We start from the raw sequence: 115,343 nt of genomic DNA on the forward strand, positions 1-115,343 counted from the left end.
ACCACATGTGAAGACCCACAGAAAAAGCATTTTTTGTGCCATATTTATAATAATCTTCACAAAGATATTAAAATCAATGCTTTACTGAGGTTTCATCCTGAATTTTGTCGACTAGGCCTAAACTTTAAACAGTCTCCACGCTTTCCTTTTTTATTAACAGGCTAAATCTGGGGACTATTAGCCCAAATAAACACGAAGCCTATGAAACAACTATAAAATCGCCAAATCGGAACAAAAAGGGGAAATCTATTCCAAAGACCTCAATTTTAATCATTTTCATAATAATACAATAGATGAAAAAGATACAGATTCTATTATTATGCTGCAGCCTGTTATTTTCAATATCGTGTAGCAGCTATAAATACGGAGCCAGCACAGAGCCGACTCAAAAAAGTAATCTCACTTTTGGTGTTGTAAAATCAAAAATCATAAAAGGGAGTACTACTCAAGCCGAGATATTAGAAATCTTTGGAGCACCCAACCTGGTGTCGAAAAACAAATCGAACAACGAGGTATGGAGCTACAACAAAATGAGTACCGTAAACAAACAAGGAGGTACCGATTTCCTATTTGGAGCAAGAGCGTCACAAAGTAGCAGTGCTCAATCTTTCGACTTAATCATCACATTCGACTCCAACGATATAGTTTTAGACTATTCAGTGGTCTCAACCAGTTATTAACCCTAAAAATTTTTACACAATGAAAAAATATATCGTTTTTTTACCTATTTTATTTATACTCATGTCGTGCGGAACCTCCAAACCGGCACTTTCACCTGCAGAGATAAAGTTGATGACCACCAAGCAATTCGAGGCCGATTACAACCTCGTTTTCGGTTCAGCCATTTCTCTGCTCCAATCCGAGGGCTTCTTGATAAACAGTACTGATAAAGAATCGGGACTCATTACCGCCAGCAAACAGATTGATAATAAGAATGCCGATTGGCAAATGGCTCTTTTGGGTAGTGCTACCGAAGCCTCTACTTCACAAGCCTCTTTCTTCATTCAACCGCTTAACGACAACTTGACCGAGGTTAAGTTTACGCTCTATGAAGGTAGTGTCACCTCAACTCTCAATCAATTCAGCAAGAGCACCCGAAACAAGAACAGCATGGTCGAAGACCCCACCATCTATGCCAACTGGTTCAACAACTTGCGTAGTGAAATCGAAAGGAGAAAAGCCCTTATGCAATAAGGGCAAAAGCTATTGATTTCTCATTGAACATTAAAACGGCGTCTCCTCTTTCTTCCCTAAGAAGCGGGGTTGTTTGTCGGTGAGGAGGTCGAGAAACATTTTCACACGGGCGAGGTACTCTCGTCCGTGTATTTTTATATACTTCGCCCGGCGGGCTACGTCGCGGGCATTATAACCGACTGCCGATATGCCGCTGCTCTTGGCCAGATAGATGGCCCGCTCGTTGTGAAACTTCTGCGAGATGATGGTCAGACTGTCCTGACCGAAAATTTTCTTGGCCCGCACGATAGAGTCGAGCGTACGGAATCCGGCATAGTCAAGTACGATACGGTCGGCCGGCACCCCGTGGGCCACTAGCGAATCCCGCATGCAGGTAGGCTCATCATAATCGCGATCATGATTATCGCCGCTCACCAGAATATAGTCAATCTTGCCAGCTTGAAACAAACGGGCTGCAGCCTCGATACGATAGTCGAAATAATAATTGTGCTCACCCTCTGGAGTAATGGGGGCTGTACCCAACAACAACCCCACCTTGCAGTGAGGTATCGCCTCGACTGTATCAAAAATCTTGTCCCCGGCATAACTCCTCACCAATCCGTCGCATACCAGAATCACAATAAAGACAGCCATCACGGCAGCTATTACAGCCGCTACAATCCACTTTTTGTATTGTTTCATTCTTACTCCTGTTTTATACGACGAAGATAATGAAAAATAGTAAAATCCGCTCCTTTTTCCCTCAAACTAAGTAGGTGTGAAAAGAAAACCCCTACATGTAGGTATTGGGCAGCCCAACCAAAAGCCGTTACTTTGAATCGTCAAACCAAACAACCGTTACGACGATGAAAAGAACAGCCATATTCTACGGCTCCTCAACCGGCATGACCGAGGGAGTAGCCCACACAATCGCCAAAAAACTGGGCATAGCCCCCAACAACGTGATCGATGTCTCTCGCCTCACGGCCGACAGCCTCGACAACTACGACGCTCTCATCCTGGGCTCCTCGACCTGGGGATGCGGCGAATTGCAGGACGACTGGTACGACGCCGTGAAAATCTTGAAAGCCGCCGACCTGAGTCAAAAGACCATTGCCCTCTTCGGCTGCGGCGACTCCGAGTCATACCCCGACACTTTTTGCGACGCCATTGGGCTGCTCTACGACGAGTTGAAAGACACAGGCTGCCGCTTCACCGGCAATCATGTGGCTACCGACGACTACTCGTTCTCCTCATCGGCATCGGTTATCGACGGCGATTTCGTGGGGCTGCCGCTCGACGAAGCCAACGAATCCGACAAAAGCGAGGCCCGCATCGACGCCTGGGTAAAAAGCCTCGACCTGTAACCCCTTCAACCCACACGAACATGATGACCTGTCAATCCTTTCCAGCCGAGTTGAAAGTATTTCTCAACCATCTGTATGAATACAAGAAGGGGGTACGCCACATGGTACTCTACACCACCAGCAAACGCTACGAAGAGTTTGCCGTGACCCGACTGGACAAACAGCATATCGACTACTGCATACAGCCCATCGGTTGCAACAAGATAAACCTCTTCTTCGGCCGACGCGAGTGCATCGAGGTGATTCAGTCACTGGCCTCGCGCCCCTTGAACGAACTCACCCCCGAAGAGGATTTCATCCTGGGGGCCCTGCTCGGGTATGACCTCTGCGGACAATGTCAACGCTTCTGCAAACGTAAAGCCAAATAAATGAACTCTTTTCTCCACACCCTCTCGATCTAATTTGCAAAAAGGGAAAAGAATACTACAATTTTGAAGTTTGTTTTTAGTTGTGATAAACCCACTGTGCCGTGAGGCCCGGTGGGTTTGTTTTTCGCTCCACCTCCCCATCATGCAGGGCGCCTTGTAGTCCCCACCATACACAAACGGCCTCCCCACTCGCCCGGCAAGCAGTCGGGACAGAGACAGGGAGGTCGTTTTCTCTTGGTATATCGGGGGCGATACCGTCGTTTATTTCAGCCGGGCGAGCACCTCTTTCATGCGGCGCATGGCCTCGGTGATATTCTCCTCAGAGGTAGCATAGGAAAGACGCAGGTAGTTGGGCGCACCAAAGGCATCGCCGGCCACGGTAGCCACATGCCCTACCTCGAGAATATACATGGCCAGGTCGGACGAAGTCACAATCTTGCGATCTCCATCGGCCTTGCCCAGGTAGCAGCTAATCTCGGGGAAGAGGTAGAAGGCACCGTCGGGGTTGTTCACCTTCAACCCGGGAATCTCGCGAGCCAACCGCACCACCAGGTCGCGACGGCGCTCAAAAGCCCGGCGCATCTCCTCTACACAACTCTGGTCACCGGCAAAGGCAGCAGCGGCAGCCTTCTGTGCAATCGACGAGGCACCCGAGGTATATTGGCCCTGCAGCTTGTTGCAAGCCTTAGCAATCCACAGCGGAGCCGCAATAAAGCCGATACGCCAACCAGTCATGGCATACCCCTTGGAAACCCCGTTGACAATGATCACCCGATCGCGCAAAGCGGCAAACTGGGCGATACTCTGGTGAGCTCCCACATAGTTGATATGCTCATAAATCTCATCGGCCAGGATAAAGATTTGCGGGTGACGTTCCAGCACGGTAGCCAAGGCAGCGAGTTCGTCGTGCGAATAGACACTGCCCGTGGGGTTGGAAGGCGAGCAAAGAATAAGCATCTTGGTCTTGGGCGTGATGGCAGCCTCGAGTTGGGCGGCACTCATCTTGAAATCCTGCTCGATACCAGTCTCTACAATCACGCTCTTGCCCTCGGCCAGTTTCACCATCTCGACATAGCTCACCCAGTAGGGAGCAGGCAGCACCACCTCGTCGCCAGGATTGACAAGCGAGAGAATCGTGTTGCAAATCGACTGCTTGGCACCGTTCGACACCACAATCTGCTCGGGAGTATAGTCGAGCCCATTCTCATTTTTCAGTTTGGCACAGATGGCCTGACGCAAATCCATATAACCCGGCACGGGCGAGTAGTGCGAGAAGTTGTCGTCTATCGCCTTTTTCGCAGCATCCTTGATATGCTGGGGGGTATTGAAATCGGGTTCTCCCACACTCAGGTTAATCACATCGACTCCCTGAGCTTTCAGTTCACTACTTTTTTGCGACATCGCCAGCGTTTGCGATGGAGCAAGGGCGGCCAAACGGTCGGATACTTGATTCATGAGAATAGCTGTTTTAGGTTTTATACTTCTACAAAGATAGCAAAAGGTGAGCGCAGAGGGAAACCGAGAACGCAGTTTTCGAGGTTTATCTATGCCGAACCGACTCCTATCTTCTACAAAGATAGGCAAACTCGGGCACAAACCGACCATATTTACCCGATATTTATGTATCTTTGCACGTTTTTTAAGGTAAAGGATTTCATGGATGCAATTGTCACGCAGATGATTATCCTCTTCTCACTGGTAATCGTCGGCTATTATTCAAGTAAACGGGGGATGATGGATGCAGCCTTCGACCGCAAGCTCTCGGAGCTGGTCATCAATATCACATGCCCCTGCCTGATACTCTCGTCGGTCATGGGCGACACACTCCCCGACAAGAATCTCATTCTCCCCCTGCTCGTCGTAGGGTTTGCCACCTACATCGTTCTGATAGGCGCTTCGTTTCTGCTCCCGCGGTACATGCCCGTCAAGCCCACCGACCGGGGCATTTACAGTTTCATGCTGGCCTTCGGCAACGTAGGCTTCATAGGCTATCCCATCGTAGCCTCCATCTTCGGGCCCAGTGCCGTGTTTTATGCCTGCATCCTCAACTTCCCCAGCACGCTGTTGATATTCGTGTTTGGTACGCTCTTCATCTCGGGCGGCCAGGACAAAATGCGTTTCGACTGGAGCACGCTCTACAGCCCGGCCATGATAGCGTCATACCTCTCCATCCTCATCGTCGTCACAGGCTGGATTCCACCCCGTGTCATCAGCACCCCCTTCCACCTGCTGGGCAACGTGACCGTACCGGCCGCCCTGCTCATCATAGGCTCATCGATTGCCCAGGTTCCCATTCGCCGCATGTTTGGCAACCCCTCCATCTACCTGATGTCGGTCCTGCGTCTCATGCTGATACCCCTGCTCATCCTCTTCCTCTCCCGACTCTGCCACATCGACGAGACCATAGCCAACATCAATGTTGTGCTGGCAGCCATGCCCGTCGCCTCGTATGGCACCCTGTTTTGCATCAAATATGAAAACGGCGAAGAGATTATGGCCGAAGGGACTTTCATTACCACCCTGTTCTCGGTCATGAGTATTCCCCTGATCACCCTATTCCTATAACAGAAGTCGAGCAAGAAAAGAAATGCCTCCCGCACCAGATTTGGCGCAGAAGGCATTTGAACAAACAAACAATGATACGATAGGATATAGGATAGAGTAAGATCGTATCATCTCTTTTCCCTTCCCCTTTTTGGCCCAATAACAAAGGGGGCCAGGAAATCATCCTGGCAAAAAAACGATTTATGCGGCTTTAGTAAGGGCGGCAATAGCTTTCACACTCTCGCCGTTGTAACTCATGGGAGACATCACCGGTTCATAGTCAAACGGAATAAACTCCGAAACCTGAGCCGTGGCAAAACTTTGTTCATCGTCGATAAAGAGCGTCAGTTTGGCACCAGCCTTGTGACCTACGGCGCGGGGCAGCGAACCTATCGACTGGAAGTTACCAGTCTCGACCATCTGTTTCAGGCGCGACACCTCACCACTCTCGAAGAGAAGTTCGTGTTTTTTCATCACCTTGCCGTTTTCCCGGCACACCGCCACCTTATTGCCCACAGCCACCTTGATGAGGCCATAGATAAGGGCACAGGCACCCACCACAATCAGGAAGAGTTTGAGCGACGATTGCGGATCGGAGATAACGGCCGAAGCTACAAAAACAGCCACGGCAATAACAATCGAGACAACACCGGCCATCGATACTTTTTTCTTGATTTCTACATAGGGGTTTTCGGCAAATTTAGACACAGTAGTCTCTTTCTCTTTATTTTCCATTTTCTTTCAATGCTAATAAGTTGGGTAATATGTGTTCAAAAAGCTATTCGGTGCCTTTCCCCACGACCATACACGGGGAGTCGCCCTGCCGTATCCCATCGATACGACAAGCGAACCAGAAGCGGCAACCGGCTTCTGTCAACTGGCAGGAGTTACCTGCCCCCGCTAAATTAGCATTTGACAAAGTGAATAGAGATAATGCCCGTGTGAACACATCTGGGCCTTATACCCCTCGTAGTCGTGCCTGATCGACTTCTCTCGAAGGGCTGTGAGCTAACAACAGCACTGCTGTGCCGATGCAAATACAGTGTTACTTCCTATACGCTCGGCCACCGGCGACGAGGGGAACCGCACCGTATTCACCACGGCAATACGCTCGGCCGGAACAATGGCTACAAAATTCTGGAGCGGATGCGAAGGAGTTTCGTGATCGACCAGCGTGTAGCTACTCGAGGTCTCGTGCATCTGCTCCACCTCGGCCACATGCAACAGCGCCGAGCCCCACCCCAATACCAGGGCAAGCGAGAGTACAAGCAGATGTTTTACAAAACCTTTCATGCTGCAAACATACACAAAAAGAATGGAAGTTACAACTCATCGAGGAGCTGTTTTTCCATAACGGCACTCTCTTTCGGGCCCGGTCAACCAAATGGCAACCCACCCTCTTTAACCATGAATAGGGAGATACCGGCCCTACAATACCTATAACATGCGATTGTGTGCCTTTGGGGGGGCTCCATAACTTTGCAGCGAATTACCAAATAAAAACCATTTCGGACGTGAAAGCTAAACTATCGACACTTTTCTCACTGTTTATCACTCTGTTACTCATATTTCCCCTGCAAGCCAAGCGTAACCATCACAAAGGGGACCACTCGGCCGGGACGCTGCTCTCGGGACAAGTCGTCGCTTTCGAGGCGGGCGAAAAGAGAGTTGTCGATTTTGCTACCATCTATCTGAAAGGGAGCCCCGTGGGTGGCACTACCGACGAACAGGGACGTTACCGGCTCAAAGCCCGGGCGGGCGAATATACCCTGGCCGTCTCGGCCATCGGCTACGAACCGTTCGAGAAAAAGGTCTCGCTCAAACCGGACCAGCACACCCAGATCGATGTAACCCTCACTCCCCGAGCCCAGGCACTCGACGAGGTGACCGTCGTCTCCACAGGAGTGAACCGCGTGAAAAACTCGGCCTACAACGCCGTGGCCGTCGATACCCGCGAGATGCAGAACTCGACCAAGAACCTGAGCGACGCACTGGCCAAAGCCCCCGGCATGAAGCTGCGCGAATCGGGAGGCGTAGGCTCCGACATGCAACTCATGCTCGACGGTTTCAGCGGCAAGCATGTGAAAGTCTTTATCGACGGCGTACCGCAAGAGGGCGTGGGCAGCTCTTTCGGGCTGAACAATATCCCCATCAGTTTTGCCGACCGCATCGAAATCTACAAAGGGGTGGTGCCCGTAGGATTCGGCACCGACGCCATCGGCGGGGTCATCAACATCGTCACCAACAAGCAGCGACGCAACTGGTTCCTCGATGCCGCCTACTCCTACGGTTCGTTCAACACCCACAAATCGCATGTCAACATCGGGCAGAGTTTCAAAAACGGACTCACCTACGAGGTCAACCTCTTCCAAAACTACTCCGACAACGACTACCGCATCGATGCCGATCATGTGGAGCAATGGAACGACGACGGCTCGTCGATTATTACCGACGAGGTGTTCCGCGTCAAACGCTTCAACGACACCTATCACAACGAGGCCGTCGTGGCCAAAGCCGGGGTTACCGGCAAACCGTGGGCCGACCGCCTCATGCTGGGATTCACCTACTCACACATGTACAAAGAGATACAGACCGGCGTGCGGCAACACACCGTCTTCGGCGAGAAACATCGCCGGGGCTACTCGCTCATGCCCTCGCTCGAATACAGCAAGCGCAACCTGCTCACCCGCGGGCTCGACCTCACTCTCACGGTCAACTACAACCGCAACATCACCACCCATATCGATACCGCCAGCTATCGCTACAACTGGTTCGGCCAACGCCGGCCCAACACCAACGGTCGGGGCGAACAGAGCGAACAGTATGCCCGGGCCCACAACGACAACTGGAACACCACCCTCACCCTCAACTACCGCATCAACCGAGCCAATACCCTCACCTTCAACAACGTGTGGAACGCCTTCCACCGCACCAACGCCTCGCTGCTTACCGGCACCGCCATTGAAAACGAATTTGCCAAAGAGACCCGCAAAAACATTGCCGGCCTCTCATACCGGCTCATGCCCTCCGACCGGTGGAACCTCTCGATATTCGGCAAATACTATCACCAATACGTGTCGGGCCCCGTGGCAACCGATGCCAACGCCACCGATTATGTACAGGTTAGCCGCACCGTGCAACAGGCCGGCTATGGTGCCGCGGGCACCTGTTTCATTCTGCCCGGGCTCCAAGCCAAACTCTCCTACGAGAAAGCCTACCGCCTGCCCACCATCGAAGAGATGTTTGGCGACGAGGACCTCGAGAGCGGACAGGTGAACCTCCGTCCCGAAAACAGCCACAACGTCAACCTCAACCTCAGCTATTCCCGCACTCTGGGCAAGCACTCGTTCTACCTCGAGGGCGGTCTGCTCTACCGCAACACCCGCGACTACATCCAGCGCAACATACAGGATCTGAGCGGCGGCAAGGAAAATGCCACCTACACCAACTATGGCAAGGTAGTGACTAAGGGCTACAACCTCTCGGCCCGATACAGCCTGGCCCGATGGCTGAGCATAGGCGGCAACTTCTCGCAAATGGACGTGCGCGACATGGAGAAGTACCAAATCGGTAGCTCAGGCAACTCCACGCCCAACCTCACCTACAAGGCCCGCATGGCCAACGTGCCCTATATGTTTGCCGACAGCGACATCAACCTCTACTGGCACGACCTGGGCCGCAAGGGCAACCTGCTCACCCTCACCTACGACAACCAGTATCTGCACAGCTTCTGCTACAACTCCGAGGTGATAGGTACCAACAGCAGCGCCTACATGATTCCCGACCAGTTTTCGCACAACCTCTCGATCAGTTACAGCCTGCACCAGGGGCGCTACAACCTGTCGTTCGAGTGCCGCAACTTCACCGACGAGAAGCTCTACGACAACTTCAGCCTCCAGAAAGCGGGCCGGGCCTTCTACGGCAAGATACGGATTCACTTCGGCGACTGATACCGACTCAAATACCGCAAACAACAATTATTCACTAAAACTCATACACACATGAAAAAGAACTCCTTCTTAACCACAACCCTTGTCCTCTGTGCCGCAAGCCTATGGCTCGTATCGTGCGAAGAGGATGGACCCGCCACTCCCGCAGGACTTACCGGACTCACCGAAGTATCAAAGGGCAACTATGTGATTGCCGCCTCGGTAGGCACCGGCAACAACGAGACCCACGTGTTACTCACGGCCGACCGCCTCGATGACCCCAACTACAAGGTGACTCCCACCGTACAGGGCACCCAGAACGACGGTGCCACCTACTGGGTATTCTACGGCCAACAGTCACTCTTTGCCCTCAACTACAACCAGGGCGAGGCCGGACAAACCGCCTCGTACAGCCTCAACGCATCCTTCGAGATGGCCAAAGACCCGCGCACCTACAAACTGAGCCGATTCACCACCTACGGCCTCTACAACGACTACATCATGACCACCTCGTCGGGCAGCGGCACCATCGATGCCCAAAGCTATACCTACACCGACAAGAACGGCCAGAGCCTCACCGAGACCTACTATCCCAAACACTTTCTGCCGGCCTACATCGACGCCCGCAACCAGACGGCCAAAGACGGGAGCGGAGCCGGCGACATCCGCCTGCGCTCCGAGAACTTCCTCGGTAACGGCGAGTATGTAACACTTGCCGGGCTGGAGCAGGTAGGCGACTACCTCTACTCGGCCGCCGTACCCATGGGATTGAGCCAGTGGGGCTATATACAGACGGTCGATGGCCGGGCCCACGGCTATGTGCGCGAAGGTTACGCCGACCTGGTCAAGACCGAGTCGGGAGGCTCGGGCAGCGGTGCCTACAACGCCAACGAACTGCAATGGACCCAATACCCCGACGAGTGCTGGGTGGCCATCTTCAAAGACGAGAGCCTCACCGAGCACAAAGTCGTCAAGAGCGACAAAATCAGCTATGCCTGCGGCCGCAACCGCTCGCAATACTACCAAATGGTGTGGAAAGCCGACGACGGATACCTCTATGTGCTCTCGCCCAGCTATGCCAAAACCATGAGCGATGCCCGCCAACAGACCACCCTGCCGGCCGGAGTCGTACGCATCGACACCCGGACCTCGTGGGATGCCCTCGACTTCGACCCCACCTACTACAAAGCCTTGAAAAACCCCGACGGCACCGAAGCTGCCTTCCTGCGCAGCTGGTATATCACGGGCAACTACTTCATGCTGCTGGCCTATGATGCCCAGGGATTCAAGGGGACTGCCAACCGACTGGTCATCTTCGACACTCAGGGCGACGGCACCCTGCGCGAAGTATCGGGACTCCCCGCCGACATCAGCGCCTTGAGCAACACCCCCTACATCGACGAAGCCGGCAACGCCTACGTCGTGGTGGCCACATCGAGCGGATATCCCACCGTATATAAAATAGACCCCGCCTCGGCTACCGCCTCGAAAGGACTCACCATCGTAGCCACAAGCGTAGCCGGTGTGGGCCGCCTGCAAACCCGATGACCCCGGCCAACGAGAAAAAAAGAGCCTGCCGATGAACCATATTCTCGCAGGTTCTTTTTAATTTTACATGTTAAAAGAGAATCACACATGAGAAAAACATTCCGCAAAATTCACCTCTGGTTGGCGGTTCCCTTCGGTCTCATTATCACAATCATCTGTTTTACAGGTGCACTACTGGTATTTGAGGACGAAATTACACACCTTACCAACCGCAATCTCTATTATGTAGAGAATCCCGGCTCACAACCTCTGCCCGTAGGCACACTGGTCGAGAAGGTCGAGTCTCAACTGGTCAAAGGAGGCGCGATAACCGGTGTCACCATCTATCCACAACCCAACCGCACTTATCAAGTGAACCTCTCGTCACCCCGAGGCGCGGCGGTTTATATCGACCCCTACACGGGCGAAATCAAGGGTCAGTCGCAACGATCGCCCTTCTACCAGGCCGTCTTTTCGCTGCACCGCTGGCTGCTCGACAGCCAACCGGCCGACGGAGGCATCTTCTGGGGAAAACGCATTACCGGCATCAGCACCCTGTTGTTTGTCATCATCCTGCTCTCGGGCATAGTCATCTGGTGGCCCCGCTCCCGCAAGGGGCTGAAGAATGGCATACAGATAGCCCTGCGCAAAGGGAAAGCCCGCTTTTGGCACGATCTGCACGCGGCCGGCGGAATCTACGTATTGCTGCTGATACTGGTCATGGCACTCACAGGGCTCACCTGGTCGTTCGACTGGTACAAAAATGCCTTCTACACCGTGTTCGGCGTAGAGACGAGTGCGGCAGCCAAGCCCGCGGCAAACAGCCCGGCACAAGGGCAGAAAGTATCGCAAGGGAAATCGCCCGTAACAAAAGACACACCGGCTGCACAGCCAAGCCCCTTTGCCTGCTGGCAATCGGTCTATGACCAGCTGGCCGCCAGGAACCCCGGCAACCAGAAAATCGAAATCTCCAACGGCACGGCCAACGTATCGAACAACCGCTACGGCAATATCCGCGGCACCGACCGCTACACCTTCGACCCGCAATCGGGCCAGATTACCGGGGTATCGCTCTACAAAGAGAGCAACAGCTCGGGCAAGATAAGAGGTTGGATTTACTCGATACACACGGGAGCCTGGGGCGGAACCGCCTCGCGCATCCTCTGGGTACTGGCCTCCCTGCTGGGAGCCACCCTACCTCTCACGGGGTACTACCTGTGGATCAAGCGGCTCTACCGCAAACGTCACAACCGGGCCACAACCCGTTAAGCCATCCCCCCTCATGGAGCCCACACGATACGAAACAAAACGAGAAGCGCCACCCGAAAGAGTGGCGCTTCTCGTTTATATTATCCTCACAGTCAAACGTATCAGAACTTTTGCATATCAACCAGACGTTTGTAATAGCGGTCGAGTTTGATAAGCTCGTCGTGGCAACCCCGCTCCACAATCTCACCCTCGTGCATCACGCAAATGAGGTCGGCATCCTTGATAGTCGATAGACGGTGGGCAATCACGAGCGTAGTGCGGTTGCGCATGAGGTTCTCGAGCGCCTCCTGAACGAGCCGCTCCGACTCGGTATCGAGCGCCGACGTCGCCTCGTCGAGAATCAAGATAGGCGGGTTCTTCAAAATAGCCCGGGCAATACTTACACGCTGGCGTTGCCCGCCCGACAAGCGGCTTCCGCGGTCACCGATACAGGTATTGTAGCCATCCTCGGTAGCCATGATAAACTCATGGGCATTGGCAATCTTGGCCGCCTCGATTACCTGCTCCATGGTAGCATCCTCGACCCCGAAGGTAATGTTGTTGTAAAACGAGTCGTTAAACAGGATGGCCTCCTGATTCACATTCCCCATGAGGCCACGCAAATCATGCACCCTGAAATTCTTGATATTCACCCCGTCGATATAGATACCCCCCTCGTTCACATCATAGAAGCGAGGCAAAAGGTCGGCCATCGTCGATTTACCCGAGCCCGACTGCCCCACCAGAGCTACGGTCTGCCCTTTCTTGATGGTAAGGTTCACATGCTTCACCACATTCTCGGTATTGTAGCGGAACGACACGTCGCGGTATTCGATACCCTCTTTCATGTCGGTCAGTTCGACAGGTTTCTCGGGATCCTGTATCGGGTTCACAGCCGAGAGAATAAGATCGACACGCTCCATCGAGGCCAACCCTTTTTGTATCGAATAGGCCGCCTTCGAAAGATCTTTGGCCGGGTTGATGATGCTGTAAAAAATCACCAGATAATAGATGAACGATGCCGCATCGATGCTGCTCGTACCCGAGAGAATGAGCGAACCGCCATACCACAGCACAATGCAGATGGTGCAGGTACCCAAAAACTCGCTCATCGGGTGAGCCAGCGCCTGCCGGCGGTTAATGCGGTTGGATATCTTGTAAAACACATTGTTCTCGGTGCGAAACCACTTGATCATCTTCTCCTCGGCATTAAAGGCCTTGATGATGCGAAGGCCCCCCAAAGTCTCCTCGATAATCGACATCAACTGGCCCCACTGGTTCTGGCCCTCGAGCGAACGGCGCTTGAGTTTCTTGCCCACCTGACCCATGATATAGCCGGCCGTAGGCAGCAGGATAAGCACAAAGACCGTGAGTTGCCAACTGATGGCAAACATCGTACCCAGGCAGACAAGAATCATGATAGGGTTCTTGAACATCATATCGAGCGAAGCCATGATCGAATTCTCAATCTCTCCCACATCGCCCGACATGCGCGCCATCACATCGCCCTTCTTCTCGCTGGTAAAAAAGCCGATAGGCAGGCTCACCACCTTTTCATACACATAGTTGCGTATATCGCGCACGATACCCGACCGCAACGGAATCATGAAGTGCGAGCTCAAATAGGTAGCCGTGGTCTTGAAGAAGGTCATCACCATGAGGAATACACCCAGAATAAGCAGAGCAAAACCGGCACCCCTATCGTTGATCATCGTCGTGATATAGTAATAGAAGTTATTCACCACCACATCCTTCAGCGAAGCCGAATCCCACTCCATGAAGGTATAGGTAGCCTGCTTGAGCTTAAACAGAATCTCGAGGATGGGGATGATGAGTGCAAAGGAGAAGAGCGTCAATATCGACGCCAGTATGTTGAAAAAGATATTGAGTATGAGGTAATATTTGTACGGGGGCACAAAGCGCCGCAGGATTGCAAAAAAATCTTTCATATATAGCCTGTTATACTCCGGGCAAAATCCGGGAAATTTACAGCTGCAAAGATAGTATATTTACATTCACGACCGAAACCCCGCCCCAAAAAGTTTTATCCGGGTAATATCATAAACGCCACACCAACAGTTTCATCCTGGCCCAAAGCCGGCATCTCGCCGAATAAAGCCATACTTTCGAGACAAATGCTTGCACAGACAAAATTATTGTGATACTTTTGCACGAAAAGCAAAATCTGGCATTATCTTTTTAGCCGATAGCAAGTTATGGAGCAAGTTCGTCACACTCTATCAATCATTATTCCCGCATATAACGAAGAGAAAACCATTGCGGAGCTGCTGCAACGCGTGCTCGACGCCGACCTGGGCGAAGGTATGGAGCGGCAACTGATTGTCGTGAACGACTGTTCGACCGACTCGACAGGCTCCATCGTCGAAGAGTTTATCGCCGCTCACCCCCAAGCCCCCATCACCTACCTCAAGCACGACCGCAACCAAGGCAAGGGAATGGCCGTGCGCACAGGCATCCAGGCCGTCAAGGGCGACTATGTGGTCATGCAGGATGCCGACCTCGAACTCGACCCCAACGACTTTGCCAAGATGCTGCCGCACCTGCGCTCGGGGCAGTTTCGGGTCGTTTACGGCTCGCGGTTCCTGGCCGAGGAAAACTCGCATACCTATGTGAGCTATCAATTGGGCGGCAAGGTTCTATCGATCATGACCAACCTGCTCTACGGTCAACACATCACCGACGAACCTACCTGTTACAAAATGTTCGAAGCCGACCTGCTCAAGTCGATACCGCTCGACTGCAAGGGCTTTGAATTCTGCCCCGAGGTGACCGCCAAAGTCTCACGGCTGGGCTGCAAAATCAAGGAAGTCCCCATCCGCTACTACCCCCGCTCAATCGAAGAGGGCAAGAAACTGCGCCTCAAAGACGGCTTCAAAGCCATGGGCACCCTTCTGAAATACCGTTTCTGGAAAAAACCATAAAATGAAAAACAAGACTGCACAACCCGCAAAAAAACCCGCCGGAAAAGGAAAATCGGCACCCGCACCCCAATCGTGGACCGCGGGAATCACCGCCTCGTGGGTCATTAAAAACTTGCTTGCCGTGGTCATTGTCGCATTTTTGCTGAACAAACTCGTGCTCTACCCCCAGCCCGAATACAAATGGACCTACAAATGGCCCTACGAAATGCTCACTGGCAACCTGGAAGCCACCCGTCACTACGCCGCTACCACCACCGACCAGCGGTTCGAGATGAAGCTGGGGCTCTCCTACGTCTATCTGCGCTACCTCAAGGAGAGCACCCCGCCCAATGCCGTCATCCTGCTCCCCTCCAAAGAGGCCTTCTTCCCCGAAGGACAAGAGCGCGTCTTTTCGGGCGAGCCCTACAACAAGCTGTGGGCCACACGCTTCCTCTATCCCCGCCGGGTCATCCTCACCTCCGAGCTGGGCAAAACCCCATGGAGCCAAAAGATCACTCACGTGGCCATTGCCAACGGTGTAGGATATGAATACCTCAACTACGAGGTACCCCAAAAGGCTCCTTTCGCCATATTACCCATTCACCCCAAACAGTAACGCACCATGCTCATTGTCGGAATCATACTCACCTGCCTCCTGGGCATCCTGCTGACGGCCCTCGTCAGCCCGCGGTTTTCGTGGACCGAACGCATAGGTCTCTCGTTCCCCCTGGGAATGACCCTGCAAACCATCGTGATGGCCCTGCTCGACCTGGTGCATATCCCCCTCACGGCCACCTCGGTATTGCTGGCCCAGGCCATCGTCTTCGCCCTGCTCATGTTTCTCGTGTGGCGCTACCGCGGCATCGACAGTCTGCGCTTCACCCCCGCCATGCTCAACGACTTGAAACAGGCCAATCTGGTGTGGATACTCCTCCTGCTCGTCATCGCCTATTGCGAATACATGAACTACTCGAAGTGTATCTTCTTCCCGCCCAGCGACCGCGACAGCCTCGCCGCCTTCGACACCCTGGGATTCGTAGCCGACCACGACCATACCTACCTGCGCATGAGCCTCTTCGATGCCGACTATAACCCCTCGATACACCGGGCCGGAGGCAGCATTGCCTACGCCCCCTTCGTACAGTTGAGCTATGCCTATGTCTATCTGCTGGGAGCCGAAACCTCCAAAGCAATACCGGCCCTCATGTACCTCTTCTTCGTTATCGCCTTCTACGGCATCCTGCGACGCAACACGGGCAAGACCATCGCCGCCCTCACCACACTGCTCATGATGATGGCGCCCGAAATGATAGCCTTCTCGTCGCTCTCGGCCACCAACGCCATGCAAGCCGCCTTTGCCTCACTGGGCATCGCCTATACGGCCAGCTGGCTGCGTAGCCGCCACGACCACGAGCTCTATGCCGGAGCCCTGCTGCTGGGTGCCAATATGTGGTGCCGCAACGAGGGCATCGTCTTCATCGGTGCCGCCTGTATCGTCTTGCTCATCGACTGCATACGCCGCAAGAGCTACCGCAAGGGATGGTACTTCACCGGCCTGGCTCTGCTCCCGGCCGTAATCTGGTTTATCTATATGAAAGTAGGCGCACTCTATACCGAAGGGATGGCCATCACCCATCTCTTCTGGGACGGAGAAAAGGCATCCGAAATAGCCGGCGGGTTCTGGGCCCTCTTCAGCAACCCCGTCTATTACGGCTGGACCTTCCCCGCCTTTGCCCTTCTGTTCGTAGCCAACGCCTGGTTCATGATCAAGAAATACGACAATCTGCCCCTGCTGGGCATGATTGTACTGAGCGTACTCTTCTACGGATTAGTCATCTATCACGTGGACTATGTGTGGGATTCAATACACAACGTTCTCGCCTACTCGGCCAAACGGTTCTTCTTCTGTTTTGTCCCCATGTGCTGGTACTTCGTGGCAACCACCCACATTGCCCGCCGGGGAGCCGACTATATCGAACGGTACCTCTCCTTGAAATAGATTGCCACCTGCGAAACCTCATCCACCGCTTTACCATGGATGAATTCAATCTGGCAGCCTCGACTGCCGACCGAAAATAAAACCGGCTGCACCGCAGCCAAGTGCTGGATAGTGGGGGAACAAGCTCTCGTCCCCCGATAGAACTGCGGCAGGAAACCCACGGGCAACCTGCGGTTCGGTCCTATCGATTTTAGAAAAATTGACAGGAAAGAACAAACAGTCTCTAAAAAATGCAAAAAGATAGCGGGAGCATTTAAACCTTGACAAGATGTCAAGGTCATATAAACATTGAAATCTAACTGATCAATAGATTGATTTTTTTAAGATGTGTAAGAAAGGTATTTTCATCCTGTTTGCGTGTATTTTTTCCTTGATGGCAGCCCAAAGCGCCTGGGCCCAGTTTACGATTTCGGGTACGGTAAAAGACAAGACCGACGAGTTGCCCCTCCCGCAGGTAAGCATACGCCTCCTCTCGGCCCGCGACAGCTCCTTTGTCACCGGCGTATCGAGCAAGAACGACGGCACCTTTGCCCTCACAGTCAAGAAAGCCGGCAACTACCTGGCCGCCTTCTCGTTCCTGGGCTACAAGATCACCTACGAACCCGTGCGACTCACCGCCGGACAGTCGCGGCGCAACCTGGGCTCAATTCTGCTCGAGAGTAACGACATCCTGCTGCAAGAGGCCGTCGTCGTGGGGAAAGCCCCCGAGGTAGTGGTCAAGGAAGATACTGTCGAGTTCAATGCCGACTCTTACAAAACCCAACCCAACTCGGTTGTAGAAGACCTGCTGAAGAAATTGCCGGGTGTCGAAGTCGATAGCGAAGGCAAAATAACCCACGCCGGCAAAGAGATTACCAAGATTCTGGTCGATGGAAAAGAGTTCTTCTCCGACGACCCCAAGATAGCCACCAAGAACCTGCCGGTCGATATTGTCGAAAAGCTGCAGGTAGTCGATCGCAAGTCCGACCTGGCCCGCCTCACCGGAGTCGATGACGGCGAAGAAGAGACCGTGATCAACCTCACCATCAAGAAGGGGATGAAACACGGTTGGTTCGGCAACGTTGCAGGCGGATACGGCCTCGACGGCCGCTACGAAGCCGGCGCCATGGTCAACCGCTTCTTTGGCGACAACCAGGTGACCATTCTCGCCGGGTCGAACAACACCAACAACATGGGATTCACCGACCTGGGTGGCAGCCGTTTCCGTCGGTTCGGCGGCATGAACGGCATCAACACCAGCCACAACGTGGGTGTAAACTTCAACGTGGGTAAAGGCGAAGAGTTCCGCGTAGGCGGCGACGTGAGCTACAACAACAGCAACCGCAACGTGCTGCAACGCACCGAGCGGCAAAACCTCTTTGCCGACAGCACCTCCTATTACAGCGGCCACAACAAGATGAACGACCACGGGCAGAACATACGCGGTAACTTCAGGATTCACTGGGAAATCGACTCGCTCAACACCCTCGAGTTCCGACCTCGATTCGCTGTGGCCCTCTCCCGTTCCGACAGTTACGACTCGGCACTCACCACCGCCGGAGACCTGGCCCGCAGCAAAGTCAACTTCAGCGAGAGCAACAACTTCAACAAGGGTACAGGCTACGATATCTCGGGCGAACTCATCTACAACCACAAATTCCGTTCGCGTCCGGGGCGCTCGTTCAGTATCCAGGCCGAATACAAATTCAGCGACACGAAAGAAGACGGCTGGACCAAGGCACTCTACAAGTACTACCAACTGGCTACCGACAGTACTCTCGACCAGATGGACGACGACCACACCTGGAGCAACAGCTATGGGGCCCGACTCACCTGGACCGAACCGCTGGGCGACGTGAAGAAAGGTCGATTCCTCACCTTCTCCTACCGGTTCAACGCCAACTTCAACAACGCCGACAAATACACCTACGACATATTTACCGACCCGCTCACGGCCCTGCCCTTCGACACCGTGCGCAACGACGACCTGAGCAACAGCTTCCGCAACAACTACTTCAGGCATCGGGCCCAGGTAGGATTCAAGCAGGTAAAACCCACCTATACCTACGATGTAGGTCTGGCCGTCGAGCCCTCATCTTCGCAATCGATCGACCGCATCAACAGCGACCGCAACATTCCCAAGCGCACCGTATTCAATGTGGCGCCCTATCTGCGCTACCGCTACAAGCTGGGCAAGCAGACTTCGCTGCGCATCGACTACCGCGGATCGTCGTCGCAGCCCACCATGACCCAGTTGCAACCCGTAGCCGACGTGTCCGACCCCCTGCGCGTCGTTATCGGTAACCCCACCTTGAAGCCCTCGTTCAAAAACACGCTGCGCGTGCGCTTCAACGACTACGACGAGAAGACACAGCGGGCCATCATGGCCATGCTGTTCGGCGGGTTCACCACCAACAGTATCATCTCCGAGACCACCTACGATGCCACGACCGGCGGACAGACCACCACCTACCGCAATGCCAATGGCGTGTGGAACGCCTCGGGTATGCTCATGTTCACCACCCCCTTCCGCAACAAACACTGGCAACTGAACAGTTTCAGCCGTCTCAGCTACAACAACAACGTGGGCTACAACAACGGCATGCGCAACGATGCCGGTTCGTTCAATGCTGCCGAAAATCTGGGTATCGCCTTCCGGTCCGACTACTTCGACGCCGAACTGCGGGGCAACTATCGCTATGCCTTGGCTACCAACAGCATGCAGAACCAGAGAGACCAAAGCACCCACAACTACGGAGGCACCATCAACCTGAACGGATACCTGCCCTGGTCCATCACCTTGGGCACCGACCTCACATACAGCGGGTCGTCGGGCTACTCAGCCGGCTACAACACCGAGAGCTGGCTATGGAATGCCCAGGCTTCCTACCAGTTCCTCAAAGGCAAGAACGCCACCATCGCCCTCAAGATATATGATATCCTGGGGCAACGCAACAGCATACGCCGTACGGTCACGGGTAACTACATTCAGGATGTGGAGTACAACACCCTCAACACCTACGGACTGCTCACCTTCACCTACCGCTTCAACACCTTTGGCGACAAGCGGCCCGACATGGGGCCTGGCGGTCCCCGGGGTTACGGACATCCGGGCCCGCCTCCCGGCAGACACCGGTTTTAATCGACTCGACTGACTTTTTCTTATACACAAAAACGAAGCTGTACCCGACAACACGTCACGGTACAGCTTCGCTTTTTTTAGTATCATTTTCCCGATAGCCTCCGGGGGATAAGGTCAACTCAATGCACAGTCACCATCGTGGCCCCGAATCCATATTCGCGGAACGAGGCATCCTGGCAGGTACAGTTCTTGTACTTGTCGCGCACCTCCTTGAGCAGCGCATTACGCAACACACCCTCGCCCTTGCCGTGAATAAAGACAATCTTGCGCCCCTTGGCATGGCGATACTGGTCGAGCGTCTCGCGCACCTTGTCGAGCTGATAGTTGAGAATATCCGAGTTGGAGAGCCCCGCAGTCGTGTCGAGCAGAGCCGAGGCGTGTAGGTCGATCTCGATGATACCGGGCTTCTCGGCACGACGGGTCACCGGCTTGCGCACAGGATTATCGGCACTCTTTTTCATCTTCATGGCCCGTTCAAGGTCCGAGGCGTCAAACACCATGGGGCGCACCGGCACATCGTTCTTCACGATATCGAGACACCACGACGGCTCGTCGAAGTAGAGACTCTCGCGGAAGGTATGCAACTTGTAAAACTTGGTCGTGTCGAGCCGGTACTCCACGGCCACAGGGCTCTTCAAGGCAAAATGCTTGTCTTTCTTGAAGGCGATATACTGGATGCAGATGCGCTCGAGTGCGTTGACATCCTCTTGCCCGAACTCCTCGAGCAGCAGCTGTATGTTGGGCTCTACCACCCCGGCATAGCGCGTGCGCCACCCCTCGTCGTCGCGGCTCAGATAAGAGAAATAGAGGTAGTAGTTGCTGTCGTTCACCAGGTAGCACGAGAAACGGGTCGTGTTCAGATGCTTGCTCTCGTCGGGCAGATAGGCCAGGGTAATGTTCAGTTTCTCCCCCTCGGGACGCTCCTCGGCCGCAAAGTCATCGGCCTCATCGGCCACCTTGGGAGTCACCGTCTTCTCGACCGGCGGCACATCCACCACCTTCGAGGCAGGCATCGGGGCACTCTTGCGGGTCGGTTCGGCCGGCTCTACCACCACACACTCCCGGGCCAGTACCGGAGTCTCGAAACCATCTTCATCGATATAAGCTATATCTTTCTCGATTTTCACCACTACCCCGCCTCCTACGGCATTGAGGTAGCGCACTCTATCACCTACTTTTACCATAATTCCATTGTTTTAAAGTCTATTGCAGCCCACCGGCAACAAGCGATTTCGTTGCGGCAAACCGCACTATATTCGGCAAAGTTGCTTATTTTTGCACGATATTCAAAACAGATTATGCAAAAAACACAAGATATTCGCATCGAGGATTTCAATTATCCGCTGCCCGACGAGCGCATTGCCAAGTTTCCCCTCCCGCAACGCGACCACTCCAAACTGCTGGTCTATCGCCAGGGGCTCATCGAGGAGCATCACTTCTACGACCTGCCCCAAGTGCTGCCGTCCGACAGCCTGCTGGTATTCAACAACACCCGGGTGATACAGGCCCGTCTGCACTTTCGCAAAGAGACTGGTGCCCTCATCGAGGTATTCTGCCTCGAGCCGCTCGACCCACACGAATATGCCCTGTCGTTCCAGTCCACCGGCTCCTGCTCGTGGCTCTGCCTCATCGGTAACTCGAAGAAGTGGAAGAGCGGTCCCCTCACGCAAGAGGTCGTGATCGACGGCAAGGCCACACACTTCACCGCCGAGCGGGGTAATCCCCACGGCAACGCCTACGAGGTGCGCTTCTCGTGGGACAACCCCGAGGTAACCTTCGCCGCCCTGCTCGACCAGGCCGGCGAACTGCCCATCCCCCCCTATCTGAACCGGGAGACCGAAGAGAGCGACAAGACCACCTACCAGACCGTTTACTCCAAAATCGAAGGGTCGGTAGCCGCCCCCACCGCCGGACTGCACTTCACCCCCGAGGTACTGGAAGCCATCCGGGCACAGGGAATACCCGAGCTCGAACTCACCCTGCACGTGGGTGCCGGCACCTTCAAGCCAGTCAAGAGCGAGACCCTCGAAGGGCACGAGATGCACACCGAGTATATCTCGGTCAACCGCGACCTCATCGACACCCTGGCCCGCACCGACCGCCGCGTGGTAGCCGTGGGCACCACTTCGGTGCGCACCCTCGAGAGCCTCTACTACATAGGCAAGATGCTGGCCGCCAATCCCGATGCCACACCCCAGTCGCTCGTCGTGAGCCAATGGCAACCCTACGACGGCAGCCCCGAAATAGACTCACGCGAGGCCCTGCGACTCATCGTCGAGTACCTCGACCGCCACGACATGAAACGGCTGGTCACCGCCACACAAATCATCATCGCACCGGGTTATCACTACCACATCGTGCAAGGTATAATTACCAACTTCCACCAGCCGCAAAGCACCCTGTTGCTGCTGGTATCGGCCTTTGTCAATGGACGCTGGCGCGAGATTTACGACTACGCTCTGGGACACGGCTTCCGGTTCCTCAGCTACGGCGACAGTTCGCTGCTGCTCCCCTGAGACGATTCGTCGCGGCAGCCACACAATAAAACGGCAAAAAAAACGTATCTATAATAGTATCGATACTTGCGACAAGCGGGGCGGCCCACAGGAGTCGCTCGCCGTTTTGTCGTCGCTCGACAAAAAGGAATGAAGATAAAGACGGTATTTTGGGGATTGGCTATTGCCGGCGTGTTGGCGTCGTGCTCGGGAGCAAAGCTAAGTGTTGCCAACGAGCAATACGCCCGGGGCGAGTTTTACGATGCCGCCCAGACCTACCGTAAAGTATATGGCAAGACCAACCCCCGCAAAGAGCGCAAGTTGCGCGGCGAGGTGGCTTTCAAGATGGGTGAGTGCTACCGCCGCATCAACATGGCGGCCCGCAGCGCGGCAGCCTACCAGAATGCCATACGATACGACTACCCCGACAGCATGGCCCTCTTCTACCTGGCCCGCAGCCAACAGTACGAAGGCAAATACAAAGAGGCTATCAAAAACTACCAGGCCTACCTCGAGACCGACCCGCAGAGCTCCCTGGCCAAGAACGGCATACGGGGCTGCAACCTGGCTCAACAATGGAAAGAGAATCCCACCCGCTATGTGGTCAAGAAGGCCACGATTCTCAACTCGCGCCGCAGCGACTTCGCCCCCATGTACCTGGGCACAGACTTCGACCAGATCTACTTCACCTCATCGACCGAGAAATCGCTGGGCAAAACCAAGAGTGCCATCACCGGTACCAAAAACTGCGATATCTATTTCTCCAAGAAAAATGAGCAAGGGGCCTGGCAAAAACCCGAGCCCATCGAGGGCGATGTCAATACCGACGAAGATGAAGGGGTCATCAGCTTCAGCCCCGACGGCACCACCATGTATCTGAGCAAGGCTCGCCGCGAACCCAACTCCGACACTTCGGTCGAGATCTACACCTCGACCCGCACCGGCGCCCAGTGGAGTGTACCCAAAAAATACGAAATCACCGCCGACACCCTCTCGGCCTTCGGCCATCCGGCCGTGTCGCCCGATGGCGAATACCTCTATTTTGTCTCCGACATGCCCGGTGGATACGGAGGGAAAGACCTGTGGCGAATCTCGCTCACCGACCAGGAGGGCTCTCTCGAGAACCTGGGCGTGCAAATCAACACCCCGAGCGACGAAATGTTTCCCTACATCCGCGCCAACGGCGACCTCTACTTCGCCTCCGACGGCCACCCCGGCATGGGCGGGCTCGACATCTTCAAGGCCCGGATGAACGACTCGGGCATGTGGCAAATCGAAAACATGAAATACCCCATCAACTCGTCGGCCGACGACTTCGGCATCACCTTCGGCGAGGAGGAGACCGGCTTCTTCTCGTCCAACCGGGGCGACGGCCGGGGCTACGACAACATTTACAGCTTCGAGCTGCCCTCGATACGCGTGTGGATAAGCGGTACGGTGCTCGACAAAGACGACGAGCCGGTGCCCGACGCCATCATCCGCATCGTAGGCAACGACGGCTCGAACCAAAAAGAGTATGCCCGCAAGGATGGCAGCTTCCGGTTCAAACTCGACCGCGGAGTGCACTATGTGATGCTGGCCTCCTGCCGCGGATACCTCAACTCGAAACAGGAGTTTATCTCCGACGCCGAAGAGAAGGATGCCGAGTATGGCGTCAACTTCGTGCTCGCCTCCATCAGCAAACCCATCCTCATCGAGAATATCTTCTACGACTTCGACCGGGCCACCCTGCGACCCGAGTCGGAGACTTCGCTCAACGAACTGGTAAAGATGCTCGACGACAACCCCAACGTCTCCATCGAGCTGGGCGCCCACACCGACTACAAGGGAAGCGACGTGTATAACCAGCGGCTCTCGGAGCGGCGGGCCCAGTCGGTAGTCAACTACCTCATCGAAGCCGGCATCGACCCCCGTCGTCTGCAAGCCAAGGGCTACGGCGAGAGCAAGCCCAAAACCATCACCAAGAAACTGGCCACGCAATACCCGCAGTTCAAAGAGGGCGACGTGCTCACCGAAGAGTACATCAGCAAGCTGTCGCCCGAAGATCAGGAGATTGCCAACCAGATAAACCGACGCACCGAATTCCAAGTGCTGTCAATCACCTGGAATCTGTACTGATTTATTATCACGGGAACATTCGATGTGAAAGGCCATGTTCAACACCCCGATGCCGGCATCGAGTCATTCTGCTCCCCGACCCCATGCGGAATCCGGGAGATACAGCCTGTAGTCATAAGCCCCCGCATAGGCATGCGGGGTGACGGCCCCCTACCGCAACTTCAACGTATCGCCCACCGAGGGTATATAGTCGTCGGGCAACTTGTTCATCTTGTAGAGGTTCTTCAGGCGGATGCCGTAACGCTGGGCAATGGAGTGCATCGAGTCGCCCGAGCGCACCACAGTATAGTCATACCCCTTCTCGGCCTTCTTCTTTTTCTTTTCGAGATAGACAATATCGCCGGTCTCGAGGGGATAGTCCTTGGGAATCTCGTTATAGCCGGCCAGTTTCTTGGCCGAGAAACCAAACTCCTGAGCGATAGACTCGAGCGAGTCGCCATCGCGAGCCTCGACATAGAGCAGCCCCCACGAGCGATAGACGGCATGCGGATTCTCTACCACGACAGGCGGCAGATCCTGCGCCCGTATCGGCTTGAAACTCTGTCGGTCATACTGGTAGAGTTCATAGAGTTCGATAGTCTGTATCAGCTTGTTGGCATACGACCGGTCGGTAGCATAGCCACACGCTTTCAACCCCTTGGCCCAGCCCCGGTAGTCGGTCACCTTCAGTTCGAAAAGCGAAGCATAGCGCGCCCGCTTGAGGAACTTGGCGTGATCCTCAAAAGAGTCTTCGGGCGAGTTGTACTTTCTGAAGCAGTCGTCCTTGCGGTCGTCGTCGTAATAGACCCGCTTCCCCTTCCAGTCACTGTGACACTTGATGCCGAAGTGGTTGTTCGACTTGCGGGCCAGTTCGCTGCGGCCGGCCCCCGACTCGAGTAATCCCTGCGCCAGCGTGATGCTGGCCGGTATGCCATACTGTTTCTGATGCTTGATAGCCAGCGATTTATATTTTTCGATGTAGTCGAGATAAACTTTGTTTTTGTGTTGCGCCGCAAGAGGAGCCAGGGTAAAAGTCAGCAGAAGAAAGAGTACAAGGTCTCGAAGTTTCATCATACGTGTAAATTCTAAAAATAGACGATAAAAATTCCCGTTCTCCAAAATTTCGCTATATTTGTATAGAATATAGAAAGCAGCCCGGCACAGCCCGATACGAATTTTTGAGTTCCCATTTGTCTTTGCCCCCGCCTTTCCTTATATTTGTAGTAGCAAGTAACCCCTTAATTAGAGTTATGGAAAACAAGAATATCACCACAAAGATAATGGTTTGCTCGTATGAAGAGCTCACCGAAGCCGAGAAAAAATTGATCGATGCCGCCAAAGAGGCCTCCAACCGCTCCTACGCTCCCTATTCGCGATTCCAGGTAGGAGCAGCCGTGCGCCTGGCCGGAGGGGTGATGGTCTCGGGCAGCAATCAGGAAAATGCGGCCTACCCCTCGGGAATCTGCGCCGAACGCACCACGCTCTTCTATGCCAACTCCCAATACCCCGACCGTGCCGTCGAGGCCCTGGCCATCGCTGCACAAACGGGCGGAAAGTTCATCGAACACCCCACTGCCCCCTGCGGTGCCTGTCGCCAGGTGATACTCGAGACCGAAGAGCGCTACCGTTATCCCATACGCATCTACCTCTACGGCACCCGCGAGACCTATATCGTCGAATCGATACGTGGCCTGCTGCCGCTCTGCTTCGGGAAAAACGATCTGCCCGAATAAGAAATAGCGCAAAAAACCGTATATTTGTAGAGCCCATGAGCCCGGCCGCCCGTGCTGCAAAACCTCCGTGCCAACGGGGCGTTGCGGAAATGAGGCGACGCGTTGCCCGGGATTGCGACAAGCATAAAACAGAACTTGAATATTCGATATGGACAACTATATTGTTTCGGCACGAAAATACAGGCCCTCGACATTTCGCTCGGTCGTAGGTCAAAAGGCACTTACCCAGACCCTCAAAAACGCCATCGACGCGAAAAAACTCGCCCATGCCTACCTCTTCTGCGGGCCCCGCGGTGTGGGCAAGACCTCATGTGCCCGCATCTTTGCCAAGACAATCAACTGTTTCCACCCCACCGAGACAGGCGAAGCCTGCAACGAGTGTGAGTCGTGCCGCGCCTTCAACGAGCAACGCTCCTACAACATCATCGAGCTCGATGCCGCCTCGAACAACTCGGTGGACGATATCCGCGCCCTCATCGACCAGGTGAGAATACCGCCCCAAATCGGGCAATACAAGGTATTCATCATCGACGAGGTGCACATGCTTTCGCCATCGGCTTTCAACGCCTTTCTCAAGACTCTCGAGGAGCCGCCGCACCACGCCATCTTCATCCTGGCTACGACCGAGAAGCACAAGATTCTCCCCACCATCCTCTCGCGCTGCCAGGTCTATGACTTCCAGCGCATCACCACGGCCGACATTGCCGAGCACCTGCAATACGTCGCCTCACAAGAGGGTATCACCGCCGAGCCCGAAGCGCTCAACGTCATCGCCCAAAAGGCCGACGGCGGTATGCGCGACGCCCTCTCGATATTCGACCAGGTGGTGAGCTTCACCGGCGGACACATCACCTACCAGGCGGTTATCGAGAACCTCAACGTACTCGACTACGAATACTACTTCCGCCTGGTCGATGCCTTTCTGCAGGGCAACGTACCCCAGGCTCTACTCATTTTCAAAGAGGTGCGCGACCACGGCTTCGAAGGGCAGTTCTTCATCGGTGGCCTCAGCCGTCACCTGCGCGACCTGTTGGTGTGCAAAGACCCCTCCACCCTGCCTCTGCTCGAGGTGAGTGCCTCGGTGGCCCAACGCTATGGCGGACAGGCGCAAAAATGCTCGCTCGCCTTCCTCTATCGGGCCATGGAGCTGAGCAACCGCTGCGACCTCGACTACCGCATCAGCAACAACAAGCAATTCCTGGTGGAGCTGACCCTGATACAAATCTGCCAGATTCTAAACCCGGTCAGCATCCCCACCCAGGAACCTCCGCTACAAAAGATAACACCGGCCGCACCGGGTTCGGTACAATCGGCTCCGGCCGCTCAACCGCGCCCCCAGGCCCAACCGCAACAACAGCAAGCTCATGCACAAAGTGCTGTGCAAACACAAACTCAGGCTCCCCAAACAGCCGAGCCTCAGGCTACATACCGGCAGGCCACGATACGCCCCGTGCCCCCTTCGCCCAAACCGGCAGCTCCGGCCCAATCGGCCCAATCGCGAAAGGCCGCACCCATGCGCATCTCCATTCACCAGAAACCGGCCGAAGCCACTCACGAAGAACAGGCCGCTGCAAAACAGGTCGTACTCGATACCCCCTTCACCGAAGAGGCTCTCAACACGGCGTGGCTCGCCTATACCCAAACCATACCTACCGAGGTGGTGCTCGTCAATACCATGCAGAGCTGCCGCCCCAAGCTGCTCGATCCTCGCACGTTTATCGTCTCGGTCGATTCACAAATTCAGGTCAACTGCATCAACGAGCACTTTCACGAACTCATGTCTTTCCTGCAAAATGCGCTCAAGAACAACCAGTTTTCCATGCAACTGCGCATCAACCAGCCGGGAGAGAAAGAGATTATCTTCAGCCCCAAGGATGTGTTGAAAAAGATGATCGAGAAGAACCCCGACATCAAAAACCTCTACGACACCTTCGACCTCGAAATCGCCTGACGCCGCAACCGCCCGGTATCCCCATACCTCACAGCGGAATACCGTACTCGTGCTTCACCTCGTCCATCACAAAAGTACTCATGAGCGAACCCATGCTCTCGATAGTCCCCAGCACATTGAGGATAAACTCCTGATAATATTTCATGTCGGGGGCATGAATCTTGAGCAGATAGTCATAGTCGCCCGAGATGTTGTAACACTCGGTCACCTCAGGTATCTCCCGCACGATGCGAGTAAACTCGGTAGCAATATCACGGTTGAGACGGCGCAGTTTCACACTGCAAAAGACCACGAATCCCCGGTTGAGTTTGCCGGGGTCGAGCACCGCCACATACTTCTTGATATAGCCGTTGGCCTCGAGGCGCTTCACTCGCTCGAATACCGGGGTGGGCGACAGATGCACCTGTGCCGCCAGCTCCTTGGTCGTGAGGCGCGAATTGTTTTGCAAGACTCGCAGAATCTGCAAGTCGGTTTTATCCAGAATCTCCATAGAAAGCTATTCTCCGGGAGGCGACTCCCGGGCATTAGAAAATCAGTTTCATTCTCAACATCTGCTCAAATATAGATATATTTTCTATATAATACGATTTACTTGTTCCCTATTTTCCAAATAAGTAGTTTTGTACAGTACAAATATTTTATTCACCATCGATAAAAACAGAACCGAATATGGACCCGAAGAAATTGCATTTCGAAACGCTGCAACTCCACGTAGGACAAGAGCAGCCCGATCCCGCCACCGACGCCCGCGCCGTACCCATCTACCAAACAACCTCCTATGTATTTGCCAACTCGGCCCACGCTGCCGCCCGCTTCGACCTGAAAGAGCCGGGCAACATCTACGGTCGCCTGGGCAATCCCACCCAAAGTGTACTCGAGCAACGGATGGCCGCCCTCGAGGGAGGAGTCGCCGCTCTGGCCGTAGCCTCGGGAGCCGCTGCCGTCACCTACGCCATCCAGAATCTGGCCGTGGCGGGCGACCACATTGTTGCCGCCAACACCATCTACGGTGGCACCTACAACCTGCTCGATCACACCCTGCCGGCCTATGGCGTGACCACCACCTTTGTCGATCCGGCCGACCTGTCGAACTTCGAGCAGGCCATACGTCCCAACACCAAAGCCCTCTTCATCGAGACTCTGGGCAACCCCAATTCGGGCATCATCGATATCGACGCCGTGGCCGAGATAGCCCATCGTCACCGCATCCCCCTTGTCATCGACAACACCTTCGGCACCCCCTACCTCATCCGCCCCATCGAACACGGAGCCGACATCGTAGTACACTCGGCCACCAAATTCATCGGCGGGCATGGCACCTCGCTGGGGGGACTCATCATCGACTCGGGACGCTTCGACTGGGCCGCCTCGGGCAAGTTCCCCCAACTGAGCGAACCCGACCCCAGCTACCACGGAGCCCGCTTTACCGACGTGGCCGGCCCGGCCGCCTACGTCACCCGCATCCGAGCCGTGATTCTGCGCGACACCGGTGCCGCCATCAGCCCCTTCAACGCCTTCCTGCTGCTGCAAGGACTCGAAACCCTCTCGCTACGCGTCGAGCGTCACGTCGAGAATGCCCTGCGGATAGTCGATTTTCTGGCCCATCACCCCAAAGTCGAGCGAGTCAACCACCCGGCTCTGCCCAACCACCCCGACCACGCCCTCTACGAACGCTACTTCCCCCACGGGGCCGGCTCGATATTCACGTTCGATATCAAAGGTGGTGAAGCCGAAGCTCACCGTTTCATCGACAGCCTCGAAATCTTCTCCCTGCTGGCTAACGTGGCCGACGTGAAATCGCTGGTCATCCACCCGGCATCGACCACACACGCCCAGCTTACCGACCGCGAGAAAGCCGAACAGGCCATCTACCCCGGTACCATACGCCTCTCGATCGGCACCGAACACATCGACGACCTCATTGCCGACCTGTCGCAGGCGCTCGACCAGGTATAGTCGGCCACCGAGCGACTCCCAACCCCAGAACAACAAAACCGGCCAGATGCCCAATGGCACCCGGCCGGTTTCGTGTTATCAAATACTCTCCAACAGTAGGAAACGGTCTCTCTATTGCTGGTTGAGCAGGAAGTGCTTGAAGGCATTGAAGCCCACAGGCATCAGGATACTCTGCTTCTCGCCCTGCATGAAATTGCGCAACTTCTCGGGCATGGCAATCGTCTCGCCCACGGCACCGCTCACGGTATCGAGGAACTTGGCTGGCGAAGCGGTACCCAGACAGATACCCGTCTCGCCCGGTTGCAGCCCATCGATCAAAGCCTGGTAACCGCAAGCCCCGTGGGGATCGAGCAGGTACTTCTCGCGATGGAAGGTATCGTGCAACGTGCGACGAATCTCGTCGTCGGTATAGCTTATACCGCTGATATCGGCACAGATAGCCTCGTGTGAATGGCCATACAAGTCGAGTATGCGGGCAAAGTTGCTGGGGTCGCCCACATCCATGGCATTGGCAATGGTGGCAATCGAGGGCCGCGGGGTATAGACTCCCGTGCGCAGGTATTGCAGAAAGACATCGTTGCGGTTGTTGGCGGCAATGAAACGTTTCACGGGCAGCCCCATGCGCTTGGCAATAAGCCCGGCCGTGAGGTTACCGAAGTTGCCGCTGGGCACACTGAATACCACCTGCTCGGGATGCTCGACCATACCGCACAACTGAGCATAGGCATAGAAATAGTAGAAAGTCTGGGGCAGGAAACGGGCCACATTGATCGAGTTGGCCGAGGTGAGGTAAAGCTTCTCATTCAGCTCGGGGTCCATAAAGGCACTCTTGACCAACGCCTGGCAATCGTCAAAAGTACCGCTCACCTCCAGGGCCGTGATGTTGTGCCCCAGCGTGGTAAACTGTTTCTCCTGTATCTCGCTCACCTTACCCTGCGGATAGAGCACAAAGACCTTCACGCCGGGCACGTCGAGGAAACCGTTGGCCACGGCACTGCCGGTATCGCCCGAGGTAGCTACCAGCACATTGACCTGGCGGGTCTCCTGCCGGTTGAAGTAGGCAAGCAACCGGGCCATGAAGCGGGCACCCACATCCTTGAAGGCCATCGTGGGCCCGTGGAACAGTTCCAGACAATACCGGTTGTCGGCCACCTGCACCAGAGGAATATCAAAGTTGAGGGCATCGTAAACGATATCCTTCAACTTGTCGGCCTCGACATCCTCGCCAAAGAAGGCCTCGGCCACTACGAAAGAGATTTCGCGCAGGGTCATCTCCTTCATATTCTGGTAAAAAGCCGGCGGAAACCGGCGAATCACCTCGGGCATAAAGAGCCCCTTATCCGACGCCAATCCCCTCACCACTGCATCGTGGAGCGAGACCGGCGAAGTTTTTTTGTTCGTACTGTAATATAGCATAGAGTCTTTATCTTATTTTCCGTGTCATATACCCACGGAGAAAAGAGAGTTGAAATTCTCTCGCCTCCGATACAAAGGTAAAATTTTTTTTGAGAACAGAGACTTAAAAGATTCTCTTTTTACGCCCGATATGCAGCGTTAATTCTTGAAAATAGCCAACAAATGTTTTCTTTCATTATACAAAAAGCCTTTAAGTATTTATTCTCTACCAAAATCTATACGTATCTTTGCCCGTGCCAATAATTATAAAATTGATTTTCCCAAAGAACCAATATGAATCTACTGCGAAAAATCTATTATGCACTATCCCCTCAAATGCGCTTTTTGGCCCGGCGCATATGCTATCTGCCCATAGACTGCTTCGATGGCATTACCGGTAAAAGAGACCGGCTCACTCCACCCAAAGGACTGATATTCATCGGATCGGGCGATTTCCGCGAACAGGGAGAACGACTGCTCGACCTCTTGCAACAGTATGGATCTATCACTCCTCAAAGTCATATTCTCGATGTGGGTTGCGGCATTGGACGATTGGCAGTGCCACTCACCCGCTTTCTCGACAGCAAGGGCCGGTACGACGGTTTCGATATCGTAAAAAAAGGTATCGACTGGTGCAACAAGCACATTGCCCCCAACTATCCCAATTTCCACTTTCTGCACGTTGACCTGAAAAACGACCTGTACAATCTGGATACCGAGCAGCAAGCCAGCCAGTTTATCTTTCCCTATCCCGATAACACCTACGACTGCGTCGTGCTCACTTCGGTATTCACCCACATGCTTCCCGCCGATGTCAACAATTATCTCGCTCAGATTGAAAGAGTGCTAACCCCTGGAGGCAAGTGTGTCGCCACCTTCTTCCTCACCAACGATATCATCAAGCAACAGATGAAGGACGGGAAATCCTACTTCAATTTTTCCCATCAGCATGAGGGATATGCGTTGCTCGACGAGAAAGTGCGAGAGGCCAACATCGCCTTCGACGAAACCTTTCTCAAACAGATGATTACAGACAACCATTTGCACTTGAGCGGTATCTACTACGGCAGCTGGTCGAGAACAGTAGAGACTTCGCCCGACTTTCAGGATCTGCTGGTCATCGAGAAGACCGTTTAGGGACATCATCTACCTGCGAAATTGCAGGGACCAATCAGGTAAGAACTTAATGCGCCGCGGCTTTTTCGAGAGAAACCGCGGCGCAGTTGTCTTTTACAAGGATTAATTGATCGCGACAACCCAACGGCTACTCTCCTGAACCGGGCCCCGCAAAAAAGGCTCGGATAAAGGCATCGCCCGACAACGTGCCATAATAGCCATCAGCAACGCTGTCCTCGTCATATACCTGCACGGCATCGGGAGTTTCACCGGGTTTATAGATCACAAACGGCACGGGAGCCGCCGTGTGGGTGCGCACCCGACAGGGCGTGGGGTGGTCGGGCAAGAGAGCGATAGCCACCGGCTCGTCCATGTGGGCGACCGCTTCGATAAGGGGCTGCAACACCCGATGGTCGAGATATTCGACCGTGCGGAGCTTCAGCTCTACATCGCCTTCATGGCCCGCCTCGTCACTGGCCTCGATATGCAAATACACAAAATCATGTGTCGATAGTGCATCGATTGCAGCCTGAACCTTTCCCTCATAATTGGTATTGTAAAGTCCGGTCGCTCCCTCAACCTCGATTGGTTGCAAACCGGCATAGACGCCGATACCCCGAATGAGATCGACCGCCGAGATAACCACTCCACTGTGTATGCCGTAGCGCTGGGCCAGAGTCTCCATGCTGGGCTTGTAGCCCGGCGACCAGGGCCAGATGCTGTTGGCCGGGTCTTTGCCCTCGGCCACACGCCTCAAGTTCACGGGGTGCGAGGGCAGAATCTGTTGCGAGCGCACGATGAGGTCGTTCAGCCGGTCGGCCGTAGCAGCTGCCTCGGCCACGAGCGGTCGCACCATCACGTCGCGGAAGGGGGTACCGGGCACATCGTGCGGCGGGGTACAATCGACCCGCTTGTCGCCCCCCTTGAGTTTGAGCAGATGGCGATACGATACCCCCCGGTAGAAATTGGCATCGCCGCCTCCCAACTCCTGTTGCAGGAAGTCGATGAGCTCGGCCGCCTCGGCCGTGGAGATATGACCTGCCGAATGGTTCTTGATGAGGCTGTTCTCGATGCACACGAGGTTACAGCGCATGGCCATCTCGCCCGGCTCGATATCGATTCCCATACTGGCGGCCTCGAGCGAGCCCCGCCCTTCGAACACCCGGTCGAGGTCATATCCCAGTACCGCCAGATTGGCAATTTCGCTCCCGGGGTGATACCCGTCGGGCACCGTCTTGAGGCGGCCGCAACGTCCATGCGCAGCCAGCCAGTCCATGGCTGGCGTATGGGCCGCCTGCAAAGGAGTGCGTCCACCCAGTTGTTCTATGGGCTCATCGGCCATACCGTCGCCCAGTACAATGATATGTTTCATAACAAAAGTCGTTTATTATCGAATGTTGGCAATACCTATAATATCGGCAAAGACACCGGCCGCCGTCACTTCGGCCCCGGCCCCGTAGCCCTTGATCACCATGGGATACTCGCGGTAGCGCTCGGTAGTAATCGAGATCACGTTGTTGCTCCCCTCGAGGTGATAGAAGGGGTGGGCCGACTCGACCTCGTGCAAACCCACTTCGACCTCGCCGTGGTCGAGTGTGGCAACAAAACGCAACACCTTGCCCCGGGATGCCACTTGCCGGCGATACGCCTCGAACTGCGCATCGTAGTCGGGAATCGACCGCCAAAAGTCGTCGAGGCTCCCCGTGAAATACGACTCGGGGATAAAGAGATGTCGCTTCACATCGCTCTGCTCCACCCGATAACCCGCCTCGCGAGCCAGAATCACCAGCTTGCGTATCACATCCTGGCCGCACAGGTCGATGCGGGGGTCGGGCTCGCTGTAACCCGCCTCCTGCGCCATACGCACAGCCCGGCTCAGCGGCACCTCGGCACTCACCACGTTGAAGATATAGTTGAGCGTACCCGAAACAACCGCCTCGATCTTGAGTATCTTGTCACCACTGTTGATGAGGTTGTTGATGGTATTGATAATCGGGAGTCCCGCGCCCACATTGGTCTCGAAGAGGAACTTCACGTCGCGCTTGCGGGCCGTCTGCTTCAGTTCCCGATACAGGTCATACGACCCCGAAGCCGCAATCTTGTTCGATGCCACCACCGACACGTTGTGGTCGAGCAGCGACCGGTACAGCGCAGCAATATCGGCACTGGCGGTACAATCGACAAAAACCGAGTTGAAGATATTCATCTCGACAATCTCGTCTTTGATTTTCTGGGGCGAAGCCGGCTCGCCGCAACGGTCGAGCAGGTCGAGACTCTGCTCGATATCGATACCCTCGCGGTCGAAGAGACACTTGCGCGAATTGGCAATACCCACCAACCGCAACTGCAAAGCCTTGGTCTCGAGCAACCGCTGCTGTTGCTTGCAAATCTGGCGCAGCAAGTCGCGCCCCACGGTTCCCACCCCGGCAATAAAAAGGTTGAGCACCTGGGTCTCGGAGAGGAAGAACGAGTCGTGTATCACATTGAGCGCCTTGCGCAGGCTGTCGCGGGCAATGACAAACGAGATATTGGTCTCCGACGCCCCCTGGGCACAGGCAATCACGTTGATACCGTTACGGCCCAACACATTGAACAGCTTGCCCGCAATGCCGGGGGTATGCTTCATGTTCTCGCCCACGATGGCCACGGTAGCCAACTCCTTCTCGGCCTCGATACCGCTGATTTCGCCTACGGCAATCTCCTCCTTGAACTCCTCGCGCAGCACCCGCACGGCCAAATCGGCATCGGCGTTGCGCACGGCAAACGTCGTATTGTTCTCCGACGAAGCCTGCGACACAAGAAACACACTGATTCCCGACTGGGCCAGCCGATGGAATATGCGCGAATTGATACCAATCACCCCCACCATGCCCATACCCGAGAGGGTGATGAGGCAGGTATCGTTGATCGACGAGATACCCTTGATGGCCTTCCCTTCGATATGGGAATGGTCGGCCGAGATGAGCGTACCGGGAGCCGACGGATTGAACGTGTTCTTGATTAAGATAGGAATATTCTTGTGAAACACCGGATAAATCGTGGGCGGATAAATGACCTTCGCTCCGAAGTTACACAGCTCCATCGCCTCGGTAAACGACAAATGCTCAATCACATAGGCCGTATTGATTACCCGTGGGTCGGCCGTCATGAAGCCATCGACATCGGTCCAAATCTCGAGCTGCGAAGCCCCGAGCGCCGTAGCCAGAATGGCCGCCGTGTAGTCCGACCCGCCCCGCCCCAGGTTGGTCACGTCGCCCGTCGCGCGGTCCGAAGCGATAAAGCCCGGAACCACCGCCACCCGGGGTAGCTCGGCAAAATAACGTTTCACCAGTTTGTTGGTCTCATCGAAATCGACAATGTGTTTGCCATATTGGCGACGGGTCTTGATAAAGAAGCGGGCATCGTAGTGAACCGCCCCCTCGATAACCCTACTCACAATGAGCGACGAAAGGCGCTCGCCATAACTCACAATCGTGTCGAGCGTCTTGGTCGAGAGATCTTTGATGAGCGATACCCCCTTGAAGATATTGCCCAACTCGCCCAGCAGTGGATCGATGAGCGCCAGCAGTTCTGCCTGCCGCGACACCTCGACGGCTTGACTCACCATCGCCTTGTGACGCTCGACAATAGCCCCGAAGAGACTCTCGTACCCATCGCCGCCCTCCACGGCCACTCGGGCCGTTTCGATAAGCCGGTCGGTGATTCCGCCCAAAGCCGATACCACAACAATGACCGGTTCGTGACAACGTTCTACTATCTGTTTGACACTCGACATGCTCTCGACCGAACCTACCGAAGTGCCTCCGAATTTCAATACTTTCATATCTGCACTATTCTATCGGCACAGCCTCGCCCCCCTCCTTGGGAAAAGCGAGCTACACCCGTTCAAAAAAATTGGTTGAAAAAAACGATATCGAAACGATATCTATCGAAACAAAAAAGCAACATCCTCCCCCCTAAGGGGTGGTACCTGTTGCAGTCATGCAATTACCGAGTAGTATATGCAGTAGTTCGATCATGGTGTTGTCTCTTTCGGGGGCCTACCCTCGGCTGCCACCGACAGCGAGAGGTCTGCCAGATATTATTAAAAACATCTCTTGTTTTGCAAAAGTAATCTTTTTTTTATTTTTCCAGCAGATTAATCGCAAAATGATTTATAAGATTCCCATTTCTTTTACAATTTTATATTTTCAGAGGGAATTTAAACAGCATTTTGAAATTGTCGTTTTGCCACAGAAGATACCGGGGAGAAAAGAGTCGCAAAGTTTTTTCCCGGCAAAATGTTATTTTCTCCCGCAAATGACTATTTTTGTAGAGCCAAACAGGAGATTCCAAGCGTGGAGCAGCATCGCATCGGGAACATCCCGGCACTCTCCTGTCCCCACTTTGTAAAACCATTGTGTATGTCTGAAAATATAACATCGGTTCTTATCATCTACACCGGTGGCACCATCGGAATGGTAGAGAACAGCAAGACGGGAAGTCTCGAACCGTTCAACTTTCACCATCTCCTCGACAAAGTACCCGAGTTGCGACAACTCGGATTCTCCATCTCGACCGTGCAATTCGAACCCCCCATCGATTCCTCCGAAATAGAACCCGACTCGTGGGTAAAACTCGTACACATCATTGCCGACAACTACGACCTGTTCGACGGCTTTGTCGTGCTGCACGGTACCGACACAATGGCCTACACGGCTTCGGCCCTGAGCTTCATGCTCGAGAACCTCAACAAGCCCGTTATCCTCACCGGCTCGCAACTGCCCATCGGCATGCTGCGCACCGACGGTAAAGAGAATCTTATCACCGCCATCGAAATCGCCGCCGCCAAAAACAGTGCCGGCGAACCACTGGTACCCGAGGTGTGCATCTTCTTCGGCAACCACCTGTTGCGCGGCAACCGCACCACCAAAATCAGCGCCGAGAGTTTCAATGCCTTCGTATCGACCAACTACCCGCCGCTGGCCCAGGTAGGCGTGCACATCCACTACGACGAGAACCAGATCGCCCGCGTCACCCACAAACCGCTGCGCCCCCACTACCTGATGAATACCAACATCGTGGTACTGAAACTATTCCCCGGCATCTCGGAACAGACCGTGCGCTCCATCCTGGAGATTCCGGGACTGAAAGGGGTGGTGCTCGAAACCTTCGGCTCGGGCAATGCTCCGGTCAAGGAGTGGTTCCTCAACCTGCTCAAAGAGGCGGTGGACAAAGGCATCGTCATTGTCAATGTGAGCCAGTGCATGGGCGGCACCGTGCAGATGAGCCGCTACGGCACGGGCAGCAAGCTCGAGAACGCCGGCGTGGTGAGCGGATACGACAGCACGACCGAGGCCGTACTCACCAAACTCATGTTCCTCTTCGGGCACAAGTACCCCTCGAAAGTGGTCAAGGAGAACATGAACTGTTCGCTCAGCGGCGAGATTACCCTCACGCTGCACAACTAAAAAGCAATTCTGTTTTATCGGGATGAATATACGTGTGAAACGAAGTGTAACCCACCTTCGCTTCACCTCTCTTTGCCCATCGTCATCCAGCCGGCCACGATGATGAGAAGAATAGCCAAAGCAAAAATCAGAATCAGAAAGAGGCTGACAGCCACCATCTGCGCCACACCCATTGTAATATAGAGGAAGAGACACATGACCAAAGTCTTGATGCGGCCAACGATATGCGACATCTGGCGATAGACCGGCTCACGGTTCGCATCGGTTATCTCGACCGGATAGTTGCACCACTTGGGGTGACGCTGCAACCAGGTGAGCAGCCCATACAGCACCAGGGCTATTGCAGGCAACAAGAGTGCGGTCGAGGCATCGCCCCAGCGATCCACTTCGCCCTGGGCGTTAAAGTGCAGGGGCACTTCGGCCCGATTGTCGAACTGAATCCACACACCTACAACCCATGCGGCGAGCAGGAAAAACAGCGCCGGTACCTCACTCCAGAATCGTTTCATGACAATCACGGTTTACTATCGGGTTTGTTCTATCTCTTCACAATCAGTTTCTGCATACCGGGAGTCACCCAGCAGTCGATACGAGCCGTATCGGTAGGGTTCTGGTAGAGGAAGAGCGCCTCTACCCCCGGCAGCGAATCGACCAATACCCGGCTGCGCTCAAGCCCCATTACCATGAAGGCCGTGGCATAGGCGTCGGCCGTCATACAGTCGGGAGCCAACACCGTAGCACTCAACAACGAGTGCTGCACGGGATAGCCCGTCACCGGGTCTATGGTGTGGGCAATGCGTTTGCCATCGACCACGCGATAGTTACGATAGTTGCCCGAGGTGGCCAGGCCACCCTCGCTCATCTGCAATACCTCTTCGATGGTACCCGCTTCGCCCCCTTCGATCGTAGGACGGTTCACCCCCACCCGCCAGGGTTTCCCCTCGGAATTGCGGCCGCGCACCACCACCTCGCCACCGATCTCGACCATATAGTCGTCGATGCCACGGTCGGCAAGCAGCTGACCTATCACATCACAGGCATAACCCTTGGCAATAGCCGAGAAGTTGAGCGTAACGGCCGAGTCGCTCTTGACCACATGGTGATTCTTGAGCGAGAGTTTGTCCATCCCCACGTGAGAGAGCAGGCTATCGACCTGAGTCGAATCGGGGAATATCCCCTGCTTGAACCCGAATCCCCAGGCATTGACCAGCGGCGATACCGTGGGGTCGAAAGCTCCGCCCGTGCGGCGATAGACCTGCTGCGAGGCGGCAAACACACGTTCGAACCACGCATCGGTCTCGATCGGTTCGCCCCGGTTCACCCGCGTGATGAGCGACGTGTCGTTGAAGGGCGACAGCGAGCCGTCGAACCGCAGCAACTGCTGCTTAATCTCTTCGGCCAACGACTCGTCCGATTTATACGTGATGTGATAGAGGGTACCAAAGATGAGACCCTCGTCATACTGGTAAGTCACCTTGTCGCAACGGCGCATGGTGCTGGCGACAAAAAAGACCACCAGAAAAAGCACCACGGCTACCCACGAACGTGCATATCGTCTATCCATAACCGTCTCTTAAAAATAGATATGTTCCAACAGAATTTTCACCCCGAGACCGATGAGAATCACCCCACCCAGCACCTCGGCATAGTGGTGAATGTGGCGCCCGAACTGGCGACCCACCCACAGACCGGCCACCGAAAACAGAAAGGTGACACCGGCAATGACAACCGTGGGGAGCAGCATCGACATGTTGAGGAAGGCAAACGAGATACCCACCGCCAGCGCATCGATGCTCGTGGCCAGCGACAGCCCCACGAGCGTACGCGTGTCCGAAGGGTCCATGCAGCAGGGCTCCTCCTCGTTCTTGCGGGGCCACCCCTCCCAAATCATCTTGGCGCCCAGGAAAAGCAACACCCCGAAGGCTACCCAGTGGTCATACGCCTCGATATAGCTCTTGAACCCGATACCCAGACTCCAGCCGATGAGTGGCATCGCCCCTTGAAACAGGGCCATGAAACAGGCAATCTTCAACACGCGCGACCACTTGAAGGGCTTCAGCAGCACACCCGAGGTAAGTGATACGGCAAAACTGTCCATACACAGCCCCACCGCCAAAACAAAAAGAGCTAATAGCGACACAAGTTATTTCGATTATTGTTTGGGTACAAAGGTACAAAAGTTCCCGGCTTGCCCAACACTCACGCCTGAACAATTTGCGCTCGCCCTCATCCCACTTGCCGGAAGCCCGAGAGATTGTAAAACGATGCACGCCCCTGCTACCCGACAGTTACCCGGGGACACAATAAAGCGGGGGAATCGCAGCCGTCGGTAGTTACGGTTCCTCCGCTATCACACACATAACACAGTATATATAGAAAACACCTCACGGTGCAGAAAGGTTCACGGGAGAGGACTTTTGACGGGGTGTGACCGAGGGGAGCGAAAACCCTCGACGGAGGAACCGTAGGCCGGGTCGTACCCGGGTACCCCTGGGTTTCGAACCGGGAAAAGAGCATGTCCTCCTCTCCGACAAGCGGTTATGGCATCGCTTGCATCCCATAAAACAAGTTCCTACCCGTTTTGTTTGCCTGCTCGAAACTATTTTTACACACCACCTGCAACGGACTGGCGAGACTCACTCTCATCCTGTTCTTGGACCGTATATACGAAACGGAAGAGGGATTTCCACCTGGCAGCGGGAATCCCTCTTCCGTTTCCTTTTTAATTTAAACTGACCGGCTCCAAATGGTTATTTGCCCCGGCCCTTATGCTTGGCGTTCTTTCCACCGTGCCACTTCATCATGGCCCGCGGAAATTTCATTTGAGCGTTCTTGAACTTGAACATCTTCTCGCTCGACAAGAAAGTCTTGAATTTGTTGTAATACTCGCGGTCGAGTTGCGCCATCTTCTCATCTTTCTCGAGCAGAGCCTGTGCGGCCTTTTCATACTCGGTATCCGATACCGTGCTCTTCGAGTGCGCTACCTTGCGGGCAAAGTCGCGAGCCTCCTTGTCGATTTTCCACTTCTTCGACTCCAGCTCTTCATACAGGGGGAAGAACTGTTTGGCCTCCTGCTCGGTGAGTTTCATCTGCTCCTTCATGTAATCGCGACGGAACTGGCAGAACTGCTCATATTTTGCCTTGCGTTGCTCTTGGGTTTCGGCACCCGCTTTGTTTTGTGCCACCAGCGACACCGGCATTCCGCTCAACACGATTACCCACAATACTAAAATCACTTTTTTCATAACCATCTCTCGTCCATAGTTGTTTAATAATCGCCCTCGGTATATAACATTTCATATGCCGTGTAATCATCGACATAGTGGGCAATCCATTCATCTTCGACCGTGCTCTCTTCGGGAGCCGAGGCCGTCATCTCCACCTGGGGAGTCTCGCCTTTCTCGACCGAGAATATACCGGTAAACATCTTCATCATGAGCCATACGCCCGCAAACATGGCAGCCATATAGACCCACGGCCTTACCCTGAGCCACAACGTAGGCTGCTCGGGCAACGGGATTTCCCGCTCGGGCAGGCTATCGACCATCTTCTCGGTGAAATCGGCAAAATAGTCCTCGGGGACCTTCATACCGTGTTTACGGCCGATCTCATCTAATAGGGGAGTCTTCTTTTCCATAGCTACACCTTTTGTTTGTTAGACGCAAATTGAATGAAAAGGTTTAAATGTGTGCTTGCAGATATTCTTCTATTTTTTTGGCGGCATGGTGATACGAGGCTTTCAATGCACCCACCGAGGTTCCCATAATCTCCGACATCTCCTCATACTTCATCTCGTCGAAGTAACGCATGTTGAAGACCAGGCGCTGCTTCTCGGGCAGTTGCACGATGGCCTCCTGCAAAAGCCGCTGAGCCCGGTCGCCATCGAAGAACTCGTCGCTCTCGATATTGAGCAGCAGGAAGTTGTCGGCATCGTCGGCCTTGAGATTGCGCTGCTCGCGCTCCTTGGCCAGGAAGGTGAGGGTCTCGTTCACGGCAATGCGATAGAGCCAGGTCGATAGCTTGGCATCGCCCCTGAAGTACTCGATGCTGCCCCACGCCTTCAAAAAGGTATTCTGCAATAAATCGTTGGCGTCGTCGTGCGAGAGCACCATCTTCCGTATCTGCCAGTACAGCGGCTTGCTGTACTGCGCCACCACCTGGGCAAAGGCCTGCCGCACCGTGGCTGGGTTTTGCAACTGCTCGACGACAATATCTTCGTTATATTCCTGCATAATCTCTGCTTTGTGGGTATAAAGATACACAGAGCCCACGGTTTGTTCCTAACATATCTTGTTCTTTTTTGTTATTTTTATTATTCGATTCTTGTCATAAAGTTTTTTATTCCATTACATTTGCCCTCGAACCGGGAACAGGTCCCATCCCGCTCGTCGGGCCCGGGGACGATATTTTCCCCTCATATCTTTTAGTTAGATTGCAATCTTATGGAAACTGATGCGATTCTCCTGGCCTTCCTGCTCACGATGATAGCCGGCCTCTCGACCGGTGTGGGGAGCCTCATCGCCTTTTTTGCCAAGCGCACCAACACCAAGTTTCTCTCGGCCGCCCTGGGTTTCTCGGCCGGTGTGATGATCTATATCTCGTTCATGGAGCTGATGCCCGAGGCCCTGGGCATGCTGGGCGAGCAGTTGAGCCCGCGCATGGCCCACATCTACATATTGTTGGCCTTCTTTGCCGGCACCTCGTTTATCGCCCTCATCGACTTCCTCATCCCCGAGGATGAGAACCCGCACGAGGTTCACCGGGTCGAAGAGCTCTCGAACCAGCAACGGCTACAACGCACCGGTGTGCTCATGGCCCTGGCCATAGGCATACACAACTTCCCCGAGGGACTCGCCACCTTTGCCTCGGCCCTGGGCAACCTCGACATTGCCATCCCCATTGTCGTGGCCATCGCCATTCACAACATACCCGAAGGCATTGCCGTGTCGGTACCCATTTACCAGGCAACCGGCAGCCGCAAAAAGGCCTTTTGGTACTCGCTACTCTCGGGTATGGCCGAACCGGTGGGAGCCCTCATCGGATTCCTCTTTCTGCTCCCCTTCTGGACACCCCTCATCCACGCCCTGCTGCTGGCTTTTGTCTCGGGCATCATGGTCTTCATCTCGTTCGACGAGCTATTGCCCGGCGCCGAGAAGTATGGCCATCACCACTACGGCATAGGCGGTGTCATTACCGGCATGGCAGTGATGGCCTTCAGCCTGCTGCTCTTCCTGTAAAGGAGAAAAATCACTATTAGTGAGGATTGCAAGGCCCGTTTTTCTGCCGTTACTTTGTCCCCGTTAATCAAGGGGAACGACACAACCCGTGTGAATCCCTGCAGCAAGGTAAACAAGATTTATGAAACATTTTCTGCTCCCGGCCTTAGGGCTTCTCCTCCCGCTGGCGGCTACAGCCGACCCCATTCCCGCGACAACCGATTCGCTAGGCAACCGCATCTACAACCTCAACGCGGTCACCGTCATCAGTAACCCCAAGTGGGAATCCAACCTGCTCGAGTTTCCCGGTGCCATATCGTATATCGACACCGAGCAAATCGACCGCATGAACATCCACTCGGTCAAAGATATCTCGACCCTCGTGCCCAACCTCTTCATCCCCGACTACGGCTCGAAGCTCATCTCCTCGGCCTACATCCGAGGCATCGGCTCACGCATCAACTCGCCCGCCGTAGGGCTCTATGTCAACAACGTGCCCTACCTCGACAAGAGTGCCTTCGACTTCGACTTCAGCGACATTGCCCACATCGAGGTATTGAAAGGCCCGCAAGGCACCCTCTACGGTCGCAACACCATGGCGGGACTCGTCAACATCAAAACCCTCTCGCCTCTCGACAAGCAGGGCTCCAAAGTAAAACTGAGTTTCGGCAACTACAACTTGTGGGGAGTTGCCGCCTCGACCAGCCAAAAGATTACCAACGACCTTGCCATTGCCGTGAACGCCCGCTACCGGAGCGACGACGGCTACTTCAAGAATCAATACACCCGCAAGAACAGCGGCAGCACCCAGTCGGGGGGCGGACGCGTGCAGATTGACTGGCGCGTGAACCAACGCTGGAAATTGAGCCTCAGCGGTGACTACGAAAGCAGCGACCAGCAAGGATACCCCTATGCCTACTACAACAAGGCGCAAGGCACGACCGGCGACATTGCCTACAACGACGAGGCCTCGTACCGTCGCGACCTCTTCACCTCGGGCCTCTCGGCACAGTACATCCACGACCGGTTCATCTTCACCTCGACCACCGGCTACCAGTACCTCGACGACGACATGCACCTCGACCAGGACTTCACCCCCCTCTCGATATTCACCCTGCAACAAAAACAGAAGATGCACGCCGTCTCGCAGGAGTTTGCCTTCAAGTCACACCAGGGCAAGCGGTGGGAATGGGTTGGCGGCCTCTTCGGCTTCTACCAGGATATCAACACCCTGGGACCCGTCGATTTCAAACAAGACGGCATCGACCTGCTCATCACCAAACAGACCAACGACCAGCTGGCCGCACTCAAGCAGAATCCGGCCCTGGCCGGGATGCCCGACATCACCGTTGCCATCGATAACCCCAACCTCTACATCGACGGCTCCTACAAGACGCCCACCTATGGGGCCGCCGCCTTCGGGCAGGCCACCCTCAACCGCATCTTCCTCGACGGGCTGTCGGCCACCGTGGGTTTGCGCATCGACTACGAGCGGGCCCGCATCTACCACCACACCCATGCCACAGCGCCCCTCTCGGGCAACGCCCAAGTCTCGATCAATGCCGGCGGACACCCCATCAACATCACCCAGCCCTTTGCCCTGCCACTGGGCATCGACGGTCGCGAGTCGATGGAGACCCTCGAGCTCTCGCCCAAGTTTGAATTGAAATATGCCATCGGCAACAAAAGTTTCGTCTATGCTTCGGCCACACGGGGATACCGCTCGGGAGGATACAACTTCCAGATGTTCTCCAACCTCATCCAGTCGCAAATACGCAGCAGCATGATGAGCGAGCTGATGAAGAGCATGGGAGGCGGCGGCAGTGGCAGTGGTAGCGGAAACGCCCCCTCCATACCCTCGACCGGCAGCTCGACCGATGTGAACAGCGCCATCTCCTACAAACCCGAGCACAGCTGGAACTACGAGATTGGCGGCCGCTCGCAACTCATCGACCGTCGCCTGTTTGCCGACCTGTCGCTCTTCTACATCGACTGTCGCGACCAGCAGATTGCCGCCGTGAGCGGATATGGCCGTGTGACCAAAAACTCGGGACGCACCGCCAGCTACGGACTCGAGGCCTCGTTGCGGGCCACCCCCACCGACCACCTGTTGCTCTCGGCCAGCTATGGCTACACCCACGCCACATTCCGCGAATATAACGACGGTGAAAACGACTACAAAGGCAACTTCGTGCCCTTTGCTCCGGCTCACACCCTCGCCCTCACCGGGGCCTACTCCCTGCCTATCGACCGGGAGACCGACGTGACCTTCGAACTGCAATACCTGGGACAGGGAAAAATCTACTGGACCGAAGCCAACGATGCCGCCCAGAACTTCTACGGACTGGTGAATGCCTCGATTGTCCTCTCGGGCAAATATGCCGACCTCAAACTCTGGGGCCGCAACCTGCTGAACAACCACTACCAGGCCTTCTATTTCGAAACGATGAATGCCGAGAACCTGGCATCGCCCAACAGCTTCGTACAATGCGGACGACCCATCACCTTCGGAGCCGACATCACCATCAAATTCTAAGCCATCCATCCGGTGGGGCAACATCCCCATCCCATCAATAGACAAGAGCGAGCCCCCACCTCCTGGGGAGCCCGCTCTTGTTCGTCTTTCTTCGCTATAATAATTACATATATCTATTTACTCCTGTTCATTCGGCAAAAGTAAGACCTTGCAACTTCTCCCACTCGCCCCGGGTGAAATCGGGAATCTGCACCGGTACCGAACCGTGACGTACCGAATAGTCGGTCAGTTCGACCAGGCTCGACCACTCGGCGGCATCATATACATCCATATCGAGAGGCAGACCGTTCTTGAGGCAGTGAATCAAGCGGTAGTCCATGATAAAGTCCATACCACCGTGGCCACCCACCTTACGAGCCATTTCGCCAATCTCCTTGCAGAAGGGGTGTTCATAAACCTTGAGCAGCGAGTCGAGTGCCTGTTGGCTCAAATATTCGTGAGCATTGGGCTCGAGGGCAATACCCGTGAGCGGATACTTCTGGGCAAAACCCTTCGTACCGCTGATGAGGTGGATGCGGTTGTAGGGACGCGGGCTGGTCACGTCGTGCTGAATCATAATCGTTTTACCCTTGGCCGTGCGGATGAGGGTCGTGTTCATGTCGCCCATGTCGATGTGAGCCGTATCCTCACCGGCAATGCCATGTTCGGCAGCATAGAGATTCATACCCCGCTGTGCCGACGACATTGATACCAAGGTAGCCATGCGGTCGCCGCGGTGGATATTCAAGATCTGGGCGATGGGACCCAGTCCATGCGTAGGATAAGGATTACCGGCAGCTATCTTTTCGGCTTTCAGTCGCCACATATTTTTATAGCCGGTAGCCGTCGTGTCGTAATTATATTCGCGCAAGTCGTGGATATAGGCACCCTCGGCATGCATCACCTCGCCAAACACACCCTGCTGGGCCATGTTGAGCGTAGCCATTTCGAAGAAGTCGTAGCAGCAGTTCTCGAGCATCATGCAGTGCCTGCGGGTCTGCTCGGCCGTGTTCACCAAATCCCAGCACTCGGCTATTGTCATGGCAGCCGGGACCTCGACAGCCACATGTTTGCCCTGCTTCATGGCATAAACTGCCATGGGTGCATGCGAATGCCAGTCGGTGCAGATATAGACCAGGTCGATATCTTTGCGTTGGCACAACTCTTTCCAGGCCTCTTCGCCCACATACATGTCGGCCGGCGGACAACCGTGCGAAGTGAGCGTTTCATTCGCCGCCAGCACATTGGCCGAGTCGAGGTCGCACACCGCCATCACCCGGGCATCGGGCAGATAGACATAACGCTCGATAGCCCCTTTTCCACGGGCTCCGATACCGATAAACCCGACACGCACCGTATCGAGCGGTTCGCAAGCCAGTTTCAAGACACTCTCTTGTCCCGCGGGTCTGGCGGGTTCTTCAAACGGATTTTTGGGAGATGTCGCGCACGCACTGCACAACAGCAGCAACGACAGCGCATAAAAGCACACTTTTTTCATGGCAATCTATTTTAAGCATAAATAATGAATCACAGCACTTCGAAGTGCTCAAACCTCGACCCCAAAACACAAACAGATTTGCTCCGGGAATCGGGAGGTTGCACTTCCTTTAATAGCTCTATGCAGTAAAGTTATATAAAATAACGGTGCATTGTCAAGTTCAACAACATTTTTTATCCATCGAAAGGTTGCGAAAGGAACCCGAAATCCAATCGCTCTAAAACTCATTATCCCCCCGAACTGAGAAAAACGAGGCGAAGCCGACCCTGTTTGGGGCCATCAAGCGGAAACGCCCTTCTCACCGGCCTCACACACCTTTAAAATCAAATCAATGGCTCGCATCCTTCCACAAAGGGAAACCGCTCTCCACATCCCCCGCCATCGCCTCCTGCACCAGTAGTCCGACGCCACCGCCCAAGACAATACGAGCCTGTAAAATAGCACATATAATAAACATAATCAACATCTTACAAATCAAGCACACTCTTTTGGAAATAGCTTTGTAATCCCTACGTATCCCCGCCGAAAAGTTTGTAATTGTGAAAATATGAATCTAATACTTAAAAATGATTCAAAGCCGAAAAAAAGTAGAAATTTTAGTTTTCGAATTCAAAATAGAACATTATATTTGTACAAGTAAAACACAAAAAAATAAAGCATAAACACTTAAAATAATAAAAATTAAGAAACAATTTTCACCTGAGTCTTAATCGTGATAAACCTTAAAAAAGACATAGACAAAGGCTCGGACCATGAAATAAAACACATATATAGAAAGTAATTATTAACCTTGATTATTAACAAACAAGCAGTATTATGAGAAGACAGGTGCTACTTCTGTTATTTTCCCTATTTGCTATAGTTGGTTTCGCTCAGCAACGCACCGTAACCGGTACCGTTGTATCGGCCGAAGACGGGTTGCCCATCATTGGGGCATCGGTTCTCGTCAAAGGCACCTCTCAAGGAACGTCAACCGACTTGGACGGAAAATATTCTATTAAAGTAAACGACAATGCAAGCCTTACATTCAGCTATGTAGGCATGCAGGCTCAGACGGTTCAAGTCAACGGCCAATCGGTTATCAATGTAACGCTGCAAGGCTCCTCCTCCCAAAGACTGGAAGAGGTAGTGGTAACGGCCATGGGTATCCGTGAGGAGAAAAAGAAACTGAACTTCGCCGTTCAAAGCCTGAATGCCGACGAAGTAACCGCCGGACAGTCGGCCAACTTCGTCAACTCCCTGCAAGGAAAGATCGCCGGTGTATCGGTATCGGGTAGCGGTGGTTCGCCCAACGCCAGTTCACAGATTATCATCCGGGCCATCTCGTCCATCAACTCGGGACAGAACAACGAGCCTCTGTTCGTCATCGACGGTATGCCCATGCGAGGTGGCGGTACATCGGCCGGCGATATCAACCCCAACGATATCGAAAACATGACCGTGCTGAAGGGTGCCGCTGCATCGGCCCTCTACGGTTCGGAGGCCGCCAACGGTGTAATCTTGATCACCACCAAGAGCGGTAAGAGCGGACAGATTGTCGTAAACGGTAGCGCCAGTGTACAGATAGACAACAGTGTGAGGGTTCCCAAAATTCAACAGAAGTATGTACCCGGCTCGCTCGGCTTCTATAAGGAAAACAGCGTAAGCGGCGGCTGGGGTCCCATGCTGAAACCCGGTGAACGCATCTACGACAACGTGGGCAACTTCCTGGGCACGGGCCTCTACCAGAAATACGATGTAAACGCATCGGGTGGTACCGACAAGTTCACCGCCTATGCCTCGTTCAACTACACCTCGACCGACGGTGTGGCTCCCGAAGATTACCGCGACCGCATGGGTGCCTTGATCAAAGCCACCTTCACCCCCACCAAATGGGTCAAAATCAACGCTTCGCTGAACTACATCGACACCAAGTCGCGCTCCTTCGGCAACAACATGAGCAGCGTATATACCTGGCCTATCAACAACGATATGCGCAACTACAAGACCCCGCTCGGTAAACCGGTTTACAGCAGCGCCGACGGTGGTCGCTACGACAACTGGGACGCCCTGACCGATGCCGACAAGATTACCGCCGGCGTGAGTCCCTACTGGGGCCGCTACGAAGACTGGGGCCAATCGCAATCGTCGCGTATGATACTGAACGGATCGATCGAATGGACCCCCATCAAAGACCTCACCTTCACCGGTAAGATTGCCTATGATAAGGGTTACACCACGTCCGACTCCTACGGGAAGCCCCGCTTCGACAAAGACGAACTCGACGAGAGCGTAATCTCGAAATACCTCTACAAATACGGTTCCTATACCTTCGAGCCCAGCCGCGGCGAACTGCTCACCGTACAAGGGCTGGCCACCTACAACGTAGATCTGTTCAAAGACCTCAACATGAGCATCCTAGCCGGTGCCGAAATCATGGTCAACAACAGCTACGAAGCCACCATGGCCGGGCAAGAGTTTGTACTCGAGGGCGACTATTACAGTTTCAACAACACCAACACCGAGAACTGGATGAAGACGGGCGACTACCCCATCAACTACTTCCGTTCGAAGAAAAACAAATACGGCTACTTCGGTGAACTGCGGTTCGACTACAAAGGCATCGCCCAGTTAAGCGGAACCGCCCGCTACGACGGCTCATCCACCCTCAAGCAAGCCGAGAAATCCTCCTACTTCTACCCCTCGGTAACCGCCGGTTTAATCTTCAGCGAACTCTTCCACCTGAGCAACGACTGGTTCAGCTACGGTAAGATTCGCGGTAACTGGGCACAAGTAGGTAAGGATGCCACCCCCAACAAGTTTACCAAAGCCTATCGCGAAGGCTCCACCTTCCCCGACGGCGGTTACAGTATCGACCCCACCTCGTCCTACGCCATCACCCTCGAACCCGAGATGACCAAGTCGTGGGAGATTGGTGCCGACCTGCGATTCTTCGACAGCCGCACCCGACTCGACGTGGCCTACTACTCGACCATGGTCGATAACCAAATCGTAACCGTGCGCGTGTCGCCCGCCTCGGGAACCATCCTGCAAGTGCGCAACGAAGGTAGTATCGAAAACCACGGTATCGAAGCCACATTGAGCCAAGACATCTTGCGAAGCCGCGATTTCGAATGGACCGCCAACCTCAACTTCGGTTTGAACCGCGGCGTCGTAAAATCGTTGCCCGAGGATGTAAGCGAGATTCAAGGCACCCAGTTCAGCGATATCTACACCACCGCCTACCTGCATGGATCGACCACCGGTATCTCGGGTAAAGACTACATGCGGTCGCCCGACGGTCAAGTGCTCATCGACGAAGATGGCTACCCCATCATCGACCCCGCCAAGAGCGTCTATATCGGTAACCGTGAACCCGACTTCCTGCTCGGTTTGAGCAGTACCTTCCGCTGGAAAGACCTCTCGATATCGTTCCTGCTCGACGGTCGCGTAGGTGGCGACGTATATAACGGCACAGCCCGTTCGCTCTTCACCAACGGCATGCACAAGTCGCTCGAGAACTATCGTAACCGCGAGGTAGTGGTAAAAGGCGTTGTCGCTCAACCCGACGGCACCTATGTTCCCAACACCAAGCCTATCGTACTGAACCAGACCAACCTGAACACCTACTTCTACGGCGTAAGCTCCAACTTCATCGAAGACGGTTCTTACCTGCGTCTGAGCTACGTAACCGTAGGGTACGACTTCTCGCGGTTCCTCAAGAAAGGCAACCCCTACATCAAGGGTCTCAGAGCCTCGATCACCGGCCGCAACCTCTTCCTGTTGACCCGCTACTCGGGCTCCGATCCGCAAATCTCGACCTCGGCAGCCTACGGTACCGGTACGATGGGTATCGACAACATGTCCATCCCGGCCACGCGCAGTTTCAACTTCACTATCAACGCAACATTCTAACACACAAGGAGCCATGAATAAATATAAATATATCATATTATCATTGTTAATCGGCCTGATGGGTACAACCAGTTGCGAAGACTGGCTGTATGAAAACATCAACGAGGACGCCGCTCACGAAGTGTTGCCCGAACAGGTATTCCCCATCGTTCTGTTCTACTCGGCTCAGTTGCAATTCGACCATGCCGAGTACGGCACCTACCTCTCCCAAACCCTCACCACCGGTGGCCGCAGCCAAACATCGAGCTTCGCCTATAAAGCCGGTTGGGGCGACTTCCTGACGATGAACCGCCACCCGCAATGGCGTCGTCACTTCTACGACATCGGCGCCAATGCCAAAGAGATTATCGACGGTGCCCACGAAGCCGAAGCCTGGAACCTCGAAATGATGGCACGCACCCTGCGCCTCATGTCCACCCAGATGACTACCGACCTCTTCGGCGATATGCCCCGTAGCGAAGCCTACGCATCGAACAGTCCCAAATACGATACCCAACAGAGTATCTACGACTGGATGTACCAGGAGGCCGACGAACTCATCGCCATGTATGAGAATCCCGCCTATACCGAGGCTGCCACCAACATACCCATCGACCAGTCGATCGACCGCGTATTCGCCGGCGACCTCAACAAGTGGAAACACTACACATATGCCCTCAAGGCCCGTCTGCTCCTGCGCAAACTGCCCAACTGGAGCAACAACGCCGCCACCTGCCAGGAGATTATCACCGCTGTGGACAAAGCCCTCGACGGCTGGCAAGACGTGCTCTACCGCTTCGACGGTGGCAACGGCGCCCAAAACTGTCCCTGGGGCGAAGCCTTCAGCCAGTCGGAACAAGGCGGTCTCGGCTGGGAAGGCCGTGGCAACATGCTGGGTTCGGCCATCCCCACAGCCTACTTCATGGAGAATATCCTGGGTGTATTCGAGAGCCACGGTAACGTCAGCGGATGGGCCAAAGACCCCCGTATCCTCGCCTTCATGAGCGCCCGACAAGGCCCTGCCGGCACCAACGATACGGGCGAAGAGATGCGCTATCTCGACACCAACATCGGTATGGACGTATCGTACAAAGTAGAAAACTACCCCAACCTCTTCCCCGAAGTCGATGGCAAGAAAGTTTCTATCTACACCCAGAACACCGGCTATGTGCCCCTCTTCCTCGAAGAAGAGTTGCTCCTCATCAAAGCCGAGGCTACCTATTGGGCTGGCGACAAACCCACAGCCCGCGCCCTCACCATGCAGGCTGCCGAGGTCAGCTTCGAGCGCTTCAACCTCGCCTCGATTTACGGCAGCAGCTACAACCGCTACCGCAACAACTACCTGGGTAACGAAAGCGGGTCGGGCAAGTATGTAACCGACTATTTCCCCGCCGACGGGTTCAACATCGGCCACATCATGCGGCAGAAATACGTATGCCTCTACCTGCAACCCGAGCAGTGGACCGACATGCGCCGCTACAACTACAGTTGCGAAGAGAACGGTCGTCAATACGACAACGTATATGTATATCCCGGACTGAAACGGCCCAACAACATCTACGAAGCTCACTGGGGCGACGATCCCAAAGCCTGGATCAACCGCATCAACTACGACCCCGAGACCGAGGAGAAATACAACAAGGCCGAACTCGAAAGACTGGGAGCCTACAAGAACTACCAGTGGTTGCGCAAACCTATGATTTGGCAATAAACAAGAGAGAAAAAGAATTGAGGTATTCAATAAATAACGACATTCGATATGAAAAACAAAGTAAAAATAGCATCTCTGCTGCTGGCAATCGTGGGACTGTCGGGGTGTGAAGTCAACGACCCCATCAACGATTGGGCAGACCTGGGACAACAAACCGCATACGTTTACTGGGAGCTGAAAGATGCCGCCAACGCCGGTAGTGAACTCGACTTCAGAGTCTATTACTACACCGACGGCAGCACCGTCGAAAGCGCTCAGGTATGGTATGGCGTCAGCAGCACCATTACCCGTGCCGTGACCTGCCCCTACATCAGTTATACCTACACCGAGACCGAGAGCAACGAGGTGGTAGCCTCGCACCTGGTCAAGGAGTTCGACCCCGCCACCGTATCGTGGGACGATGCCAAATCGTCCTACATACTCGACTCGACCTTCCCCATATCGGCCTCATGGGCCAGTGTTACCTGGGCCAACGTGGGCGGCAGCGACTTCACCGAAACGCTGTTCCAGACCTACTTCCCCGGCGAGTATGAAACCAACTTCCGCACGGCGCTCAACACACAAATCGCCACCGACTACCATGGCAACATGAAAAAGATTGTGGTCGATGGCTTCATGAAGATGACCGCAGAGGAATTTGAAACCCTCTTCACCACTTCGACCGACGCCGAAGGCAAAACGGTTTACAACATCACCGACGAAAACAAAGCTACCCTCGACGGTATCGTGGCTGCCCTCAGCACCCCCGAGCTCCTCTTCGACGGCAAGGAATACGGCGTGAACTACAACTGTGCCTACACCCTCTCGGCCCGGTTCCAGATTACCGACTCGAAAGGCGTGAAGAGCAATACCGATATTAAAAACATTACTGTCAACTAATAGAAATGCAAAGAACGATGAAAGCACTAAGAAACATAGGTTTGACGGTAGTCTTGCTGGCCTCGTTGTCTGCCTGCGTAGAAAACGATCCCACCTACAATGTATATCCCAGTGACGATGTAGCCTTCACCTACCGCGTCACCAACGAAGGATACGAACTCGACTACCTGGTAGGGTCCACCATACAGTTCACCAACACTTCGGCTCTCTCGGGGGCCTGCACCTGGGAATTTGGCGACGGCGAAACCTCGACCGAGCCCAACCCCACGCACACCTACAACCTGCCGGGACAATATGAAGTGAAACTCACCGTGGGCGGCGAATTCACCACCCGCCCGTTGCTCATCAACGACATCAAGCCCACCATCGTGGCCAAGACCGAAAACGATGCCGTGTGTGTGATCAACGACGTAGAGGTAACCCTCGAGGTTACACTGCGTAATCCCGCCGCTTCGGCCCAACCCGAATATACCTGGGTATTGCCCGAGGGAACCACGCTGGTCGATCACCCCAAAATCACCAACAACACCTACGTGGGTGAAAACCCGGGCCGACTCACCTTCAAGAACATCGGTTCGCAAACCATCACCTTGAAGACCATGCTCGGCGGCCGCGCTCTGCAAGATGTGAAAGCCAACGTACAGGTAGGGACTCCCAACGCTTCGAAAACCCTCTACTATGCTGTCAAGAGCGGCAACATCATGGCCTACAAGCTCGACTACACGGTACCCGAGGGTAGCAGCAACTCGCCCTTCGACCTGGGCGTGAAGTCGGGAGCCCATCCTCTCAACCTGCTCTTCCACAACGACCTGCTCTACATACTCGACTGTGGTACCCAGTTTACCTACATCAACGATATCGAAAATAACCGCGGCGACGGCAAAATCACCGCCGTAGCCAAGGATGGCAGCAGCATGGAAACCGTACTCTCCAACGTAGGCAACACCGCATTCAACGACCCCTTCTACGGATGGATCGACAGCGAGATGCTCTACTTTGCCGACCGTAACACGGGTATCCGTCGCATCGGTGTCAACGAGCGCAACCTCGCCCTCAGCACCAGCGACGCCAAGTTCGACTACTTCGTCATGAACAACCGCCTCGAATACTACGGAAACCCCTGGCAATACGGAGCCATGAACGCCTGCTTTGCCAAAGTCGATGGACTCTGGTACTGGGGCAAGACCTATGGCGGCGGCGGTATCTTCCGCTTTGCCGACAGCGACATCAGCACCGTAGATATCAGCCGGGGCAGCAATCCTCCCTACGCCGTCGTCTTCCCCGACGAGTTCGTGAAGTCGTTTGTCATCGACACCAACAACCACATACTCTACGCCATCATCCGTGACAAAGGCCTCTTTGCCGTACCGATGGCCGACATCAGCGCCAACGACGCCTCCAAAGCCAATACCAAGGCCGACAACAAATACCTCGTGGCCAGCTTCAAGGCCGACAGCGAAGGTAGTGTAGGCGAATATATCGACGTTTGTCAGATGGTTCTCGACAACAGCGACGGCTCGGTTTACTTTGGTCTGCGTGCCGAAGAAGGCAGCGCCGAACCCTCGGGTATCAAACGCTGGAACCCCGCCACCCGTCAGCTCGAAACCATCGTATCGGGTGTCAACCCCTACGGTATAGCTCTGAACGATAATCTGTCAAACCTGTTCTAACAGAAAGATAGCAATCCATCCCGCCGGCCTTCACCGGCCGGCGGGATTAAATAACAGAAACCACCGATTCAAAATGAAATACATCGCCAAAATATCCATCGCGCTTCTCACCCTCTGCCTGGCCATCCCGGCAGTTGCCCAAACACCCAAGAAAGAGGTGCGGGCTTTCTGGTTATCGACCGTGTGGCGCCTCACCTGGCCCCAGACGACCGTGATTACCGAGACCGGCAACACCCAGCAGATACAAAAGCAGAAAGACGAGCTCACCATGCTGCTCGACTCGGTGAAGGCTGCCAACTGCAACACCGTCTATTTCCAGGTGCGAGGCCGTTGCGATGCGATGTATCGCTCGTCCTACGAGCCCTGGTCGAGCGACCTGGTAGCTACCCGGGGCATGGACCCGGGATACGACCCCCTCGCGTTTGTCATTGAGGAAGGTCACAAACGCGGTATCGAGGTTCACGCCTGGTTCAACCCCTACCGCTACGAGAGTGTGCTCAACCAATGGGACGGCACACCCCTCAACTATCGCGAATCTCACCCCGACTGGCTGCTCGACTACTCGGGTAGCGGCTCTATCCTCAACCCCGCGATGCAAGAGGTGCGCGACCACATTACAGCCATCATCCAAGAGGTAGTTCACAACTACGACATCGACGGTGTCGTATTCGACGACTACTTCTACATGTCGGGCACAACCGATGCCATGGACAACGATCTCTACCAGACCCAGAACTCCGACAACCTCTCGCGAGGCGACTGGCGCCGGCAGAATGTCAACAAGCTCATTGCCCAGGTCTATCAAATGATTCAATCGGAGAAACCCTACGTGCGGTTCGGCATCTCGCCCGCCGGCGTGTGGTGCACCGATGCCTCCATCGCCGAGAAATACGGCGTCACCCCCACCCCGGCCGGTTCGGGTTGGGCCTACAACGATATCTACTGCGACCCCATGGCCTGGATTCAGGAAGGTACCATCGACTACATCTCGCCGCAGATCTACTGGACCATCGGGTCAAGTAGCGACTACACGACGATTGCCGCCTGGTGGAGCCAGATTGTCCGCCAGTTCGGTCTTCATTTCTATTCGAGCCACTCGGCCTCAGACCTCAGCTCGGCCAAGATGCCTTCGCTCGACCGCAGCACCACGACTCAAGCCGGTCAACTCCTGCTCAACGGCGAGCAGGTTCCCAGCCAGTCGCTCTCCTCTATCGAACGCACCATCGCTCGGGAAACCCTGGCGAACGCCCCTATCATCGACGGCGCCACCGCCTCCTTCAAAGGCTCTGAGTTGGTAAACCAAATCAAGGTAAACCGCACCTTCGACGAAACCGGCGCACCCGGTAGCGTATTCTACAACATGCGCAAGGTGACCCACACCTCGGGCATGCTGGCCCTGCTGCGCGCCGATGTCTATAAATACCCCGCCCTCGTGCCCGCCATCAGCTGGAAAGCCACGACCAATCCCGGTCTCGTCTCCAACATGGCCTACAACAACGGCACCCTCTCGTGGAACGGAGTCGAAGACATGCGCTATGCCATCTATGCCGTGCCCACCGGCACCGCACAGGCCTCCGCCTGCCACGATGCCCGCTATCTGCTGGGGCTCTCCTACGAAGCCAGCTACACCATACCCGCCGACCGCCGCTCGGGCTACACCTATGCCGTAGCCATCGTCGATCGCTATGGCAACGAGTTTGCCCCCCTGTTCCTGGGAGCATCGGCAGGTACCGCCACCACCGTGTCGCTCACCAGCCCGGCCAACGGCGCATCGGCCATCGGCGACTTCGAGTTTGCGTGGAGCAGCGTGCCCGATGCCTCATACTACATCGACATAGCCCGCGACAACGCCTTCAACGACCTCATCCTCTCGCGCGAGGTAGCCACCAACAAGTTTGCCTCGAGCTACCTCCCCGATCTTGAGAAAGGCTCCTACTATTGGCGAGTTCGCACCCGCCAGGCCAACTGTACCGACGCCACCTCGGCCACATACAGTTTCAACGGAGGCCCGTTCGAAATCGAATCGCCCGTGAGCGGAGCTACCCAAGTGTCGATCACTCCCACCGTCACCTGGACCACCTATCCCGAGGCCTCCGAATACCGCCTCGAGATCAACACCTACGACGACTTCCGCGCGATGGGTGTAGCTCTCGACCAACGATACAGCAGTAACAGCGCCACACTGGCTCAAGGCGTTTTGGTGGGCAATACCAAATACTATGCCCGCGTAACGGCCTATGCCGGCGACATCGAATACACCAGCCCCGTGACCTACTTCACCACCGAAGAGGCAATCCCCGGTGTGCCCGTCATCCTCTTCCCCACCCAGGGAGCTACCGTCGAAGGAGTCACCCTGCAAGTGCGCTGGGCCGAAGAGCCGCTGGCACACAGTTTCCGCATCGAACTGCACACCGACGACACCTTCTCTCCGGCACGCAGCGTGAAACGCCAGTCGGTCGATGCCTTTGTCTATGAAACCGAGTTCGACAACCTCACCGACGGCGTGTGGTACCTGAGGGCCCGCTCGGAGTATGCCGGCGGCGAAACCGAATATTGCAACACCATCTCGTTCACCTATAAGCACACGTCGGGCATCGACCTCACCCGGGGCGATGGCAAATGCCAGGTAATCTCGGGCAGCGGTGCAGCCCTCGTAGTGGGCCGTCAGGCTCAACACATCGGCATCGATGTGGTCAACCTGTCGGGACAGACGGTGGCCCAGTTCGTGCAGGAGAATGTCGCCCAGGGCGACCGCATCGCACTCGATATGCTCCCCCGCGGGGTATATCTGCTCGATGTTCGCATCGACGGGCAACGCGAGGTACTGAAACTTGTTAAATAACCAACTGAAATATATTGATTTATACAATATAGTTTTAATCTATTTATTCATTTAAATTTATCTATCATGAAAAAATTACTACTTGGGATTGCTGCCGTATGTATGGCAACATCGATGTTCGCTCAAGACGAACTTGTGAAAGATCCGGCAACCTACCAACCGGTGAGTGGGTACTCCATCGAGAACCTGTGGATACAGTCGGTATTGACAAATAACAAGCCCGAGGCTCTTCCTGCCGGCGTAGCTCGTGGTATGGCGATAAAAGACAGTGAACTGCTCTTCCCCTACCGTAGCAATTTCACCGGTATCAAAGTCTATGATTTGAAAACGGGTGCCTTCAAGAAAGATATCCAATTCGATACCGAGAAATTCAAAGTAAGCTACTCCTACACCAAAGTCGATACTACTGTCAACGCCCCCGGCGACACGACTTTCACCCCGACTCCTATGGAAGAGCAAAAAGTGCCTGGCTTCCTGTGCAACGATATCCAGGTTGACGATGCCGGCAACGTAATCGTATTCAACATGTCAACTTCGCTGAGTGGCGAAGCGATCGGCTTGTGGAAAATCGATATGGCAACGGGCGAACCCACCAAAGTCATGGAGCTCAAGAATGCCGAAGGTTTCCTCGATGGATACCGCGTTGACTACTTTGCTGTAAAGGGTGATGTAACGAAAGACGCTATCGTCATGTTTGCACCAACCGAAAAAAATGTAGCTATCCGTTGCGACATCAAGGACGGCCAATTGGCTGAACAAACGGGCGACTTCGCAGGCTTCACCTTCAAAGTTATCGAAATTAAAGAGTATGCTCCAAAAGATTCTAAAGACAACGGAACAGCTCCCCGTATCGTTATTATTGACAACGACTACTTCTACCTCGACGGGTTCAACAGCGGTGCTGCACTTTACGACATGAGTGGTTCACTTATCGAAAGCGTATATGACGCACCCGAAGAATGTGCTCTCGTGAACGTAGGTAACAACGGTATTGCCGAGTTTACCCTCAACAACAAGCCTTTCTGCATCTATATCATCTCCAACAACGTAGTAACCCCGGCTCAAGCCTGGAAGATTATAGAGATGGGCAAAGGCATTACGTTTACCGGTGCAACCTATTACTGGACAATCCCCGAGGGTGGTATGGGAACCGACTCGAATGCCAACCGTAATGGTCTGCCCCGCATTGTCAAAGTTCATGATGGCAATGGTCTCGAAGCTGCCTACATCGCCGTATATGCCGAAAACAGTGGTATAGCTGTTTACAAAATGACTCCCGAAGGTTACGACGAAAACAGCGAATTGGGTGTTTCCCGCGTAGCTGCCGACAACGTGAAAGTATTCGTAAACGGTGACATGATCCAATTCTCGGGTGCTGCCGACGCCGTAGTTTACAACCTGGCCGGCCAGAAAGTAATGGAAGCCAATGGTGTAGAAACGATGGCTGCTCCTGCCGTGAAAGGTATCTACATTGTAAAAGCTGTTGTTGACGGTGTACAGAAAGTTCAAAAAGTGGTTGTAAAATAAGCCCTTCGTGCTATAAACCTCTCATTTAGAATTTAACTTGTAAGGGAAGGGCGGTATATGTAATCTCTTATGTATATCGCCCTTTCTCTTTCCCCGACCAAACGAAACGGGTTTTCAATCTATCCATATTCCCGCTCACCGGTAGAGTAGGAAAAACAACAACGACGCCACAACCTTTGCCCCACAAGGGGTTATCGATGGCTCATCTATCTCTTAATCTTACATCACGGTTTGCCTTATGAAAAAGATATTTACTCTTCTCTTCCTATTCACCCTGCTGCCTCTGCTGCTCAACGCCAAAGGTACGGTAACCATCGGCGGCAGTTCCTATACGGCCGATACCTTGGCCCATTACAAAGTAGGCCCGGGCACCTACCACACCTATGTACACTACTCAGGGCCCAAAGACATGAGGGCCTTCTATCTCGAAATAGACGCTACCAACCCCTACATATCGTTCCAGTCGGTACTGGGACGCGACTCGATTGTCACCTGCGAAGGCATCACCAGCATGGCCGCCCGCAAAAGCCAACCCGGCAGCCGCTACTTCGCCGGTACCAATGCCGACTTCTTTGCCACCTCAGGAGCCATAGGCACGCCTGTACACGGCTTCGCCTCGGGAGGAGAACTGGGCAAAGTACCCGTATCGTCGGGTCCCCAAACCTCATTCACCCATAACGACGAGTGCTACATCTCTTTCGTAACCTTCTACGGCCAGGTCACCTACAACAATACCCCTTATGGCATCCACAACGTGAACGGTTCGCGCGGTACCGACCAACTGGTACTCTACAACCGCTACGTCGGTCACTATACCCACACCAACGCCTACGGCTATGAAGTGCCAGTGAGCCTTGCCGACGGCGAGACCTGGGGTCTGAACCGTGCGGTGAAGATAGTCGTATCGGGAGCCGGCAGTGCGGCCGGTAACATGGAGATTGCCGAGAACGGAGCCGTTCTCTCGGGACACGGTGCTTCGGCCGATTTCCTCAGAACCCTGCAACCCGGCGACGAACTGGAGTTGAAAGTGCTGCTCCAACTTGAAGACGGCACCTACCCCGACATCAACTGCATGATTGGCGGCGACCGCAAGATTCTGGAAAACGGACAGGTGCTCGACAACGACTGGGCCGAACTCCACCCGAGAACCTCGATCGGCTACTCGGCCGACCGCAGCAAAGTCTATATGCTGGTGGTTGACGGCCGTCAAGGCGGATACTCCGACGGTGCCACGACCAAGCAGATGGCCGACATGCTCAAGCTGGCCGGTGCCGCCACCGGCATGAACCTCGACGGAGGCGGTTCGAGCGGCATGTACATCGAGAAGTATGGTCTGGTCAACAGCCCCAGCGACGGTCGCGAACGGGCCGTGAGCAACGGATTATTTGTCGTATCCAATGCCCCCGACGACAACAACATCGCCGAAATCCTCTGTACCCAGGAATATTGCGTCCTGCCCAGGTATGGAATGTTCACCCCCCACTTCATGGGCTACAACCAATATGGCTACCTCATCAACACCGAGGTGACCGGCGTCACCCTGCGTTGCGACGAATCACTGGGCTATATCAAAGACAATACCACGCTCGTGGCTTCGGGCGAGGGCCACGGTAAACTCTATGCCAGCTACAACGGCATCGAGACCTCGATCGATATCATTATCGGTGACCCCGAAGGTCTCTCTCTCCGTCTCGACTCGGTCATCAACGACGGCCTCTACGAATATCCCATCGAAGTAACCGCACTCGTCAACAACGAGCCGATGAACGTTGCCCCCGACGCTTTCGACTGGACCGTACAGGACCCCACCATCTGCAGCGTAACCAACGGTAACCTGAAGGGTCTGGCCAACGGCAAGACTCTGGTCTATTGCCGGCAGAACGACTTCAACGACACCCTCGCCGTTACCGTACAGATACCTGCCAGCCGCAACCTGCCCATCGACAACTTTGCCGATGCCTCGTCGTGGGAGATTACCAGCTCGGCCCTGAACGACATCGCCATCGTGCCCACCGCCGAAGGTACCGAACTGCGCTACACCTTCGGTTCGGGCCGTGCTCCCTACCTGCAACTGGCCAAGGATATTGCCCTGTACAGCCTCCCCGACAGCCTGCGTATCACCCTCAACACGGGCGAAACGCTGGTAAGCAAGATTTCTCTCACGATGAAAGAGAACGCGGCGAAGACCTCGACCCTCACCGAGTTTGAGGATATTCCCCAGAATACCGACTATGCCATCTCCATCCCCATGGACGGTTATTTCGAAAACTACCGCGACATGTCGCACTATCCCGTGATGTTCAAGAGCCTGAAGCTCTTCATCACCGGTTCGTCACAGACGGCCGGTAATCAATACGTCCTCAAGCTCAAAGAGTTCTCACTCATCTACGACGGCATCACGGTGAATGTATCGAACCCCGAGGTAGCCTCCATGCTGCGGGTATATCCCAACCCCGTGAAGACAGGCGACTCCCGGGTTTACTTCGTTCTCCCCGAGAGTGCCCAGGTAAGTTGCGAGCTCTACAACCTGGACGGCCAGCTGCTCAACCAGGCCGACCTGGGCCTGATGCCGGCCGGCGAAATAGCCCTGCCCACCGGCAACCTGGCCAGTGGCACCTATCTGCTCACCATTCATCGCAACAACCAGGCAGATACGGTAAAACTGATCATTCGATAAACTTCCACATAGCGCCACGCTTAACCTCCGAGATACACTCCACTCTTCCGTGCAAGCGTGGCGCTCATTCTTCCCGACAGGCGCATCCCGCCCCTCCCCGCACAACGACCTTTTTTTAATCTGGACACATATGAAAAAAGCTTTACTCATAACCCCTCTACTACTTCTCTACGGAGCCGGCACAAGCGCCACCATCAACGTGGGCGGCGTAGCCAAGCAAGTCGATACGCTCGAGTGCCGTTCGGTGGGCCCCGGTGTAGAATATGTGCGCATGCACATGCCCGAGTATCCCCTCGATGTCTATACCCTCACCATCGACCTCAGCAACCCCTACAACGATGTGAATACCTTCATCGGTAAAGATCATGCCGGCTCTACCGAAGCCATGACCCAGGCCTATACCCGTCTATCGACACCGGGCCACCGCACCATCGGGTCGGTCAACGGTAACTTCTGGATTGTCTCGGGACAAGGCATGGACGACCTGCTGGGCCAACCCCACAGCGGCTGCATGGTGAACGGCGAGTTTGCCACCGAACCCAACAACTGGAATCGCGGCAACCGCGGCGAAGGCCTCGAGCGCCTGCAAGAGATTGCGTTCGTCATGCTCGACGAAGAGAAGAAGATGTGGATTGACGATATTTACTTCGAAGCCCAAGTGACCAACGCCGCCAACGAGAGCTTTGCCATTGCCGAGATTAACCGCATCCGCAACGAAAACGAGATTGTACTCTACAACCACTTCACCGGGGTAACCGAAAGCACCATCGACGGCGTCGATGTCATTGTCGAACCCGTCGAAGGCGAGACCTGGGGTTCGAACAAAGCGGTGAAATGTGTCGTCACCCGCATCGTACCGGGCACGGGTGGCACCGCGCTCGAAGGGGCCGAATATGCCCTCTCGGGAGCCGGTACAGGAGCCGACTTCCTGAACAAACTGCAAGTAGGCGACCAGGTGACCATAAGCACCTCGATCAAAACCCGCACCGACAATCTGGTGCCCATGGCCCGCCAGATGCTCACCGGCAATGCTCTGGTGATGCGCGAAGGCCAGCTCACCCCCCGAAACGAAAACGAAACCTACAACTCACAAACCTACTCCCGCACGGGCATAGGCATGTCGCAAGACGGCAAAACACTCTACCTCATCGTCATCGACTACAAGTCGAGCACCTCGGTAGGATGCAACACCGCCACCATGTGCTACATTCTGAAACAGGCCGGAGCCTGGAATGTGGCCAATATGGACGCCGGCGGCTCGGCCCAGATGATGCTGCGGGGCAGCCTCGTGAACAATCCCGCCGACGGTAAGGAACGCCCCGTGTCGAACGGCTTCATGATCTTCACCACCGCCCCCGACGACGACAATCTTGCCAGCCTCGCCTTCGACCACTACAACCTCGAGGTTCCCGCCTATGCCTATTTCGAGCCCACCATCCTGGGCTATAACCAGTATGGGGTACTGGTCGATACGCAGGTAGCCGACTACACGCTCAGTTGCGACCCCTCACTAGGCACCATATCGACCGACGGCAAGCGCTTCTACGCCTCGTCACAAGCCACCACGGGCATCCTGCATGTAGCCTCGGGAACGGCCCAGGGCGAGATAAAGGTCACCGTCAAGGAGGCCGAGATTGCCATGAAAAACAGCGCCGTGATTGCCGACAAGGCTCACCCCTATGCCATCGAAGTCGTCTCGACCATAGGCGAGAATACCTACACCTACGACCCCTCCTCACTCTCCTGGAACATCGACGACCCCACCATTTGCCAAATCGACGGAGGTGTGCTCACCGGTATCCAGAACGGACAGACCCGCATCACCGGCTCGATAGGCAACTTTAGCGGCGCCATGGATGTGACCGTAGAGATTCCCCTGTCGTCCCGCATCCCGGCCGACGACTTCTCGGGCTGGACCACCAAGGCCATCAGTGCCATCACCGATGCCACTGTCGCCTCGACCGGCAACGGGAGCGGCACCCTGGCGTTTACCTACAAATCGGGTCGCCAACCCTATGTCGAGATGGACAAGGAGGTCACCCTGTACAGTATCCCCGACACCATACGTCTGCTCATCCACAGCGATATACCCCTCTCGAAGGTACAAATTGCCGTCAAAGCCAAAAACAACAGCACACAGTACCTCGAATACGAGGGCATGGAGGTCAACAGCGACTACCTCATCGCCATCCCCTCGACCCAAATTACCGGCGAGAACAACCGCGGAGGATTCCCCATCACCGTCAGCTTCATCAAGTTCTATATCAACGCCTCGGGGAGCACCAGCGGACAAGCCTACCAGATCAACCTCAAAGAGTTCAGCCTCGTCTATGACGGGGTAGTGAGCGGCATCGAACCCACAACCGGCGACCACACGCTGGCACTCTATCCCAACCCCGTGACCGACGGCACCCTCTACCTCGCGGGCGAAGCCATCACCCCGGGTAGCCTGGTGCGCATCTACGACCGCAGCGGAGCCCTGGTGCTGGAGCAACCCATCGACCGGCCGGGAGCCATCGACACGGGCAGGCTCGCACCCGACGTCTATATTGTCACCGTGCAAACCACACAAGAGACCTTGGTCAACAAAATTGTCGTACAGTAAATCAAAAAATCATACACCATGAAAATGAAACTGACCATAGCCCTGCTGGCGTGCATCACCACGCTCTCGGCACAAAACGTATCGGTTACCCGCCACAGCGAGGTAACCCCCGCGGGAGGAGCCGCCTATTTCCCGGTGCTCAGCCCCGACGGCAGCAAAATGGCCTACACCACAGCCGACTATACCGGACTGAAGGTTTACGTCCTGGCCACCGGTCGCAGCCAGACGGTAAGCACCGCCGACGGAGCCGGATTCGACCCTACATTCAGCGCCGACGGTTCTACCCTGTACTACCGCCCGCAAAGCATCATCGACCGGCAGAAACTCCGCTCGCTCGTCGAGTATAACCTCGACCAGAAGAGCGAGCGGCAACTCATCGCCCCCACCCGCGACCTGAAGCGGCCCGCTGCCCTCGACGGCGGTATGGCCGTATTCACCGGTAAAAAGCTCTTCAAGAGCGCAGGAACCCGCACTGCCGGCCACTATGTCTATTCGGTAGCCATGGAGGGCAAAATCGTCGTGTGCGATGGCAACGACTCGCGCGAGTTGCGCCCCTACGGCAACCAGGTGCGCAGCTACTTGTGGACCACCCTCTCGCCCGACGGCACCAAGATTGCCACCTATGCCATTGGCAAAGGAGTGGTCGTGCTCGACCTCGATGGTAAGGTATTGGCCGAACTGGGTGACTTCGAAGCCCCCACATGGTACGACAACAACTTCGTGGCGGCAGCCCGCACCACCGACGACGGCCACCAATACACCGCCTCGCAAATCGTACTGCTCGATTGCCACAGCCATCGCGTGCACAACCTCACCGACCCCGCCGAGATGGGCATGAACCCCTCGGCTGCTGCCGGTAAGATTGTCTATAACACCCCCGCAGGCAAACTCTTTATGCTGGAATTAAACATCACGAAATAACCCCTCTGCCATGAAAAAACTATATATTCTCGTCATAGCCCTCGTGGGCTGTCTCGGTCTGCAAGCCAAAGACATGACAGGCCTGAGAATCTACATCAATCCCGGCCACGGCGGCTGGGACAGTGACGACCGCAACGTGGCCGTCGCTCCCTTTGCCCAAGGCGACACCCTGGGTTTCTGGGAGTCCTCGTCCAACCTGCACAAGGGACTCATGCTGCGTGAACTGCTTGAGGGACAAGGTGCATCGGTAGCCATGTCGCGCGTGCTGAACCGCACCGAAGACGACCTCAACCTGAGCACCATCAGCCGCGAAGCCAACGAATTTGATGCCGACCTTTTCTTCTCGATTCACAGCAACGCCACCGGCACATCCAACCGGGTCAACTTCCCCATGATGCTCTTCAAGGGATACACCGACGACCCGGCCAAACCCGAAGACAAGGTAGCGGCCAAGATTCTGTTCAAGCACCTCATCGAGAACCAGGTGACCTACTGGACTCAAACCAGCGAATATGTCGTAGGCGACTGGGACTTCTACCCCGACTGGAACAACGCCGGCCTGGGCGTACTGCGCAACCTCGCCGTCACGGGATTCCTCTCGGAGGGTTCCTACCACGACTACATCCCCGAGACCTACCGCCTGCTCAACATGGACTACAAATACATCGAGGCCTGGCATTTTGCCAAAGCCGTGATGGAATATTTCGACACCGACGGTTTCACGACCGGCCACATTGCCGGGGTCGTGTATGACAGCCGCATGACCCGCACCGACTCCTATGTACAACACGGTCGAGACAAACAGGTGCCGCTGTGCGGAGCCACCGTCACCCTGTTGCCCAACAACATCACCTACACCACCGACCCCTATTTCAACGGTGTCTATATGTTCCGCGACCTGGCTCCCGGTAACTACCAGTTGAAGGTCGTAGCCGACGACCACTACGAGCAGACCATCGACGTCACCGTTGAGGCCAACGCCATAAGCTATACCAACATTGCCATGGACCGCGTGCGCAATACACCGCCCGAAGTCACCTCCTACAGCCCCATGATGGAAAACGAGACCGACAGTATCAACTGCACCGTTCCCATCGTGCTCAACTTCAACTGGGATATGGATGTCGAGTCGGTGCGCAATGCCTTCTCGATCGAACCGGCCGTCGATGGCGAAATCACCTTCGAAGACTCGCAATACCGCATGGTATTCACCCCCACCCGTCCCTACGAGATAGCCACCCGCTACACCGTCACGCTCGACAAGAGCGCCAAACACCCGGGTAACATCTCGATGGAAGAGGACTTCTCGTTCTCCTTCATCACCCAGGGCCGCAACCAGTTGAAACTGCTGGCCTCCAGCCCGGCCGACGGCGGCGTGATTCACTACACGAAACCCACTCTCGAGGTACGATTCGACAACGTGCTCGACCCCGTCAACATCCGTGATCTCATCAAACTCTACGACAACGATGGCAACGAGGTGGGTATCAACCTGCGCTCGGCCAAGTACAACCAGCTGGGCGACGTCTATGGCAACTACTACTTCACCACCAGCGCCGATCTGACTCAGGGAGCAAACTACCAGTTGCGCATCGACAACTCCCTGCACGACGTCAACAGTCTGCCCGTCATTGATCCCATCGTGATTCACTTCACCGCTGGCGACGTGCGCCACAGCGACACTCCCGTCGAGACCTTCGAAACGGCCGACATGATTGCCTACGACGCTGCTCACAGCACCGGCGTATCGACGGCCAAGGCCGCGCGTTCTACCTCGCAGGCCCTCTTCGGCAGTGCCTCCTACAACTTCACCTACACCTTCAACGCCAACGAGGCCCAGGCCCTCTACACCACCACAAGCACATTTGCCGGAGGCATTACCGTCGATAACACCCAAACCATCGGGATGCACATCTACGGCGACCTCGCCTGCGACGAGATATGGCTGCAACTCACCTCGGCCGACGACACGCAAGAGGTGCTGCTCACCAACATCGACTTCCGGGGCTGGCAATTCCGCGAGGCTCGTCTCGACCAGCTCGCCCCCGGCAAGAGCTACCGCGTGAGTGCGATAAAGGTGGTGCGCAAAGCCCCCTACTTCTCCAACTCGGGCAGCTTCTACCTCGACAACATGCTGGCCTATACCTCGTCGGGTATCCAGCCCGTCGCCACCAGCGCCTCAATCAAGGTCTATCCCAACCCGGCCAACGATTGGTTAAAGATTCAAAGCGAGGCTCCCGTAGAACAGGTAACCCTGTACAACCTGGCCGGCAGCTGCGTGGCCATGAGTCCCGATGCGACGATCGACGTATCGTCTGTCCCGGCCGGTACCTACCTGCTCAAGATCAAGACCACCGAGGGCGAATATAGCCATTCCATACTCATTGTTCATTGATTTTGTAAACGCCCCACAAGAGGCTGTATGACTCTCTGGCAACACACCAGGCATACAGCCTCTTTCTCTCTTTTCTGTCTTTTAACAGAAATTTTATACTTTACAGAAAAATAAGCATTCCGTTTGGAAAATGGCAAAAGATATTTTATCTTTGTATTGAATAAGCAACATATTGGTAATGCGAGGATAGAGCTTGACTGAACAAGATTTTGGCATTATCTTTTTTAACGGAGTGATACCTGAAGCACTTTTATCAAGATTTTGTATTTATGAAAGTTATAGCAGAAAGTGGTTCCACGACAACGGAATGGGTACTCGTCGATGGGAAGAATGTGGTGGAGAGAAGTTATACCGAAGGTATAAACCCTTTTTTCCAAACGCGTAGAGAGATCAGCCACAGCATCCGGCTCAACCTGCCCGAGGCCTTCTTCAAGAAAAGATGGGAGCGGGTCTATTTCTATGGTGCCGGCTGTGCCAACCTCGACAAGAAAAACATTCTCGAGGCCTCGCTGGTAGCTCAGTTCAAAACCCCCATCTCGGCCGAGAGCGACCTGCTGGCCGCCGCACGCGGGCTGCTCATCGACAAGCCGGGTATCGCCTGCATCCTGGGTACCGGCTCCAACTCGTGCCTCTACGACGGTGAACGCATCATCAAGAATGTGCGCTCGGGCGGCTATATCCTGGGCGACGAAGGCAGTGGTGCCGCCATGGGGCGCCGATTCCTGAGCGACTATCTCAAAAACTTGGCTCCCAAAGAGTTGAGCGAAGCTTTCTACGAAAAATTCAAGGCGACCCCCGACGAGATTATGGATTCGATCTACAACCATCCATTCCCCAACCGCTCCTTGTCTTCCTGCTCCTACTTCCTCAAAGACCACCTCGACAACAAGTATGCCTTCAACCTGGTCTATGAAGAGCTCATGCGTTTCTTCCAGCGCAACATCATCCAGTATGACTACAAGTCATACCCCGTATATTTCATGGGAAACCTGGCCTATACCTATGCCGACATACTCGACCTGGTGGCCAAAGACTTCGGGCTGAACATCGAAAAAACCGAGAAGAGTCCCATGCAGGGTCTCATCGAGTACCACTCGATTTACGGCTAAGAATTCACCCGCCTCAACCCCATATCATGCAGAATCGAAGCCCTCGGTTCTGCATCTTTTTTTATCGTTCCCAAAGAGAGGAAAATTCATATTAAAAAATACTAAATATATGTTCCCGAAACAAAAATATAGTTACATTTGTATTAGACAAGGGGAATATTTTACCCTTCGGTTTCGACAATTGTCACCCGGTTGCAACGCGCTTGGAAAGGCAAAAAGAGGAACCGCCAAATAACCGACGTTTATCCATTTGAAAAACATGAAAGAGAAACGATATATCTCCCTGCTGCTTATCCTCGTTGCTACCCTATTCGGCCCCATGCACGCCCGTAATCTGGAGACGGTGGTGGAGCAGTCGCTCGCCTCGCTCAAGCCCCAGCACATGGGCATCGGCGAGATTAAACTCAAATCATTCAACCTGCAAAAAGGCAACCGGCTCACCATCGTCATGAACGACGAGTTTGCCTACCTGCCCTTCCGCAGCGAGTTGGTCAAGCAGGCCTACGACACCGTGCGGGCCGTCCTTCCCCAAAAGTTAAAAGACCGGAAAATATCAATCCTGGCCGGCGGCTATGAGATAAGCCGGCTCATCCCCTTTGCCGACAGCCACAAACGGTTTGCCGTCACCTGCCACCGTCCCATCGTCGAGCCGGTAAACAGGCTCTACACCCCCGACCGTGGATTGCACAACCGCCACATCGCCCTGTGGCAAAGCCACGGCTACTACTTCGAGCAATCGCTCGACCGGTGGGAATGGCAACGTGCCCGCATCTTCGAGACCGTAGAAGACCTCTTTACCCAGAGTTTCGTCATGCCCTTCCTCACCCCCATGCTCGAGCAGGCGGGAGCCTATGTATTCTCGCCCCGCGAACGAGACACCAATCTGCACGAACTCATCGCCGACAACGATGACCCGAATACCTACTGCGAGACGGAGACCGAGAAAGAGAAATGGGGACACGGCGGCACCGGGTTTGCCCGCAAGGCCGCTCTTTATACCGACTCGCAGAACCCCTTTACCGACGGCACCTTCCGCCAGGCCCACACCACGACCGACCCTCGCAAGGCCATAACCGCCCGCTGGCAAGTCACCATCCCCGAGAGCGGCCGCTATGCCGTCTATGTCGCCTACCACACCGTCAAACACAGCACCGACAATGCCCTCTACACCGTTCACCACAAAGGGGGAGCGTCGCAATTCCGTATCAACCAGACCATGGGTGGAGGCACCTGGATCTATTTGGGCCATTTCGATTTCGAAGCGGGCAAGAAGGCCTGCGTCGAACTGAGCAACCTCTCCTCCCACGAGCATGGCAGAATAGTCACCGCCGATGCCGTGAAGATAGGAGGCGGCTACGGCAACATAGCCCGCCGGGTAAGCGAGGCCCGCATCCAGGAGAACCCCGCTTGGGCCGCCATCGACTACGCCCCGCAATGCAGCGGCTACCCCCGATTCACAGAGGCGGCGCGCTACTGGCTGCAATGGGCGGGATTTCCCGAGAAGGTCTATTCGCCCAGCCAGGGTGAGAACGACTACACCGACGACTACAAATGCCGGGGTCAGTGGGTCAACTACCTGGCCGGCGGTTCGGCAGTTCTGCCCGACAGCACCGGGTTGAATGTACCCATCGACCTGGCCTTTGCCTTCCACTCCGATGCCGGCACCACCCTCAACGACTCGATTATCGGGAGCCTGGGCATCTACTTCACCGGCAAAGACCGTAAAGTCTATGGAAAGGATGTGCCACGGCAGGTATCGCGCTACCTCACCGATGCCGTGCTGTCGCAAGTGACCCAAGACATACGCCAGACCTACGAGCCCGAGTGGAGCCGACGGGGCATGTGGAACAAATCCTATTTCGAGGCCCGTGTGCCCGAAGTCCCCACCATGCTGCTCGAACTGCTCTCGCACCAGAACTTTGCCGACATGCGCTACGGGCTCGACCCCCGATTCCGATTCGTGGTATCGCGGGCCGTATATAAAGGCATACTCAAATTCATCGCCGCACAAAACGGCTACGACTATGTGGTACAACCGCTGCCCGTGAGCTACATGCGCAGCGAGTTTACCGGGCCCAACGAAGTGCGGCTCGCCTGGCATCCCGTCGAAGACCGGCTCGAGCCCACCGCCACCCCCGACCGCTACATCGTCTATACCCGGGTGGGCAACGGCGCTTTCGATGCCGGCACACTCGTGACCGATACCACCTATACCGCCACGATACGCCCAGACTCGATATACAGTTTCAAGGTCACGGCCGTAAACCGGGGTGGCGAGAGCTTCCCCTCCGAGATCTTGTCGCTCTGCCGCCACTCACAGGAGCGTGGCGTAGTGCTGGTAATCAACGGATTCGACCGCATCAGCGGCCCCGACAACTTCGAGATCGACACCATCACGGCCGGATTCGACAGCCGCAAAGACTTCGGGGTACCCTACCTCAACGACATCAGCTACATAGGCGAACAATACGAGTTCCGACGCCATATTCCCTGGCGCGACGATGACGACCCGGGATTCGGTGCCAGCCGGGCCACCTACGAGACACAGGTCATCGCCGGCAACACCTTCGATTATCCCTATCTGCACGGCCGCTCGATTGTGCGGGCCGGATACTCTTTTGTCTCGACCAGCGACGAAGCCGTAGCCGAGCAACTCACCGACATGAGTCGCTACCGCATGGCCGACCTCATCCTCGGCAAGGAGAAACAGGTGGCCATGGGACGGGGCACCAGCGGCTACGCCTTCAAGACCTTTGACCGTCCGCTGCGCGAAGCCATCACCCGCTACTGCAACGGGGGCGGCAGTATCTTCGTCTCGGGAGCCTATGTCGGCACCGACCTGTGGGACAACGGCTCCCCCGACCCCGAAGGGCAACAGTTTGCCAACCGGGTACTGCACTACACCTGGCGCACCGGGCAGGCCTCGGTGAGTGGCGAAGTGAAGCCGGCGGCATCGCCCTTTACCCGGTTCAACTACCTCAATATCGAGTATCACAACGCCCTCAACGACCAATGCTATGCGGTCGAGTCGCCCGACGGTATCGAACCCTTCGGCACAGGCAGCTACACCATACAGCGCTACGGCGAGAACCGCATCGGCGCCGGCATATTCTACCGGGGCAACACCTACTGCACCTGTGTGCTGGGCTACCCCTTCGAGACCATCAAGAGCGAAGCCAAGCGCGATGCCCTCATGGAAGCTATCCTATCCACTTTTGCCAACCCCACAAACGACCGATAACCCATGAAACGATTCCTCCTCGCTCTACTCACGCTCCTTGCCGTCGGCAGCCAGGCAGCCAACTTCAAGTTTGCCTTCCTCACCGACATACACATCACGGCCGGCGACTCGTTGCCCTGTAACGACCTGGCCCGGTCGGTCGAGCAAATCAACGCGACCCCCGGCATCGAGTTTGCCATCGTCTCGGGCGACATCACCAACCTGGGCGACCGCCAGTCGATGGAGGTGGTCAAATCGCTGCTCGACCGCCTGCACGTCGATTACTACATCGTACCAGGCAACCACGAGACCAAATGGAGCGAATCGGGGGTAACCGATTTTGCCCGGGTTTTCGGCAACGAACGGTTCGAATTTGAACACGACGGAATCCTCTTCATGGGCTTCAACTCCGGCCCCATCATCCGCATGGCCGACGGCCACGTGGCCCCCCAGGACATCGACTGGCTCAAAAACGAGCTGAATGTCGTGGGTACCGAGAAACCGGTCATCCTCGTCACCCACTACCCCCTCCAGCCGGGCGACGTGGACAACTGGTACGATGTGACCGACGCCGTCCGCCCCTACAACATTCGCCTGGTCATGGGCGGCCACTACCACAAATACATGAACCTCCAATACGACGGCATACCCGGTATCCTGTGCAGGTCGAACCTGCGGGCTCAAGAGCCTGCTGGCGGCTATTCGCTTTGCGAGGTAACCCCCGACTCGATTTTCATCTATGAGCACAAGATAGGCCAGTCGCCCGTGCGCCGGGGAGCCTACAGCATGACCGGCGAAAACTTTGCCAAGAGCAACGCCGGCTATCCCCGTCCCGACTTCTCGGTCAACCGCGAGTATCCCCAGGTCAAAGAGCAATGGCTGGTCAAATGCGGGTACGAGATATTCTCCTCGCCCGCCTACTGGGACGAGAAAGTCTATGTGGGCGACGACTCGGGAAGCCTCACCTGCTACTCGGTTGCCGACGGTAAGATGCTGTGGCGGTTCGAAGGCAGCATGCGCATCATAGGCACTCCCGCTGCCGACGACAACCGGGTGGTATTCGGCTCGACCGACCACTACATCTACGGCCTCGACGCTACCGACGGCACCCTGCAATGGAAGGTCGCCACCGAGGCCCCCGTACTGGGAGCCGTCACCCTGCACAACGGGGTCGCCTATATCGGCGGCAGCGACCATCGCTTCAGAGCCATCGACCTCGAGTCGGGCCAACTCATTTGGTACTACGACGGGGTCGAGGGATATGTCGAGACCAAACCGCTCGTCTATGACGGGCTCGTCATCTTCGGCGCCTGGGACAAAAACCTCTACGCTCTCGACTCACATACCGGCCAGGAGGTGTGGAAGTGGCACGACGGCAAACCGGGCAAATTCTATTCGCCCGCAGCCGTATGGCCCGTAGCCGCTCACGGCAAGATCTTCGTAGCCGACCCCGAACGGATGCTATCGGCCATCGACGCCCGCACCGGTAAAACCGTGTGGCGCACCGGCCAGTCGATGGTGCGCGAGACCATAGGCCTGTCGCACGACAAGCGCCGCATATACAGCAAGACGATGAACGACAGCGTGGTGTGCTACTCTGCCACGACCGACCACCCGCAAGAGTTGTGGGCCTCGAACGTAGGCTTTGGCTATGAACACGCCCCCTCGATGCTGGTCGAGAAAGAGGGCGTCGTCTTCGGCAGTACCAAAAACGGACTGATGTTCGGCCTCGATGCCCACACCGGCCGTGTATTGTGGAAACACAAGGTGGGCAACTCACTCATCAGCACCCTCGTTCCCCTCTCCAAAGAGCGCTGCCTGTTCACAGCCACCGGCGGCGAGGTGGGACTACTTGTCATCGATTACAATAACGAATAAATAAAACAACCCAACGTCATGAAAACGATCAACTGCTTCATTCCGTTTTCGAGCCCAGCTCAGGTAAACAAAACCATCGAAGGTCTGCGGGCCTGCGAGCACATAAAACAGATATACCTGCTCACGACCGAGTCGTGCCACGATGAGGTTGCCGGATGCCAGCTCCTGCCCGTAGCCGGTCTCAATGCCTCGGCAACGATGCGTGCGATTGCCGCCCACAGCGATGCCGACTTTACGCTGCTCTACACCAAATACACGACACTCGAACTGGGATATTTCGCCCTCGAGCGCATGGTGCGCATCGCCACTGACTCACAGGCCGGCATGGCCTATGCCGACTCCTACCATGTGACCGACGGACGGCAGGAAAAAGCCCCGGTCATCGACTACCAGTACGGCAGCTTGCGCGACGATTTCAACTTCGGGTCGCTGTTGCTCTTCAACGCCGACGCCTTCAAGGAGGCCGCCTCGCGCATGACCACCGACTTCCAGTTTGCCGGACTCTATGACCTGCGTCTGAAACTGTCGCAGAAAGCCTCGCTGGTACACATCAACGAGTATCTCTACTCCGAGGTCGAAAACGATACCCGCAAGAGCGGCGAGAAGATTTTCGACTATGTCGATCCCAAAAACCGGGGCGTACAAATCGAGATGGAGGCCGCCTGCACCGAGCACCTCAAGGCCATAGGCGGATACCTTGAGCCCCGGTTCGAGAAGATAGCCTTCGACGAAGGCAGCTTCGAATACGAAGCCTCGGTCATCATTCCCGTGCGCAACCGCGTGCGCACCATCGCCGACGCCATCGAATCGGTGTTGAAGCAGCAAACCAGTTTCAAATTCAACCTCATCATCATCGACAACCACTCGACCGACGGCACCACCGAGGCCATCGACCGCTTTGCCTCCGACGAGCGGCTTATCCACCTCATCCCCGAGCGCAACGACCTGGGCATAGGCGGCTGCTGGAACCTGGGTGTACATCACCCCCGCTGCGGCAAGTTTGCCGTACAGCTCGACAGCGACGACGTTTACCGCGACGAGCACACCCTGCAAACCATGGTCAATGCCTTCTATGAGCAGAACTGCGGCATGGTAGTGGGCACCTACATGATGACCGACTTCCACATGAACATGATTGCCCCGGGTATCATCAACCACAAAGAGTGGACCCCCGAGAACGGGCGCAACAATGCTCTGCGCATCAACGGGTTGGGCGCTCCCCGCGCCTTCTACACCCCGCTCCTCCGCAAGGTGAAGGTGCCCAACACCAGCTATGGCGAAGACTATGCCCTGGGACTGAACATCTCGCGCCACTACCAGATAGGCCGTGTCTATGAGGTGGTATATCTGTGCCGCCGCTGGGACGACAACTCCGACGCCTCGCTCAGCATCGAAAAGATGAACGCCAACAACCTATACAAAGACCGCATACGCACCTGGGAATTGCAGGCCCGGGTCGCCATGAACAAACGATAAGCCACATGGAAATCACATCGAAACATATCGCACGACTGCTCGACGACCAGCTCGCCGTGTGGGAATCGGCCCGCAACAACTACCAGGCGCTGAAGTCGGTACGGGTCAAAGAGATTACGCTGGGAGGCTGCACGGTCAAGGTGCAGTTCAACCCGGCCCGCATCGTCTCGTCGGCCGCCAAGGTCGATAGCCAGTCGTTGAAAGAGCGCAAGTGCTTCCTCTGCGCCGAGAACCGGCCCGAGGTGCAGGTGGGGTTGCCCGACGGCAACTACACCTGGCTCATCAACCCCTTCCCCATCTTCCCCCGCCACCTCACCATCCCGGTCAACACCCACACGCCGCAACTCATCGGCTGCCGGTTTGGCGACATGCTGCGTCTGGCCCGGGAAGCCGACGACTTCGTGCTCTTCTACAACGGACCCAAATGCGGTGCTTCGGCACCCGACCACGCCCACTTCCAGGCCGGCAACAAGGGGTTCCTCCCCCTCGGCGAAGTAGTGAAGAGCTGCCGTCGCATCCCCGTCAGCACCCAAGGTTCGGCCCACCTGAGTCTGGTCGAGGAGTACATCTGCCCCTTCTTCCTCATCGAAGCCCGCGAGGCCGACGATGCCCGGGCTCTCTTCGAAACCCTCTACCAGGCTCTCGAGGTGAAACCCGGCGAAACGGAACCCATGATGAATGTGCTTGCCTGGTACGAAACAGACCGGTGGACGGTAGCCATCTTCCCGCGGGCTCTGCATCGCCCCTCGTGTTACTTTGCCGAGGGCGAAAAGAATATACTGCTCAGTCCCGCTTCGGTCGATATGGGCGGTGTATTCATCACCCCGCTCGAGAAAGACTTCGAGAAAATCGAGGCCAGTCACCTCGAACAAATACTCGCCGAAGTGTGCCTCGACACGAAGAGTATGCACGCCATCATCGAGAAACTCAAATAAGAAACGCCATGAAAGAGCCATCGGTAACCGTAGGAATCATGTCGGGCGAGACCATCCGTTTCGTCTTCAACGACACCTATACCCTCGGCGACCTCACCGTCGAGGGACCCCAGGAGGCCCACATCGAGCAGGGACGCATCGGCTGGAACGGCCAGCTCTACGACCAGCTCGTCTTTACCCCGCAACATTCCAACGACTCGTTCTGTCTCAAGGGGGTGACCATAGGGGTGAAGTTCCACTGGGAGCGACAGGAAGATCAAACCTTCAGAGGCACCCTGAAACTCATCGTCGAGGGCGACCGACTCACTGCCATCAACGAGTTAGGCATCGAAGAGTATCTGCTCAGCGTCATCTCGTCCGAGATGAGCGCCACCGCCTCGCTCGAGCTGCTCAAGTCGCATGCCGTCATCTCCCGCAGCTGGCTGCTGGCTCAAATACAAAAGAACAAGGCTTTGGCCGGGAAGAAACCCGTATCGTGTATCCGCACCCACGACGAACTCATCCGCTGGTACGACCGTGAGGACCACGACCACTTCGACGTCTGTGCCGACGACCACTGCCAGCGCTACCAGGGTATCACCCGCGAATCGACACCCCTCGTGGCCCAAGCCATCAAGGCTACCCGGGGCGAGATACTCACCTACGACGGCCAGACATGCGATGCCCGCTTCTCGAAGTGTTGCGGCGGCGTGATGGAGCGCTTCTCGTCGTGCTGGGAAAACATTGACTATCCCTACCTCGAAGCGCTGCGCGACAGTCGCCACGAGCACGATATCCCCGACCTGCGGGTCGAAGAGAACGCACGTCGCTGGATCTGCTCCTCGCCCGAAGCCTTCTGCAACACCACCGACAAGCAAATACTCTCGCAGGTACTCAACAACTACGACCAGGAGACTACCGACTTCTACCGCTGGAGCGTTGCCTATACCCAACAGGAGCTCGCCTCGCTCATCCGGGAGAAATCGGGCATCGACTTCGGCGAAATCATCAACCTGGTACCGGTCGAACGGGGCCCCTCGGGACGACTCATCCGGCTACAGATACAGGGCACCCGACAAACCCTTACCATAGGCAAGGAGCTCGAGATACGACGCACACTCTCGCCCTCGCACCTCTATAGCTCGGCCTTCGTCGTCGAGCGCGAAGAGATTGCCGACGGCATACCCCGACGCTTCGTGCTGCGAGGTGCCGGTTGGGGCCACGGCGTAGGGCTCTGCCAGATAGGCGCCGCCGTCATGGGCGAACAGGGGTACGACTACCGCCACATCCTCCTGCACTACTTTGCGGGAGCAACCATCGAAAAACTTTATTAACTCAATAAACCATGAATTCGCAGAAAAAAATATCACCTTGGGCTTGGATCCCTACGCTCTACTTTGCGCAGGGACTACCCTATGTGGCTGTCATGACCATCTCGGTCATCATGTACAAAAGGCTGGGAATATCCAATACCGACATAGCCCTATATACCAGCTGGCTCTATCTGCCGTGGGTCATCAAACCCTTCTGGAGTCCCTTTATCGATCTGTTGAAAACCAAACGGTGGTGGGTAGTCACCATGCAGATGCTCGTAGGCGCAGGCCTGGCCGGCATTGCATTCACCATTCCAGCCCCGCACTTCTTCCAGATTACCCTGGCCATCTTCTGGCTGGTAGCTTTCAGCTCGGCCACGCACGACATTGCCGCCGATGGCTTCTACATGCTGGCCCTCGACACGCACGACCAGGCCATGTATGTGGGCATACGCAGCACCTTCTACCGCGTGGCCACCATCGCCGGACAAGGATTGCTGGTTATTCTGGCCGGACTGCTCGAGTCGAACACCGGCCTCACCCCCCTCTCGCTCGAAGTCAAGGCCGGCCCGCAATATGCCAATGAAATAACCCTCCCCTCGACCGACTATGTGACCGACAGCAACAACAGCGAGATGCACTTCGTGGCCTCGCCCGCCGTGCTCGAGATAGGGACCGTGGCCAATCCCGCCCAGGTCGATTCGATAAACGCCTGGGTAAAACAGCAGAATATCGCCAACGGGTTTGCCGCACCCGAAAAGGCTGCCACCCAGGCAAATGACCGGGCAACAGGGAGCCAGCAGCTCAGCAAGTTCGAGCAGTTCATTCAAAATACCTTCGGCGAGAACCGCGAGCGCACCCAGCACCAACTCACCGGCAACATAGGCGTGGTGAAAGTGTGCCTGTCGCAACAACCCAAACCGGGCGAGAAGGTGGTACTCAACACGGTTCACAAGAGTGGCGACCAAAGTATCTTCCTCACCCAGGGCGACCGCATCGAGTTCAACGCCGACAACTGGGACAAACCCGCCTACATCACCATACAGATAGACCCCAAACTGAAAGAAGAGTCGTCGGCCTCGTTCGAAGGGACCTCGGGCAACATAGCCCTGGCCTGGTCGATTACCTTCTTCGTACTGGCCGGCTTCTTCATTGCCATCTGTCTGTACCACAAATACATCCTGCCCAAGCCCGCCTCCGATAAGGCCGTGTGCGAAGCAACCGCCTCCAACATCTTCAAGGAGTTCTTTGCCACCTTTGTCACCTTCTTCCAGAAGAAACAGGTATGGGTAGCTGTCCTCTTCATGCTTCTCTACCGCTTGCCCGAGGCACAACTGGTCAAACTCATCAACCCCTTCCTGCTCGATCCCAAAGAGCTGGGCGGATTGGGTCTTACCACTGGCCAGGTAGGTCTGGTCTATGGCACCATCGGTATCCTGGGCCTCACCATAGGCGGTATCATAGGCGGTATCGTAGCCGCCAAAGGCGGTCTGCGCAAATGGTTATGGCCCATGGCCTGGAGCATCTCGCTCACCTGCGCCACCTTTGTCTATCTCAGCTACTACCAGCCCGACAGCCTCTTCATCATCAACCTGTGCGTATTCATCGAGCAGTTTGGCTACGGCTTCGGCTTCACCGCCTACATGCTCTACCTCATCTACTTCTCCGACGGCGAGCACAAGACCGCTCACTATGCCATCTGTACCGCCTTCATGGCCCTGGGCATGATGCTGCCGGGCATGGCTGCCGGTTGGTTGCAAGAGCTCATCGGGTATAAACACTTCTTCTATTGGGTAATGATTTGCTGCGCCGCCACCATCGCCGTGTGCGCCTTTATCAAGATCGACCCCAACTATGGCAAGAAGGAGGATGCAAACGAAATTGAAACAGAAACAAAATAACAAAAAGAAAGTCTATGACATTGAAAAAGTATATAATTTTGTGCCTGACTGTAATTTTTGCAGGAGGATTGAGTGCACAGAAAACAATGACGGGAATCGAGGTTCTGAAGAGAGACAATTTCAAAATTCTGGAGGGGAAAAGAGTCGGTCTCATCACCAACCCCACGGGGGTGGACAATTCGTTGAAATCGACCATCGATATCCTGTTTGAAGCTCCCAACGTCAATCTCGTGGCTCTCTATGGACCCGAACACGGGGTGCGCGGCGACGTGCATGCCGGCGACAAGGTCGAAAACTCGACCGACCCCTCGACCGGGCTGCCCGTCTATTCGCTCTACGGGAAGACCCGCAAGCCCACCCCCGAGATGCTCAAGGGCATCGATGTGCTCGTCTATGACATCCAAGACATAGGTTGCCGCTCGTTCACCTACATCAGCACCATGGGTGTAGCCATGGAAGCCGCCGCCGAAAACGGTATCGAGTTTGTCGTGCTCGACCGTCCCAACCCCATCGGCGGCGAGAAGGTCGAAGGCAACATCGTCGAGGATGGTTACTTCTCCTTCGTCAGTCAATTCAAGATACCCTATGTGTATGGGCTCACCTGCGGCGAGCTGGCCCGTATGTTCGTGGGCGAACATATGCTGGCCAAAGACTGCAAGCTCACAGTCGTGCCCATGAAACACTGGAAGCGCAGCATGGACTACTCGCAGACGGGGCTCCAATGGATACCCTCGTCGCCGCACATCCCGCACCCCCACTCGGCCTACTTCTACCCCCTGTCGGGTATTGTGGGCGAGTTGCCCTACCTCTCGATAGGCGTGGGATACACCATACCCTTCCAGATGTTTGCCGCCCAGTGGATCGACGCCGAGAAACTGGCCGACCGCATGAACGCCCTTAATCTGCCGGGTATCAAATTCCGCCCCATACACCTGAAACCTTTCTATGCTTTCGGGCAGGGCGAACACTTGCAGGGGGTGCAAGTGCACATCATGGACTATCGGAAAGCCCGTCTCTCCGAGGTCCAGTTCTACATCTTACAAGAACTGGCAGCCCTCTACCCCGACAAGAAAGCCTTCGGTCCCGAGACCGAGAAACGGTTCGACATGTTCGACAAGGTATGCGGCAGCAACCAGATACGCGAACGCTTTTCCAAACGCTACCGCTTCGACGACATCAAGGACTACTGGTATAAAGATGTAGAAAGTTTCAAGCAATTGTCACGCAAATACTATCTTTATAAATAACACCAAGTAATCAACCGAGATGAAAGATCAAAAGTACAACGCTTATCTGAAAGAGGTCGGGACATTCATTCCCAAAGACCGTATCTATACCGACGACCTGCGCCTGCTGGCGTGGGGAACCGATGCCGGATTCTATCGTCTTATCCCCCAGATCGTGATTCGATCGAAAAACGAGGAGGAGGTGGCACGGCTCCTGACCCTGGCCAACCGCTACGACCTGCCGGTAACTTTCAGAGCTGCCGGTACCTCGCTCTCGGGGCAAAGCATAAGCGACTCGATACTGATTGTTGCCGGTAAAAACTGGGAACAATACTCCATCTCGCCAGACCATACACAAATAACTCTCCAACCCGGTATCATCGGGGCCCGTGTGAATGAGATTTTAAAACCCTATGGCAGAAAATTCGCACCCGACCCCGCCTCGGTAAAATCGGCCATGGTAGGCGGCATTGTCATGAACAATGCCTCGGGCATGAACTGTGGCACCCACGCCAACAGCGACAAGGAACTGATATCGGCCAAAATCGTCCTGGCCGACGGGACTCGCCTCGACACGGGCGATCCCGCCAGCCGACGGGCGTTTGAGCAGAGTCATGCCCCCTTCTTGAAACGCATCGCCGAGCTGCGCGACGAAATCAGAGGCGACCAGGCCCTGAGCGACCGCATCCGCCGCAAGTATGTCATCAAGAATGTCACCGGCCTCAACCTGTTGCCCTTTGTCGCCTACGACGACCCGTTCGACATCATCGCCCACCTCATGGTAGGGTCGGAAGGTACTCTCGCCTTCCTCTCGGAGGTGACGATGAAGACCGAGCACGATTACCCCTGCTCGGCAAGCGCCATGCTCTACTTCGACAAGATCGAAGATGCCTGCCGCGCCGTCGTGGCCATGAAAGAGGGACCCGTGTTCAGTGCCGAGATGCTCGACAAGAAGTCGCTCGCCTCGGTCAACGACACCACCGGCACGGGCCTCACGGCCGTACTCACCGAGACCAAAGCCGATTCGCCCGAAGAACTCGAGGCCAATATCGAAGCCATCAAAAAGATACTGGTCCCCTTCAAGACCGCCACACCCATACACTTCACCGACAAGCCCGAGGAGTACTCGCAATACTGGGCCATCCGCTCGGGCATCTTCCCCTCGGTGGGAGGCACCCGTCAACTGGGCACCACGGTGCTCATCGAAGATGTGGCCTTCCCCTTGAAAGACCTGCCCCAGGCTACCGCCGACCTGCAGACTCTGCTCGAGCGCAACGGCTACGACGATGCCTGCATCTACGGCCACGCCCTCGAAGGGAACTATCACTTCATCATCAGCCAGTCGTTCGATACCCCCGAGCAGGTGGCCCGATATGCCAAACTGATGGACGAAGTCAAGACCCTCGTGGTCGATAAATACGACGGCTCGCTCAAGGCCGAGCACGGCACGGGCCGCAACATGGCTCCCTTTGTCAAATACGAATGGGGCGAGAAGGCCTTCGGCTACATGAAAGCCGTCAAAGAGCTCTTCGATCCCAAAGGATTGCTCAACCCCGGCGTCATCTTCAACGACGACCCGCAGTGCCACCTGAAGCACTTCAAGCCCATGCCGCTCACCAACGCCCACGTCGATCGCTGCATCGAGTGCGGTTTCTGCGAGGTAAACTGCCTCACCTGCGGCTTCTCGCTGTCGTCGCGACAACGCATCGTCATCCGTCGCGAAATCTCCCGGCTGAGCCATCTGACCGATGCCGAGAGTCAAACCCGCATGCACACCCTGCTGCAACAATACAAATACCTGGGCAACGCCACCTGTGCCGGCGACGGCCTCTGCTCCATGTCGTGCCCGATGGGCATCAGCGTAGGCGACCTCACCCACGACCTGCGCGAGGAGAGTCTGCCCGCCGGTAGCCTCGGCTACAAGACCGGCGACTGGGTAGCCAACCACTTCGCCAGCACCAAAGCCAGCATCCGCCCGGTACTCTACCTGGCCCATGCCGCACACGCCCTGCTGGGCGACAAACCGATGAGCGCCGTAGGCCGCACCCTGCACCGTCTGGGTCTCCCCTTGTGGACCCCGGCCATGCCCAAGCCCTACCGGCCCCACAAGATAGAGCAACACCCCGAACCGCTGAAGGTGGTCTATTTCCCCAGCTGTATCAACCAGACCATGGGTCCGGCCAAAAATTCGCCCGACCCCACACCGCTCATCGACAAAACCGTAGCCCTGCTGCAAAAGGCTGGCTACGAAGTCATCTTCCCCGAGAACATGAAAAACCTTTGCTGCGGTACCATCTGGGAAAGCAAAGGCATGAGGGATATTGCCGACCGCAAGTCGGCCGAACTGGAAGAGGCCCTCTTCAAAGCCAGCCACGAGGGACAATACCCCGTGCTCTGCGACCAGAGCCCCTGCCTGCACCGCATGCGCGAGACGATGACCCGCGTCAAACTCTACGAGCCGGTAGAGTTCATCTACACCTTCCTGCGCGACAAGTTGCAGTTCACCCCCATCGACGACGCCGTAGCCGTACACATCACCTGCTCGATGCGCAAGATGAACCTGGGCAACATGCTCGTCGAGCTGGCCCGTCTGTGCTCGCGCCACGTCATCGTGCCCGACGAGGTAGGCTGCTGCGGATTCGCCGGCGACCGCGGATTCACGCACCCCGAGGTCAATGCCTATGCCCTGCGCAAGCTGAGACCGCAACTCGAAAAGGCCGGCGTAAAAACCGGATACTCCAACAGCCGCACCTGCGAGATAGGATTGACCACCAACTCGGGCATACCCTACCTCTCGATCGTCTATCTGGTAGATCAATGTACAACGCCTAAAAAATAAAGTCACGATACCATGAACAAACCACCCAGCAACCGACTCCTTTCGCTCGACATCCTGCGAGGCATCACCATAGCCGGCATGATTATGGTCAATAATCCCGGCTCTTGGGGGCACATCTATGCCCCGCTGGAACACGCCGAGTGGATAGGGCTCACCCCTACCGACCTCGTCTTTCCCTTCTTCATGTTCATCATGGGAATATCGACCTACATGTCGCTACGGAAATTCGATTTCCGGCTCTCGAAACCGGTTGCCTGGAAAATCATACGGCGCACGGTCATCATCTTTGCCATCGGTCTGGCCATCGCCTGGCTGGGGCTGACCATGCGCACCTACCACCAGTTGGGCGAGGAGTCCCTGCCGTGGCTCGAACGGTTAGGCCGCTCGATGGCAAACTTCAACCACCTGCGCATCCTGGGTGTGATGCCGCGACTGGCCATCTGCTATGGCGTGGCCGCTCTCGTGGCCCTGCTTGTGAAGCACAAATACATACCGCATATCGTCATCGTCACCCTGCTGGCCTACTTTGTGATATTGGCCACGGGTCGAGGATTCGAGTTCTCCGAAGAGAACATCATCTCGGTCATCGACCGCGCCGTACTGGGCCCCGACCACATGTACCACGACAGCGGGCTGGCCTTCGACCCCGAGGGACTGCTCAGCACCATACCGTCGATATGCCACGTGCTGATAGGCGTCTTCTGCGGCGGGCTCATCATGCGCACCAAAGACAATGCCACACGCATGCAAAACCTCTTTATTGCCGGCACCATACTCACCTTTGCCGGGCTGTTGCTCGAGTATGGCTGCCCCATCAGCAAAAAGATATGGTCGCCCACCTTTGTCCTCACCACCTGCGGACTGGCCGCCAGCGCACTGGCCCTGCTCATCTGGATTATCGATATCGAGGGATACAAGAGATGGAGCCGCTTCTTCGAAGCCTTCGGTATCAACCCCCTGTTCATGTATGTATTGGGCGGGGTATTGAGCCTGCTCCTGGGCAACATCTATGTGACCTATGCCGGCACGGCCATGACCCTGAAAGGGGTCATCTACAACGAGTGGCTCGTGCCCCTGCTGGGCGACGAGACTTTCGCCTCGCTCATCTTCGCCCTCCTCTTTATCGGGGTCAACTGGCTCGTAGGATATGTTTTGTATAAAAAGAAAATATATATAAAGATATGATTATTATAGCAGATAGCGGTTCTACCAAGACCGACTGGTGTGTAGTAAACCAGGGAACACCCGTCAAGCGAATTACTACCGAGGGAACAAATCCGTTTTTCCAAACCGAAGAGGAGATAAGCCTCGTTGTAAAAGACAAACTCATGCCTCACCTCGAGGGGATGAAGATCGATGCCGTCTATTTCTATGGTGCCGGTTGCGCCTTCCCCGAGAAAAATGCTATCGTCGAGCAGGCCATTGCCCGCCACATTACCGGCGCTCATATCGAGATTGGCAGCGATCTGCTGGCCGCCGCCCGCAGCCTCTGCGGCCACCAACCCGGCATCGCCTGCATCATGGGCACCGGCTCCAACTCGTGCTACTACGACGGCAAGGAGATTGTCAACAACATCTCGCCGCTGGGCTACATACTCGGCGACGAAGGCAGCGGCGCCGTACTGGGCAAACTGCTGGTGGGCGACTGCCTCAAAAACCAACTCACTCCCGAGCTGAAGGAGAAGTTCTTCAAACGTTTCGACCTCACCCCCAAAGAGATTCTCGACAAAGTCTATAAGAAGCCCTTCCCCAACCGGTTCCTCGCCTCGGTGTCGCCCTTCCTCCTCGAGAATATTGAAGAGCCCTGCATCCATCGCATCGTGCTCAACGGCTTCAAGAGCTTCTTTACCCGCAACGTCATGCAGTATGACTACAAGAATGTGAAGGTGCACTTCATCGGCTCCATCGCCTACTACTACAAAGAGGTGCTCGAAGAGGCCGCCAACGCCTTGCAGATAGAGCTGGGCACAATTATCAAAAGCCCCATGGAGGGTCTTGTCGCATATCATTCAAACCTATAAAACGCAGTCACTATGTCATTCGTGAAAATCACCGAGCAACCGTCTCTATACGACAACCTCGAACAAAAATCGGTACATGAGATTCTGGAAGAGATCAATACCGAAGACCAAAAGGTGGCTTTGGCCGTGAAGAAGGCCATTCCCCAAATCGAGAAACTCGTCACCCAAATCGTGCCCCGCATGAGACAGGGCGGACGCATCTTCTACATGGGTGCCGGCACCAGCGGCCGCCTGGGTGTACTCGACGCTTCGGAGATTCCCCCCACGTTCGGTATGCCTCCCACGCTGGTCATCGGGCTCATTGCCGGCGGCGACACCGCCCTGCGCAACCCGGTAGAGAATGCCGAGGACGATATGAACCGCGGCTGGGAAGAGTTGCAAGAACACCACATCAACACCAAAGATACCGTTATCGGCATCGCCGCCTCGGGTACCACTCCCTATGTGATAGGCGCCCTGCGGGCTGCCCGCGAGCACGGCATCCTCACCGGCTCCATCTCGAGCAACCCCGACTCGCCCATCTCGCACGAGGCCGACGTGCCCATCGAGATGATTGTGGGCCCCGAGTATGTGACCGGCAGCTCACGCATGAAATCGGGTACGGGGCAAAAGATGATTCTCAACATGATTACCACCTCGGTCATGATACAGTTGGGACGGGTCAAAGGCAACCGCATGGTCAACATGCAACTCTCCAACCAGAAACTGGTCGATCGGGGCACCCGCATGGTCTCCGAAGAGTTGGGCATGGACTACGAGCACGCCAAACGACTGCTGCTCCTGCACGGCTCGGTCAAGAAAGCCATCGACGCCTACCATGCCGAGAATCCCGACTCACAAAAATAAACCCTCGAAACGCCATGAAAAGAATCTCTATCCTTCTGCTGCTGCCGATACTGGCCACGATTGCCTCGCTGGCCCAAGAGGTCTATCACAACAACCTCTATTATTACCAGCGCACCAGTTTGTTCGAGAAGCTGCCCATCGACAGCGACGACATCATCTTTCTGGGCAACAGCATCACCGACAACTGCGAGTGGCACGAGCTGTTCGGCAACCCCAACATCAAGAACCGGGGTATCGGGTCGGACGTGTCGATGGGCGTGTATGAACGCCTGGCCCCTATTGTCGAGGGCAAGCCGGCCAAGATATTCCTGATGATCGGCATCAACGACGTGTCGCACGACCTATCGACCGACAGCATCGTGGGCAACATCGCCCGCATCGTGCGAAAGATACGCCACGACAGCCCCACCACACAGCTCTACATACAGAGCATGCTGCCCACCAACGACTCCTTCGGGCAGTATCGCAAGATTGTGGGCAAGGCACCGCAAATCATCGAGATAAACCAGCGGCTCAAGCAACTGGCCCAAGCCGAGCAGTGCACCTATATCGACCTCTATTCGCACCTCACGGCTCCCGGCTCGACCGATCTCAACCCCACCTATACCAACGACGGGCTGCACCTGATGGGCGACGCCTACCTGGTGTGGCGCGAGGTTCTGCTCCCCTACCTCAAATAAGACGAAAGAGAAATTTCTCGCTTACGCATACCCCACAAAAAAGTCCGACAGATATCGTTTCCCCGATAGCCTGCCGGACTCCCTTTTTATTAACCCCGTTTTATCATCTATTGCTTCACCAATTTCTGGCTATACAATTTTCCATCCGATTGCACCGAAAGCAAATAGACTCCCGATGACAGTCCATCCACATCGACGCGGGCAACCCTGCTGTCTATCTGCCGGGTCATAACCACAGCCCCGCTGGCATTGCGTATCGACACCTGGGCGGTATCATTCCCGGGACGGGTAATGGTCACATAGTCGTCGGCCGGATTGGGCGAAACGACAAACGTCCCCGCCCGATTCTCCTCAATACCTACCGTCACGTCATACTGCCACGAGGCCGACTCGGTAAACGGCGAATAGTTCTGCAGGTCATCGCGCGAAAAAGCCGCATAGTAGTAGGTAGCCTTCTCCAGATTAGTATCTGTGCAGGTCTCTCCAGCCCCGTCATAGACCACCTCGCCGTCTTTCTCGTTGAGGGCAAAGCGGTCGGTACGGCGCACAATGGTCGTCGCCTCGAAGTCGGGAGCCGGATAGATGAGCCCCGTCATGACAATCTCGTCGAGCGTGAGCACACCCCCGCTGCACGGAGTTCCGCTGGGCACTACAAAGTGCAACGAGATAACCCGCGTGGCATCGCAAGCCGTGTGAGCATTGGGGTGCCAACTGAAGGGCTCGAACGTGCGGATATCAAGTTTGGCCTTCTGCCACTCGGTCGATGAGAGAGGCAGCGACTCGTTGTACCACCAGTCATCGGCATTACCGTCGAGGTCGTAGTCGTCTTTCACGATAAGGCGCAACATACGGCTCGAGCCGTCGCCCTTGTACCAAAACTCCAGATAAGGCGAGTTGGCAAAACTACGGGCCTTGTCAAAAGTCAACACAGCCGCATACTCGCCCCATGCCTCGGCAATATCGTAGTTCATCTGCAACGCCTTGCCCTCATAGCCATCGACCTGCTCAAGGGTACCGCTACCCCCACTCTCGCCCACACCTTCGGCAGCCGAGATGCCCGACTCGAAATCGTCAATTATCTCGCTTACCGGAATCTCATACACCGGATTTTTCCAGGAGAGCACGATGCTGCCATCGGCAAAACTCCCGGAGAAATCGCTCGGTGCAGGAGGAGGTACCGTATCCTCTACAATCGTCAGCCGTCCCTTGGCATACGACCGCACCGGCTCGTGCACGCCATCGTCGATCGTACCGTAAATCCAATAATCACCTTTGGGTTGCAGATACCGCACGTTCCAGTCGTATGAGGCGATGGTCTGCACATCGCTCGACAGATCGGTAGCAATAGGGGTACCGTTGATACTGTCGGTCGAATAGTAAAGATTGATTTTGGCCGTACCCTGCGGGTCGAAGCAGCTCCAGCGAATGGTAACGTTGTCGGTCTCCGGATCGTTGTTGCCATTGGGTTCGGTAATGTAGAGACTCGGTTTCAGTCCGTCACGGGTAAAGACATAGGAGTAGAACTCCTTTCCATCCCGGTCGCGGGCTATCAGGGTCACCTTCTCGCCGTTCTCCGAAACGTCGATGGTCGAGAAGCCGGCAATCTTGTTGAACATGAGGCTATAAGGCAGGTCGGCCATGTTGTACTGGTCGCGGTTGGTACCGTTCATGGCACCCGGTCTCAGATAGTGTACACCAGCCTTGTAGAGGTGCTCGAAGTTGTGTTCGTCGGCCCCGAATACCAGAATGTGTTTCCCGGCCAGGGCATGCTTCTCGAGCAACGGAGCAATATACTCCTTTTGGCTGGCCGACCACTGTCCGTGGTAACTGGTCGAATAGACATTGACATGAGCAAAGATAAATATCCACTTGTTGTCGGCGGCAGTCAGCTGCTCGTCGAGCCAGGTGAGCTGTTTCGAACCGGTGGCAAACGACGGGTCGTCTTTCCCCTCGTTCCAGTTGCAGCCGATTATCTTCACATCGCCATAATCGAGAGCGAAGTAGGCCTCGCCCCGGGGGTCGATGCGCTCGTCGGTATCGATGAACCCGTGCGACGGGAGCGAGAAATAGTCGTAGTAGGTAGTAGGCCCGTTCTCGTCGGTCTTGTCCATCGTTTCGTGATTGCCGATAATCGAGGTCAACGTCTTGGCCGTGAGCATGGGTTCGCCGGGAATAAAGAACGACGAGTTCCACACCCGCGAGTCGCCCTTGGTCACCAGGTCGCCAATCGTCAGCCACATATCGGGATTGGTCTCGAGCATGATGGGAGCCGAGTGCTGCCAGATACCCTCGTCGTTGTCGTGCACATCGCTGAAGGCCACCAGACGGAAGTCGGTACCCTTCTCGGGAGCCGTCTTGGCCCGGCACATCTTGTCATAACGACGCACCTCGTCGCCCACCTGATAGTAATACTCGGTAAAGGGGTCGAGCCCGGTCAGTTCAATTATATGAACAAACCCCTCACCCTCGACATTCCATCCGGTCTCGGCCGTCACCTGCTGTCCCAGGTCGGGCGTGGTACCATAATAGACCGTGCCCGAGGGATTCGAGTCGAGCGTCTGCCACAGGATACGCACCGAGTGAGTCGTAGGCGACATGCTGTATGGCTCCTTGAAACACTCATAGGGCAGGTCGCCCACTGGAGCATCCTCGGTCGATACACCCCAACGCGGATCGCCCAGGTTGCTGCCATCGTCGCCGGCACCCACTGCGGGAGAGTTCTTGTAAAGCTGGAAATTCCCGTTGGCGGCATCGACAAAAAGCGGATTCTGCGAAATTACGTTCTCCTGTCGGGCACTGCCGTAGAGATCGACATTATACGAGATGACGTTTGTAATGAGGCTCTCGTCGCCATAGGCGGTAAAGCTCTTGGTATCGTCCTTGCGCTCCGAGAAGGCCGAAATGGAGTTCTTGATGGTCGAACGCCCGGCGTTGAACAGATAGACCCCGCGGCGATCGAAACAGTTGTAGAACGTGCAGTGGTCTATCTCGACAACCGGCGTGAGCACCAACTCGTCGCCGCAATTGATGCGGAAGAAGTAGTTGCTGCCCGTATTGAAATTGAAGAAGGTCGAGTTGCTCACCCGCACGGTCCCTACCTGAGCCGGTGCATTGGAGATATACAGCGCCTTGTTTTCGGTACTGTTGTCGGTCCCGATAAAGATACAGTCATCGACCGTGAGTGTCTCTATTTTCATCGACAACGACACATACAGGAATCGGTTGGTATAACCTTGTATCGTACAGCCGGTAATCGACACCGGCGACCCGTCCACGGTATTGTCGATGCGGATGGCGTCGGCCACCTCGCCATTACCGTCGAACTCGATGCCCGAGATAGTGGCTCCGGCCTGCACCGACACGCACCCTTGGAGAACCGGCTCGGCACCCTCGGCCGCGCGTAGCGTGAGCGCTTTATCGATTATGACATTTTCGACATAGGTACCCGATGCCAACTCGACGATATCGCCTGGCGAGGCCTCTCCTATCGCATCGGATATGGATCCCGATTCCTGTACAGGAATCACTGCGGCACCTGCATAAAGAGACAGCAGACACCCTAGCAACAAAAAGATCTTTTTCATTGTCATTAAATTAAGAAGAAGGTTTTGAAATGCTATCACAAATACATGCAGCACTCAATCGGCAAGTGCCACCATGGCAATGGTAGCCAGGATAAGCCCGATCAGCAGAATCGTGCCGGGGAATACCGCATAGATGATGAGCGACAGGACTACGGTTATCAAGGGTGCCAGTCCGGTCAACGGCGAAACGATAACCGCTTTGCCATACCGATAGGCATAGACCAATGTCAAGGCACCAATCGCATTGAGCAGTTGGATAATAAACGTAGCCGACACCCACGAGAAGCTCGTGTTCATAGGTAGAGAAAAATCGGTCATATAGTAGGCCACCGGGATAAGCAATACTCCCGCGATGGTCATATAGACAAAGATACTCTCGGCCGAAGCTACCTTGTTACCGAGTTTCATGAAGTAGGCCTGCACGCCCCACATGACAAACACACCGGTAGCCATCACCAGCCACATACCTCCCTCAATCTCGCCGCCTCCCTGCTGCACCGACAGGAAGAAGATGGCCAGCAAGGCCACCACGATACCCCACTTCTGCCGCTTGTTGGGCCGCTCCTTCAGCAGCCACAGCGACAAGGCTATCGTCACTACCGGCGACATGGACACAAACGGGAATATGATATAGGCGGGGCCTATGCGCAATGCCTGGAACAAAATCAACTGGCCGGCCGCGCCCAACAACCCCACCATGAGTCCGTAAAAGACGGCACGGAACGACACATCAAGTTTCCAACCATTGCGCCATAGAGCCACCACCGCACAAGGGATCATGGAAATGGCCCACACGATATACCCCAACGTGGCCGGGAACCCGGCCTTGGTAGGCATCTCGCTGAATGCACCCCATACGCCCCAGAGCAACGTAGTCACCCAGGCATACATCAACCATTTTTCTACTTTCATACGATGAGCTGTTTTTATTCACCCTTTACATGGGCCTCATATTCGATTTTCTGACCCGGTACCAGGTGGTCACACTCGATGGTGATAGTCATGTCGGTAGCCCCGGCAGGGATACCCACCCAGCGGCTCTCGCCCGGTTGCAGGTCGATCAGACTCGACTCGGAGCGCACCCCGTTCACAGCCACATAGGCATCGCGATAGATAGGAGCCACACCCGTGTTCTTGATCTGCACGCAGGTCGAGTCTTCCTTCACGCGCACATCGGTAATCTCGTAGCGGTAGCCACACAGCATACTGGCCTGTTTGATGCGAGCCATGGTCTGGTAGGAAGGTTGGTTGTTACCTATCATGTAGGTAATGTGGAATCGTTTCGACTCGCCCTCGAAGTTGCGGCCATGGATGCCGTCGGGGTAGTCGAGCACATGTTCCTGGTCATATTTGGTATAGTAGCCAAACTCACCGCCGGCCGGCGAAGTCTGGTAACGGTTTTCGCCGAAGAATTTCCAGTTCTTGCCGTTATACTCGTCGTGAGTCTCGTGCATGAACGAGTCGTCGAAAAGACCAAACTTGAGGTTCTTCAACGAAGGATCGGCCTCGAGCGGCGTATAGTCGGGGCTGGCTGCATCGATCGACACGCTCCACGGCGTATATTTGAAGGTCTCGCTCATCAACTTGAAGAACTCGGCCTGAAACTCTTTCGAGGGGAACGTCTGGCCCATGATGCAAGGGCCGTCATATATGTGGTATTCGGCCCACAAACCAAAACCGGTTTGCAGGAATGCCAGGCGCGGATCGTTGTCGTAGCGCTCGGCAAATTTCTGATAGAACTCTTTGTGGAATCGTTGTAATTCGGGATTACGCCAGTCGGGGAAACCGGTCTTTTTGCCCTCGCTCAGGGCTACGGTCTCCTCATAATCGGGCAACTCCCTGATGTATTGAGGTACGGCGCTGTCGAATCCGGGATAGGTGTACCAGAACCGGATGATGGCCTGGTGCTTGCGCGAAGCAATGCCATCGAGCACCTTTTCGAGCGGAGTCCAGTCATAGACTCCCTTCTCCTTGACAATATCTTTATACTGCATGTAGGAATACTCGAGGCTAATGGCATCGGTATTCCGCTTGTCGTTATCGGCCCACAGCACAATTCCGGTCATGGGTTGCACGCCTGTGATATGCGACTCTAACGACACTTTTACAAACCCGTCGAAGTTGGGTTCCGTGCTATTCTGTTTGCTGGCCGAGTCGTGGCAAGAGGTTGAAAACATCAGGGTCGAAGCACAAAAAAGGGATAAAATTCTTGGTATCATCTTGCACTTTAATTTAAGGTAATGAAAGCGGAGCGGCGGTTACGCCGCTCCGCAAGTAAAATGAAAAAGCTATGTGATTTTAGAGAGAGGTCGGGGTGAAGGTGACCGTGAACTTCTTGTTGTTCGTGGGGATAATCGTGTAGTAATCGCCATCCAGATTCTCCTTGTCGATGGTCAAACCGTCTTTCAGATCGACTACAATCTTATAGTAAGTCTCTTCGGCAGGAACCGGCAAGAGCAAACCATTCTCACCCATTGCAGTTACACCCTCGAAATACTTCGAAGAGATGCAGCATTTACCATAATCCTCTACCGTATAGGGCTCGCCCCAGAACGAAACGTCACCGCCCCAAGGCAGAATCGTAGCGATAGCCTGGTAAGTATTGGCCGTCTCGGAGGTACGATAGAGCGTCAAGCGCGAAGTGGCATCCCAAGCGGCACGCTCGATACCCATGAAGCGGTTCCAGCACCAGCCATCCATGTAGATTACATCGGGATAACCCATGTTGTTCATCACATAAATCGAACCCGAGAAGGCATCGATACGAATCAGATATTCACCCGTGGGGGCAATCATCGTCCAAGAGGGGTTACCGGCACCGGTAAATACATCGTGGTCGCAGAATGCCATCGACAGGTCAACACCACTTGCCGTAACCGTTTGTCCTTGAGTCAACTGAGCAACACCCTCGTAAGAGAAGTATTCACCTTCTACCAATGCCAGCGGCGAGCCGCAGAACGAAATGGCTTCGGGAGCCAGAGCGCCGTTGATATAGATACCCTCGTTGGTGTAGGCCAGCGTGCGGGTTCCGTCGCTCAACTCAACTTTGGTATAAACGCCATCTTCCTGGAATACCTTCATCGAGAAGGCACCACCCAGCGTGATGGAGAAGCTGGCAGCCTTGTCTTCGGCACCGAGTGTCAGTTTGCGGTTGGCATACGTCAGGTAATTGTCTTTGCCACCCTCTTTGAAGTAGAACTGACCGGCCACGATAGCGCCCCACATATCGGTCTCTGCGCTACCCGTTCCGTCCGACGGCGGAGTCCAGGCCCAATACTTTTGGTTACCGTTCTGGTAGCCCTGCATCTTGGTCTTTTCGCGCTCGATCCAGATACCGTTGTCGGGAGCATCGTTATCGTCCCAGTGACCCGAGATAGTACCAAAGATATACAGAGGCTCGTCGATAGCAGTCCAGTTTTGAGCATTACCCAGCGTCAACTCGAAGCTAACGGGATTGAACGAAATCTTGAAGTAGGCTTCGGTCTCACCGCCAAAGACGATGTTGTCCTTACCCAGGGCAATGATTTCGTCGCCTTCCATACCCCAAGACATACCCGTCTTGTCGCTGTTGGCATAAATCTTACCGGTAGCCCCAGCGGGGATAAAGTCTTCGACCGAGAATACGTCGCCGTCTTTCTCCATCGTATAAACCAGATTATTGTCCAAAGCCAGATAGAGGGCATCGAAGGTCGGGACTGTTACACCCGTAATCGATACCTCTTCGGTGCTGAGCTGGTTGCTCGAGTTCTTCACCGTTACCGAAATGGTCAGGTCGCCCGGTACTGCGTTCTTAGGCAACGGCAGGGCAATCTTCTCGTTCAAGTCATAAGTCTTGCCGGTAAGCATCTTGGTCGTTTCGTAGAACGAACCGTTGGCATTGCTCACCGAAATCATGTATTGGCGCAAACCTTTTTCATCGGCAAATTTGGCAGTGAGTGTTACCTCGTCGCCATACTTCACATCGGCATTGGGCGTTACTGCAAGCTCCGAAATCGCCGACGTGGCGGCGGGACCACCTGCAGGCTCGTCCTCCTCCTTACAAGAGGTAAATACACACAGTGTACCTACCAGCAAAAGCATCAAATACTTCATTGTTGTTTTCATCACATTAAAATTTTGGGTTAATAAAAATTTGAATCGTCATGGTTTACGAGTTCATTATTTCTTCGTAAAGACCTTGTCCCCTTGATAGGTATCGGTCACACCTTCCGATGTTACATTCACACGCATAGAGAGATAGTTGTATCCCGTCTCGGCCTCCCACACGTCTTTGTTGGCGAGCTGTATCGAGTATTCGGGTCTGTCGCGCAACGACTCCATGGGGTCGGGCAAGTTGAGGTAGATGTCATAGTCGCCCAGAGGCATATCGGCGGGCAAACCGGCCTCTACGTCAACCGTACTCTCGGTATTGGGTTTCCATTTGCGAGGATCGGCATCGAGCGGCAATACATAGGTTGTATTGTCGGCCACATTGCGCATCACGAGCTCAATAGCACGGGGGTTGAAGGGCGAAGCATAACCTACGTTCTTCACTTTCAAAACCACTTTGATGAGGTGACCCGGAGTCACGTTGGTCGTGTATTCGCCCGAGGTGAGGACAAAGCGATAGCCCATCTCCCGTTTGATATCATCCATACAGCCCTGGGAAATCCAGCGGTCGTTCACACCTTTGTAATAGTCGCTGTTCAGATAGGACCAGCGCAAGGTGCGCATCTCGTCCTGAGCATGCTCACAATCGGCAGGCGACACGCCGTTGGGAGGACAAGTCTCGCCACCCATAGGCAGGTAGAGGCCCTCTTGGGCGAGGTATTTCTTATCTTCAGTTACATTTTGGTAGGTACCATAGTCGTTCTCGCTGGCCATGAAGCAGTCGTTGTGGTGACCAATGCGGGCGGCCTTCATCTGGGTGTAGGCCTCCGAAGCCTTCAGAGCCGTGGTGCGATTGAGGTACTCTTGTTTGTATTGGGGTGTACGCACTTGTACCACACGGTTTTCGGGCAGAGCCTCCAACAGTTTGTCGAGCACAGCGGCACGCGCCGTGGGGTTATTCAGGTTGTTGGTAGTGTAGTACCACTCACCCCACGAACCTATGAAACCGGCTTGCCATACGGCAATTACGTCGGCATTCTTGGCAATATAGGGTTTCAGTTGATCGATATGCGTTTCGATAATCGACAGCGGAGCATCGGGCTCGGTCTCGAGGCTGGTGTAGGCAAAGCGCAATACACACTTCACACCAGCTTCGCGCATGGCGGCCATGTCGTTGTCGAAGAACTGGAGAGCTTCGTCGGTAAGCGGTTTATCGCGGAAGTTCTTCAAATAAAAATAGCGGAATATAAGCGAGTAGCCGGCATCACGATAGCCCTTCAGGGTCGATACGGTCAAGGCACCCGACACCCCCATCTCGCACGATGTGGCCTTATAGAAACCACGCTCGGGATTTACAATAATATCGCTCGATTCGGTGTAAGAGACACTCTCCATGGGGATATTGGTCTTGGCTTTGTCTCCATCTTTTTCACAAGAAGTACAAGCTACGCCCAAGAACATCAATGCTCCGGCACCGAACAATTTGAAAAATGTGTTCATAACGTCCTTTTTTTTACTGGTAATCAATTCATAATGGCCGGTGTACCCCCACCAAGGGGAGGTACACCGGTTCTAAAAGATTTAGATGGTATATCCGGGATTTTGAATCACTTGTCCTTTACCATCGACGATAACCGACGGGGGCAGCGGATAAACATATTTATACTTGGCAGCATAGGGAGCCTGTCCGGCATTGAGTTCGAGTACCCGGTCGAGCAACTTGTCGAAACGGATCAGGTCGGCGCGGTATTGTCCGCTCTCGCACCAGAACTCATGCGAACGCTCGGTGAGCAGTTGGTCGATGAAAGCCTCTGTGGTGGGGAAGTCGGCCAGCGTCTTGTCTTCGAGTTTAGCACGGTTACGCACTTCGTTCATCAAGTCAACAGCCTCTTGCGTTACACTTCCGCCCGGTTTCATCACGATAGCCTCGGCCAACGAAAGCAATACATCGGGATAGCGATAAACCACGATATCGAGGTCGGAGTAACCACCGCTACCGGGTACGGCCGGGTCAACTTCATACTTTTGAGGAATGGGACCCAGGTCGAGATACTGGTCGGGGTTATCACGGTTGCGCAACTCACCATTACCCGTCGTATATTCGGGCAACAGATAGGTCTTGCGGGTGTCGTTGGGTTCGAACGAATCATAGAAGTACCAGGTACTTTGTACCGTAGCCCAACCTTGAACGAGACCGTCGATATCGGGCGGCATACACATCATGTGCCATTGGTTCTGGCTGGGACCATCGATAGCACAGGGGATGATATAGATATACTCCGACGTGCATTGAGACTGACCGTTCAACTCGAAGAGCGAAGGATAGTCATCAACCATAGCATAACCATAATCGGCACCCATCATCTCGCGGGCAATCGTCTCTACCTTGTTGTAGTAGGTTTTGTCTTCGGGAGTCTCGTGCAGATAGAGACGGATCAACAGCATATTGGCCAAACCACGGCTGAATTTTCCATACTCGGTATCTTTCGGATAGGGCAGATATTCGGCAGCAAACTTGAGGTCGTCTTCGATAAACTTGACCATAGCTTCACGCGAGAGACGCGGCAGCGGTGCCTCGTTCAGAGGCTCGTCCAAGATTTCGATAGGAGCAATTACCAGCGGGCCAAACATATCGTAGAGGATATACGACAGGTAACCACGGGCACAACGCACCTCGGCAATGTAGCGGTTCTTCGACTCTTGAGGCAGGTCGCTCTTCTCGATCATGTCGATAACCGTGGTGCAACGGCTTATCTTACCAATAAAGCCGTTGGGCTCGTCGCGGGTGTAGTAGAAGAAGGTTACATCGCTTGTCTCGGTATTGTACGAGAGCTCGTGACAATATTTCTGAGCTCCATACTTACCGGCCAGAATCTCGGTGCAAGCATCGTTGACAAACATCTGGCCACGCTCCGAAGTCGTGTTGATACCATCCCACCAACTACCACGCAAAGGATAGTAGCACGAGAGCACCATCGATTGCAAGTCTTCTTCGGTTTGGGGGAATATCGAGGGATTTATATCGCTATAACTAATCGGCTCCATGTCGCAGCTATTGAGCATGGGCACCAGCAGTAACAACAGCGAGAATTTTCGAAAAATCTTTTTCATTGTATTCCGTATTATATTGTTGTTGACTAAAATTTAATATCTACACCGAACGTGAATGTGCGGGCATTGGGATAAGCAGCCGCATAAGAGTCGGTTTCGGGGTCGAGACCTCCGTAAGGAGTAATCAAGAATACATTGTTTACATCGACATGGAAGCGCATGTTCTGGAAGATCTTACGCGTAGTAGCGGTCGAAGGGATGGTATAACCCAGCGTGATGTTTTGCAAACGGATATACCAGGCATCTTCGTAGAACCAGTCGCCATAGCCATAGGTCGAACCTGTATAGAACGAGCTCGGGTTGGTAGTCGAGGGGTTATCAGGCATCCAGCGGTCGTCGAGGCTACGCAAGCCGTTATAACCATATTGTGCCATACCCCAGGCCGATACACCGTAGGCCATGCGGGTGGGATCCATCATCACACGGTCGAACGAACCGTAGAAGTTGAAGTTGAGGTCGAAACCTTTGTAACGGAACGTGTTGTTGAAACCAATCGTAAAGCCGGGATCGCTCGTTCCCAACAGACGCATATCGGCATCGTCGATTTGACCATCGGGCTCACCAGTCAAGATGAAGCGGCCGTCGCGTACCACGGGATTACCATCTTCGTCACGCAGATAACCGTTGATATCGGCGATGATCAATTGACCCGGTTTCAAGTCGGGTTGCGACTCGGGCACGGGGTCACCCACTTGCAGAATACCGATAGCCTGGCGCGAATAGATAGCGCGGATGGGGTCGTTGTCGCCCTCATATACAGCAGGTTTCCAGTCGGTCGTGTGTTCTACCCACCAGTTCTTCACACGCGAGAAGGTGATGTCTGAGAACCACGAGAAGTCTTTCGTTACGATATTCTTGGTGTTCAAGGTGATTTCAATACCACGACCACCCGTCGTACCTATGTTGGCCGAAACCGAAGTCAAGTCGTGATAGGTATTCAGCGGTTTGTCGGTCAACAGGTCGCAGATGCGGCGCTCGAAGAACTCGAAGGTACCACCGATGCGGCCATCGAACAAGGCGAAGTCCAAACCTACGTTAAACTCTTTGGTCGTCTCCCATTTCAAGTCGGGATTCTCGAGACGGCCCAGGAATACACCCGTCTGCTGGCTGTTGTCTTGTTTGTTGTAGGCCAATTGAGCATAGTAGGCAGCAAAAGCGTTGTTGGTCACACCCGTGGCGTTACCTACGGTACCGTAGCTCACACGGGGTTTCAACATCGAGATTACCGAACGAGTAGGTGCCATGAAAGGCTCTTCGGCCATGTTCCAAGCCAAAGCTACCGAGGGGAAGTAACCCCACTTGTGGTTGCGGGCAAACACGCTGGCACCATCGGCACGGAAGGTAGCCGTCAACAGATAGCGGTCCATGAAGGTGTAACCTACACGAGCGAAGGCCGAATAGATGCGGTTTTCGCTACCGCCCGAAGCAACTTGCTTGGTTCCCTCACCCGATTGGAGGCTGTTCCACAAGAAAGCATCGGTGATGAAGCCGTTGTTACCGGCATTGACATAATAGTCTTTGTTGAACTCGGCCGACCAACCCAGCACGGCATTGATGCGGTGGTTCTTGTTGAATTCCTTATTGTAGTTGCCCGTAGCCTCAATCAGATACTTCTCGTTATCGGCTTCGCTAATCGTGGCGATACCGTCGGAGAGGCCACCATAAAGAGTCTCTTTGGGCATGTAGGTTTTACGGCTTTGATGAGCGCGGTCCAAACCCATGCTGAACTTGAACATCAAGTCTTTGATAGGTTCGTAGGTTACATAGGCATTGGCCAGGATACGGTCCATGAGACCTTTATCGGTATTGAGCAGCAACGAAGCCGGGTTGGGCTGCGTGGGCAACTGCGGGTTTACGGGATAGTTGCCATTCTCGTCTTGAGCCGGAATATTGGGGCTCATCTGTACGGCGGCACGAATCATACCCGATTTTTCATACTCGGCGGCACCGAGCTGCGTATTGTCGTTATCGACACGCGAAGCGGTAATGTTGACACCGGTCTTGAAGTATTTGTTGATCGTTTGATCTACATTCACCTTGGCCGAGTAACGTTTCATACCCGAGTTTCTGATGATACCTTTGTTGTCGTAGTAGTTCAACGACATCATAAATTTGGTATTCTGGCTACCGCCCTGTACACTCACGTTGTGCTGTTGCACGCTACCGTTGCGGGTAATCAGGTCGAGCCAGTTGGTACCTTCACCAGCTGCAGCGATCTCCTTGTCGGTAAACGACAGTTTGTAGGCTACACCGTTTTTGGGTGAGTCGATAGCCTCTTGCAGCGTACGGCTACCATAGGGATAGACGTTGTTTTCATACATCCACAAGTCCCAGGTAGCGGTATTCATGGCGTTCATCCACTCCTTGAGGTTATACACGTCGTAATTATCGGTGTATTGCTGTATCGAATACGAACCCGAATAAGACACAATCGTACGTCCCTCTTTCCCTCGCTTGGTGGTTATCAATACTACACCGTTGGCAGCACGTGAACCGTAGATGGCCGTAGCCGAAGCATCTTTCAATACCTCGATAGACTCGATATCCGAGGGGTTGATGAAGTTCAATACACTCTGTGTACCGGCATCCATCTTCTCATTGGTCGTCGAGGGTTGGTCCAACTCGGTGATGGGGAAACCATCTACCACATACAACGGGGTCTTGGAACCGTTGATAGAGCCTTCACCACGTACCCGGATATCCAATCCGCCACCCGGCTGGGCACTGTTTTGCGAAATTACCAGACCGGCGGCTTTACCTTGCAGAGCGTGAGCTACCGAAGGAGCTACAGCCAGGTTGAGGTCTTCGCTCTTTACCGACGATACCGAACCGGTCAAGTCGCGTTTCTTTACCGTACCGTAACCGATTACAACTACCTCGTCGATGTAATTGCCATTTTCGGTCATCGTTACATTCAGGGTCTTGGAACCGCCAACCTTCACTTCTTGGGTATCCATACCCACATACGAGAAGACCAACGTTCCGTCGGCAGGGGCCGAAATGGTGTAAAAGCCGTTATAATCGGTCGAGGTTCCTTTGGAGCCTCCCTTCACGAGCACGCTCACTCCGATTAACGGATCTCCGACAACATCCTTCACAACACCGGATACTTGTACGTTTTGAGCCATAGCTCCCAAATACCCGCATACAAGAATCAAGGATACGAAAATTCGCTTGCAAAACCGAAGTTCCGTAATGTGTTTTCCATGATTCCGTTCTACTTTCTGTAATAGATTCATAGATCGAGATTTTTAGTTAGTTAAAATTGATATAGAGAAATTGGGACAATTATTCCTTTACTTCGTTGGCCTGGAACAGAAGCGACCGCTCGAAAGAGCATTTCACCTTGGCTTCGGGGCCTTTTACTCTACCCAGCGACACTTCGTTGAAATAGTCATACAGGTCATATTCTTTTCCCTCTTCGAGACCTTTCACCACAATCTCGCCGTCGAACGACGGGGCATAAACAGCATAGTAGAGGGTTCCATCCTTGCGAATGACATGCGTCTCGGGGCGCGAATAGCCTATGTCGTACAAACCGCTCACATACTCGCCCGTCGAGAGCATCTTCTCGTTGTAGAGCGAGAACCACTTCTTCCACACCACCTCTTTCTCGGGGGTAAGCCGGTAGTCGGCCTTCACCTTGGGGTTGTTGCGGGGCCAGGTAAACTTGGTGCCCAGCACGGCGCCTATTCCAAACGACGAGGCGAAGTCGTCGCCGTTGTCGCTCAACTCGACGTGGTCGCCAAAGTAGGCGGTCTTGGGTACCAACGCTTTATAGACGTAACCTTTCAAGCGCACCTGCCAGCTGCTGGTGGGGTCGGATGCCACGGTCTGGTTGGTATAAGGCAAATTGTAGAATGACATGCAACAACCGCACGGGCAGTTTTGTATCACCGTGTGGGGATTGAGCGAACGCGACTCGTCGTAAATCATCTTGAAGAACGAAGGCAGATGCTCATACCCATACTGGGGACACGAGGGATGGTGCGCGGCACTGTAATCGGCATGCACACTGTTGAGGTGCTGTCCGTCGAGTTTCAGCCCATCGAACCCATACTTCTCGATGAATCGATCGACCAGGTCGCGGCTGTATGCCACCACGCCCGAATCGACCGGCGAGAGGTAATAGCTGTCCCACCAGGTGATATAATGCGGAGTCTGTTGTTTCGAAAGAGTAATGAAATCGGGGTGTTCCTTCAGCACCTGAGTACCCGGGTCGGCAGCCAGCGGAGCCCACCACAACTGTACCTTCAGGCCATAGGATTTTATCTTTTTCACCAAATCGATCATATCGCGGTCGCCACCGGGGAAACGGCGGGTATCGAGGTCCCAGTCGCCCTCGGCAATCTGATAACCGTCATCGACCGTGGCCCACTTGATGCCCAGCTCCTTCACCTTGGGCAGAGTGCCCAGAATCTCGGCAAAGGTGGCTTCGCGCTCATACCCCCAGGCACACCACATGGGTTCGAAGGCTGCAGGTTCCGACTCGGGCATCTTGAGGCCCGAAGCCTGCATATACTCCGAGAACTGGCGCAGCGGGGCAAAGCAGTCGCCCGTGTAGGCCGATACGAAGGTGCGCACCGTCGTAACCGTGTCGCCCTGTTCAAACGAGGGAGCCGATTCGTCGGCACTCTCGACGCTCACCTGAGCATAGTCGTCGTATTTCGATTTCTCTACCGGGAGCGAAACCAGGCGGGGCGAAAGTTCTACATGCCCCACGGCAATACCACCCTCTTTACGCCACAGACAAGTTACGGGGATGCCGCCTCCGTAGTCCGAGTCGTTCATACCCATGTAGTTGCGTTGGCTGAAGGTCGAATCGACCGGCAGAATCCAGTCGGCCCGGGCAATAGTCGATTGCCCCTGGAACGACCAAAAGGCCGGCGTATCACCGTTGTCGAGTACCCGGAAGTGGTGGTTCACCCATTTGACCATATGCAGGTCGCGTTCCGTCTGGTTCACATACTGCACCTGAGCCACAGCCATACCGGGGAAACGACTATTGACCTCGATGGTCTCAATCTTGCGGATAACTCCACCATAAGGCATCTTGGCCTCGCCCACAAGGGTATAGATTGTTGTATCGCCCGACACGCGCGTGTCGCTACTCTTCAACTTGAAATTGTTCACAGTTCCCTCATCGAGCACCAGATAATCGGCCATGCTCTTTTGGGTGAGCGGCTTATCGCAATCGGTGAGCGAAACCGTCATACACATATCGTTGTCCACCGCCAGCTGCATGGAGCCACTCTCGATGGTCACTCCCTTGTTGCAGGAACCAAGCGACAGGAGCGCCAGGGCTGCGGGAATCAGTATGTATCTATCGATGTGTTTCATGGAAAAGTGGTGTAAACGATTTTATTTGATAACTCGCAGGAAATTCTCCCGATAGACTTTTCGCAGTACCTCATCGGGCAGATCGAATCCCGACAGATTCCAATGATAGTGGAACTCGGGAGCGTAGAAGTGTTCGTCGTCGGTCTCGAGAATACGGAAGGTCATCTCGTACATCTCGGGCGACATGCCATTGTCGGTACCATAGAGAATACGATCGGCATAGCGGGTATAGAATTTCTTCATGTGGCGGGGTATGCTTCCCGTCTCACCGAAACGGGCCGAGATATCGACATAGAGATTGGGATACTTGTCGAGCATCTTGCCCACAATCGAGAGATCGTAACTGCAGTTGATGAAGTGGCAGGCAACAAACAGTGTCTTGGGATGTTTGGCTACGGCATCGTCAAACTGGGCCACGAGTTGCTCGTGAGTCTGCATGCCGGGAATGGTAAGATCGATTTTCCAGTTGCCGGCATTCATCATTCCATCGTTATTCTTGTCGGCAGGCAGATACATCCAATAAGGCTCGGCCACATGGATATTCAACGGCATATTCAACTCGGCACACACGTCATAGATGGGCGTCATAAGCGGGTCGTTCAGGTGCAGCCCCTTGGCCATATAGGTCTGGAAAGCCACATACACGCCCAAGCCCTTGTCGGTTACCTCGCCCACACCCTTGGCACCCAGTTTGTGACAACGGCGCAACTCTTTGACAGCCTTTTCGGCAAAGGTAGGTTTGCCATAGTCCGAAAGGTCAAGGCCGCACCACAAGTCGAAGCGGTCTTTATAAGGAGCATATACCTCTACAATCGAATCGAACGAGGCGCCGGTATAGCCGGTGAGTACCACCGTCTTTTCAATACCCTTGCTGTCCATGGTCTTTACCCACTGGGCCACCTCCTCGCGAGTGGTGGGATAGTCGTGCGAGTGAGCATCGATAACGGGGTATTTGGCTTTCTCGACCCGAGTTTGCTGTATATTATAAATCGATTTCGGTGTATAGTCTTTCAACAAAATCGCATCCTGTCCATAGGCCATAGACCCTACGAGCAAGGCTGCTGCTAAAAAATAAAAGTGTTTCATGACAGATTAAAGTTTAAATGTATTTATAAAAGTGTATTACTTGGCAGCGCTCCCTACCATGCGGTATTTCTCGCACAACAGTTGGATGACGGCATCGGTAGCTTTGGGGAATACCTTGCGCAAATCGATTTCGTCGCTATGGAGCAGCGTCTGTTTCAACGCCCGCATAAATGTATCTTTGATTTCGGTGGCCAGGTTTACCTTGGCAATACCGTTGCGAATGGCAGCCTGAACCATATCGTGGGGAATTCCCGAGCTGCCGTGCAGTACCAGCACCACATCGGTAGCGGCATGGATGGCAGCCAACCGGTCGATGTCGAGATGCGGAGTCGATTTGTAGAACCCGTGTGCCGACCCGATGGCTACGGCCAGGGCATCGACATGAGTGGCATTGACGAAACGAACGGCATCTTCGACCGTGGTGAAGCCCGACGAATCCTGGGCCTGTCCCAACTTGGGCACATAGCCCAACTCGGCCTCCACGTTGGCACCATACGGACGAGCCATCTCTACCACCTTGCAGGTTGTCTCGATATTCTCTTCCATGCTCTTCTCGCTGGCATCAATCATCACCGACTCGAAACCGGCATCGAGACACCGTTGTACCAGCTCGATCGAACCGCCATGATCCAGGTGGATGCAGCCGTCGAGCTGGTAGTCTTCAAATCCCTGCCGGGCCAGAGCCACAGCGCGTTTCAACCCCATGTAGTCGATTGAGCTCCGAGTCAACTGGAGCATAACGGGAGCTTGCACTTGCGAGGCGGCTTCGAGGATTCCCTTCAGGGTCTCGTAATTGTAGAAATTGGTAGCCAAAATGGCTTTCTTTTCAGCTTGAAACTGTTTGAGTGTTTCCTGAACTTTCATTGTATATGATTATAATGTGATGAACTGATTAAATTTTTCTCTCGCAATTGTCTCTATGTGCTCCTTACTGGAGAAAGCTCCCGTACCACCGGCAGCGGTTGTGTTGACCGCCCCCATGAGGTTCCCGAAACGCTGGCACTCCTCGAGGCTGTCGTCCTTGACAAACCGCGAGATGCACCCGGCGTTGAAGCTGTCGCCTGCCCCAATGGCATCGACCACTTCTGTGTTAAGGAAAGAGGGCAGGAGTACTGCCTCTCTATCCTTGCAAACCAACAAAGAACCTTTATTACCCATCTTGATTATCGCTACGTTTACATACGGTCTTATCTTTTCGACAGCTTCATCGACCGTGGCCGAGGCGGTGAGCAGCATGAGCTCTTTCTCGTTCGGCAGGAATACCGATACCAACGGCAAGATGCGGGCATAGTCAAAATCCCACGTCTCGGCGGGATCCCACTGGGTGTCGAGCGAGGTTGTCGCACCATGAGCGCGAGCACACTCGAGCAATTCGACCAGCCCCTTTTTCAATGCCGGCTGCAAAAAGATAGACGAGATGTGGATGTGACGGGTCTTGTCAAACACCGCCGGATCGATATCGGCAAACGACATCGAAGCCATGGCTCCCTGATAGGTGACCATGGCACGATCTTCGCCATAGTTGAGCACGATAGTCGCGCCCGAAGCATAGCGGTCGGTCTCTATCAACATCGAGGTATCCACACCTTTGGCTTCGAGGCTCTCCTTGATCAATTGCCCAAAGTTGTCGTGCCCGATCATGCCCACGAATCCCACTTTTGTGCCCAACGCTGCGGCATTGGCTGCAAAAATGGCCGTCGAGCTTCCCAGGGTGAGAATCATGTCTCCGGCAAATTTCTCTTTTCCAACCTCGGGTTCGCCGTCCAACCGATTCAGGATGAGATCGACGTTCAACTCCCCGATAGCCAAAACATCGTATGATTTCATAGCAGATAATTATTAAGATTTACCAAATTGAATGCATTGAAATATTTGTCCATATCGTGCTCGATACGCATCAGCACAATCTCTTCGGCTTCAAAACCGTTGCGCTTCAGATTTTCATACAACTGGCTGCGTGCGGCCAATGCCTCGGGCTTTTGCCAGATATAGCGACAGCTCGTGCGGATGAGCCACAGACGACGTTCGTCGGTGAGTTCGTCGAGCTTGTGCCCTTTCTCGGGCTCGAGCAACCATTTGCGCCAGCGGTTCGACTCATCGACCAACCGCCACAGTACCCGTTGCATATTGGAGCAGACGGCTACACGACCTTTGGCATGGAGCTGTTTCTCAATCTCCTCGAGTTCGGCCAAGGCATCGTACTCGCTGATGGTGAACTCGGGGCCCACATTGGCGGCTCCCATACCACTGAGCGGATAGTCCTGAGGATTCGACACCCCGTCGGTATAGTGACCCTTGATGTAGCTGCCGTAAGGAGCCACCTTGGCAGTGAGCTCGCGGGCAACCTGGGGATCGAAGGTGGTGGTGTGCAAGTCGGTACCTACCTTACCCACGATGAAACAGGGCCAAACATCCTCCAGACCCACAGCCTTGAGACCGGCTTTCAACTCTACGAGGAAGGTGTCGAAAACTTTCTCGTCGGCCAAACCGCCATGAACCTCTTCGGTTCCTACCTCATACGAGATGGGGGGATAGCCATTGGCCCGACGGAAAGTTTCGGTATGAAGAATTAACTCTACGGTGCGTTTTACAACCAGGTGAATATCGATTATTTCGCCTTTGGGTACATGAATATCGACTGTAGGATCGACATGTATCAAATCATAGCCGGCAGCGATAGCCGCTTCGAACGACTTTTTCACGGCAGCCATGGCCCGGTCGGTATCCCACTTTTCGGTCGATTGTATATCTTTCAACCAGGGGCCACCGTGATCGACAGCCACAATATAGGGGCCGGTATAATCGACAGCCTGCGACTCCATGCGCAATACATCGGTAAAGACCGACTGGGTCATACCCGTGTATCCGCCATCGCAATCGACCTGATTGAGCGTAGCGGCAAATTTGATGGGCGCATTGTTGCGCTTGGCGGCCCGGAATGCGGCCTTGATGACCGACATCGAGTTGGGACACACAGCCAAAAGCGTGCGGGAGATATGCTGTTTCTCCTTAAGCTCGGCTATTTTTTTCAGTATATATTCGGTTTTGGGTTGTGTCGTTTTCATGGCTCTTTCTATTTTAGAGATCATAGATTTTTACGCCTTCGACCACTCTCGATATATTTCCCGAGACCGAAGGCTCGTCGGGGTTCAGCCCCAGATTTTCCGACTTGTAATATCCCAGCAATTGTCCTATCAGCACATAGGGGATACAAGCATATTCGTTCCCTCTCAGGGCTTCGGGGTTGGAGGCCTTGACCACCCAGTCGAGTTGTACACCGGGAAGTTCAAGTCCCTCGGGTGCGACGGCTACTTGAGCCACCACCTTGTTATTTCCATTGATTTGGCAGATGAGGTCTCTTTCATAGCGCAGCACCCGCTCTTCGTTGGAGCAGAGATAGACCAGCAATGTGTCTTTGTTGATGACTGCTTTAGGTCCGTGACGGAATCCCAGGAAGGAGTCGAACTTGCACACAATCGTACCATCGGTGAGTTCTTGCAACTTCAAATGACACTCCTCGGCAATACCTTTCAACGGGCCCGACCCCAGGAATACAGCCCGTTTGAAGGGACGGGTAGCAATCTCGGCAAGCGCTTTCTCGCTATGAGCAATAATCTCACGGGCAAAATCGGCAGCGGCCTCTACCTTGACTTTCTGCTCGGGTAGCTGTTTGATATTGAGAACCAGCAGCGACACCAAAGCCATCGTCGAGAAGCTACTGGTCATGGCCAAGCTCTTGTCGTTGGTCTCAGCCGGAAGCAGAAGCAGCAGCACATTCTCGCGACTGCTCTCCCGAGCCAGGTCTCCCTCTTCGTTGCAGGTAATCACAATATGAAATACCTTCTCGCAGTATTTGTCGGCAATGCGCACAGCCGCCATACTCTCGGGGCTGTTGCCCGACCGGGCAAATGATACCAGCACAATGGGACGTCCCACGGGCAAATACTTCTCGGGATAGGTAATCATATCGGTCGTTGCCACTGCGCGACAATGAGCGAAGCCCTTCTCAACAAAAAGTCCGGCCAAAGCATCGCCAATAAATGCCGACGTTCCAGCACCGGTCAGGATAATTTCCGTATCCTTGTCGATTTGGTTCTCCGAAATGAATTTTTTTATATTCGACTCGTTCCTACAAACCAGATCATACGCCTTCAACCAGACATCGGGTTGCTGCATAATTTCGCGATATGTAGCAGTCGTACTATTACACAAACTCATAAAACGCTGTATTAAAATAATTTGAGAATTCCTATTATCTCTTCTTGTCCTATTTCTCTATCACAAATATAGTAATCAAATGCTTTCGTTTCGTAATATTTTTATCTATAATATTTGCTTGTCTATTATATTATTTAATAATATACTGATTATGAATATTTTATAATGCAATAATAATATTTCGAAATGTTTCGATAGTTAATTTAAGTTATATTACATCGATTTGGCAATATAATAAATATTAAATTATGGCATATTAAAAAAAATAGCTACCTTAGTAAGGTCTTAATCATAATGATATCAAAAGCAACGAAATCGCAGAAGTTTCGATTCGAAACCTTATTTATACAATAACCTTATCATAATATCACTCTACATGGAAACATACTATTCGGCAAAAGAACGGCGAGCCCATATATTACAGTTATTGAAGAACAGTCCCAAGATTCTGGTCTCCTCACTCAGCCAGACGTTCAACATCTCGGAAGTTACCATCCGAAAAGATCTGGAAGAACTCGAGAATCGCAATCTGCTCATACGGGTGAGAGGCGGGGCCATACGACTGCCCAAGCTCAACATTGTCGAAGAGCAGGCTACTACCGAGAAAAAGCGCTTTCACTATCGCGAGAAACGGGGTATCGGCCGATTGGCCGCCACCCTCATTCACGAAAACGAGACCATCATTCTCGACTCGGGCAGCACAACCATGGAGATTGCCAAGAATCTGCACGCCTTCAAACATCTCACGATTATCACCAATGCCATCGATATTGCCATCGAGTTGAGCAAATACAAGCGATTCAACGTGATTCTGTTGGGCGGCCACCTTAGAGACTCGAGCCTCTCGACCGTGGGTCCTATTGCCGAAAACACCCTCAAGATATTCTACTGCGACAAACTTTTCCTGGGAGTCGATAGTTTCAATCTGGAACGCGGGGTCTCCACCCCCAACATCGAAGAGGCCAACATCAACCAAACCATGATTACCATGGCCAAGGAGACAATTGCCGTATTCGACTCGTCGAAAGTAAACAAGAAAAGTTTTGCCTTTATCGCCTCTGTCGCCCAGTTGAGAGCGATTGTAACCGACAACAACATGCCCACCGACGTAAAATCTCAAATCAAAAAAATGGGCGTGAAACTCTACGAGGCCGAACCCGAGATGTGAAACCCTGACGGGCAATTTCACACTCGATTAATTGATATGAAAAAAGAGGTGAGGATATTCCCCCTGCTGGGGGCGAATATCCTCACCCTTGTTATTGTATTAGATTATATCAGATTAATCAAGATTGACACCCATTAATAGACCGTGTTCTGGGGATCCATGTTGGTCCAGCCGGTCATCCAGTTGTTGGAAGCGGTTTCGCTGGGCGAGAAGGCCCCGATGTAGGATACCTGCTCAAAGCCCGAAGCTACCAGCGGGTTGCTCCAGTCGGCAGCCTGACTTACCAGCGGGCTGTCTTGCGAAGGAATCAGGCAGAAATCGGTAAGGTTTTGGGGATTGCCCTGCAACTTGAGGTCGGCAATGGCGGCATAAGCGTGGTTCTTGCCATCGGCCCGATTGAAGTAGCTGTCGGCAAAAGCGCCATTGTCGGTGGGGCTATAGGGCGTGTTGTTCTCCCAGTATTGAGCATCTTGGAAATTCTTGACCATACCGGCAAAGAGACAGTTCTCGACCACCAGTTTCCCGGCCGTGGCAAATGCCTGAGTCGTCGAGTTCTTGTCGTTCTCGATAATGAGGCCAAGAGGGAAGCCGGCAAATACCGAGTTGAATACCCGCAACTGAGTGTTACGACGCAGGTGCATGGCAGCCTGGAAGTGAGCATCGGTATTGCTACCGTTCACGCCAGCCTCATCGGTGTAGTTGGCCGGATCGACTACCGGACCGAACATCGACACGTTGGAGAATACACACGAGGTGTAGGGCTCGATGGTGGCGGCATCGCTACAGTTGTCCGATTCAAAACCGTTGGAGGCCGATTTATCGCCAATCTTCGGGTCGCGCACGGCAGCAAGGAACTGCAATTTACCCGAGAAACCGTTGTCGGTATCGAAGTCGTCGTCCCAAGTACCCAGGGCTACCAAGTGCTTGCAGTTCACGGCACCGCCAAACCACTCGTAAGAGTCGTCGCCCGAGTAGGAAACCTGTACATAATCGACCGTCGTTCCACTACCAACCGACCCGAAGGTGATGGCATTGATTTCGTTATCGACCGAATACTCGATACCGGCAAACTCGCAACGCACATATTTCAAGATACCCGAGTTGTCGGCATCGTCGTTACCGCCGTGTTTACTGCGCACACCACCCTCGATGGTCTGCTCGCCCTTGTTGTTCTTGGCATTACCCAAGAGGATGATACCGCCCCAGTCACCGGGTTTGCGGCTGCCCGGAGCCTGGGCCGACGTGAAGACAATCGGGCGTTCTTTCGTACCCTCGGCAATCAGTTTGCCACCACGCTCTACAATCAGCGTAGCCTTAGACTCTTTCTCTCCCTTGATTACCACACCCGGCTCGATGGTGAGCGTAGCCCCGTTGGTTACATAAACAAAACCACGCAGGTTGTAGGTATTGGGATAGGTCAAAGTCATGTCTTGTGAAATCTCATAAGCATCAGAGCCGTCGCCCAAGTCATAGCTTGTTCCGCCAGGAGTGGGTTCGTCGTTATTACTCTCGTCGCAACTTACTACAGTCATGGCTGCCAAACATACGAAGGCAATCGTTTTGAATAGTTTTTTCATTTTGACTTTCTTTTTAGTTAGTATTATAGAAAAGGATTGTAATCAGAAATTAAATGTAACTCCCACACTCACCGCACGCCCGGGTCGATACGACTTGGTTACCTGCTCGCGCTCCTGCAGCTGGCCGGCGGCATCGTGGAACTGCGGGAATTGCTTATAAACCACCTTCTCGGCCAGGATATCCTTTACACCGGCTTTCAGCTCGATGATCTTGCCCAACTTCTTGGAGATGGTGAAGTCGAGGCTGTTGCGAGGCATCTCATAGGTATCGGGGATATTCACGCTCACGTCGTGGGTCGTACTGTTTGACTTGCCTATACCGATGATGCGTTTGCCCAACCGGTTGTAGAGCAGCGACGACATGAGACCCCACTTCTCGTTCTGGTAATAGAGCCCGGCATTGATGATGTAGGGCGACTGTCCCTGCATGGGACGATCTTCGGTCTTGATGATGCCCGACTCGTCGAACCGCACATTGCTCTTGATGAGCGTAGCGTTGAACAAGAGGCTGAACCCTCGCATTCCCACAAAGTCGAGACTCTTGCGTATCTCTATCTCGGCACCCAGGCTTTGGGCCGAAAGAGCATTCTCGTAGTTGTACCGCAGGGTACCGCCCATATCGATGAAGGTCCACTCGATGGGATTCTCGAAGTGTTTGTAGAAGAGTCCCACGCTCACCATCTCGCCCCGCTCGGGATAGAACTCATAGCGGAAGTCGAGGTTGTCGATCTTACAGGTCTTCAAATCTTCGTTACCACCAATCTCGTTGAAGAGGTCGAAGTCGTAATAGACGGCCGGCGACACCTCGCGAAACTCGGCCCGGTTGAGCGAACGGCCATAGGCAAGCCGCAACAGATGCTTCTCGTTGAAGTTGTAGGTTGCATTGACCGAGGGCAACAGATCGAGATCGACATAGTCGCGACTGGTGAGCAAGGTCTGTGACGCCGACATCGACTTGTCGCGGGTGAGACGAAGCTTGTTGTACTCGAGCCGCAACCCGGCATAGACATTGAACCGGCCCAAGGGCAACTCGATGGCACCGTAGCCGGCACCATACAGGTTGGTAGCATCGTAGGCGTTGGTCTTCTGAGTTATCTCGTCGATATAGACTTTATCGGCACTCAACCACTCGTCGCTCATCATCTCCTGGTAGGGCAGATAGAGATACTCCTGGCGCTCCTCGACCGAGAGATTGTCGTAGCGATAGACAAACTCGCGGGGTGTATAGCTGCGGGTGCGGTATTCACTCATCAACCCGCCCTTGACGGTCGAGTGAATGTTACCCAAATCGACGGCTCCCTTGTAATCGACACTACCCGAGAAGAGGTGGTCGCTGAGCGACTGGAAGTAACGCGATATCTCCTCGTTGCCTACCTTCAGCTGCGACACATCGGTACCCTCGCTCATACCGGCCTGGTTGACAATGATACGGCGATCGGGCTCGGTCTTGTAGGCATAGCTGTATCCTACATTCCACGACAGGGAGTGCACCTTGTGCTCGTCGAGAAAATGGTTACCGGCCAGCTGCCCCAGATAGGTGAGGCGCGACTGATACAACATCTCGGTCTCCTCGCGATAGAAGGGGCTGCTTATGTTGCGCTCGCCGGTACGCTCGGTGAGGCGGTTCTTGCCCAACATGTTGAAGAGGTTGCGGAACTCCAGTTTGTTGCGGTCGCTGAAGACAAACGACCAGTTGTGCATGGCACCTACCCGCACATCGTTGGAGTACTGGTTGTCGATATAGTCGTCGAGATACACGGGCTTGTCGGCCTCCGACGAATAGACGCCGAAGCGGGCATTCACGATATCCTGTATCGTTTTATAGGTATTGCTGTAATTAATAAAGGTGGTCATGCCTATCTCGGTACCCCCCTCGGTATCGAACCGACGGTTGACCGAGAGCGAGAGACGCTGGTCGGGCATGGGAATAAAACTCTTCACCCTCCAGTCCGAGTTGAACGAACGGGTCAGCCGGGTCACCTCGTCGGGGTTACTGCCGGCGATATCCATGTGCGAAGGCATGCTGCTCGAGAGCAGCCGTTTGTTCACATCGAATCCCAGCCAATCGGTCGAGCTGCCGGGGTTGAGACGGGTATCGGTAAACTGCGTATTGGTGTTGAAGCCGGTCGTATAGTTCACCTGAACCGAGTTGCGCAACGGCAGACTCTTGGTGGTGATGCGAATGAAACCGCCGGCAAAGTCGGCCGGTATCTCGGGAGCCGGTGACTTGTAGATAATCATGTTCTCAATTTGCGAACTGGGCAACATGTCGAACGAGAACACCCGGCTGTCCGACTCCAAACTGGGGGCCGTATTGCCGTTGATCCATACATTATTATATCGTTGGGCCAAACCACGCACCACGACAAAGCGGTCGTCGAGTATCGAGATACCCGGTACCCGCTTCACCACCTCCGAGGCATCGCGGTCGAGGGTCTTGGCTATCTGCTGCGACGAGATACCGCTTGCCACCTGCACCTGTGCCTTCATCCCCTCGATGAGCGACATCTCGGTGTCGTTGCGGCGATAGGTCGAGACCACCACCTCTTGCAAGGCGACCCCATCCTCTTCCATTTCGATATCGAGGGGAGCGACATTCTCGCCGGCCTCGGCGGTTACCGGTATCTGCATTGTCTTATACGACAGATAGCGGCAAACAATCACTTGCTTGCCGACAGGCAGATTCTTCAAAACAAAATTTCCGTCGATATCGGTAGCTGTGGCAATCGAGGTTCCCTCGACCTGGATGGTAGCTCCAATGATAGACTCGCCACTTTTCTTATCCTTTACGGTTCCTGTAATCGACCCGGTGGCTGCAGCCAACGCGCCAAAAGCTCGAATTAGAAAAATAAAACCTAAAACAATCGCTAATAATCTGTTCTTACCCATACTTTCTTACCTTTTTTCTTTCGAGGGCAAAGGTATCGGTATGGGACTACGAATGTGTGACAGACGTGTGAATGGATGCATAACATCTGTTACATTTCGGTAACCTGGGTTTATCAAAAATATTTCAAAAAATATCACC

At 54.6% G+C, this 115,343-nt stretch carries 76 protein-coding genes and 2 pseudogenes; 45 read left to right on the forward strand and 33 right to left on the reverse strand.

Annotation, left to right across the window (positions count from 1 at the left end; translation table 11 throughout):
* The first annotated feature begins 699 nt into the window (after window positions 1-699).
* Window positions 700-1,194, forward strand: coding sequence for a hypothetical protein (locus B5G10_RS07390; RefSeq protein WP_143241089.1), 495 nt, complete (start codon window positions 700-702; stop codon window positions 1,192-1,194).
* A 30-nt stretch (window positions 1,195-1,224) separates the two neighbouring features.
* Here the strand turns inward: B5G10_RS07390 and B5G10_RS07395 are convergent, their stop codons facing one another.
* The gene (locus B5G10_RS07395) at window positions 1,225-1,875 is read right to left on the reverse strand and encodes an ElyC/SanA/YdcF family protein (RefSeq protein WP_087424097.1); all 651 of its coding nucleotides are present in this window, start codon (window positions 1,873-1,875) and stop codon (window positions 1,225-1,227) included.
* 164 nt (window positions 1,876-2,039) lie between these two features.
* Between B5G10_RS07395 and fldA the strand changes: the two genes are divergently transcribed.
* Window positions 2,040-2,540, forward strand: coding sequence for a flavodoxin FldA (gene fldA, locus B5G10_RS07400; protein WP_087424098.1), 501 nt, complete (start codon window positions 2,040-2,042; stop codon window positions 2,538-2,540).
* Window positions 2,541-2,560: 20 nt separating this feature from the next.
* On the forward strand, window positions 2,561-2,908 hold the full coding sequence (locus B5G10_RS07405) for a DUF2023 family protein (protein WP_087424099.1): 348 nt from the start codon (window positions 2,561-2,563) through the stop codon (window positions 2,906-2,908).
* 261 nt (window positions 2,909-3,169) lie between these two features.
* Here B5G10_RS07405 and B5G10_RS07410 read toward each other — a convergent pair whose 3' ends face one another.
* The gene (locus B5G10_RS07410) at window positions 3,170-4,363 is read right to left on the reverse strand and encodes a pyridoxal phosphate-dependent aminotransferase (protein ID WP_087424100.1); all 1,194 of its coding nucleotides are present in this window, start codon (window positions 4,361-4,363) and stop codon (window positions 3,170-3,172) included.
* A gap of 201 nt (window positions 4,364-4,564) precedes the next feature.
* On the opposite strand from B5G10_RS07410, the gene B5G10_RS07415 reads away from it, so the two are divergent.
* Window positions 4,565-5,473, forward strand: coding sequence for an AEC family transporter (locus B5G10_RS07415; RefSeq protein ID WP_087424175.1), 909 nt, complete (start codon window positions 4,565-4,567; stop codon window positions 5,471-5,473).
* Between the two features lie 180 nt (window positions 5,474-5,653).
* Here B5G10_RS07415 and B5G10_RS07420 read toward each other — a convergent pair whose 3' ends face one another.
* Together B5G10_RS07420 and B5G10_RS07425 are read right to left on the reverse strand one after the other, a co-directional pair.
* Window positions 5,654-6,187, reverse strand: a complete 534-nt coding sequence (locus B5G10_RS07420; protein ID WP_087424101.1) for a hypothetical protein — start codon at window positions 6,185-6,187, stop codon at window positions 5,654-5,656.
* A gap of 273 nt (window positions 6,188-6,460) precedes the next feature.
* Window positions 6,461-6,745 carry a hypothetical protein gene (locus B5G10_RS07425; protein WP_143241090.1) on the reverse strand — a complete coding sequence of 95 codons (285 nt, stop codon included), beginning with the start codon at window positions 6,743-6,745 and terminating at the stop codon, window positions 6,461-6,463.
* 272 nt (window positions 6,746-7,017) lie between these two features.
* Between B5G10_RS07425 and B5G10_RS07430 the strand changes: the two genes are divergently transcribed.
* The 3 genes from B5G10_RS07430 to B5G10_RS07440 all read left to right on the forward strand — a co-directional run bounded on the left by B5G10_RS07430 (window position 7,018) and on the right by B5G10_RS07440 (window position 12,177).
* Complete coding sequence (locus tag B5G10_RS07430) at window positions 7,018-9,402, forward strand: TonB-dependent receptor (RefSeq protein ID WP_241147738.1); 2,385 nt, start codon at window positions 7,018-7,020, stop codon at window positions 9,400-9,402.
* A 51-nt stretch (window positions 9,403-9,453) separates the two neighbouring features.
* Entirely contained in the window at window positions 9,454-10,929 is a 1,476-nt protein-coding gene (locus tag B5G10_RS07435) for a DUF4374 domain-containing protein (protein WP_087424104.1), read from the forward strand.
* A gap of 87 nt (window positions 10,930-11,016) precedes the next feature.
* On the forward strand, window positions 11,017-12,177 hold the full coding sequence (locus B5G10_RS07440; protein WP_087424105.1) for a PepSY-associated TM helix domain-containing protein: 1,161 nt from the start codon (window positions 11,017-11,019) through the stop codon (window positions 12,175-12,177).
* A 101-nt stretch (window positions 12,178-12,278) separates the two neighbouring features.
* Here B5G10_RS07440 and B5G10_RS07445 read toward each other — a convergent pair whose 3' ends face one another.
* On the reverse strand, window positions 12,279-14,105 hold the full coding sequence (locus B5G10_RS07445; protein WP_087424106.1) for an ABC transporter ATP-binding protein: 1,827 nt from the start codon (window positions 14,103-14,105) through the stop codon (window positions 12,279-12,281).
* 267 nt (window positions 14,106-14,372) lie between these two features.
* On the opposite strand from B5G10_RS07445, the gene B5G10_RS07450 reads away from it, so the two are divergent.
* The 4 genes from B5G10_RS07450 to B5G10_RS07465 all read left to right on the forward strand — a co-directional run bounded on the left by B5G10_RS07450 (window position 14,373) and on the right by B5G10_RS07465 (window position 20,197).
* Window positions 14,373-15,098 carry a glycosyltransferase family 2 protein gene (locus tag B5G10_RS07450; protein ID WP_087424107.1) on the forward strand — a complete coding sequence of 242 codons (726 nt, stop codon included), beginning with the start codon at window positions 14,373-14,375 and terminating at the stop codon, window positions 15,096-15,098.
* A gap of 1 nt (window position 15,099) precedes the next feature.
* Window positions 15,100-15,693 (forward strand): hypothetical protein, encoded by a 594-nt coding sequence (locus tag B5G10_RS07455; protein ID WP_087424108.1) that lies wholly within the window; start codon window positions 15,100-15,102, stop codon window positions 15,691-15,693.
* Between the two features lie 6 nt (window positions 15,694-15,699).
* Entirely contained in the window at window positions 15,700-17,076 is a 1,377-nt protein-coding gene (locus tag B5G10_RS07460; protein ID WP_087424109.1) for a glycosyltransferase family 39 protein, read from the forward strand.
* A 373-nt stretch (window positions 17,077-17,449) separates the two neighbouring features.
* A complete protein-coding gene (locus B5G10_RS07465; RefSeq protein ID WP_158098795.1) occupies window positions 17,450-20,197 on the forward strand; it encodes a TonB-dependent receptor in 2,748 nt (915 codons plus the stop codon).
* 119 nt (window positions 20,198-20,316) lie between these two features.
* Here the strand turns inward: B5G10_RS07465 and B5G10_RS07470 are convergent, their stop codons facing one another.
* The gene (locus tag B5G10_RS07470) at window positions 20,317-21,381 is read right to left on the reverse strand and encodes a DUF2027 domain-containing protein (RefSeq protein WP_087424111.1); all 1,065 of its coding nucleotides are present in this window, start codon (window positions 21,379-21,381) and stop codon (window positions 20,317-20,319) included.
* Window positions 21,382-21,492: 111 nt separating this feature from the next.
* On the opposite strand from B5G10_RS07470, the gene B5G10_RS07475 reads away from it, so the two are divergent.
* On the forward strand, window positions 21,493-22,713 hold the full coding sequence (locus B5G10_RS07475) for an S-adenosylmethionine:tRNA ribosyltransferase-isomerase (RefSeq protein ID WP_206396557.1): 1,221 nt from the start codon (window positions 21,493-21,495) through the stop codon (window positions 22,711-22,713).
* Window positions 22,714-22,842: 129 nt separating this feature from the next.
* The gene (locus tag B5G10_RS07480) at window positions 22,843-24,810 is read left to right on the forward strand and encodes an OmpA family protein (RefSeq protein ID WP_087424113.1); all 1,968 of its coding nucleotides are present in this window, start codon (window positions 22,843-22,845) and stop codon (window positions 24,808-24,810) included.
* A gap of 150 nt (window positions 24,811-24,960) precedes the next feature.
* Here B5G10_RS07480 and B5G10_RS07485 read toward each other — a convergent pair whose 3' ends face one another.
* The gene (locus tag B5G10_RS07485) at window positions 24,961-25,860 is read right to left on the reverse strand and encodes a glucosaminidase domain-containing protein (protein ID WP_087424176.1); all 900 of its coding nucleotides are present in this window, start codon (window positions 25,858-25,860) and stop codon (window positions 24,961-24,963) included.
* A 179-nt stretch (window positions 25,861-26,039) separates the two neighbouring features.
* Between B5G10_RS07485 and B5G10_RS07490 the strand changes: the two genes are divergently transcribed.
* Window positions 26,040-26,522, forward strand: a complete 483-nt coding sequence (locus B5G10_RS07490) for a cytidine deaminase (protein ID WP_087424114.1) — start codon at window positions 26,040-26,042, stop codon at window positions 26,520-26,522.
* Window positions 26,523-26,670: 148 nt separating this feature from the next.
* Window positions 26,671-28,473, forward strand: a complete 1,803-nt coding sequence (locus B5G10_RS07495) for a DNA polymerase III subunit gamma/tau (RefSeq protein WP_087424115.1) — start codon at window positions 26,671-26,673, stop codon at window positions 28,471-28,473.
* A gap of 28 nt (window positions 28,474-28,501) precedes the next feature.
* Here the strand turns inward: B5G10_RS07495 and B5G10_RS07500 are convergent, their stop codons facing one another.
* On the reverse strand, window positions 28,502-28,963 hold the full coding sequence (locus B5G10_RS07500; protein WP_087424116.1) for an Lrp/AsnC family transcriptional regulator: 462 nt from the start codon (window positions 28,961-28,963) through the stop codon (window positions 28,502-28,504).
* A gap of 179 nt (window positions 28,964-29,142) precedes the next feature.
* Here B5G10_RS07500 and B5G10_RS07505 point away from each other — a divergent pair, with 179 nt between their 5' ends.
* Window positions 29,143-30,429, forward strand: coding sequence for an O-acetylhomoserine aminocarboxypropyltransferase/cysteine synthase family protein (locus tag B5G10_RS07505; RefSeq protein WP_087424117.1), 1,287 nt, complete (start codon window positions 29,143-29,145; stop codon window positions 30,427-30,429).
* A 111-nt stretch (window positions 30,430-30,540) separates the two neighbouring features.
* Here the strand turns inward: B5G10_RS07505 and thrC are convergent, their stop codons facing one another.
* The gene (gene thrC / locus B5G10_RS07510; protein WP_087424118.1) at window positions 30,541-31,845 is read right to left on the reverse strand and encodes a threonine synthase; all 1,305 of its coding nucleotides are present in this window, start codon (window positions 31,843-31,845) and stop codon (window positions 30,541-30,543) included.
* A gap of 273 nt (window positions 31,846-32,118) precedes the next feature.
* Here thrC and B5G10_RS07515 point away from each other — a divergent pair, with 273 nt between their 5' ends.
* Window positions 32,119-32,961: a class I SAM-dependent methyltransferase gene (locus tag B5G10_RS07515; protein ID WP_087424119.1), complete on the forward strand. Its 843-nt coding sequence runs from the start codon at window positions 32,119-32,121 to the stop codon at window positions 32,959-32,961.
* A 127-nt stretch (window positions 32,962-33,088) separates the two neighbouring features.
* On the opposite strand, the gene B5G10_RS07520 is transcribed toward B5G10_RS07515, so the two are convergent.
* Both B5G10_RS07520 and thrA read right to left on the reverse strand, forming a co-directional pair.
* Entirely contained in the window at window positions 33,089-34,312 is a 1,224-nt protein-coding gene (locus B5G10_RS07520) for a cofactor-independent phosphoglycerate mutase (RefSeq protein WP_087424120.1), read from the reverse strand.
* Between the two features lie 15 nt (window positions 34,313-34,327).
* Complete coding sequence (gene thrA / locus B5G10_RS07525) at window positions 34,328-36,763, reverse strand: bifunctional aspartate kinase/homoserine dehydrogenase I (protein ID WP_087424121.1); 2,436 nt, start codon at window positions 36,761-36,763, stop codon at window positions 34,328-34,330.
* Between the two features lie 580 nt (window positions 36,764-37,343).
* Between thrA and B5G10_RS07535 the strand changes: the two genes are divergently transcribed.
* On the forward strand, window positions 37,344-38,390 hold the full coding sequence (locus B5G10_RS07535) for a type I asparaginase (RefSeq protein ID WP_087424123.1): 1,047 nt from the start codon (window positions 37,344-37,346) through the stop codon (window positions 38,388-38,390).
* Window positions 38,391-38,452: 62 nt separating this feature from the next.
* On the opposite strand, the gene B5G10_RS07540 is transcribed toward B5G10_RS07535, so the two are convergent.
* The 6 genes from B5G10_RS07540 to B5G10_RS07565 form a co-directional block, all read right to left on the reverse strand.
* Window positions 38,453-38,899 (reverse strand): DUF1648 domain-containing protein, encoded by a 447-nt coding sequence (locus tag B5G10_RS07540; protein ID WP_087424124.1) that lies wholly within the window; start codon window positions 38,897-38,899, stop codon window positions 38,453-38,455.
* 29 nt (window positions 38,900-38,928) lie between these two features.
* Complete coding sequence (locus B5G10_RS07545) at window positions 38,929-39,954, reverse strand: FAD:protein FMN transferase (RefSeq protein ID WP_087424125.1); 1,026 nt, start codon at window positions 39,952-39,954, stop codon at window positions 38,929-38,931.
* A 9-nt stretch (window positions 39,955-39,963) separates the two neighbouring features.
* Entirely contained in the window at window positions 39,964-40,530 is a 567-nt protein-coding gene (locus B5G10_RS07550; RefSeq protein WP_087424126.1) for a manganese efflux pump MntP family protein, read from the reverse strand.
* A gap of 610 nt (window positions 40,531-41,140) precedes the next feature.
* Window positions 41,141-41,635 carry a hypothetical protein gene (locus B5G10_RS07555; RefSeq protein ID WP_143241091.1) on the reverse strand — a complete coding sequence of 165 codons (495 nt, stop codon included), beginning with the start codon at window positions 41,633-41,635 and terminating at the stop codon, window positions 41,141-41,143.
* Between the two features lie 23 nt (window positions 41,636-41,658).
* A complete protein-coding gene (locus tag B5G10_RS07560) occupies window positions 41,659-42,027 on the reverse strand; it encodes a hypothetical protein (RefSeq protein WP_087424128.1) in 369 nt (122 codons plus the stop codon).
* A gap of 43 nt (window positions 42,028-42,070) precedes the next feature.
* On the reverse strand, window positions 42,071-42,622 hold the full coding sequence (locus B5G10_RS07565; protein WP_087424177.1) for a sigma-70 family RNA polymerase sigma factor: 552 nt from the start codon (window positions 42,620-42,622) through the stop codon (window positions 42,071-42,073).
* A 210-nt stretch (window positions 42,623-42,832) separates the two neighbouring features.
* Here B5G10_RS07565 and zupT point away from each other — a divergent pair, with 210 nt between their 5' ends.
* Both zupT and B5G10_RS07575 read left to right on the forward strand, forming a co-directional pair.
* On the forward strand, window positions 42,833-43,627 hold the full coding sequence (gene zupT / locus B5G10_RS07570; RefSeq protein ID WP_087424129.1) for a zinc transporter ZupT: 795 nt from the start codon (window positions 42,833-42,835) through the stop codon (window positions 43,625-43,627).
* Window positions 43,628-43,748: 121 nt separating this feature from the next.
* Window positions 43,749-46,142 (forward strand): TonB-dependent receptor, encoded by a 2,394-nt coding sequence (locus B5G10_RS07575; RefSeq protein WP_087424130.1) that lies wholly within the window; start codon window positions 43,749-43,751, stop codon window positions 46,140-46,142.
* Between the two features lie 127 nt (window positions 46,143-46,269).
* On the opposite strand, the gene B5G10_RS07580 is transcribed toward B5G10_RS07575, so the two are convergent.
* A complete protein-coding gene (locus B5G10_RS07580) occupies window positions 46,270-47,619 on the reverse strand; it encodes a Gfo/Idh/MocA family oxidoreductase (protein ID WP_087424131.1) in 1,350 nt (449 codons plus the stop codon).
* Between the two features lie 816 nt (window positions 47,620-48,435).
* On the opposite strand from B5G10_RS07580, the gene B5G10_RS07585 reads away from it, so the two are divergent.
* From B5G10_RS07585 to B5G10_RS07695, 24 genes and pseudogenes are all read left to right on the forward strand, one after another.
* Window positions 48,436-51,513: a SusC/RagA family TonB-linked outer membrane protein gene (locus B5G10_RS07585; RefSeq protein ID WP_087424132.1), complete on the forward strand. Its 3,078-nt coding sequence runs from the start codon at window positions 48,436-48,438 to the stop codon at window positions 51,511-51,513.
* Window positions 51,514-51,526: 13 nt separating this feature from the next.
* Window positions 51,527-53,203, forward strand: coding sequence for a SusD/RagB family nutrient-binding outer membrane lipoprotein (locus tag B5G10_RS07590; RefSeq protein ID WP_087424133.1), 1,677 nt, complete (start codon window positions 51,527-51,529; stop codon window positions 53,201-53,203).
* A gap of 48 nt (window positions 53,204-53,251) precedes the next feature.
* A complete protein-coding gene (locus tag B5G10_RS07595; RefSeq protein WP_087424134.1) occupies window positions 53,252-54,082 on the forward strand; it encodes a hypothetical protein in 831 nt (276 codons plus the stop codon).
* Between the two features lie 17 nt (window positions 54,083-54,099).
* On the forward strand, window positions 54,100-55,752 hold the full coding sequence (locus tag B5G10_RS12920; protein WP_087424135.1) for a PKD domain-containing protein: 1,653 nt from the start codon (window positions 54,100-54,102) through the stop codon (window positions 55,750-55,752).
* A gap of 73 nt (window positions 55,753-55,825) precedes the next feature.
* Window positions 55,826-58,594: a family 10 glycosylhydrolase gene (locus B5G10_RS07605; RefSeq protein ID WP_087424136.1), complete on the forward strand. Its 2,769-nt coding sequence runs from the start codon at window positions 55,826-55,828 to the stop codon at window positions 58,592-58,594.
* 66 nt (window positions 58,595-58,660) lie between these two features.
* Window positions 58,661-60,121 carry a hypothetical protein gene (locus B5G10_RS07610; RefSeq protein WP_143241092.1) on the forward strand — a complete coding sequence of 487 codons (1,461 nt, stop codon included), beginning with the start codon at window positions 58,661-58,663 and terminating at the stop codon, window positions 60,119-60,121.
* Between the two features lie 238 nt (window positions 60,122-60,359).
* Window positions 60,360-62,798 carry a phosphodiester glycosidase family protein gene (locus tag B5G10_RS07615; RefSeq protein ID WP_087424138.1) on the forward strand — a complete coding sequence of 813 codons (2,439 nt, stop codon included), beginning with the start codon at window positions 60,360-60,362 and terminating at the stop codon, window positions 62,796-62,798.
* A 130-nt stretch (window positions 62,799-62,928) separates the two neighbouring features.
* Window positions 62,929-65,403, forward strand: a complete 2,475-nt coding sequence (locus tag B5G10_RS07620) for a phosphodiester glycosidase family protein (protein ID WP_087424139.1) — start codon at window positions 62,929-62,931, stop codon at window positions 65,401-65,403.
* 18 nt (window positions 65,404-65,421) lie between these two features.
* Window positions 65,422-66,324 carry a PD40 domain-containing protein gene (locus B5G10_RS07625; protein ID WP_087424140.1) on the forward strand — a complete coding sequence of 301 codons (903 nt, stop codon included), beginning with the start codon at window positions 65,422-65,424 and terminating at the stop codon, window positions 66,322-66,324.
* Window positions 66,325-66,334: 10 nt separating this feature from the next.
* Window positions 66,335-68,719, forward strand: a complete 2,385-nt coding sequence (locus tag B5G10_RS07630) for an Ig-like domain-containing protein (RefSeq protein ID WP_087424141.1) — start codon at window positions 66,335-66,337, stop codon at window positions 68,717-68,719.
* A 269-nt stretch (window positions 68,720-68,988) separates the two neighbouring features.
* Window positions 68,989-69,828, forward strand: a complete 840-nt coding sequence (locus B5G10_RS07635; protein ID WP_087424142.1) for a hypothetical protein — start codon at window positions 68,989-68,991, stop codon at window positions 69,826-69,828.
* Window positions 69,829-70,087: 259 nt separating this feature from the next.
* Complete coding sequence (locus B5G10_RS07640; RefSeq protein WP_087424143.1) at window positions 70,088-73,069, forward strand: xanthan lyase; 2,982 nt, start codon at window positions 70,088-70,090, stop codon at window positions 73,067-73,069.
* A gap of 3 nt (window positions 73,070-73,072) precedes the next feature.
* Window positions 73,073-74,926, forward strand: coding sequence for a PQQ-binding-like beta-propeller repeat protein (locus tag B5G10_RS07645; protein ID WP_087424144.1), 1,854 nt, complete (start codon window positions 73,073-73,075; stop codon window positions 74,924-74,926).
* Between the two features lie 18 nt (window positions 74,927-74,944).
* On the forward strand, window positions 74,945-76,402 hold the full coding sequence (locus B5G10_RS07650; RefSeq protein WP_087424145.1) for a glycosyltransferase family A protein: 1,458 nt from the start codon (window positions 74,945-74,947) through the stop codon (window positions 76,400-76,402).
* A gap of 5 nt (window positions 76,403-76,407) precedes the next feature.
* On the forward strand, window positions 76,408-77,337 hold the full coding sequence (locus tag B5G10_RS07655; RefSeq protein ID WP_087424146.1) for a DUF4922 domain-containing protein: 930 nt from the start codon (window positions 76,408-76,410) through the stop codon (window positions 77,335-77,337).
* A gap of 8 nt (window positions 77,338-77,345) precedes the next feature.
* A complete protein-coding gene (locus tag B5G10_RS07660) occupies window positions 77,346-78,650 on the forward strand; it encodes a SpoIID/LytB domain-containing protein (RefSeq protein ID WP_087424147.1) in 1,305 nt (434 codons plus the stop codon).
* An 11-nt stretch (window positions 78,651-78,661) separates the two neighbouring features.
* Window positions 78,662-79,153 (forward strand): annotated as a pseudogene (locus B5G10_RS12945) (MFS transporter); the annotation flags it as partial.
* A 570-nt stretch (window positions 79,154-79,723) separates the two neighbouring features.
* Window positions 79,724-80,530, forward strand: a pseudogene (locus B5G10_RS12950) (MFS transporter); the annotation flags it as partial.
* 14 nt (window positions 80,531-80,544) lie between these two features.
* Window positions 80,545-81,777 carry a DUF1343 domain-containing protein gene (locus B5G10_RS07670; protein WP_087879931.1) on the forward strand — a complete coding sequence of 411 codons (1,233 nt, stop codon included), beginning with the start codon at window positions 80,545-80,547 and terminating at the stop codon, window positions 81,775-81,777.
* 19 nt (window positions 81,778-81,796) lie between these two features.
* On the forward strand, window positions 81,797-84,595 hold the full coding sequence (locus B5G10_RS07675) for an FAD-binding and (Fe-S)-binding domain-containing protein (protein WP_087424149.1): 2,799 nt from the start codon (window positions 81,797-81,799) through the stop codon (window positions 84,593-84,595).
* Between the two features lie 12 nt (window positions 84,596-84,607).
* Window positions 84,608-85,780: a heparan-alpha-glucosaminide N-acetyltransferase domain-containing protein gene (locus B5G10_RS07680; RefSeq protein ID WP_087424150.1), complete on the forward strand. Its 1,173-nt coding sequence runs from the start codon at window positions 84,608-84,610 to the stop codon at window positions 85,778-85,780.
* A complete protein-coding gene (locus tag B5G10_RS07685; protein ID WP_087424151.1) occupies window positions 85,777-86,616 on the forward strand; it encodes an ATPase in 840 nt (279 codons plus the stop codon). The genes B5G10_RS07680 and B5G10_RS07685 overlap by 4 nt, the downstream gene beginning before the upstream one ends.
* Before the next feature lie 12 nt (window positions 86,617-86,628).
* Window positions 86,629-87,462: an N-acetylmuramic acid 6-phosphate etherase gene (gene murQ / locus B5G10_RS07690; RefSeq protein WP_087424152.1), complete on the forward strand. Its 834-nt coding sequence runs from the start codon at window positions 86,629-86,631 to the stop codon at window positions 87,460-87,462.
* Window positions 87,463-87,476: 14 nt separating this feature from the next.
* Window positions 87,477-88,142 carry a GDSL-type esterase/lipase family protein gene (locus tag B5G10_RS07695; RefSeq protein WP_087424153.1) on the forward strand — a complete coding sequence of 222 codons (666 nt, stop codon included), beginning with the start codon at window positions 87,477-87,479 and terminating at the stop codon, window positions 88,140-88,142.
* A gap of 107 nt (window positions 88,143-88,249) precedes the next feature.
* Here B5G10_RS07695 and B5G10_RS07700 read toward each other — a convergent pair whose 3' ends face one another.
* The 13 genes from B5G10_RS07700 to B5G10_RS07760 all read right to left on the reverse strand — a co-directional run bounded on the left by B5G10_RS07700 (window position 88,250) and on the right by B5G10_RS07760 (window position 109,570).
* Window positions 88,250-91,726, reverse strand: a complete 3,477-nt coding sequence (locus B5G10_RS07700; protein ID WP_158098796.1) for a DUF5123 domain-containing protein — start codon at window positions 91,724-91,726, stop codon at window positions 88,250-88,252.
* Between the two features lie 54 nt (window positions 91,727-91,780).
* Entirely contained in the window at window positions 91,781-92,638 is an 858-nt protein-coding gene (locus B5G10_RS07705; RefSeq protein ID WP_087424155.1) for a DMT family transporter, read from the reverse strand.
* Between the two features lie 14 nt (window positions 92,639-92,652).
* Window positions 92,653-93,945 carry a DUF4832 domain-containing protein gene (locus tag B5G10_RS07710; RefSeq protein ID WP_087424156.1) on the reverse strand — a complete coding sequence of 431 codons (1,293 nt, stop codon included), beginning with the start codon at window positions 93,943-93,945 and terminating at the stop codon, window positions 92,653-92,655.
* A 79-nt stretch (window positions 93,946-94,024) separates the two neighbouring features.
* Window positions 94,025-95,818 (reverse strand): hypothetical protein, encoded by a 1,794-nt coding sequence (locus tag B5G10_RS07715; protein ID WP_087424157.1) that lies wholly within the window; start codon window positions 95,816-95,818, stop codon window positions 94,025-94,027.
* A 66-nt stretch (window positions 95,819-95,884) separates the two neighbouring features.
* Entirely contained in the window at window positions 95,885-97,315 is a 1,431-nt protein-coding gene (locus B5G10_RS07720; protein WP_087424158.1) for a DUF4832 domain-containing protein, read from the reverse strand.
* An 81-nt stretch (window positions 97,316-97,396) separates the two neighbouring features.
* Window positions 97,397-98,926, reverse strand: a complete 1,530-nt coding sequence (locus B5G10_RS07725; protein WP_087424159.1) for a RagB/SusD family nutrient uptake outer membrane protein — start codon at window positions 98,924-98,926, stop codon at window positions 97,397-97,399.
* A 26-nt stretch (window positions 98,927-98,952) separates the two neighbouring features.
* Entirely contained in the window at window positions 98,953-102,165 is a 3,213-nt protein-coding gene (locus B5G10_RS07730; RefSeq protein ID WP_087424160.1) for a TonB-dependent receptor, read from the reverse strand.
* A gap of 49 nt (window positions 102,166-102,214) precedes the next feature.
* A complete protein-coding gene (locus B5G10_RS07735) occupies window positions 102,215-104,266 on the reverse strand; it encodes a glycoside hydrolase family 36 protein (protein ID WP_087424161.1) in 2,052 nt (683 codons plus the stop codon).
* A 21-nt stretch (window positions 104,267-104,287) separates the two neighbouring features.
* Complete coding sequence (locus B5G10_RS07740; protein WP_087424162.1) at window positions 104,288-105,352, reverse strand: amidohydrolase family protein; 1,065 nt, start codon at window positions 105,350-105,352, stop codon at window positions 104,288-104,290.
* 36 nt (window positions 105,353-105,388) lie between these two features.
* Window positions 105,389-106,216, reverse strand: coding sequence for a class II fructose-bisphosphate aldolase (locus B5G10_RS07745; RefSeq protein ID WP_087424163.1), 828 nt, complete (start codon window positions 106,214-106,216; stop codon window positions 105,389-105,391).
* A gap of 9 nt (window positions 106,217-106,225) precedes the next feature.
* On the reverse strand, window positions 106,226-107,179 hold the full coding sequence (locus B5G10_RS07750; RefSeq protein ID WP_087424164.1) for a carbohydrate kinase family protein: 954 nt from the start codon (window positions 107,177-107,179) through the stop codon (window positions 106,226-106,228).
* Window positions 107,176-108,417 carry a class II D-tagatose-bisphosphate aldolase, non-catalytic subunit gene (locus B5G10_RS07755; protein WP_087424165.1) on the reverse strand — a complete coding sequence of 414 codons (1,242 nt, stop codon included), beginning with the start codon at window positions 108,415-108,417 and terminating at the stop codon, window positions 107,176-107,178. The genes B5G10_RS07750 and B5G10_RS07755 overlap by 4 nt, the downstream gene beginning before the upstream one ends.
* Window positions 108,418-108,430: 13 nt before the next feature.
* A complete protein-coding gene (locus B5G10_RS07760; protein WP_087424166.1) occupies window positions 108,431-109,570 on the reverse strand; it encodes an SIS domain-containing protein in 1,140 nt (379 codons plus the stop codon).
* Between the two features lie 376 nt (window positions 109,571-109,946).
* Between B5G10_RS07760 and B5G10_RS07765 the strand changes: the two genes are divergently transcribed.
* Window positions 109,947-110,738 carry a DeoR/GlpR family DNA-binding transcription regulator gene (locus B5G10_RS07765; protein WP_087424167.1) on the forward strand — a complete coding sequence of 264 codons (792 nt, stop codon included), beginning with the start codon at window positions 109,947-109,949 and terminating at the stop codon, window positions 110,736-110,738.
* Between the two features lie 134 nt (window positions 110,739-110,872).
* Here B5G10_RS07765 and B5G10_RS07770 read toward each other — a convergent pair whose 3' ends face one another.
* Window positions 110,873-112,315, reverse strand: coding sequence for a hypothetical protein (locus tag B5G10_RS07770; protein WP_087424168.1), 1,443 nt, complete (start codon window positions 112,313-112,315; stop codon window positions 110,873-110,875).
* Between the two features lie 42 nt (window positions 112,316-112,357).
* Window positions 112,358-115,204: a TonB-dependent receptor gene (locus B5G10_RS07775; RefSeq protein ID WP_087424169.1), complete on the reverse strand. Its 2,847-nt coding sequence runs from the start codon at window positions 115,202-115,204 to the stop codon at window positions 112,358-112,360.
* Between the last annotated feature and the right edge of the window lie 139 nt (window positions 115,205-115,343).

The organism is Barnesiella sp. An55, assembly GCF_002161555.1.
GTDB lineage: Bacteria > Bacteroidota > Bacteroidia > Bacteroidales > Barnesiellaceae > Barnesiella > Barnesiella merdipullorum.

What these genes read in the sequence shown, in the direction of transcription:
- B5G10_RS07520 (WP_087424120.1), bottom strand. Translation starts at nt 34,312, where the DNA reads ATGAAACATATCATTGTACTGGGCGACGGTATGGCCGATGAGCCCATA.
- B5G10_RS07565 (WP_087424177.1), bottom strand. Translation starts at nt 42,622, where the DNA reads ATGCAGGAATATAACGAAGATATTGTCGTCGAGCAGTTGCAAAACCCA.
- murQ (WP_087424152.1), top strand. Translation starts at nt 86,629, where the DNA reads ATGTCATTCGTGAAAATCACCGAGCAACCGTCTCTATACGACAACCTC.
- B5G10_RS07685 (WP_087424151.1), top strand. Translation starts at nt 85,777, where the DNA reads ATGATTATTATAGCAGATAGCGGTTCTACCAAGACCGACTGGTGTGTA.
- B5G10_RS07545 (WP_087424125.1), bottom strand. Translation starts at nt 39,954, where the DNA reads ATGGATAGACGATATGCACGTTCGTGGGTAGCCGTGGTGCTTTTTCTG.
- B5G10_RS07480 (WP_087424113.1), top strand. Translation starts at nt 22,843, where the DNA reads ATGAAGATAAAGACGGTATTTTGGGGATTGGCTATTGCCGGCGTGTTG.
- B5G10_RS07595 (WP_087424134.1), top strand. Translation starts at nt 53,252, where the DNA reads ATGAAAAACAAAGTAAAAATAGCATCTCTGCTGCTGGCAATCGTGGGA.
- B5G10_RS07640 (WP_087424143.1), top strand. Translation starts at nt 70,088, where the DNA reads ATGAAAGAGAAACGATATATCTCCCTGCTGCTTATCCTCGTTGCTACC.
- B5G10_RS07670 (WP_087879931.1), top strand. Translation starts at nt 80,545, where the DNA reads ATGACATTGAAAAAGTATATAATTTTGTGCCTGACTGTAATTTTTGCA.
- B5G10_RS07490 (WP_087424114.1), top strand. Translation starts at nt 26,040, where the DNA reads ATGGAAAACAAGAATATCACCACAAAGATAATGGTTTGCTCGTATGAA.
- B5G10_RS07745 (WP_087424163.1), bottom strand. Translation starts at nt 106,216, where the DNA reads ATGAAAGTTCAGGAAACACTCAAACAGTTTCAAGCTGAAAAGAAAGCC.
- B5G10_RS07470 (WP_087424111.1), bottom strand. Translation starts at nt 21,381, where the DNA reads ATGGTAAAAGTAGGTGATAGAGTGCGCTACCTCAATGCCGTAGGAGGC.
- B5G10_RS07425 (WP_143241090.1), bottom strand. Translation starts at nt 6,745, where the DNA reads ATGAAAGGTTTTGTAAAACATCTGCTTGTACTCTCGCTTGCCCTGGTA.
- B5G10_RS07540 (WP_087424124.1), bottom strand. Translation starts at nt 38,899, where the DNA reads ATGAAACGATTCTGGAGTGAGGTACCGGCGCTGTTTTTCCTGCTCGCC.
- B5G10_RS07715 (WP_087424157.1), bottom strand. Translation starts at nt 95,818, where the DNA reads ATGAAGTATTTGATGCTTTTGCTGGTAGGTACACTGTGTGTATTTACC.
- B5G10_RS07555 (WP_143241091.1), bottom strand. Translation starts at nt 41,635, where the DNA reads ATGAAAAAAGTGATTTTAGTATTGTGGGTAATCGTGTTGAGCGGAATG.
- B5G10_RS07590 (WP_087424133.1), top strand. Translation starts at nt 51,527, where the DNA reads ATGAATAAATATAAATATATCATATTATCATTGTTAATCGGCCTGATG.
- B5G10_RS07620 (WP_087424139.1), top strand. Translation starts at nt 62,929, where the DNA reads ATGAAAAAAGCTTTACTCATAACCCCTCTACTACTTCTCTACGGAGCC.
- B5G10_RS07460 (WP_087424109.1), top strand. Translation starts at nt 15,700, where the DNA reads ATGCTCATTGTCGGAATCATACTCACCTGCCTCCTGGGCATCCTGCTG.
- B5G10_RS07735 (WP_087424161.1), bottom strand. Translation starts at nt 104,266, where the DNA reads ATGAAACACATCGATAGATACATACTGATTCCCGCAGCCCTGGCGCTC.
- B5G10_RS07485 (WP_087424176.1), bottom strand. Translation starts at nt 25,860, where the DNA reads ATGAAACTTCGAGACCTTGTACTCTTTCTTCTGCTGACTTTTACCCTG.
- fldA (WP_087424098.1), top strand. Translation starts at nt 2,040, where the DNA reads ATGAAAAGAACAGCCATATTCTACGGCTCCTCAACCGGCATGACCGAG.
- B5G10_RS07580 (WP_087424131.1), bottom strand. Translation starts at nt 47,619, where the DNA reads ATGAAAAAAGTGTGCTTTTATGCGCTGTCGTTGCTGCTGTTGTGCAGT.
- B5G10_RS07740 (WP_087424162.1), bottom strand. Translation starts at nt 105,352, where the DNA reads ATGAAACACTTTTATTTTTTAGCAGCAGCCTTGCTCGTAGGGTCTATG.
- B5G10_RS07755 (WP_087424165.1), bottom strand. Translation starts at nt 108,417, where the DNA reads ATGAAAACGACACAACCCAAAACCGAATATATACTGAAAAAAATAGCC.
- B5G10_RS07730 (WP_087424160.1), bottom strand. Translation starts at nt 102,165, where the DNA reads ATGAATCTATTACAGAAAGTAGAACGGAATCATGGAAAACACATTACG.
- B5G10_RS07775 (WP_087424169.1), bottom strand. Translation starts at nt 115,204, where the DNA reads ATGGGTAAGAACAGATTATTAGCGATTGTTTTAGGTTTTATTTTTCTA.
- B5G10_RS07655 (WP_087424146.1), top strand. Translation starts at nt 76,408, where the DNA reads ATGGAAATCACATCGAAACATATCGCACGACTGCTCGACGACCAGCTC.
- B5G10_RS07395 (WP_087424097.1), bottom strand. Translation starts at nt 1,875, where the DNA reads ATGAAACAATACAAAAAGTGGATTGTAGCGGCTGTAATAGCTGCCGTG.
- B5G10_RS07575 (WP_087424130.1), top strand. Translation starts at nt 43,749, where the DNA reads ATGAAACATTTTCTGCTCCCGGCCTTAGGGCTTCTCCTCCCGCTGGCG.
- B5G10_RS07675 (WP_087424149.1), top strand. Translation starts at nt 81,797, where the DNA reads ATGAAAGATCAAAAGTACAACGCTTATCTGAAAGAGGTCGGGACATTC.
- B5G10_RS07585 (WP_087424132.1), top strand. Translation starts at nt 48,436, where the DNA reads ATGAGAAGACAGGTGCTACTTCTGTTATTTTCCCTATTTGCTATAGTT.
- B5G10_RS07760 (WP_087424166.1), bottom strand. Translation starts at nt 109,570, where the DNA reads ATGAGTTTGTGTAATAGTACGACTGCTACATATCGCGAAATTATGCAG.
- B5G10_RS07465 (WP_158098795.1), top strand. Translation starts at nt 17,450, where the DNA reads ATGGCAGCCCAAAGCGCCTGGGCCCAGTTTACGATTTCGGGTACGGTA.
- B5G10_RS07500 (WP_087424116.1), bottom strand. Translation starts at nt 28,963, where the DNA reads ATGGAGATTCTGGATAAAACCGACTTGCAGATTCTGCGAGTCTTGCAA.
- B5G10_RS07660 (WP_087424147.1), top strand. Translation starts at nt 77,346, where the DNA reads ATGAAAGAGCCATCGGTAACCGTAGGAATCATGTCGGGCGAGACCATC.
- thrA (WP_087424121.1), bottom strand. Translation starts at nt 36,763, where the DNA reads ATGAAAGTATTGAAATTCGGAGGCACTTCGGTAGGTTCGGTCGAGAGC.
- B5G10_RS07610 (WP_143241092.1), top strand. Translation starts at nt 58,661, where the DNA reads ATGAAAAAATTACTACTTGGGATTGCTGCCGTATGTATGGCAACATCG.
- B5G10_RS07455 (WP_087424108.1), top strand. Translation starts at nt 15,100, where the DNA reads ATGAAAAACAAGACTGCACAACCCGCAAAAAAACCCGCCGGAAAAGGA.
- B5G10_RS07725 (WP_087424159.1), bottom strand. Translation starts at nt 98,926, where the DNA reads ATGAAAAAGATTTTTCGAAAATTCTCGCTGTTGTTACTGCTGGTGCCC.
- B5G10_RS07450 (WP_087424107.1), top strand. Translation starts at nt 14,373, where the DNA reads ATGGAGCAAGTTCGTCACACTCTATCAATCATTATTCCCGCATATAAC.
- B5G10_RS07705 (WP_087424155.1), bottom strand. Translation starts at nt 92,638, where the DNA reads ATGAAAGTAGAAAAATGGTTGATGTATGCCTGGGTGACTACGTTGCTC.
- B5G10_RS07420 (WP_087424101.1), bottom strand. Translation starts at nt 6,187, where the DNA reads ATGGAAAATAAAGAGAAAGAGACTACTGTGTCTAAATTTGCCGAAAAC.
- B5G10_RS07625 (WP_087424140.1), top strand. Translation starts at nt 65,422, where the DNA reads ATGAAAATGAAACTGACCATAGCCCTGCTGGCGTGCATCACCACGCTC.
- B5G10_RS07515 (WP_087424119.1), top strand. Translation starts at nt 32,119, where the DNA reads ATGAATCTACTGCGAAAAATCTATTATGCACTATCCCCTCAAATGCGC.
- B5G10_RS07700 (WP_158098796.1), bottom strand. Translation starts at nt 91,726, where the DNA reads ATGAAAAAGATCTTTTTGTTGCTAGGGTGTCTGCTGTCTCTTTATGCA.
- B5G10_RS07415 (WP_087424175.1), top strand. Translation starts at nt 4,565, where the DNA reads ATGGATGCAATTGTCACGCAGATGATTATCCTCTTCTCACTGGTAATC.
- zupT (WP_087424129.1), top strand. Translation starts at nt 42,833, where the DNA reads ATGGAAACTGATGCGATTCTCCTGGCCTTCCTGCTCACGATGATAGCC.
- B5G10_RS07535 (WP_087424123.1), top strand. Translation starts at nt 37,344, where the DNA reads ATGTCTGAAAATATAACATCGGTTCTTATCATCTACACCGGTGGCACC.
- B5G10_RS07650 (WP_087424145.1), top strand. Translation starts at nt 74,945, where the DNA reads ATGAAAACGATCAACTGCTTCATTCCGTTTTCGAGCCCAGCTCAGGTA.
- B5G10_RS07680 (WP_087424150.1), top strand. Translation starts at nt 84,608, where the DNA reads ATGAACAAACCACCCAGCAACCGACTCCTTTCGCTCGACATCCTGCGA.
- B5G10_RS07605 (WP_087424136.1), top strand. Translation starts at nt 55,826, where the DNA reads ATGAAATACATCGCCAAAATATCCATCGCGCTTCTCACCCTCTGCCTG.
- B5G10_RS07405 (WP_087424099.1), top strand. Translation starts at nt 2,561, where the DNA reads ATGATGACCTGTCAATCCTTTCCAGCCGAGTTGAAAGTATTTCTCAAC.
- B5G10_RS07695 (WP_087424153.1), top strand. Translation starts at nt 87,477, where the DNA reads ATGAAAAGAATCTCTATCCTTCTGCTGCTGCCGATACTGGCCACGATT.
- B5G10_RS07770 (WP_087424168.1), bottom strand. Translation starts at nt 112,315, where the DNA reads ATGAAAAAACTATTCAAAACGATTGCCTTCGTATGTTTGGCAGCCATG.
- B5G10_RS07445 (WP_087424106.1), bottom strand. Translation starts at nt 14,105, where the DNA reads ATGAAAGATTTTTTTGCAATCCTGCGGCGCTTTGTGCCCCCGTACAAA.
- B5G10_RS07410 (WP_087424100.1), bottom strand. Translation starts at nt 4,363, where the DNA reads ATGAATCAAGTATCCGACCGTTTGGCCGCCCTTGCTCCATCGCAAACG.
- B5G10_RS07615 (WP_087424138.1), top strand. Translation starts at nt 60,360, where the DNA reads ATGAAAAAGATATTTACTCTTCTCTTCCTATTCACCCTGCTGCCTCTG.
- B5G10_RS07390 (WP_143241089.1), top strand. Translation starts at nt 700, where the DNA reads ATGAAAAAATATATCGTTTTTTTACCTATTTTATTTATACTCATGTCG.
- B5G10_RS07710 (WP_087424156.1), bottom strand. Translation starts at nt 93,945, where the DNA reads ATGATACCAAGAATTTTATCCCTTTTTTGTGCTTCGACCCTGATGTTT.
- B5G10_RS07635 (WP_087424142.1), top strand. Translation starts at nt 68,989, where the DNA reads ATGAAAGTTATAGCAGAAAGTGGTTCCACGACAACGGAATGGGTACTC.
- B5G10_RS07720 (WP_087424158.1), bottom strand. Translation starts at nt 97,315, where the DNA reads ATGAACACATTTTTCAAATTGTTCGGTGCCGGAGCATTGATGTTCTTG.
- B5G10_RS07645 (WP_087424144.1), top strand. Translation starts at nt 73,073, where the DNA reads ATGAAACGATTCCTCCTCGCTCTACTCACGCTCCTTGCCGTCGGCAGC.
- B5G10_RS07435 (WP_087424104.1), top strand. Translation starts at nt 9,454, where the DNA reads ATGAAAAAGAACTCCTTCTTAACCACAACCCTTGTCCTCTGTGCCGCA.
- B5G10_RS07440 (WP_087424105.1), top strand. Translation starts at nt 11,017, where the DNA reads ATGAGAAAAACATTCCGCAAAATTCACCTCTGGTTGGCGGTTCCCTTC.
- thrC (WP_087424118.1), bottom strand. Translation starts at nt 31,845, where the DNA reads ATGCTATATTACAGTACGAACAAAAAAACTTCGCCGGTCTCGCTCCAC.
- B5G10_RS07505 (WP_087424117.1), top strand. Translation starts at nt 29,143, where the DNA reads ATGGACCCGAAGAAATTGCATTTCGAAACGCTGCAACTCCACGTAGGA.
- B5G10_RS07765 (WP_087424167.1), top strand. Translation starts at nt 109,947, where the DNA reads ATGGAAACATACTATTCGGCAAAAGAACGGCGAGCCCATATATTACAG.
- B5G10_RS07630 (WP_087424141.1), top strand. Translation starts at nt 66,335, where the DNA reads ATGAAAAAACTATATATTCTCGTCATAGCCCTCGTGGGCTGTCTCGGT.
- B5G10_RS12920 (WP_087424135.1), top strand. Translation starts at nt 54,100, where the DNA reads ATGAAAGCACTAAGAAACATAGGTTTGACGGTAGTCTTGCTGGCCTCG.
- B5G10_RS07750 (WP_087424164.1), bottom strand. Translation starts at nt 107,179, where the DNA reads ATGAAATCATACGATGTTTTGGCTATCGGGGAGTTGAACGTCGATCTC.
- B5G10_RS07560 (WP_087424128.1), bottom strand. Translation starts at nt 42,027, where the DNA reads ATGGAAAAGAAGACTCCCCTATTAGATGAGATCGGCCGTAAACACGGT.
- B5G10_RS07495 (WP_087424115.1), top strand. Translation starts at nt 26,671, where the DNA reads ATGGACAACTATATTGTTTCGGCACGAAAATACAGGCCCTCGACATTT.